The organism is Methylocaldum sp. MU1018 (genome assembly GCF_053646775.1).
This window is the reverse complement of record NZ_CM132195.1, coordinates 1757004-1872346: the sequence shown is the minus strand read 5'-3', so window position 1 is coordinate 1872346 and position 115343 is coordinate 1757004. Positions and strand designations below refer to the sequence as shown.

General features: G+C 60.4%; 92 protein-coding genes and 3 pseudogenes (2 of these 95 cut by a window edge). 59 read left to right on the top strand and 36 right to left on the bottom strand.

The features are described 5' to 3' along the window. Positions 1 to 41, bottom strand: partial view of an efflux RND transporter periplasmic adaptor subunit gene (locus tag ACWJKU_RS08670; RefSeq protein ID WP_454147736.1) — the 5' end (the start) only. The gene continues 1093 nt to the left of window position 1, outside the view; only the first 41 of its 1134 coding nucleotides appear in the window; its start codon is at positions 39 to 41; its stop codon lies beyond the left edge, outside the window. Between the two features lie 551 nt (positions 42 to 592). Between ACWJKU_RS08670 and ACWJKU_RS08665 the strand changes: the two genes are divergently transcribed. The 3 genes from ACWJKU_RS08665 to ACWJKU_RS08655 are packed head-to-tail and all read left to right on the top strand — an operon-like array spanning position 593 to position 5158. Then, on the top strand, positions 593 to 1762 hold the full coding sequence (locus tag ACWJKU_RS08665) for an efflux RND transporter periplasmic adaptor subunit (RefSeq protein ID WP_454147734.1): 1170 nt from the start codon (positions 593 to 595) through the stop codon (positions 1760 to 1762). Further along, entirely contained in the window at positions 1755 to 4835 is a 3081-nt protein-coding gene (locus ACWJKU_RS08660; protein ID WP_454147732.1) for an efflux RND transporter permease subunit, read from the top strand. Before ACWJKU_RS08665 ends, ACWJKU_RS08660 begins: the two co-directional genes overlap by 8 nt. After that, on the top strand, positions 4832 to 5158 hold the full coding sequence (locus tag ACWJKU_RS08655) for a P-II family nitrogen regulator (protein WP_454147730.1): 327 nt from the start codon (positions 4832 to 4834) through the stop codon (positions 5156 to 5158). Before ACWJKU_RS08660 ends, ACWJKU_RS08655 begins: the two co-directional genes overlap by 4 nt. 10 nt (positions 5159 to 5168) lie before the next feature. Here ACWJKU_RS08655 and ACWJKU_RS08650 read toward each other — a convergent pair whose 3' ends face one another. The 13 genes from ACWJKU_RS08650 to ACWJKU_RS08590 all read right to left on the bottom strand — a co-directional run bounded on the left by ACWJKU_RS08650 (position 5169) and on the right by ACWJKU_RS08590 (position 19798). Continuing rightward, positions 5169 to 8486: a diguanylate cyclase gene (locus tag ACWJKU_RS08650; RefSeq protein ID WP_454147728.1), complete on the bottom strand. Its 3318-nt coding sequence runs from the start codon at positions 8484 to 8486 to the stop codon at positions 5169 to 5171. Between the two features lie 60 nt (positions 8487 to 8546). Then, positions 8547 to 10244, bottom strand: coding sequence for a pilus assembly protein TadG-related protein (locus ACWJKU_RS08645; protein ID WP_454147726.1), 1698 nt, complete (start codon positions 10242 to 10244; stop codon positions 8547 to 8549). An 8-nt stretch (positions 10245 to 10252) separates the two neighbouring features. Beyond that, a complete protein-coding gene (locus tag ACWJKU_RS08640) occupies positions 10253 to 10618 on the bottom strand; it encodes a DUF3613 domain-containing protein (protein WP_454147724.1) in 366 nt (121 codons plus the stop codon). A 5-nt stretch (positions 10619 to 10623) separates the two neighbouring features. Next, positions 10624 to 11406, bottom strand: coding sequence for a tetratricopeptide repeat protein (locus tag ACWJKU_RS08635; RefSeq protein WP_454147722.1), 783 nt, complete (start codon positions 11404 to 11406; stop codon positions 10624 to 10626). After that, complete coding sequence (locus ACWJKU_RS08630) at positions 11393 to 12319, bottom strand: type II secretion system F family protein (RefSeq protein ID WP_454147720.1); 927 nt, start codon at positions 12317 to 12319, stop codon at positions 11393 to 11395. Before ACWJKU_RS08630 ends, ACWJKU_RS08635 begins: the two co-directional genes overlap by 14 nt. 5 nt (positions 12320 to 12324) lie before the next feature. Next, a complete protein-coding gene (locus ACWJKU_RS08625) occupies positions 12325 to 13230 on the bottom strand; it encodes a type II secretion system F family protein (protein ID WP_454147718.1) in 906 nt (301 codons plus the stop codon). Next, complete coding sequence (locus ACWJKU_RS08620; RefSeq protein ID WP_454147716.1) at positions 13220 to 14470, bottom strand: CpaF family protein; 1251 nt, start codon at positions 14468 to 14470, stop codon at positions 13220 to 13222. The genes ACWJKU_RS08625 and ACWJKU_RS08620 overlap by 11 nt, the downstream gene beginning before the upstream one ends. A gap of 6 nt (positions 14471 to 14476) precedes the next feature. Further along, positions 14477 to 15697 carry an AAA family ATPase gene (locus ACWJKU_RS08615; RefSeq protein ID WP_454147714.1) on the bottom strand — a complete coding sequence of 407 codons (1221 nt, stop codon included), beginning with the start codon at positions 15695 to 15697 and terminating at the stop codon, positions 14477 to 14479. After that, positions 15694 to 17034 carry a type II and III secretion system protein family protein gene (locus tag ACWJKU_RS08610; protein ID WP_454147712.1) on the bottom strand — a complete coding sequence of 447 codons (1341 nt, stop codon included), beginning with the start codon at positions 17032 to 17034 and terminating at the stop codon, positions 15694 to 15696. Before ACWJKU_RS08610 ends, ACWJKU_RS08615 begins: the two co-directional genes overlap by 4 nt. Next, positions 17031 to 17861 carry a Flp pilus assembly protein CpaB gene (gene cpaB, locus ACWJKU_RS08605; protein ID WP_454147710.1) on the bottom strand — a complete coding sequence of 277 codons (831 nt, stop codon included), beginning with the start codon at positions 17859 to 17861 and terminating at the stop codon, positions 17031 to 17033. Before cpaB ends, ACWJKU_RS08610 begins: the two co-directional genes overlap by 4 nt. A 168-nt stretch (positions 17862 to 18029) precedes the next feature. After that, positions 18030 to 18506: a TadE/TadG family type IV pilus assembly protein gene (locus ACWJKU_RS08600; protein WP_454147708.1), complete on the bottom strand. Its 477-nt coding sequence runs from the start codon at positions 18504 to 18506 to the stop codon at positions 18030 to 18032. A 348-nt stretch (positions 18507 to 18854) separates the two neighbouring features. Continuing rightward, positions 18855 to 19322 (bottom strand): prepilin peptidase, encoded by a 468-nt coding sequence (locus ACWJKU_RS08595; protein WP_454147706.1) that lies wholly within the window; start codon positions 19320 to 19322, stop codon positions 18855 to 18857. 269 nt (positions 19323 to 19591) lie between these two features. Continuing rightward, on the bottom strand, positions 19592 to 19798 hold the full coding sequence (locus tag ACWJKU_RS08590) for a Flp family type IVb pilin (RefSeq protein WP_454147705.1): 207 nt from the start codon (positions 19796 to 19798) through the stop codon (positions 19592 to 19594). Positions 19799 to 20242: 444 nt separating this feature from the next. Between ACWJKU_RS08590 and ACWJKU_RS08585 the strand changes: the two genes are divergently transcribed. The 7 genes from ACWJKU_RS08585 (at position 20243) to ACWJKU_RS08555 (ending at position 29644) form a co-directional block, all read left to right on the top strand. Then, a complete protein-coding gene (locus ACWJKU_RS08585) occupies positions 20243 to 21517 on the top strand; it encodes an MFS transporter (RefSeq protein ID WP_454147703.1) in 1275 nt (424 codons plus the stop codon). Positions 21518 to 21607: 90 nt separating this feature from the next. After that, entirely contained in the window at positions 21608 to 24046 is a 2439-nt protein-coding gene (gene nirB, locus ACWJKU_RS08580; protein ID WP_454147701.1) for a nitrite reductase large subunit NirB, read from the top strand. Then, a complete protein-coding gene (nirD, locus tag ACWJKU_RS08575; RefSeq protein ID WP_454147699.1) occupies positions 24043 to 24372 on the top strand; it encodes a nitrite reductase small subunit NirD in 330 nt (109 codons plus the stop codon). Before nirB ends, nirD begins: the two co-directional genes overlap by 4 nt. Before the next feature lie 81 nt (positions 24373 to 24453). Next, positions 24454 to 27171, top strand: a complete 2718-nt coding sequence (locus tag ACWJKU_RS08570; RefSeq protein ID WP_454148076.1) for a molybdopterin-dependent oxidoreductase — start codon at positions 24454 to 24456, stop codon at positions 27169 to 27171. Between the two features lie 296 nt (positions 27172 to 27467). Then, positions 27468 to 28115 (top strand): ANTAR domain-containing response regulator, encoded by a 648-nt coding sequence (locus ACWJKU_RS08565; RefSeq protein WP_454147697.1) that lies wholly within the window; start codon positions 27468 to 27470, stop codon positions 28113 to 28115. A 261-nt stretch (positions 28116 to 28376) separates the two neighbouring features. Beyond that, positions 28377 to 29378, top strand: coding sequence for an alginate export family protein (locus ACWJKU_RS08560; protein ID WP_454147695.1), 1002 nt, complete (start codon positions 28377 to 28379; stop codon positions 29376 to 29378). Further along, positions 29375 to 29644 (top strand): hypothetical protein, encoded by a 270-nt coding sequence (locus tag ACWJKU_RS08555; RefSeq protein WP_454147693.1) that lies wholly within the window; start codon positions 29375 to 29377, stop codon positions 29642 to 29644. Before ACWJKU_RS08560 ends, ACWJKU_RS08555 begins: the two co-directional genes overlap by 4 nt. 219 nt (positions 29645 to 29863) lie before the next feature. On the opposite strand, the gene pntB is transcribed toward ACWJKU_RS08555, so the two are convergent. Beyond that, positions 29864 to 31264, bottom strand: a complete 1401-nt coding sequence (gene pntB, locus ACWJKU_RS08550) for a Re/Si-specific NAD(P)(+) transhydrogenase subunit beta (protein ID WP_454147691.1) — start codon at positions 31262 to 31264, stop codon at positions 29864 to 29866. Between the two features lie 15 nt (positions 31265 to 31279). Then, a complete protein-coding gene (locus ACWJKU_RS08545; RefSeq protein ID WP_454147689.1) occupies positions 31280 to 32842 on the bottom strand; it encodes a Re/Si-specific NAD(P)(+) transhydrogenase subunit alpha in 1563 nt (520 codons plus the stop codon). A gap of 441 nt (positions 32843 to 33283) precedes the next feature. On the opposite strand from ACWJKU_RS08545, the gene ACWJKU_RS08540 reads away from it, so the two are divergent. The 8 genes from ACWJKU_RS08540 to ACWJKU_RS08505 all read left to right on the top strand — a co-directional run bounded on the left by ACWJKU_RS08540 (position 33284) and on the right by ACWJKU_RS08505 (position 42232). Then, positions 33284 to 34228, top strand: coding sequence for an ABC transporter ATP-binding protein (locus tag ACWJKU_RS08540; protein WP_454147687.1), 945 nt, complete (start codon positions 33284 to 33286; stop codon positions 34226 to 34228). Then, complete coding sequence (locus ACWJKU_RS08535) at positions 34225 to 34971, top strand: ABC transporter permease (RefSeq protein WP_454147685.1); 747 nt, start codon at positions 34225 to 34227, stop codon at positions 34969 to 34971. Before ACWJKU_RS08540 ends, ACWJKU_RS08535 begins: the two co-directional genes overlap by 4 nt. After that, complete coding sequence (locus ACWJKU_RS08530) at positions 34968 to 36446, top strand: GldG family protein (RefSeq protein WP_454147683.1); 1479 nt, start codon at positions 34968 to 34970, stop codon at positions 36444 to 36446. The genes ACWJKU_RS08535 and ACWJKU_RS08530 overlap by 4 nt, the downstream gene beginning before the upstream one ends. 248 nt (positions 36447 to 36694) lie before the next feature. Further along, the gene (locus ACWJKU_RS08525) at positions 36695 to 37630 is read left to right on the top strand and encodes a DUF4340 domain-containing protein (RefSeq protein WP_454147681.1); all 936 of its coding nucleotides are present in this window, start codon (positions 36695 to 36697) and stop codon (positions 37628 to 37630) included. Positions 37631 to 37668: 38 nt separating this feature from the next. Next, a complete protein-coding gene (gene mutM, locus ACWJKU_RS08520; RefSeq protein ID WP_454147679.1) occupies positions 37669 to 38484 on the top strand; it encodes a bifunctional DNA-formamidopyrimidine glycosylase/DNA-(apurinic or apyrimidinic site) lyase in 816 nt (271 codons plus the stop codon). Positions 38485 to 38586: 102 nt separating this feature from the next. Then, entirely contained in the window at positions 38587 to 39600 is a 1014-nt protein-coding gene (gene gnd / locus ACWJKU_RS08515; RefSeq protein WP_454147677.1) for a phosphogluconate dehydrogenase (NAD(+)-dependent, decarboxylating), read from the top strand. A 32-nt stretch (positions 39601 to 39632) separates the two neighbouring features. After that, positions 39633 to 40523 (top strand): IS4 family transposase, encoded by an 891-nt coding sequence (locus ACWJKU_RS08510; RefSeq protein ID WP_454147675.1) that lies wholly within the window; start codon positions 39633 to 39635, stop codon positions 40521 to 40523. A gap of 194 nt (positions 40524 to 40717) precedes the next feature. After that, positions 40718 to 42232 carry a choice-of-anchor Q domain-containing protein gene (locus ACWJKU_RS08505; protein ID WP_454147673.1) on the top strand — a complete coding sequence of 505 codons (1515 nt, stop codon included), beginning with the start codon at positions 40718 to 40720 and terminating at the stop codon, positions 42230 to 42232. Between the two features lie 53 nt (positions 42233 to 42285). On the opposite strand, the gene ACWJKU_RS08500 is transcribed toward ACWJKU_RS08505, so the two are convergent. Continuing rightward, positions 42286 to 43404, bottom strand: coding sequence for a hypothetical protein (locus ACWJKU_RS08500; RefSeq protein WP_454147671.1), 1119 nt, complete (start codon positions 43402 to 43404; stop codon positions 42286 to 42288). 154 nt (positions 43405 to 43558) lie between these two features. Between ACWJKU_RS08500 and ACWJKU_RS08495 the strand changes: the two genes are divergently transcribed. Together ACWJKU_RS08495 and ACWJKU_RS08490 are read left to right on the top strand one after the other, a co-directional pair. After that, a complete protein-coding gene (locus ACWJKU_RS08495) occupies positions 43559 to 43807 on the top strand; it encodes a helix-turn-helix transcriptional regulator (protein WP_454147669.1) in 249 nt (82 codons plus the stop codon). Next, positions 43797 to 45071, top strand: coding sequence for a HipA domain-containing protein (locus tag ACWJKU_RS08490; RefSeq protein WP_454147667.1), 1275 nt, complete (start codon positions 43797 to 43799; stop codon positions 45069 to 45071). Before ACWJKU_RS08495 ends, ACWJKU_RS08490 begins: the two co-directional genes overlap by 11 nt. A gap of 67 nt (positions 45072 to 45138) precedes the next feature. Here ACWJKU_RS08490 and ACWJKU_RS08485 read toward each other — a convergent pair whose 3' ends face one another. After that, positions 45139 to 45339, bottom strand: a complete 201-nt coding sequence (locus ACWJKU_RS08485; protein ID WP_454147665.1) for a Fic family protein — start codon at positions 45337 to 45339, stop codon at positions 45139 to 45141. 19 nt (positions 45340 to 45358) lie between these two features. On the opposite strand from ACWJKU_RS08485, the gene ACWJKU_RS08480 reads away from it, so the two are divergent. From ACWJKU_RS08480 to ACWJKU_RS08395, 18 genes and pseudogenes are all read left to right on the top strand, one after another. Next, the gene (locus ACWJKU_RS08480) at positions 45359 to 45958 is read left to right on the top strand and encodes a type IV toxin-antitoxin system AbiEi family antitoxin domain-containing protein (RefSeq protein WP_454147663.1); all 600 of its coding nucleotides are present in this window, start codon (positions 45359 to 45361) and stop codon (positions 45956 to 45958) included. Positions 45959 to 46624: 666 nt separating this feature from the next. After that, positions 46625 to 47377: an NYN domain-containing protein gene (locus ACWJKU_RS08475; protein WP_454147661.1), complete on the top strand. Its 753-nt coding sequence runs from the start codon at positions 46625 to 46627 to the stop codon at positions 47375 to 47377. A gap of 276 nt (positions 47378 to 47653) precedes the next feature. Beyond that, a complete protein-coding gene (locus tag ACWJKU_RS08470; protein ID WP_454147659.1) occupies positions 47654 to 51310 on the top strand; it encodes an ATP-binding protein in 3657 nt (1218 codons plus the stop codon). Beyond that, complete coding sequence (locus ACWJKU_RS08465; RefSeq protein WP_454147657.1) at positions 51303 to 51926, top strand: condensin complex protein MksE; 624 nt, start codon at positions 51303 to 51305, stop codon at positions 51924 to 51926. The genes ACWJKU_RS08470 and ACWJKU_RS08465 overlap by 8 nt, the downstream gene beginning before the upstream one ends. Further along, complete coding sequence (locus tag ACWJKU_RS08460; protein WP_454147655.1) at positions 51923 to 53155, top strand: hypothetical protein; 1233 nt, start codon at positions 51923 to 51925, stop codon at positions 53153 to 53155. Before ACWJKU_RS08465 ends, ACWJKU_RS08460 begins: the two co-directional genes overlap by 4 nt. Continuing rightward, entirely contained in the window at positions 53148 to 53669 is a 522-nt protein-coding gene (locus ACWJKU_RS08455) for a hypothetical protein (RefSeq protein WP_454147653.1), read from the top strand. Before ACWJKU_RS08460 ends, ACWJKU_RS08455 begins: the two co-directional genes overlap by 8 nt. Positions 53670 to 53698: 29 nt before the next feature. Further along, a protein-coding gene (locus tag ACWJKU_RS08450) for an IS3 family transposase (protein ID WP_454147651.1) occupies positions 53699 to 54864 on the top strand; the annotation gives its coding sequence in 2 pieces (ribosomal slippage) (positions 53699 to 53954 and positions 53954 to 54864; 1167 coding nt in all). Beyond that, entirely contained in the window at positions 54865 to 55296 is a 432-nt protein-coding gene (locus ACWJKU_RS08445) for a DUF7281 domain-containing protein (protein WP_454148074.1), read from the top strand. An 860-nt stretch (positions 55297 to 56156) separates the two neighbouring features. Then, positions 56157 to 59210, top strand: coding sequence for a BPTD_3080 family restriction endonuclease (locus ACWJKU_RS08440; protein ID WP_454147649.1), 3054 nt, complete (start codon positions 56157 to 56159; stop codon positions 59208 to 59210). A gap of 280 nt (positions 59211 to 59490) precedes the next feature. Further along, positions 59491 to 60333, top strand: coding sequence for a DNA damage-inducible protein D (dinD, locus tag ACWJKU_RS08435; protein ID WP_454147647.1), 843 nt, complete (start codon positions 59491 to 59493; stop codon positions 60331 to 60333). 11 nt (positions 60334 to 60344) lie between these two features. Next, on the top strand, positions 60345 to 63848 hold the full coding sequence (locus ACWJKU_RS08430; protein WP_454147645.1) for a site-specific DNA-methyltransferase: 3504 nt from the start codon (positions 60345 to 60347) through the stop codon (positions 63846 to 63848). A gap of 24 nt (positions 63849 to 63872) precedes the next feature. After that, positions 63873 to 64904, top strand: coding sequence for a ParA family protein (locus ACWJKU_RS08425; protein WP_454147643.1), 1032 nt, complete (start codon positions 63873 to 63875; stop codon positions 64902 to 64904). A 58-nt stretch (positions 64905 to 64962) separates the two neighbouring features. Further along, on the top strand, positions 64963 to 65766 hold the full coding sequence (locus ACWJKU_RS08420; protein WP_454147641.1) for an SIR2 family protein: 804 nt from the start codon (positions 64963 to 64965) through the stop codon (positions 65764 to 65766). An 8-nt stretch (positions 65767 to 65774) separates the two neighbouring features. Then, positions 65775 to 67847 (top strand): 3'-5' exonuclease, encoded by a 2073-nt coding sequence (locus ACWJKU_RS08415; protein WP_454147639.1) that lies wholly within the window; start codon positions 65775 to 65777, stop codon positions 67845 to 67847. A 133-nt stretch (positions 67848 to 67980) separates the two neighbouring features. Then, entirely contained in the window at positions 67981 to 71382 is a 3402-nt protein-coding gene (locus tag ACWJKU_RS08410) for an STY4851/ECs_5259 family protein (RefSeq protein ID WP_454147637.1), read from the top strand. Beyond that, positions 71379 to 77636, top strand: a complete 6258-nt coding sequence (locus ACWJKU_RS08405) for a DEAD/DEAH box helicase (RefSeq protein WP_454147635.1) — start codon at positions 71379 to 71381, stop codon at positions 77634 to 77636. The genes ACWJKU_RS08410 and ACWJKU_RS08405 overlap by 4 nt, the downstream gene beginning before the upstream one ends. Positions 77637 to 77748: 112 nt before the next feature. Next, positions 77749 to 78914, top strand: a protein-coding gene (locus ACWJKU_RS08400) for an IS3 family transposase (protein ID WP_454142624.1) whose coding sequence is annotated in 2 segments (ribosomal slippage) — positions 77749 to 78004 and positions 78004 to 78914 — 1167 coding nt in all. Because the reading frame shifts where the segments join, the coding sequence is not laid out codon by codon here. 270 nt (positions 78915 to 79184) lie between these two features. Next, positions 79185 to 79303, top strand: a pseudogene (locus ACWJKU_RS08395) (IS3 family transposase); the annotation flags it as partial. Between the two features lie 864 nt (positions 79304 to 80167). Here ACWJKU_RS08395 and ACWJKU_RS08390 read toward each other — a convergent pair. The 6 genes and pseudogenes from ACWJKU_RS08390 to ACWJKU_RS08365 all read right to left on the bottom strand — a co-directional run bounded on the left by ACWJKU_RS08390 (position 80168) and on the right by ACWJKU_RS08365 (position 83524). After that, positions 80168 to 80743 carry a conjugal transfer protein TraG N-terminal domain-containing protein gene (locus ACWJKU_RS08390; protein ID WP_454147633.1) on the bottom strand — a complete coding sequence of 192 codons (576 nt, stop codon included), beginning with the start codon at positions 80741 to 80743 and terminating at the stop codon, positions 80168 to 80170. Between the two features lie 112 nt (positions 80744 to 80855). Beyond that, positions 80856 to 81437: pseudogene (locus ACWJKU_RS08385) on the bottom strand (conjugal transfer protein TraG N-terminal domain-containing protein); the annotation flags it as partial. 292 nt (positions 81438 to 81729) lie between these two features. Further along, a complete protein-coding gene (locus ACWJKU_RS08380; protein ID WP_454147631.1) occupies positions 81730 to 81909 on the bottom strand; it encodes a DUF3262 family protein in 180 nt (59 codons plus the stop codon). Further along, positions 81897 to 82622, bottom strand: coding sequence for a hypothetical protein (locus tag ACWJKU_RS08375; RefSeq protein WP_454147629.1), 726 nt, complete (start codon positions 82620 to 82622; stop codon positions 81897 to 81899). The genes ACWJKU_RS08380 and ACWJKU_RS08375 overlap by 13 nt, the downstream gene beginning before the upstream one ends. A gap of 197 nt (positions 82623 to 82819) precedes the next feature. Continuing rightward, complete coding sequence (locus tag ACWJKU_RS08370) at positions 82820 to 83218, bottom strand: zinc-ribbon domain-containing protein (protein WP_454147627.1); 399 nt, start codon at positions 83216 to 83218, stop codon at positions 82820 to 82822. A gap of 60 nt (positions 83219 to 83278) precedes the next feature. After that, positions 83279 to 83524: a hypothetical protein gene (locus ACWJKU_RS08365; RefSeq protein ID WP_454147625.1), complete on the bottom strand. Its 246-nt coding sequence runs from the start codon at positions 83522 to 83524 to the stop codon at positions 83279 to 83281. 521 nt (positions 83525 to 84045) lie between these two features. On the opposite strand from ACWJKU_RS08365, the gene ACWJKU_RS08360 reads away from it, so the two are divergent. Both ACWJKU_RS08360 and ACWJKU_RS08355 read left to right on the top strand, forming a co-directional pair. Then, a complete protein-coding gene (locus ACWJKU_RS08360; protein WP_454147623.1) occupies positions 84046 to 84390 on the top strand; it encodes a hypothetical protein in 345 nt (114 codons plus the stop codon). 8 nt (positions 84391 to 84398) lie between these two features. After that, the gene (locus ACWJKU_RS08355) at positions 84399 to 84926 is read left to right on the top strand and encodes an RES family NAD+ phosphorylase (protein WP_454147621.1); all 528 of its coding nucleotides are present in this window, start codon (positions 84399 to 84401) and stop codon (positions 84924 to 84926) included. A 110-nt stretch (positions 84927 to 85036) separates the two neighbouring features. On the opposite strand, the gene ACWJKU_RS08350 is transcribed toward ACWJKU_RS08355, so the two are convergent. Then, a complete protein-coding gene (locus tag ACWJKU_RS08350; RefSeq protein WP_454147619.1) occupies positions 85037 to 85414 on the bottom strand; it encodes a hypothetical protein in 378 nt (125 codons plus the stop codon). After that, positions 85411 to 85740: a hypothetical protein gene (locus ACWJKU_RS08345; RefSeq protein WP_454147617.1), complete on the bottom strand. Its 330-nt coding sequence runs from the start codon at positions 85738 to 85740 to the stop codon at positions 85411 to 85413. The genes ACWJKU_RS08350 and ACWJKU_RS08345 overlap by 4 nt, the downstream gene beginning before the upstream one ends. Before the next feature lie 29 nt (positions 85741 to 85769). Between ACWJKU_RS08345 and ACWJKU_RS08340 the strand changes: the two genes are divergently transcribed. From ACWJKU_RS08340 to ACWJKU_RS08330, 3 genes are read left to right on the top strand one after another with little or no spacing between them, the layout of a single operon-like run. Next, complete coding sequence (locus ACWJKU_RS08340; RefSeq protein WP_454147615.1) at positions 85770 to 89777, top strand: UvrD-helicase domain-containing protein; 4008 nt, start codon at positions 85770 to 85772, stop codon at positions 89775 to 89777. 30 nt (positions 89778 to 89807) lie between these two features. After that, the gene (locus ACWJKU_RS08335) at positions 89808 to 89975 is read left to right on the top strand and encodes a hypothetical protein (RefSeq protein ID WP_454147613.1); all 168 of its coding nucleotides are present in this window, start codon (positions 89808 to 89810) and stop codon (positions 89973 to 89975) included. Continuing rightward, complete coding sequence (locus ACWJKU_RS08330) at positions 89963 to 90562, top strand: HD domain-containing protein (protein WP_454147611.1); 600 nt, start codon at positions 89963 to 89965, stop codon at positions 90560 to 90562. The genes ACWJKU_RS08335 and ACWJKU_RS08330 overlap by 13 nt, the downstream gene beginning before the upstream one ends. A 283-nt stretch (positions 90563 to 90845) precedes the next feature. On the opposite strand, the gene ACWJKU_RS08325 is transcribed toward ACWJKU_RS08330, so the two are convergent. Then, positions 90846 to 91385 (bottom strand): copper resistance protein NlpE, encoded by a 540-nt coding sequence (locus ACWJKU_RS08325; protein WP_454147609.1) that lies wholly within the window; start codon positions 91383 to 91385, stop codon positions 90846 to 90848. 434 nt (positions 91386 to 91819) lie between these two features. On the opposite strand from ACWJKU_RS08325, the gene ACWJKU_RS08320 reads away from it, so the two are divergent. The 9 genes and pseudogenes from ACWJKU_RS08320 to ACWJKU_RS08280 all read left to right on the top strand — a co-directional run bounded on the left by ACWJKU_RS08320 (position 91820) and on the right by ACWJKU_RS08280 (position 98797). Next, positions 91820 to 92077, top strand: coding sequence for a phosphatidylserine decarboxylase (locus tag ACWJKU_RS08320; RefSeq protein WP_454147607.1), 258 nt, complete (start codon positions 91820 to 91822; stop codon positions 92075 to 92077). A gap of 54 nt (positions 92078 to 92131) precedes the next feature. Next, entirely contained in the window at positions 92132 to 92833 is a 702-nt protein-coding gene (locus ACWJKU_RS08315) for a hypothetical protein (protein ID WP_454147605.1), read from the top strand. A gap of 158 nt (positions 92834 to 92991) precedes the next feature. Next, positions 92992 to 93255: pseudogene (locus ACWJKU_RS08310) on the top strand (IS3 family transposase); the annotation flags it as partial. Positions 93256 to 93507: 252 nt separating this feature from the next. Then, positions 93508 to 94170 (top strand): response regulator transcription factor, encoded by a 663-nt coding sequence (locus ACWJKU_RS08305; protein ID WP_454147603.1) that lies wholly within the window; start codon positions 93508 to 93510, stop codon positions 94168 to 94170. Continuing rightward, entirely contained in the window at positions 94167 to 95555 is a 1389-nt protein-coding gene (locus ACWJKU_RS08300) for an ATP-binding protein (protein WP_454147601.1), read from the top strand. Before ACWJKU_RS08305 ends, ACWJKU_RS08300 begins: the two co-directional genes overlap by 4 nt. Before the next feature lie 111 nt (positions 95556 to 95666). Then, complete coding sequence (locus ACWJKU_RS08295; RefSeq protein ID WP_454147599.1) at positions 95667 to 96014, top strand: YgiW/YdeI family stress tolerance OB fold protein; 348 nt, start codon at positions 95667 to 95669, stop codon at positions 96012 to 96014. 76 nt (positions 96015 to 96090) lie between these two features. Then, complete coding sequence (locus ACWJKU_RS08290; RefSeq protein ID WP_454147597.1) at positions 96091 to 96858, top strand: DUF2490 domain-containing protein; 768 nt, start codon at positions 96091 to 96093, stop codon at positions 96856 to 96858. 87 nt (positions 96859 to 96945) lie between these two features. After that, on the top strand, positions 96946 to 97485 hold the full coding sequence (locus tag ACWJKU_RS08285; RefSeq protein WP_454147595.1) for a cytochrome b: 540 nt from the start codon (positions 96946 to 96948) through the stop codon (positions 97483 to 97485). A gap of 532 nt (positions 97486 to 98017) precedes the next feature. Continuing rightward, a complete protein-coding gene (locus ACWJKU_RS08280; protein ID WP_454147593.1) occupies positions 98018 to 98797 on the top strand; it encodes a hypothetical protein in 780 nt (259 codons plus the stop codon). Here the strand turns inward: ACWJKU_RS08280 and ACWJKU_RS08275 are convergent. The 4 genes from ACWJKU_RS08275 to apaG form a co-directional block, all read right to left on the bottom strand. Beyond that, positions 98782 to 99042 (bottom strand): hypothetical protein, encoded by a 261-nt coding sequence (locus ACWJKU_RS08275; RefSeq protein ID WP_454148212.1) that lies wholly within the window; start codon positions 99040 to 99042, stop codon positions 98782 to 98784. The genes ACWJKU_RS08280 and ACWJKU_RS08275 overlap by 16 nt on opposite strands. 84 nt (positions 99043 to 99126) lie before the next feature. Continuing rightward, positions 99127 to 100401, bottom strand: coding sequence for an ATP-dependent Clp protease ATP-binding subunit ClpX (clpX, locus tag ACWJKU_RS08270; protein ID WP_454147591.1), 1275 nt, complete (start codon positions 100399 to 100401; stop codon positions 99127 to 99129). Between the two features lie 70 nt (positions 100402 to 100471). After that, entirely contained in the window at positions 100472 to 101116 is a 645-nt protein-coding gene (gene clpP / locus ACWJKU_RS08265; RefSeq protein ID WP_454147589.1) for an ATP-dependent Clp endopeptidase proteolytic subunit ClpP, read from the bottom strand. Between the two features lie 23 nt (positions 101117 to 101139). Continuing rightward, a complete protein-coding gene (gene apaG / locus ACWJKU_RS08260; RefSeq protein ID WP_454147587.1) occupies positions 101140 to 101520 on the bottom strand; it encodes a Co2+/Mg2+ efflux protein ApaG in 381 nt (126 codons plus the stop codon). Between the two features lie 234 nt (positions 101521 to 101754). Here apaG and ACWJKU_RS08255 point away from each other — a divergent pair. Next, a protein-coding gene (locus tag ACWJKU_RS08255) for an IS3 family transposase (RefSeq protein ID WP_454147585.1) occupies positions 101755 to 102920 on the top strand; the annotation gives its coding sequence in 2 pieces (ribosomal slippage) (positions 101755 to 102010 and positions 102010 to 102920; 1167 coding nt in all). Between the two features lie 221 nt (positions 102921 to 103141). Here ACWJKU_RS08255 and ACWJKU_RS08250 read toward each other — a convergent pair. After that, positions 103142 to 103855 (bottom strand): DUF2272 domain-containing protein, encoded by a 714-nt coding sequence (locus tag ACWJKU_RS08250; protein ID WP_454147583.1) that lies wholly within the window; start codon positions 103853 to 103855, stop codon positions 103142 to 103144. Between the two features lie 87 nt (positions 103856 to 103942). On the opposite strand from ACWJKU_RS08250, the gene ACWJKU_RS08245 reads away from it, so the two are divergent. Beyond that, entirely contained in the window at positions 103943 to 104404 is a 462-nt protein-coding gene (locus tag ACWJKU_RS08245; RefSeq protein ID WP_454147581.1) for a hypothetical protein, read from the top strand. Between the two features lie 250 nt (positions 104405 to 104654). Here ACWJKU_RS08245 and ACWJKU_RS08240 read toward each other — a convergent pair whose 3' ends face one another. After that, a complete protein-coding gene (locus ACWJKU_RS08240; protein WP_454147579.1) occupies positions 104655 to 105053 on the bottom strand; it encodes a Dabb family protein in 399 nt (132 codons plus the stop codon). A gap of 366 nt (positions 105054 to 105419) precedes the next feature. Between ACWJKU_RS08240 and ACWJKU_RS08235 the strand changes: the two genes are divergently transcribed. Next, the gene (locus tag ACWJKU_RS08235) at positions 105420 to 106898 is read left to right on the top strand and encodes an aldehyde dehydrogenase family protein (RefSeq protein WP_454147577.1); all 1479 of its coding nucleotides are present in this window, start codon (positions 105420 to 105422) and stop codon (positions 106896 to 106898) included. Positions 106899 to 107011: 113 nt separating this feature from the next. On the opposite strand, the gene ACWJKU_RS08230 is transcribed toward ACWJKU_RS08235, so the two are convergent. Continuing rightward, a complete protein-coding gene (locus tag ACWJKU_RS08230; protein WP_454147575.1) occupies positions 107012 to 107284 on the bottom strand; it encodes a hypothetical protein in 273 nt (90 codons plus the stop codon). A gap of 215 nt (positions 107285 to 107499) precedes the next feature. On the opposite strand from ACWJKU_RS08230, the gene ACWJKU_RS08225 reads away from it, so the two are divergent. From ACWJKU_RS08225 to ACWJKU_RS08210, 4 genes are all read left to right on the top strand, one after another. After that, on the top strand, positions 107500 to 110526 hold the full coding sequence (locus tag ACWJKU_RS08225) for an MASE1 domain-containing protein (protein WP_454147573.1): 3027 nt from the start codon (positions 107500 to 107502) through the stop codon (positions 110524 to 110526). 83 nt (positions 110527 to 110609) lie between these two features. Beyond that, complete coding sequence (locus tag ACWJKU_RS08220; protein ID WP_454147571.1) at positions 110610 to 111395, top strand: metallophosphoesterase family protein; 786 nt, start codon at positions 110610 to 110612, stop codon at positions 111393 to 111395. A 4-nt stretch (positions 111396 to 111399) separates the two neighbouring features. Beyond that, positions 111400 to 112221, top strand: coding sequence for a nucleotidyltransferase family protein (locus ACWJKU_RS08215; protein ID WP_454147569.1), 822 nt, complete (start codon positions 111400 to 111402; stop codon positions 112219 to 112221). Then, positions 112218 to 113468 carry an endonuclease/exonuclease/phosphatase family protein gene (locus ACWJKU_RS08210; protein WP_454147567.1) on the top strand — a complete coding sequence of 417 codons (1251 nt, stop codon included), beginning with the start codon at positions 112218 to 112220 and terminating at the stop codon, positions 113466 to 113468. The genes ACWJKU_RS08215 and ACWJKU_RS08210 overlap by 4 nt, the downstream gene beginning before the upstream one ends. Here the strand turns inward: ACWJKU_RS08210 and ACWJKU_RS08205 are convergent. Both ACWJKU_RS08205 and ACWJKU_RS08200 read right to left on the bottom strand, forming a co-directional pair. Then, positions 113465 to 114871, bottom strand: a complete 1407-nt coding sequence (locus ACWJKU_RS08205; RefSeq protein WP_454147565.1) for an MBL fold metallo-hydrolase — start codon at positions 114869 to 114871, stop codon at positions 113465 to 113467. The two genes, ACWJKU_RS08210 and ACWJKU_RS08205, sit on opposite strands and share 4 nt — an antisense overlap. A 108-nt stretch (positions 114872 to 114979) precedes the next feature. Next, on the bottom strand, positions 114980 to 115343 hold the 3' portion of the coding sequence (locus ACWJKU_RS08200) for a YidH family protein (RefSeq protein WP_454147563.1). It continues 20 nt past the right edge of the window; 364 of the gene's 384 nt are visible here — the last part of the coding sequence; its start codon lies beyond the right edge, outside the window; the stop codon is at positions 114980 to 114982.

The window sequence follows — 115343 nt, the reverse complement described above, 5'->3', positions numbered from 1 at the left end:
AGGAACATCACGGTCGCGACCAGCAGATAGACAATGCGCATATGATGAAGGTGGCGGTTCGGATCGATTGATAGAGTTACAGAAACCCCGAGCCTTGCCGGATCGGCCGCTTTCGCCGCCGCCGCCGGACCTGTGCCTCAGGATAATGCCCGATTGTATCCGGCGAACCTTTCATGAATCTTTCAGAGTCTCCGCAACCCGATGAATCCGTTCGCGAAAAAGCCGCGACCTCACGGCACGCCGGTTCAAAGCCACCGAACGCGGGTTCTTTACACCCGGCGCATGACCGTTCGCTCTCCGGTCCGTCCGGGCCGGCGCGGTAAACCGCCTGGATTTTCACGAAGGCATGCCCTTTGCTTATGAACTTCCCGCGGCTTCTTTTCCTCAAATCATCGGATAGAACCGCGCAGCCGAATTCCAATCCTCGACTTTCCGTATCGAGGTCCGGTCCTGCTCCGAACTTTTCTCACCAACACGACAAAATCCAATCATAATGGGTCGGCATTTCGCGCCTGTTGAACGCCCTATGGCTGCGCTGAAGCCGTGCGGCGGCTTTCCGCGGCGCCAAGATTCCGGTAATCGAAGACAAACGATGACAAAATGGACCTTAGTTCGGATGTCGCGCTTATTGCCGCTTCTGGTTTGCTTGATTGCCCTGGCCGGCTGCCATCACGATGACGACAGCCGGCAAAAACCCGCGACATCGGGGAGGCCGAAAGACGAAGTCGCGCTCTCGGCCGATTCGTCGAAACGCAGCTACATCCAGGAAACTAAGCTCGAACTGACGGCCCGCCCGCTGATGGAGCCGGTTCCAGGCAAAGTCGCTTACAACGAACTCAAAACCGCCCGGATTACGTCGCCGCTCGCAGGACGAGTCGTTTCCCCGCTCGCGGCCCTGGGCGACCCGGTGCAGGCCGGCGCGCCGCTGGTCGAACTGGATAGTCCGGAACTGGGCCAGGCCAAGGAGGATTATGCCAATGCCCTGGCGGACCAAAGACTCGCCGAGGCGGCCTATAAGCGGGCGAAAATCCTTTATGAAGGCAGCGTGCTGCCGCGCAGGGAACTGCAACAGGCGGAAGACAACGTCAACCGCGCCCGCAACGAGGCCCGGCGCACCCTGATGCGGCTGCGCAATCTGAAAATCGAGGACACCCGGCTCGACAACCATTTTCTGCTGCGCACGCCCATTGCCGGCGTGGTCACCGAGCGCCGCATCAATCCCGGCATGGAAGTCCGCCCCGACCTGCCCGACCCCTTGTTCGTGGTATCCGACCTGAACGCCTTGTGGGTACTGATGAACGTGTTCGAGAAAGACCTGGGGCTGATCCACGTCGGCCAGAAGGTGCTGGCGAGCGTGCCGGCCTATCCGGGCGTCGCATTTGCCGGGGTCATCGAATACATCGACAAAATCGTCGACGAAACGACGCGCACGGTGAAAGTGCGCTGCGCCGTGAACAACCCGGACGGCCGGCTTTTGCCGGCCATGTATGCTACGGTGGAAGTGCAAAGCGAAGCGGACGACCGCGTGATCGTGGTGCCTTTGTCTGCCCTGTTCACCGAAGGCGAGACCGACCAGGTGTTCGTCGCGCTCGGCAACGGCCGCTATAAGCGCCGCGAGGTCCAGGTGGGCCTGCGCCTCAAGGATCGCGCCGTGATCCTGTCGGGACTCCAGCCGGGAGAAACCATCGTCGGCCAGGGCGCGCTGATGCTGCGTACCGAGGAAGCCAACGCCGAGGAAGCCGAACCGGACAGCCGTGATTAGCCGCATTCTCGCTTTCTGCCTTCAGCAACGGCTGCTGGTCATCGGACTCACGCTGGTCACGGTCGTGCTCGGCGTCATTTCGTTCGAACGCTTGCCGATCCAGGCTTTCCCCGACGTTCAGAACGTCTTCGTGCAGGTGATCACCCAGTATCCCGGCCAGGCGCCCGAGGAGGTGGAGAAAATCGTGACCTTGCCGATCGAGCGGGAAATGAACGGCCTGCCCCATCTCATCAACCTGCGCTCGGTGTCGATTTTCGGGCTGTCGGTGGTCACGCTCACCTTCGACGACACCGCCGAGGATTATTTCTCGCGGCAGCAGGTTTTGGAGCGCCTCCGCAACGTCAGCCTGCCTAGCGACGTGAACCCGGTGCTGGGCCCGCTCACCACCGGCGTCGGAGAAATCTACCGCTATGTCATCGATGCCAAAGGCACGCCCCTGGTGGATCAGCGCGCCATCCAGGACTGGGTCGTCGAGCCGCGCCTGCGCACCGTGCAGGGTGTGGCGGACGTGGTGTCCTTCGGCGGCGGCGTCAAGCAATACCAGGTCCAGGTCCGGCCCGACCGTCTGAAGGATTTCGATCTGACCATCGCCGACGTATACCAGGCGATCGCCGACAACAACGGCAACACCGGCGGCGGCTATATCGAGCACGGCGACGAGGCGCTGGTGGTGCGCGGCGTGGGGCTGCTCGCCGGCAGCGAAGACATCGGCGAGATCGTGGTGACGACCCGCAGCGGCGCTCCGATCGAGGTGCGGGACGTGGCGGACATCGGCATCGGCCCGCAGCCGCGCACCGGCATCGTCGCCTACAACCGGCGGGACGATGTGGTCGAGGGCGTGGTCATGCTGATCAAGGGCAAGAACGCGACCAACGTGCTGGCGGGCGTCAAGGAGACGGTGGCCGAGCTGAATACCCACGGCCTGCCGCCCGGCGTCAAGATCAGGCCGATCTATGACCGTACCGAACTGATCCGACACACGCTCCATACCGTCGAGCACAACATGGTGGAAGGCGCCGTCCTGATCCTGATCATCCTGGTGGCGTTCCTGCGCAATGTCTGGGTGGCGGCGATCGTGACCCTGGTGATTCCGCTGTCGCTCCTGTTCGCGTTCATCCTGATCGACGCGCGGGGCGTCTCGGCCAACCTGATCTCGCTCGGAGCCATCGACTTCGGCATCATCGTGGATAGCGCGGTGGTGCTGGTGGAAGCCATCATGGTCAGGACCACCTTGGAAATGCGCCGCCGGGAAAGCCTGAACCACATGCGCCAGTCGATGCTCATGACCGCTTCCGAGATGGGCCGGCCGATCCTGTTTTCCAAGGCCATCATCATCACGGCCTTCCTCCCCATCTTCACCTTTCAGCGGGTGGAGGCCAAAATCTTCTCGCCCATGGCCTATACCCTGAGCTTTGCCCTCTTGGGCTCGCTCGTCGTCAGCCTAACCCTGATCCCGGTGCTGCTCAGCTTTCTGCTGGGCAAGCGGCTGGAAGAGCGCCACAATCCGCTGGTGCACCGGATGGAAACCGGCTACCGGCGGATTCTGGAACGGGTGCTGAAAAGACCAAAGCCGGTGATCGGCGGCGCGCTTCTGGCTCTGGCGCTGTCCCTGGGGCTTCTGCACTTCATCGGCACCGAGTTCATGCCCAAGCTGGACGAAGGCAACATCTGGCTGACCGTTACCCTGCCCACACCGATTTCGCTGAACAAGGCCAAGGACGTCGAACGGGGGATTCGGGAGCGCATCGAGCGCTTTCCGGAAGCCGAACGGGTTCTGACGCATCTCGGCCGTCCCGAGGACGGCACCGATCCGAAAGGCTTCAACAATCTGGAAATCCTCATCGCCCTGAAGCCCAAGGACACCTGGCGCTTCAGGGCGAAGGAGGAACTGATCCGGGCCATGAACGACAAGCTGTCCGTTTTCCCCGGCATTCAGCTCAATTTTTCCCAGGCCATCCAGGACAGCGTCGAGGAAGCTATTTCCGGCGTCAAGGGCGAGATCGCGGTCAAGATTTTCGGCGACGATCTGAATGTGTTGCAGGAAAAGGCCGACCAGATCGTGCAGATCTTGAAATCCATCCGCGGCGCCACCGACGTGGCGGCGGAACAGCAGGCCGGGCTCGCCCAGGCGGTCATCCGCATCGACCGGGCGCGAATCGCCCGCTACGGCGTCAACGTGTCCGATGTCGAGGACACCCTCGAAATGGCCGTGGGCGGCAAGACGGCTTCGCAGTTCCTGGAGGGCAGCCGGCGCTTCGACATCACCGTGCGGCTGGCCGGCGACGGCCGCTCATCGGTGGCGGATCTCGAAAACCTCACGGTCAAGGCTCCGGACGGCAGCCGCCTCCCGCTGGCGCAGCTCGCGGAAATCAAGGTGGACATCGGCGCCTCGCGCATCGGCCGCGAGGAAAACATGCGGCGCATCGCCATCAAGTGCAACCTGATCGGCCGCGACCAGGGCGGATTCGTCGAGGAAGCGATGCCGCGCGTGGCGCGGGAAGTGGCCTTGCCGCCCGGCTACCGCGTCGTCTGGAGCGGCCAGTTCGAGAACCAGCAGCGGGCCATGAAGCGGCTGTCCATCATCGTGCCGATCAGCCTCACCCTGATCTTCGTACTGCTGTTCTGGGCCTTCCAGTCGGTCCGGCACGCCTCGCTGATCGTCATGAACGTGCCGTTCGCCCTGATCGGCGGCCTGGTCGCCTTGTGGCTGACCGGAATCAACCTCAGCGTATCGGCCGCGGTGGGCTTCATCGCGCTGTTCGGAATCGCCGTACAGAACGGCGTGATTCTGGTCTCGCAGCTCAATCGCCTTCAGCAGGAGGGCCGATCCCTCCACGATGCGATCGTCATCGGCTCGGTCAGCCGCTTGCGCCCGGTGGCCATGACCGCGCTGATGGCGATGCTCGGGCTGATTCCGGCGGCGGTGTCCACCAGCGTCGGCTCCGAAACCGCCAAGCCCTTCGCGGTGGTCATCATCGGCGGCCTGGTTACGGCGACGGTGCTGACCTTGACCATCCTGCCCTTGCTCTACCGCCATTTTGAAGAAAACCCTCGTTTCGGACATCGGACATGAAAGAGATACGCGCCTACGTCCAGCCGCATACACTTCCCCGGCTGGCCCAAGCTTTGTCGGAAATCCCCGGCTTTCCCGGGATGAGCGTCAGCGACTGCGAAGGATTCGGACGCGACAGGATCGAGGCTGGCCGGGGTTTCATGCCTTTCGCCCGCAAGAAACGCCTGGAAATCTTCGCGCCCGACGAGCTGACGGACGCGATCGTCGCGGCGATCCTGCATCACGCTCATACCGGACTGCCGGGCGACGGCAAGGTTTACGTCATCGACGTGCAAAAAGGCGCGAGCATCCGGACCGGAGCGCAAGGGCCTTTCGTCGTCTGAACCGAAGGCTTCAGGACAAAGACCGGCTCTCGAGCACCGCCGCGCCCTGGGCATAGTGAATTCCCAAGGTTCGCAAGCGTTCCAGCAGGGTCCGGCCGTTCACGTTTTGGGCGATGGTGAGAATGTTCATGTGTTCGGCGATGTTTTGAATCGCCGAGACGATGGCTTCGTCGATGTCGTCGATTTCCACCCGGTAGGTGAGGCTGTCGTCGATTTTGAGAAAATCCAGCGGCAAGTTGCGGATGTAGGCGAAGGAAGAGACTCCACCGCCGAATTGGCTCAGGCAGAACCGATAGCCCTGCGCCCTGCCTTTCGATATGAAGTCTTGCACCAGGCTGTAATTCTGCACGAGATCGTTCTCGGCGATCTCGAAACAGATCGACGAGGGCGGAACCCGATGCCGCTCGCTTTGTTCGGACAGAAACGAAACGAAGCCGTTCTCGGAAAGCGTGGCCGCCGACAGCGGAATGGCGCAGACATGGGCATCGCCGGGCTGGCGCGGCAACGAAAAGAGCTTGCTGATGGCCCAGCGTTCGATGGCGGGGACCAAATTGGACCGCTGGGCATTGGGCATGAAGGCGGAGGCGACCAGCGGCATCCGCTCGGGCTCGCGCAGTTGCAGCAAAATTTCGCGATAGCCCGGCGCGGACCGGGGGTTTTCGTGCAAAAAGCAGGCATCCCGGAAGGAAAAGTGGAAATAATCGTGCTCCAAGGCTTCGAGCAACCGTTCATGCCAGGGCGCCGGCACAAGTTTGTCGCCCTCTTGCTCCCGTCCGACGGATACGTAGACCAGATCGCGCCCTCTTTCCTTGGCTTCGTAACAGGCTTGATCCGCTGCGCCGAGATTCTCCTCGACGCCGAGTCCTGGCTTCAGTCCGACGATGCCGATGCTGATGCCGATTTCGAAATACTTGCCGTCCCACGAGAATCGGAAGGATTTCACCGATTCGCGAATCCGCTCGGCCACGCTCCTGGCGTCTTCAGGCCGGGTATTGGGCAACACCGCGCAGAACTCGTCGCCGCCGATGCGGGCGAGGATGTCCTGGCTCCGCAGACATTCGCCCATCAGTCGGGACATCTGCCGCAGCAGCTCGTCCCCCGCGGGATGGCCGCAGCTATCGTTGACGATCTTGAATTTGTCCAGATCCATGTAGCACAGCGAGTGTTGTCTGTGATGCTCGTCGACTTCGTATTGCAGCGATTCCAGCACGGACAGCAGTTCGCGGCGATTCACCAGGCCGGTCAGCGGATCGCGGCTGGCGCGCATTTGCATTTGCCGCGCCAGCAGGCGCTGCTCCGACACGTCTTTCAGCACCACCACGCCGCCGAGCAGGGTCTGTTTGCGATCGAAGATGGGCGTGGCCGAGATTTCCACCGCCAGCTCAGGCTTGCCTTCGCTCAACAGAAGGACGTCTTGCCTGAACCTGATCGTCTTGCCGATGCGCATGGCCCTCAACACCGGATCGGCCAGCGGACGGCGCTTTTTCTCGTCGGTGAGCCGGAGGACTTTTCCGATGGGCATGCCGACGTATTCGTGCCCGTCCAGGCCGGTCAGCTGTCTCGCGTGAGGATTGAGGTATTGAATGAAGCCGTCCGGGTTGGTGGTGATGATGCCTTCGGCGATGCCGTCCAGGGTCAGTTGCAACCGCTCCGCTTCCTCGGCGCTGGTCTGCGCCTGTTGTCTCAAGAGCGTAACGTCGTCGAAGAAATAGACGTATTCGCCGCCGCTCGCCGGCGCGGGCAGCTTCAGGGTGTTGATCTTTACCGTCTTGCTCGTGGCGCCGGCCTCCACCGCGAATTCCCCGTAAAGAATGCGCCCTTTCGTTTTCGCATCCCGCGGCAGCCATTCCTCCAGGGCCGAATCCATGAGCTGGCTTCGGGTTCGCCCGGTCAGCTCGGCGAGCCGGGCATTGACTGCCAAGGCCTTGCCTTCGGCGTCGGCGACGCAAAGGCCCAGCGGCATTTCGTCGAGAATCGCCCGGTTGAGCGCAAGTTCCCGCTCGACCCGCTCGCGCGCGGCGGCCTCTTGGGTTCTGTCGCAAACGATGACGGCGAGACAGGCTGCGTCGACCGAGCCGGGAGAAAGCGGGACGAGCCGGATGTCCAGCAGGGCCGAGTCGTGCCAGGTCAGGCTCAGATCGAGCGGCGCGATCTTTTCGACGGCGGCTTGCACGGAGCGAACGACGCCGTCCTCGGCCCCTTCGACCAGAACGCCGGGCAAGGTCGCGCGATCGGGCAATCCGGAAGAAGACCGCAGCAGGCTCCGAAACGCCCGATTGCAATACAGAATCTCGCCGTGGTCGCGCGGCGATACGATGGCCAGCCCCTGCGGAAGCATATCGAGAAGCCGGTCGCGCAATGCCAAGCCGGTTTCCAGCGACTGGGCGGCGCCGGCGTCGCGCAGGCTCAGGATCAGGGCCGGCTCGCCGGCCGCCAGAGTCCCGATGGCGACATCGACCGGGCGGATGCCGCCCTGCGCCGTCAACGCCTGTAGCCGCACGGTTCTCGCGGCCTCCTCCGGCTCGCGAACGGCGAGCGCCTCCGCGAACCGGGCGCGATCCCAGGGCGCGATCAATTCGAGAACGGCGCCGCCCGGCGCGATCGCCGGCGTGTGTCGGAACAGCGACCGGGCGACGGCGTTGGCGTAACTCACCCGGCGCTCGGCGTCGCAGACGACGATCGCTTCCGGGCACCGCTCCAGGCCGTCCGGCGGACGCTCCGGCCGGGACATGGATTTTTCGGCATCGGCCGGCGCTTCCGCGGGGCGCTGCGGCGACACCGCACTTTCCCAATGGGCTCGCTCGATCCAGGCCTTTCTCGTTCGCCTCGAAAGAATCCAGCAGAACAGATTGGCGACGAGAATCGCGGCCGCGCCGCCCGCCAAGGCGGGATAGATCGCTTGTGCGAGCCGCGAAGCCGGGTGGAAAGATGCCGGAACCAACCTCAGAACCTGCGAATTCCTGTTGTCCAGCGGTAACTCCAACACGGCGGGAGCAAGCGGCGGGAGCGCGCTTGCCCAGGCGGGCGGCGCGGATGGCGCGTCATAGCGGATATCCAGCAGGGTTCCGGACTTGCCTCGGATCTCGAGCGCGGCGAACGACGCCCCCAATGGCAGCGATGCCAGCCCGGCGCGCAGTTGCCGCACATTGCCGCGCGACCACTCCAGTCCCTGGGAGACGAACTGGCGGATTTGTTGTGCCTCCCGGTCCCGTTCCCGGGCGCATTCGACCAGGACGGCGCGCGCGCCGATCCCCAGCGTGACGCCGACGGCGACGATCAGCACCAGATTGAGGGCCAGCCAGACGAGTTTGGAATTGCGGCCGATCATTCGATCATCGTTCTTTCGGAACCGGGTAGGTGCAAAGATAAGCCCATCGCGCTTGGCGCATCAAATCACCAGTGTCGGTCTGGCGAATCGAACAGTGAAAACGCCAAGATCGGCGCCGCCCACGTTCACGCCCAGCGCCTCCAGCAAAGGGGTAAGGACGGCATCTCCTAACCCGGTGATGATGGGAGTCAGTATTGGCACCAAGAGATTGATCACCTGATTGAGGAGCGTCACATTGAGAGACCCCACCATCACTTGCAGATCCAAGCTCCCCGCCAAGCTTGAGAGCGCGCTGTTCAATCCTTCGTCCAGCGGCGTGCCCACGGTCTCGGTCTGAGGAAACGGTCCGTCGAAGGGTGTGCTCTGGAGATCGCCGGCAACGCTCACGTCGGCGCTGGCCCCGATCTGGACCTTTACGCCGCCGCCGAGCAAGCCGAGCACCTCGACCGTAGCGACATTGGCTGGACCTGTAACCTCGCCATTGGCGTCGAGTGTGCCGACGGCAATGGTGATGACGCCCGGCTGACTGCCGACCGTGGCCGATCCGTCGGGATGGTCAGGAGCCGGGCAGCCGACGTTTTCCAGCCAGGCGGTGGTCGGGGCGGCATCGACGGCGAGCTGGAGATTGACGAGTTGAATCGTCAATACCAACGGTATGCCTAAGGGCATGGGAACAAGACCTAGATTGATCCCTAACCGCGCTTGCGCGGTTTGCACCTGGGTTCTCCAGTTCCCGTTCTCGTCTTGTCCGGCGGGACCGATGGCGATCTGCGGCGGCTCGATCAGCCGCAAGCTCAAACCGATACTCGCGACTCCCGGAACAGTGATCCCGGCAGCCGGAATGGCGATGGCGTTCTGGCCGTTGGCGACCTCGGCACCCAACACCAGAAGATCGAGTGCATTGACCGAAGCTGTGGCTGCCGCTTCGGGGTCGTCGGTCGTCACCTTGAGCAGGTCGCCGAGCGTCAGCGTATCGGGCACACCGACCATGAGACCCGAAAGATCCGCCGCCACGGCGGAATCGCCTTTGTTGGTCAGCGCGGTCGCCATGAGTTCGATGAAATCGCCGACACTCATCTGCAGCGCGAGCAATTCGTCCACCGTGCCCACCGAGCCCTGGGCTTGGATCAGATCCAGCAGGGTCAAGTTCGCGTCCGCGATGCCTTGATAACTCACCAGATCGAGATTCACGTTGGTGCCGAGCAGGCCGCCCAGCAGCCGGTTCAGAGCGCCATCATCCAGCCGCGCGAGAAAACTGCCGGCGCTGATTCCGGCGATCGCGTCACTCCGCCCGACCGCTTCGGCCCGAAGAGTGACCGTCGCGTCGCTGAACCAGCCGCCTGCCACCAAGCTGGCGGGAACCGTACTCCGCGTCTCGACCTGTACCGCGTCGGCGCCGCCCGGAGCGCCTTCCTGGAATTCGCGCTTGCTCTGAGCCTCGGGGGTTTTCACGATTCCGATTTTTACCCCGCCTTCCGCGGCGAGATCGCCGGCATAGCCGTTGCGTGCGGCGCTCGCCCGAGCCGCCGCAACGGCCTCCGATTTTCTGTCGTCCGCGCAGGCCATCGCATGCGCGGCGTCGAGAGCGGACAGATCGGCGATCTTCTGTAGTTTCCGCTTTTCCAGAAACAGCCGTCCGGTGTCCAGGGCCAGCGCCGTGAACAACACCGCCGGCAGCAACACCAGCGCCGCGAGAAGGCCGATGGCTCCGCGCTGGCGGCGGAATCCGGGCGGCGAAAGAGACGTGCGGAACGGCATCGGCGCCCTCAGCGAGCGGAACCGGAACCCGATCCCGATCCCGATCCGGAACCCGAGCCGGAGCCCGAGAATGAACTCGAGCCTCGCCTGAAATTGAACTGCTCGGGGATTTTATGCTTGAAGCTGTCCAGATAGCGCTGATAGATGTTGGTGGCCGCCTGACCCGGCAAGGCGTAGCGCGGCCCGGCGATTTTTCCCGAGCTTTGCAGTTGCATCCAAAGACCCGTTTCCGTGTCCGCGACGATGGCCTGCGGCTCCGGCGAATCGGCCGCGCCCGGATCGAGCGGATAGACTTCGACCGGGGCCGGGCCGTCCGGCGCCGCTCCGGCGCGCGCCGCGGCCATGACGAATAGCATGAGAACGAGATGGCGCATCGTTTCTACTCCTGCGCGGGTGATGACGGCGATACGGACGAATCGCCGGGTTCGGATCGTTCGGCCAGGCGACGGGCGCGCAGCGCCAGCCGTTCCAGGTCCTGTTCGCTCAGTCCGCGGCGTTCCGCGACGCGCTTCGCCTCCCGCGGATTGTCGTCCATCAGCATCAGAACGATCAGGTTTTCCACCGGAAGCGGGTCTTTCCGATCCAGTTCCGCCGCCGTGAGAAATTCCTGCCGGGCGGCATCCCGCCGACCCGCCAGCAGCAGCACCATGCCGAGGTCGTTGCGCACGTCGGCGCTCGCCGGCCGCTCCCGACCGGCGCGCATGAGGAAATCTTCCGCCTCGTCCAGACGTCCCGCGGCGGCCGCCAAAAGGCCGAGCCCGTGCAGGCTGTAGCCCGCCATGCATCCGTCCAGCAGCGAACGGTACAGTTTCGCGGCCCGCTCGGGACGTCCGATGCCGCGCAAGGACTCGGCGCGAAGATAGACGTTCTGCGGCGCAGACGACGCTTTTTTTTCCAATTGGTCGAGATGGGCCAGGGCGGCGTAATACTGGCCCTGCTTCACCATTTCGTACACCAGATCCAGGTACATGCGCTGTTCCGGCGACAAGGTTCCGCCGCACGCCTCGGGCGGCGTAAACGGCGGTTCCCCGCGCGGCGGGTCTTGGACGACAGCCTGCGGGTTCTCGCCGCCGATGTCGGGAACCGATATCCACGGAATCATGCCGCAGCCGGCGGTCAACGCCGCGCCCGCGGCGAGCGCGAGCGGCCTAACCCAACGCATGCTTCATGCTCCTGGCGATGGCCAGAAATCCCGGCGCGGCCAAAAACACCATCAGCGCCGGAAACAGAAACACCATCATGACGATCGTCATCTGCCCCGAAAGCTTGGACACTTTCTCTTTCAGGCCCGTCTGTCTGCGCTCGTCGATCAGGGTGGATAAATCGCTCAGGGATTTCATGACGTTACCGCCCATGCGCCAGGTTTGCTCCAATATCATCGAAAGATCCGTCAATTCCGGCACGTCCATGTCCCGCGCCATGTCGCGCATGGCGAAACCGATATCCTCGCCGATGTCGATACGGCGCAGCAGCGCGCCCAGTTCGACCGCCACATCGGGCAGCAGCGCCCGGGTATCCACGACCAGCGAGCGCAGCGACTGGTCCACGCTCAGGCCGGTGCCCAGCAGCACGCGCAACAGATGCACCATGACCAGGGCTTGCTCGGCCACCCGCTTCTGCCGGGCGGCGGCCAGATAGGCGACGATGCGCTTGGGCAGCAGCCAGGCCGTGCCGCAGGCGATAAAGCCGTTGGTCCAATCGCGCGACTCGATGCCGTCCACCCAAAAAGCATGGCTGGCGACGATTCCCGCCAGGATGGGAAAGAGCATCTGCACCGCGTAAAAAACGGCGAGATCGGTCTGCCGCTTCCACCCGGCGCGGGAGAGCAGCAGCTTGATTTCATCGCTGTCGGTATTTTTTTTCCGCAGCAGCAGGCGCTGACCGAGATTTTCCAGCCAGCCCGATCCGGACTTGGAGGTCACGGCGGCGGCTTCGTCGCCGAGCGCCTCGGCGAACCGCCGCCGCAATTCGGCGGGCGGCACCAGCTCCCGTCCCCGGGAGAAAAGCCAGATCGCCGCGCCGAGTCCCAAGACGGCGAGCGCGGTCAACAGCAGCCCGAGGCGAGCATCGGCCATTGCGGTCACCGGATGCCGCGCATCATGCGCCACAGTATCAAGCCCCCGGCGGCCTGCAATCCCAGCGCGGTGTAAATGATGGCGGGGCCGTTGGGGTCCTTGAGCAGATAGCCCAGGTACGAGGGATTGACGATCATCATGTAGCCCGCCATGACCGTGGGCATGGCGCCCAGCACCCAGGCGCTGAGCCGCGTTTCCCCGGTCAGCGCGCGGAGTTCCCGTTCCGCCTGCTCGCGCTGGCGAATGAGCGTGATGATGTTTTCCAGCATCGCCTTGATGCTGCCCCCATAGCGTTGATTGATGCGCAAGGCGAGCGCCAGCAGGTGCAGTTCTTTCATGTCGTAGATTTTCGCGGTTTCGCTCAAGGATTCGGCCAAGTCCCCGCCCAGCGAATTTTCGACCGCCACGCTTTTCAGCGCGTCGGACAAAGGCGGCGGACTGGTCTCTATCGCCTGGAGCAGCGCATAGTCGAAGCTGCGGCCGACGCTCAGAGTGCGGATGATTTGGTCGATGAAGGTCGGCAGTTGTTGCCGCAACATCCTGCCGATCCTGGCGATGCGCCAGATCACGAAAAGATACAGCCCGGCGGCGAGCAGGACCAGAGCCGTCAGCAGGCCGACCATGCCTTTGAGCCGCACGGCGGCGGCGGCGATCAGAACCGAAATCGCGACGGCCAGCGCCAGATGGGCCGGACGATTCACGACGCCGGCCCGTTGCAGGGTGTGGTAGATCCAGCGCAGCCAAAAAGGATAGCGCCGCTGCCGGGATTCGCGAGCGGGCCGGACTTCTTCGTCGAGCCGGCGGATGATTTCTTCCCGTTCCGCCTGACGGCGGCCGAGGATGAACAGCAGGACCGCCAGTCCCAGCATCGATGCGCCCGCGAGAGCGGTGTAGAGGAATTTATCGGGCATAACCGCGCACCGGTAAAATCGGGTCGACCGAGTAATGGGCCAGCTTGGTCGATTTGGGCTTGAGTCTGGAGACCGGTTCGTGGCGGTAAAGGCTTTGCGTCACATAATGGCCGTCCGAAACATCCAGAATTTCTTCCACGGTGAGGATGCGCCGCTGGCCGTCGCGCTGGCGGCCGATGTGAACGATCAGATCCAGAGAGCCGACGATTTGCTGGCGCAGCGTGTTTTCGCTGCCGTTGTAGCCGGCAAATCCCGCCAAAAGCTCCAGCCGGCTCAGGGCGTCGCGCGGGTTGTTGGCGTGCAGCGTGGCCATCGAGCCGTCGTGCCCGGTGTTCATGGCCTGGAGCATATCGAGCACTTCGGCGCCGCGAATCTCGCCCAGAATGACGCGGTCCGGGCGCATCCTGAGGGCATTGCGGACCAGGTCCCGCGCCGTGATCTGGCCGCCTCCGTCGAGACCCGGCGGGCGCGTTTCGAGACGTGCCACGTGACTGTGGCGCAGGCTCAGTTCGGCGGCGTCCTCGATGGTGATCAGGCGCTCGGCCGGATCGATGAAACTGCTCAGCACGTTGAGCAAAGTGGTTTTTCCGGCGCCGGTGGAACCCGCCACCAGCATGTTGCAGCGCGCTTGCACCGCCCGGCGCAAGAGCGTCAGAGTTTCCTCGTCCCAGGTTCCGTAAGCGAGGAGGTCGGCGGCGGTCAGAGGCTCCTTGCGGAACTTGCGGATCGAAACACAGGCCCCGTCGATGGCCAGCGGCGGAATCACCGCATTGACCCGGCTTCCGTCGGGAAGGCGGGCGTCGACCATGGGGCTGGATTCGTCCAGCCGCCGCCCCATCGGCGCCAGAATGCGCCGGATCACCCTGAGCAGGTGGTCGTTGTCGATGAACCGCAGATCCGTCTTCTCCAGCTTGCCGTTGCGTTCGATGTAAACGTGATAGGGGCCGTTGATCAGTATGTCGTTGATCTTGTCGTCGCGCAGCAGCGGGTCGATGGGGCCGAAGCCGGTCAATTCGTCGATGAGATCCTTGACCAGGCGCTCGATCTCGCGCTGATTGATGGCGATGCGCGAGGCGCGGATATACTGGGTCGCCTTCTCCCGGACGAACCGATCGAGGCGCGCGTCCTCGCCGTCCGGCGGCAAGGCATCGGACTGGTCGAGCAGGTGACGGTGCAGCTTTCCCTTGAGATCCTGGAGTTCTTCCGCGAGATTGAAGGCCGGGGCGTTGACGAAGTTCATGGAAAACTACTCCGATCGCTTTCGCTGAAAAAAATCGCGCAAAAAACCGAACCGGCGGCGTCTTTCCTCCGGCGGCCGCTCCTGCGCCAGGCTTGCGGCCATTTTTTCGATCGCCAGCGTGTATTTGTCCTTGGGCGCTATTTCGAACAGAGTCCGCCCGCTGTTCTTCATGGCGAGCCGGACGATCCCGCTGGCCGGCAAGGTGGCGCCGAGCGGAATACCCAGCCGCTGGGCGATTTCCGGCGCGGACGGATCCTGCCTTTCCAAATAACGGTCGACCACCAGGTTGATCCGCTCGGCGAGACGGTGCTTCTCGAAAAACTCCATCAGCCGCTTGTTGCTGCGACAACTGGGCACCGTCTGCTCGCACAGCAGAAAAACGTGATCGGCGTGAGAGACCATCAGGGCGAGAAATTCCGAACGCGGCATTCCCCCGAGGTTCATCACCACATAATTATGGTAGGTGCGCAAAATATTGAGCAGGACGACCACGTCGTTACTCGTGACATCGGAGGTTGCCGCGTTTTCTTCGGGCATCGCGAGCAGCGCCAGGCCGCTGGAATGCTTGACGAAGGCGGTTTCGATCAGAATTTCGTCGAACCGGCGGGTGCTGCGCACGGCGTCGGCGAAGGTGTAGGACGAGCGCAAGCCGAGGAACAGAAGGGAGTCCGCCACGGGCACGCCCAGGTCGAGCAGCAGGGTTTTTCCGGCCGGCTCCAGCCGATGTATCGCCAGCGCGAGATGCAGGGCGAATATGGCGCAATCGGCGTCGGGGCGAGCGCTGACGATCGCGATGATTTTGCCGCCGGCGCGCTTGCGCAGCGCGCCGGTCTGAGGCGCGCACCTTTCCAGGGCGTGCCGCAAGCGTTCCCGCACTTCGCTCTTCGAAGAATCTTTCGCGATCACGTCGCAAGCGCCCAGCCGCAGAGCCGCCAATACCAGATCCGAATCCAGATCGTCGGCGAACACCAGCACCGGCAGCAGCGGCTTGGCGGCGCGCAGCGCCTCGATCAGCGTCATCTGGCGGAAGCGGCCTTCCTGGGTGACGTGAACGATGGCGAGCACGCAAGCCGCCGAATCGACGATCTGCAACACCCGCTCCAGCGATTCGGGCTCGGACACGAACAACTCGCCCTGCCGGTCGATGACCTCCATCAATCGTCGCGCCGCCGCCTCGCTGTCGGTGACCAGCAGAAACGGAGGGCGTCCGCCTTTGTCGTCGGTCATCGCGAAAATCCCTCCATGGCGCCGCGCGGCCGAGTGTAAGAATCCTGCTTGTAGAACAGGAAATCGGCGTAGTCGGGATCCGTCCGGCGATACGCTTCGCCGGGCAGCGGCGGAAGCTCCGCGTTCCGGTCCAGGGGATGGACGATGTGGGGCGTCACGATCATGAGCAGCTCCTTATCGCTCTTGTCGAAACGCTTGGAGCGGAAAAACGCGCCCAATATCGGCACGTCGCCGAGAAAAGGCAGCTTGTCCTCGTTGGCGATGGTGGTTTGGCTGATCAGGCCGCTGATCGCGAAGCTGTCGCCGTCGCCCAGCTCAATGGTGGTGTCGGTGCGGCGCACCTTGAGGGCCGGCACGCGCACGCCGGCGCTCTGAACGCCGGCGGTGAAATCCAGCTCGCTGACTTCGGGCGCGACCTTCATGGCGATACGGTCGGAATCCAGGATGGTGGGCGTCAGCATCAGGCGCACACCGAACTCGCGGTAGGTAATCGTGATGGCATTCGAAGAAGCGCCGCCCTGGGTCACCGGTATCGGAAATTCGCCCCCGGCGAGAAACGTGGCGGTCTGGCCGCTCATGGCGGTCAGGCTGGGTTCGGCCAGGGTGTAGGCGTAGCCGCTCCGCTCCAAAAGGCTGATAGTGCTGAGCCAGCCCTGCTTGGAATTGCCGAACACCAGATTGAAGGCCTCCAGGAACGGGAAAAATCCGCTGGCGCTTTGCAGCAGCAGGCTGCCCGCGGCGGCGGACTCGACGCCCGACAGCGGGCCGGGCGGGGAGACGGCCAGCGTCGTGTTGGCGGAATTCTTGCCGAAGAAAAAGCCGGCTTCCTTGAGCCCCGTCCGGCTGACTTCGATCACCTTGATATCGGCCTGAATCTGGGTGCCGCCGACATCGACGGTGGTGGCGTCCCGGGCGTTCGGTTTTTCCGTCTGGACCTTGGCGGCGTGCTCGGCGAGCGTCTGAAATTCGCCTTCGATCAGGCGCGGGTCGACCCTCACCCGATAGAGCCGCGGTGTACCCTTGTTGTCCCCCGGCCAAACATGCAGATCGGTCGTTCCCACCTTCTTGCCGCTGACGAGCAACTCATCCGGCGTCGTCATCGAAACGTCGGCCACCTCGGGATCGCCCACGGCGACCCGGGCCACGGATTCGAAGAAGCGCAGCACTTTCTGCTGGCCTTCGGTGATGTGAAGAACCTTGTAACGGACCGTCCGGTGCGGCTGTTTGCCGTGCTTGGCCGCGGCGAGCGCGTTCGTGCCGAAAGCGCAACAGAAGATCAGCCACAGCGTCGGCCAGATTCGCGGGCCGGTAAATCGTCTATCGATGCGATGTGTCATGGAAATTGGATGATGCTTTTTTGACCGGCCCGGTAGACTTCCACCACCGGGCCTTTCGGTTCTTTCGCAGCGTTTTTTTCAGGTTCGGCCGCGACGATTTCGTTCAGGGACATGGAACCCGGGTCTTCCGCTCCGGTTTCGGCAGCCAGCGCCGGCCGTAGCGTCAGCCGCAACACGCCCGCGTTCTCCGCCAGGTTCAGGCGAACGGCGTCCCGCGCGCTGACGGCGAGCACCGCCGTGCCGGCGTCCTTGCTCTTGATCTTTTCTTTCTTGCCGGCGTCCTCGGCGCTCGCCAGCTCGTCCCCATAGGCCAGAACGCGCACCGAAGGGACCACGACCAGCGACCGGTTTTTCTTGTCGGGTTGATCGTTGCCGCGAAGATAGAGCAACACATCCACCTTGTCGCCCGGCCGCAAAAAGCCGCCGACGCCGATCAGATTGTTCACCTTCACGGCCACGGCGCGTTCGTCCTCGCGCAGCGTTCCGGTCAGCGGGTTGACGGCCGGGAAATGGCTTTGAAGCACGGGATTCCCCGCGCCGATGGCCGCGACCGAATACCGGCCCACGACCTCCTCGGTATTCCGGAAAGCATCGGGCGGCGCAGGGTCGACGGACGCCAGTTCGAGGTCGGCATCGCGGATCTCGTCGCCGGGTCGAATCGCCCGCGCCGCGACGACGATCCGGGGCGCGGGCTGTTTCGGCGGCTCGGCCTGCGTCGCCGCCGGCGGATTTTCCGGCGCGCCGCCGATCCGCAAAGCGACGATCGCCAGGATCACGGAACCGATAACCATCAGGAGGGCTAGGAATTTCAGCGTCTGGCTGTTCATCGATGGGCTTTCTTGTCGTTATTGTTTTTCGCCGCTGCTCAAAAAACGCATCCAACCGTAAGTATAGGTATTTCGAGCAAAGCCATTTTCGGTCTCACGACCGGGACGGGATAATTTCATTCGGCATTATTGAAAGCGGTTTGGAATAAAGCCGGAACGAATTGAAATCTAGAGCCGGGTGCTGGCGCTCGCGACGAGCGAATCCGGTACGTCGGGAATTTTGCCGACGATCGGAAGGTTTAAGACAGGCACCAGCGGCGCGCTGGAATAGGGATACGACAAGGTGATCGCCGCGATCTTGGCGGACGGATCGCCCGGATCGGAGCGAACCGCGGATGTGCAACCGGGTTGCGTGGACAACCAGGCGAGCGCCTCGGATACGGTCGCGCACGCCGTTTCCTCGACTTTAGTTTTATAGGCTTCGGCGTCGCCCACGAATTTCGCGGGATCGACGGCAACGGCGGCGCGCGCGCCCTCGGCGGCGGCGTGGGTAAGCGATTGCTCCAGGGTCATGATCAAGCTATAGGCGACGATGCCGTAGAACAGGACGAAAAACAGGGGAAACACCAGGGCGAATTCGAGAGCGGCCGCGCCCTTTTGCCGGCGGAAAACGTCCGATCGTCTGCGGGCCGTATGTCTGTACATCTTTCGTAAGTCACGGAAATAAACTAAAAAACCGCCATTGAATCTCCGAAACGACCGCCACGTCGCGTCAGCCGCCGCAGGCCCTCGCCCCGATCCCGGAGGGCGAGGGGTCAAACGCCCTTTTCCCGACCTTCAAAACGCCCTCTCCCTTTGAGAGAGAGGGCGGGGCTTAGAGCCTATCCCGGCAGGCCGTTCGCCCTGAGCTTGTCGAAGGGTTTCTTGAGCCTACCGGGATAGGTTCTTAGGGCTTTTCAGGTCGTTTCCGACGGCCGGATTTAGGATAAGGCGAGCTTCAGGCTGCGGAAAACCGTCCGACGGACGGGGAATTTCACATCGCGGCGCGAGCCGTCACCCGAGACCGGTGCGCGAAACGCCCGCCATGACCAGCAAAAGTCCCGCCGCGAGAAATACGCCTTGCGGAATTCGGCCCACCGCGGACCGGACATTTTCCTCGCGCCGGCGGGCGCGAACCACGCGCCAAAAGACGTAGGGCAAAGTCAGCAAGCTGCTCAGAACGAAAGTGGCGAGCAGCACTTCCGCGCCGCCGATGAAGCCGATCGCCGCCATCAGCTTGGCGTCCCCGGCCCCGAGCCAGCCCAGACCGTAAAACGGCAGCGAGACGACGATCGCGCCGAATCCGGCCAGCAGCGCCGAGGACGGCGCGGCGCCCAAAGGACTCTGGCCTTGCACCAGGATGTAGGCGATCGCGCATCCCGCGCCGCCCAAGGTGAGCCCGTTGGGAAGTCGCCGCCGGTTAAGATCGAAGACGGACAACGCAATCGCCCAGACGTAAATGGCGGCATAATGCCATTGCATCGTTTCTTCCACTATGTAGGCCAGCAGAGTAATCGACCGGCGCTCACACGATGTAGGATGGGCTGACCATCGGGAACCACTCTTCGACTGGCTCAGGACAGGTATCGCTCGCGATCGATGGGCTTCGCAGGCTCAGGCCATCCTACGCAAGCTGCTCCATCCATCAGGGCCAACCACCCAACAAACCGTATAGGTACGCATTGCGCAGCGCTCGTTAAACCCGTTCCAACCATCAGGCGTGGTACGCGCACTTGGCAAATTGGCTATCATCAGCCTCCGGTGTCTCCGGTGCCTCCGGACACCGCCTGGAGCTTCGTCGATATCGTTTGAAACACAGTATTAACGTCTCCTCCAAGAGTCTGCACGGTTGTGGCAATCGCGACCGCTATCAGCCCCGCCATCAACGCATACTCCAATGCGCTGGCCCCCTCCTCGTTCCGAAACCATCTCGCAAAAAATCGCTTTACCTTCAACATGACATGCGCTCTCCTCACATTCGGCGGACGATCCGCCTTGTTTTTACAAATTTGCCGTTCTGTGTTTTGCGTCACATTTCCGTAATAAAGTGTAGAACATTCAAGAAAAGTCTGAGATCAAGTTTCGCGGACCGGAAGCCAAGCCCTTTTGAGTAAAACCTACGCACCACGATAAATCAGAGACCTTTCTAAAGTGGTGCACGAAGGATCGGTACTTCGATCCACTTCGGCGCAGCGTTTTGAACTACTGTGCCAAATCAATACATTGCGTCGTTTAGAGCTAGTGGCATGATTTCTGCTTAATCACCAGTAATTCCCGATACACCAACGGCGGCGTATCGCGACTCGACAAAGGCGTCTTGCGGTCATTCTCCTCCGGTGACCGCCCGACGCTTTTTTTATTGGTTCGGATCAACGCGAAATCAACCGAATGGACTTTGAACGATGAACTTCAAAGAATTCAGACAAGCCGGCCATTGGCCAACCCTGTTGTCGGCATTCCTTTATTTCGATGCCTCTTTCATGGTTTGGGTCATGTTGGGCCCCCTGTCCCTGTATATCACCAAGGACCTGGGGCTGCCGGTGAACGAGAAGTTCACCATCGTGGCTATTCCCATTTTGTCCGGCGCGGTGTTCCGCGTGGTTCTCGGCTCGATGGCCGATCACCTCGGCCCCAAGCTGACCGGCATCCTGGCCCAGTTGCTGGTGATCCTCGGGCTTGCCTACGTGTTCGTGTTCGGCCTGCGCTCCAAGCTGGAAGCGGAGCTGCTGGGCCTGCTCTTGGGTATCGCCGGCGCCAGCTTCGCGGTGGCCTTGCCCCAGGCCAGCCGCTGGTATCCGCCGCGCTACCAGGGCCTGGTCATGGGCATCGCCGGGGCCGGCAACATGGGCGTGGTGCTGGATGCCATGATCGTTCCGTGGCTGGCGGAGCGCTTCGGCTGGCAGGCGGTGTTCGGCTTTCTGCTCATCCCCCTGGCGCTGGTGCTCGTCGTCTACACCGTTCTGGTCGAGGACGCTCCCGACAAGCGCGCGCCGATCACCCTGGCCAACTATGCCGCGGTCATGCGGGACCCGGACACCTGGTGGTTCATGTTCTTTTATTCCATCACCTTCGGCGGGTTCGTCGGTCTCGGCAATGCCCTGCCCCTTTACTTCACCCACTGGCATCACGTCTCCGGCATCGCCGCCGGCATGATGGCGGCGACCGTCGTGTTCGCCGGCTCCATGTCCCGGCCGGTGGGCGGGCTTCTGGCCGACCGGGTGGGCGGCATCCGCGCCTTGCAGTTCCTGTTCGTCGTGGTGTCCCTGAGTTATCTCGCCATCTCTTTTCTGCCGGAAGGCCCGGCGCCGGCCGGGACCGCGAACGCCAAAGCCGTCGGATGGAATCTGCTCGAACTGCCCGCCATCGACTGGGCGGCCGTCGCCATCTTCTTCGTCGGCGCCACGGCCCTGGGCATGGGCAACGGCTCGGTGTTCCAAATGGTGCCCCTGCGCTTCCGCAAGGAGATCGGCGTCATCACCGGGCTGGTCGGCTGCGCCGGCGGCGTGGGCGGCTTCTTTCTGGCCAAGGCCCTGGGATGGTCCTGGGAGATGCAGCGCGGCTTCGCCGCGGGCTTCAGCGTGTTCGCGGGGCTTCCCCTGCTGGGGCTGTTGGGCCTGGTCATGGTGAAGAAGCGCTGGCGCGCCACCTGGGGCGCGATGTCCGGCGCTCGGATCTGAGCCGGACTCATCGATGCGGTTCCTTACGTCCGCCGCATCCCGAAAAAATTCGATTCGATCAGCGGAATTCATCCCTGAGGGAGGCAAATCATGAGAAAACAGAAACTCATCGTGATCGGCAACGGCATGGCCGGTATCCGCACCGTCGAGGAGCTGCTGAAAATCGCTCCCGATGCCTACGACATCACCGTGTTCGGCGCCGAACCCCACTGCAACTACAACCGTATCCTGCTGTCTCCGGTGCTGGCCGGCGAAAAGACGCTGGACGACATCGTTCTCAACGACGACGCCTGGTACGAATCCAACGGCATCGCTCTGTACAAAGGACGGAAGGTCGTCGCGATCGATCGCCGCCGACGCCTGGTGCGCTCCGAGGACGGCCTGGAGGCCGGCTACGACCGGCTGCTGCTGGCGACCGGCTCCGCGCCTTTCATGCTCCCGGTGCCGGGCAAGGACTTGCCGGGCGTGGTCGGTTTTCGCGACATCCGCGACGTGGAACTGATGCTGCAAGCGTCGGAAAAATACCGGCATGCGGTCGTCATCGGCGGCGGCCTGTTGGGACTGGAAGCGGCCAATGGGCTGAAAAAACGCGGGATGAATGTCACCGTGGTGCATCTTCTCGACACGCTGATGGAAAGGCAGCTCGACAAGCCCGCCGCGGATCTCCTGAAGCGCGCCTTGACCGACAGCGGCCTCGATTTCCGGATGGAAGCGCAGACCGAAGCCATCCTCGGCCGCGACCGCGTCACCGGCGTGCGCTTCAAGGACGGCTCGGAAATCCCGGCCGATCTGGTGGTCATGGCGGTGGGCATCCGTCCCAACATCGATCTGGCCAAGAGCGCCGGCATCCATTGCGAGCGCGGAATCCTGGTCAACGACACGATGCAGACCTTCGATCCGCGCGTCTATGCCGTCGGCGAATGCGTGCAGCACCGGCGACAGCTTTTCGGCCTGGTGGCCCCGCTATTCGAGCAGGCCAGGGTGTGCGCCAATCATCTGGCCGAGTACGGGACTGCCCGCTACGAGGGTTCGATGACGTCCACCAAGCTGAAAGTGACCGGCATCGATCTTTTCTCGGCCGGCGAATTTCAGGGCGGCAACGGTTACGAAGAGCTGCTGTTCCAGGACCCCGCCCGCGGCATCTACAAGAAGCTGGTGGTCGAATCCAACCGCATCAGGGGCGCGGTGCTCTACGGCGATACCGGCGACGGCGCCTGGTATTTCCAGATGATGCGCGACGGCACGGATATCTCCGCTTTCCGGGAAAACATCCTGTTCGGGCAGGCGCATTTGGGCGATGCCGGCCACGGCGCGGACAACCGCGCGGCGCTCATGCCGGACACGGCCGAAGTCTGCGGCTGCAACGGTGTGTGCAAGAAGACCATCGTCGACGCCATCGTTCAGAAAAAGCTGTTCACCCTGGAAGACGTGCGCGTTCATACCAAGGCTTCGGCCTCCTGCGGCTCCTGCACCGGGCTGGTCGAGCAGATTCTGCAAAGCACCCTGGGCAGCGATTATTCGGTCAGCCCGGCCAAGAAACCGCTGTGCAAATGTACCGACCATACCCACGAGGAAGTACGGGAGGCGATTCGTGCGCAAAATTTGAAGACGATTCCGGCGGTGATGCACTTTCTCGAGTGGAAAACTGCCGACGGCTGCCATTCCTGCCGTCCCGCCCTCAATTATTACCTGCTCTGCCAGTGGCCCAACGAATACCGGGACGATCCGCAGTCGCGCTTCATCAACGAGCGGGCTCACGCCAACATCCAGAAGGACGGCACCTATTCCGTGGTGCCTCGCATCTGGGGCGGCGTCACCAACCCTAGCGAGCTGCGCGCGATCGCCGACGTGGCCGAGAAGTTCGAAATCCCGACGGTCAAGATCACGGGCGGCCAGCGCATCGATCTTCTGGGCGTTCCGAAAGAACGGCTTCCGGCGGTTTGGGCGGAACTCGGCAAGCACGGCCTCGTCTCCGGCCATGCCTACGGCAAGTCCCTGCGTACGGTGAAAACCTGCGTCGGCAAGGAGTGGTGCCGCTTCGGCACGCAGGATTCCACCCGAATGGGCATCGAGCTTGAAAAAATGACCTGGGGTTCGTGGACGCCGGCCAAGGTCAAGATGGCGGTATCCGGCTGCCCGCGCAACTGCGCCGAGGCCACGATCAAGGACTTCGGGGTCGTGGCGGTGGATTCCGGCTGGGAACTCCACGTCGGCGGCAACGGCGGCGTCAAGGTGCGCGCGACCGACTTCCTGTGCAAGGTCGATACGGAAGACGAGGTGAAGGAATACTGCGGCGCCTATATGCAGCTCTACCGCGAGGAAGCCCGTTATCTGGAACGCACCGCCCACTGGATCGAACGCGTCGGCCTGGCGTACGTCCAGGAGCGCATCGTCTCGGATGCGGCGAGCCGGCGAGCCTTGTACGAACGGTTCCTCGAATCGCAGAAAAACGCTCAGGTCGACCCGTGGGCGGTACTCGCCCAGGAATCCGAGCGTCGCCACTTCGAGCCTTTGAGGAGAGTGGGATGAATGCCATGACCGACTGGATCGAAATCGGCCGAATCGAGGACATTCCCCGGCAAGGCGCGCGCGTCGTCGCGACGCCGGCCGGCACTGTCGCCGTGTTCCGCACCGTGGACGACGAAATCTTCGCCGTTCGCGATCTCTGCCCGCACAAAGGCGGCCCGCTCTCCCAAGGCATCGTTTGCGGAAAGCGGGTGGCTTGTCCGCTGCACAACTGGGTGATCGATTTGGCGTCGGGAGAAGCCGCCGCGCCGGACGAGGGTCGGACGGCGTGCTTTCCGGTGAAGGTGGTGGAGGAAAGACTGTGGCTGCAACTCGTTGGATCGGAATGAGGCTGAAACGAAGATGGGCACGGCCTGTCGGCCTTTGCCCATCCTACGACTGAATGTTAGAGGAAGCGAAACTTGAATTCTGTGTTGTTCTCGAATCCGTTCTTAACGGCAGACAACGTCCCCATCGCCACCGCCTGCCCTTACTGCGGGGTCGGCTGCGGCGTGCTGGCGACGCCGCGCGGTCCTGAATCGGCCGACATCAAGGGCGATCCGGAGCATCCGTCCAATTTCGGGCGGCTGTGCTCCAAGGGCGCGTCGCTCGACGAAACGCTGTCGCTGGAAACCCGGCTGCTCTATCCCGAGATCAGAGGCCGGCGAGCAAGCTGGGACGATGCGCTCGGCACCGTCGCCGACACCTTTCGGCGGATCATCGAAACCCACGGCCCCGACGCGGTGGCGTTCTATGTCTCCGGCCAACTTCTGATTGAAGACTATTACGTTGCGAACAAGCTGATGAAGGGTTACATCGGCTCGGCGAACATCGACACCAATTCCCGCCTCTGCATGTCGTCCACGGTCGCGGCGCAGAAGCGGGCCTTCGGCGAGGACGTGGTTCCCGGCTGCTACGAAGACCTGGAACTCGCCGATCTCGTGGTTCTGACCGGTTCCAACGCGGCCTGGTGCCATCCCGTGCTGTTTCAGCGTCTGGTCGCGGCCAAGCGGCGAAATTCCCGGATGAAGATCGTCAACGTCGATCCGCGCCGAACCGCGACCGCTCAGTCCGCCGATCTGCATCTTTCGATCCGGCCGGGTACCGATGCGGTTCTGTTCAATGGGCTGCTGAATTATCTGCGCCAGCAGGACAAAATCGATTTCGCCTTCCTTGAGAATCATCTCAGTCACTATGCCGAAGCATTCGAGACCGCGCGCAAAACGGCGCCTTCCCTGCCGGTGGTCGCCAAAATCTGCGGCGTTCCCGAAGCGGACCTCTCGACCTTCTACCAATGGTTCGCCCGCACCGAAAAGGTCGTCACCGTGTGGTCGCAGGGCGTCAACCAGTCGTCCAGCGGCACCGACAAGGTCAACGGCATCATCAACGTTCATCTCGCCACCGGGCGGATCGGCAAGCCGGGCATGGGACCCTTCTCCCTGACCGGCCAGCCCAACGCCATGGGCGGACGGGAGGTCGGCGGGCTCGCCAACCAGCTCGCGGCGCACCTCGACCTCGAGAATTCGGAACACCGGAATCTGGTGCAGGCATTCTGGAATTCCCCGCGCATGCCGGATAGACCCGGGCTCAAGGCCGTCGAACTGTTTCAGGCGATCGCCGGGGAACAGGTCAAAGCGGTCTGGATCATGGCCACCAATCCGGCCGTGAGCCTGCCGGATGCGAATGCGGTGCGGGACGCCCTCCGCCGCTGCGAATTCGTGGCGGTTTCGGAATGCGAGTCGGGCACGGACTTGAGCGCCTACGCCCACGTGAGCCTGCCCGCGCTGGCCTGGGGCGAAAAGGACGGCACCGTGACCAACTCGGAGCGCCGCATTTCCCGCCAGCGGGCCTTTCTGTCTGCGCCGGGCGAAGCCAGGCCGGATTGGTGGATTATCAGCCGGGTCGCCCAGCGCATGGGCTATAACGAAGGATTCCGCTACCGATCGGCCTGGGAGATTTTCGTGGAGCATGCCCGGTTGTCCGGGTTTCGAAACGGCAGCGAACGCGCGTTCGACATTTCGGGTTTGGCAAAACTCGACCGGGCCGGCTACGACGCCTTGAAGCCGGTCCAATGGCCGGTGAACGCGCACCATCCGAACGGCGCTCCTCGACTGTTCGGCAGCGGCGGATTCTCGTTCGCCGACCGGCGCGCCAAAATGGTGCCGGTCGTTCCCAAGGCCCCGGCCGACCCGCCCGACGCGGCCTACCCTCTCGTCCTCAACACCGGGCGCATCCGCGATCAATGGCACACCATGACCCGTACCGGCAAAACCGCACGGCTGACGAAGCATCTTCCCGAGCCTTACGCCGAGCTGAATCCGGGCGATGCGGCCCGCTTCGCCGTTCGAGACGGCGCGCTGGTCCGGCTGGAAAGCCGATTCGGGCAAGCCCTGGTCCGGGCGCGCGTCACCGAAGATCAGCAACGGGGTTCGGTATTCGTGCCGATGCACTGGAGCGGCCCCTATGCCAACAAAGGCTTGATCAATGCCTTGGTCAACCCGGCGACCGATCCCATATCCGGCGAGCCCGAATCCAAGCACACGCCCATACGAATCGAGCCCTATCGGCCGGCGTGGCACGGCTTCGCGCTGTCGCGCGAACCGCTCGGCGCGATCGAGACCGAGTACCGCGTCACCGTACGCGGAGACGGTCATTGGCTTTACGAGTTGGCGGGCTCCGAGTCGCCGCCCGACTGGCCCGCCTGGGTGCGCGGACTGATCGGCTTGCATTCGCCCGCGCCCGAAACCTTGTCCGCGGCGCCGGGGCTTGGCAAGGAGGAATGGCTGGAATTCGCCGACGCGTATTCGGGCCGCTACCGTTGCGCGCTTTTGCACGGCGGACGATTGCGACTCTGCGTATTCATCGACCGAAGCTTCGAACTGCCGCCGCGCAGTTGGCTGGCCGGTCTGTTCGCCTCGGACGAACTCTCCGAGCGGGCGCGCACGAGTCTTTTGACCGGAAAACCGGCTTCGGCGGATGAGGACCAGGGGCACATCGTCTGCTCGTGTTTCGGTATCGGCGTCGACGCCTTGAAACGCGCCATTCGGGAGCAAAATCTGTCCACGCCGGAACAAATCGGTGCGGCGCTCGGGGCGGGAACCCAGTGCGGTTCCTGCGTTCCCGAACTCAGGTCTTTATTGCGAGGGTAAAGCACCGACCGGCTCATAGCACCGGCAAACGAGCGCTTTCCCCGAGAGTCGGGCATCCACGGCCAAGCCCCGCGACGTCTGGCATGGCCCGTGCTTTAACGACACTATCGCGACAAGCCGTTTCGTTACGGCTTCGTCATCGAGCGCGATCGATCCCCGAGAATTTTGGATAAGGAGGCCCCTCGATTCATGACCCCGTTTTTTCCCTCAAGGCGGCGCGCCGACGCTCGTGCCGGAACGTTTCGAGCTGCGCGATCGGCGCGGCCCTCCGTACCCATCGGCGCCAAGATCGCCCCATGAGCCTCAAAATCATGCTGGTCGAGCAGGATTCGGCCCTCCGTACCCATCGGCGCCAAGATCGCCCCATGAGCCTCAAAATCATGCTGGTCGAGCAGGATTCGGCCAGAAGCGCCATATTGGAGCAAGCGCTGCACGATGCGGGCCATCGCGTTGTCGCTCGGATCGGGCATGGCCGCGACTGGCTTCGGGAACTCGAAGAAAGCCAGCCCGACATCCTCATCATGGACCTCGACGCGCCCGGGCGCGACATTCTCGACCGCTTGCGGGATATCAGCCGCAACCGGCCCAGGCCGATCATCCTGTTCTCGAACGAGCGCGACGGGGATTACATCCGCCAGGCGGTGAAGGCCGGCGTGAGCGCCTATGTGGTGGACGGCCTCGGCCGGGAACGCGTCATGCCCATCGTCGAGGCGGCGGTGGCCCGATTCCGCGAGTTCGAAGCCCTCAAGCGCGAGTTGCAGGAAACCAAGACCCGGCTGGCCGACCGGAAAATGGTCGATAAGGCCAAGGGCATTCTGATGCAGCGGAAAGGAATCGGCGAAGACGAAGCCTACCGGTTGCTGCGCAAGACGGCGATGAGCCGCAATCTGCGCATCGCGGACGTGGCCAGGGCCCTGCTTGCCCTGGAAGGACTGGCGGATTGATGCCGAGCGCGTCCCCCTTCCTCTTTTCGAGCATCCCGCACCGTTTTATTGCGCGCCCCGGCGTTTCGACATAGCGCCGCCTGCCGGCTTTTCGAACTCGCGCCCCTTCAATCGGCTTGGCATGCTTTCTGTATGAGCGGATAAGCAAGCGGACGCCGATGGCGGCGTCCGGCTTTCGGACAAAGGCGTCTTCCCGCAGCCATCGAGGCCGCGGGCGACGCCTTTTTTATGGGTTCGATCCGAGAACGTGGGGATTCTGTCATGCGGATTACCGATCGGCTGCCGGGCCGCGGCGGTTTCGTGCGGCTTTTCATACTGGGTCTCAGCGCCGCCAGTCCGAGCTTCGCGGGAGGTCTGGAAGAAACCCTCGAAAAAGCGCTGAGCGCGGGCGGCGGCAAGATCAACATCGATCTCCGCTATCGCTTCGAATACGTGGATCAAAAAAATCTGACCGAAACCGCCGAGGCCGACACGGTCCGCACGCGGATCGGCTATCTCGCCCCGGCTTTCCGCGGCCTTCGGGCCTTCGCCGAATACGAGGGCAACCAGGACATCTTCGGCAACGACTACAACAGCACCTGGAACGACAAAACCCGCCATCCGGTGATCGCCGATCCGCAAAAGAACGAGGTCAACCAGCTCTGGATCGCTTACAGCGGCCTTCCGGCAACCGTCCTCAAAGTCGGCCGCCAGCGCATCGCCCTCGACAATCACCGCTTCATCGGCAACGTCGTCTGGCGGCAACTGGAGCAGACCTACGATGCCGTGACGATCGCCAACACCAGTCTGCCCGATACCACGATCACCGTCGGCTACATCTGGAAGGTGCAGGACTCCACCTCCCGCACCATCGGCCTGAATGCCCCGATCCTCAACATCGCCTATACCGGCTTCCCCTACGGCAAGCTCGTCGTCCACGGCGAATGGCTGGATTACGACAATCGAAACGAAAGCTTTCCGACACGGACGTTCAATACCCTCACCAATTCCACTCAGACGGTAGGCATTCGCTTTGACGGCGCGACACCCATCACTGACGAGATCAAGGCCCTTTACGCGGCCGAATACGCTCGGCAGGAGGACTACGCCGACAACCCGAAGGACTTCAAGGTCGATTACCGGTTGGCGGAAGGCGGTCTGGATCTCTGGAGCTTCGTCGTCAAAGGCGCTTTCGAGGAACTGAGCTCGGACCGCGGCCAGGGTTTTCGCACCCCGCTCGCGAGCTACACGCCTTTCAGGGCTGGGCGGACAAGTTCCTGGTGACGCCGCCCGACGGCGTCCGCGATGTGTACGGTACGGTCAAGACCAGCCTCTATGGCGTTGACCTCTGGTTCGTCTATCACGATTTCCGGGACGATACCGGCAGCGTCCGCTACGGCGAGGAATTCGACGTTCAGGTGGAAAAGAAATTCGGCAGGCACTATGCCCTGCTGTTCAAATTCGCCGACTACAACTCGTCCAACCCGAGAGCGTTTGCCGGCAACGTCGATACGCAGAAGTGGTGGCTGCAAGCCGGCGTCAGCTTCTGAAGGAAAGCTGGAAATTTAAGGCCATAGAATGCGGTGAGGACTCGAACCGCCCTTCGACTCGTCTCGGGACAGGCATCGATCGCGACAGATGCGGCTCCTGCGTCGCCACATCCTACGGTCATTTACGTTTATCCTTGCAAGTGCTTCGGCTTGCGTAGGGCGCATTAGCTTTCGCGTAATGCGCCGCATGGGAAATCCATTCTACGCAAACCGGTATTTCTATCCCTGCAAGTGCTTCAGCACCTCATCCAGCATTTTCTTGGCATCGCCGAACAGCATCCGGTTGTTCTCCTTGTAGAACAAGGGATTGTCGACGCCGGCATAGCCGGACGCCATCGAGCGCTTCATGACGATCGAGGTTTTCGCCTTCCAGACTTCCAAAACCGGCATGCCGGCGATGGGGCTGTTGGGGTCTTCCTGAGCGCCGGGGTTCACGATGTCGTTGGCGCCGATGACCATGGCGACGTCGGTTTCCGGGAAGTCCTCGTTGATTTCGTCCATTTCGAGGACGATGTCGTAGGGGACTTTCGCTTCCGCCAGAAGCACGTTCATGTGGCCCGGCATGCGGCCCGCCACCGGATGGATGGCGAAACGCACGTCGACGCCTTTTTCCCGCAGCAGTTTGGTGATCTCGTACACCGTGTGCTGGGCCTGAGCCACCGCCATGCCGTAACCCGGCACCAGGATGACGCGACTCGCGTTGCGTAGCAGTTCGGCCGTCTCCTCGGAACTGATGGGCTGCACTTCGCCTTCCGGCACGGCGCCGGCGGCCGGCGCAGCGCCGCCGCCGGTCCCGAAACCGCCGGCGATGACCGAGAGAAAATGACGGTTCATGGCGCGGCACATGATGTAGGACAGAATCGCGCCGGACGATCCCACCAGGGCGCCGGTCACGATCAGAAGGTCGTTGGACAGCATGAAGCCGGTGGCCGAAGCCGCCCATCCCGAGTAGCTGTTGAGCATCGACACCACCACCGGCATGTCGGCGCCGCCGATGGCCATGACCATGTGCACGCCGAAAGCCAGCGCGACGGCGGTCATGAGGATCAGGGGCAGCATGCCGCTGCTGATGGATTCGGCATTCAGGAACCACTTGCCCAGGACTATGGCGATGATCAGCAGTCCCAGATTCAGCCAGTGCCGGGCCGGCAGCAGTAACGGCTTGCCGTTGATCTTGCCGGAGAGCTTGCCGAACGCGATCACCGAGCCGGAAAAGGTCACCGCGCCGATCAGGATGCCGAGGTAAATCTCCATTTCGTGAATGGTTTTCTCGACGCCGGCAAAGGCGCTCGTCGGATCGACGAAGTTGGCGTAGCCCACCAGCACTGCGGCCAGACCCACCAGGCTGTGCATCAGGGCGACGAGTTCCGGCATCTCGGTCATCTTGACCTTGATCGCGGCATAAACGCCGATACTGCCGCCGATCAACATGGCGACGATGATCGGCACGTAGCTGGTCACTTTCGGCCCGAACAGGGTCGCCAGGATGGCGATGGTCATGCCGAGGATGCCGTAGAAGTTGCCGCGGCGCGCGGTTTCAGGGTTGGAAAGCCCCCCGAGGCTCAGGATGAACAGTATCGTCGAGCCGATATAGGAAACGGTAACTAATCCTTCTGACATCGTAATTCTCTCCGCTTATTTTCTGAACATGCGCAGCATGCGCTGAGTGACCCAGAAACCGCCGGCCATGTTGACCGAAGTCAGCACGATGGCGAGCCCCGCCAGGATGGCGATCAAGGTGCCGGGCGAAGAAATCTGGATCAGAGCGCCGATGGCGATGATGCTGGAAATGGCGTTGGTGACGCTCATCAGCGGAGTGTGCAAGGCGGCGGTGACGTTCCAGATCACCATGTAGCCCACGAAGCAGGCCAGCACGAACACGGTGAAGTGGGACATGAACGCCGCCGGAGCCACGGCGCCGAGACCGTAGAACAGCAGGCCCGCCACGCCCAACATGATGCCGGTTTGCGCCCAGGCGGGCAGCAGCGGTTTCTTTTCCGCCTTCTTGATTTCGACCGGCGGCGCGGGAGTGGCGCCCGCCGGCGCCGCGGAGATTTTCGGCGGTGGCGGCGGCCAGGTGATCTCGCCTTCCTTGATCACCGTGGTTCCGCGAATGACCTCGTCCTCCATGTTGACGTTGATCGTGCCGTCCTTGTTCGGGCACAGTTCTTCGATCAGCCGCAAGAGGTTGGTGGCGTACAGCGTGCTGGACTGGCGGGAGAGCCGGCTGGGCAGGTCGGTGTAGCCGATGATGGTGACGCCGTGGCGGACGACGACTTCGCCCGGAACCGTCAGTTCGCAGTTGCCGCCCTGCTCGGCCGCGAGATCCACGATGACGCTGCCGGGTTTCATGGATTCCACCATTCCGGCGGTGATCAGCGTGGGCGCGGGCTTGCCCGGAATCAACGCGGTCGTGATGACGATGTCCACGTCCATGCACTGGCGGGCAATCATTTCCCTTTGGGCCTTTTGATAGCCCTCGCTCATCACCTTGGCGTAGCCGCCGACGCCGGTGCCCTCTTCCTGATATTGGACCTCCACGAACTCCGCGCCCATCGATTTGACTTGATCCTTGACCTCCGGGCGGGTATCCGTGGCCCGAACGATGGCGCCCAAGCCGTTCGCCGCGCCGAGCGCGGCCAGCCCGGCCACGCCGCAGCCGATCACGAACACTTTTGCCGGCGGCACTTTGCCGGCGGCGGTCACCTGGCCGGTAAAAAATCGGCCGAAATGCTGGGCCGCCTCGATCACCGCCCGATAGCCGGCGATATTCGCCATCGAGCTCAAGGCATCCAGTTTTTGCGCGCGGGAAATGCGGGGCACGCTGTCCATCGCCAGCACGGTGGATTTCTTGGCGGCGAGCCGCTCCATCAGCTCGGGATTCTGGGCCGGCCAGATGAAGCTGATGAGATTGCCGCCCTCGCGCATGTACTCGACTTCGTCGACAGCCAGCTCGGGATGGACCTGGGGGCTGCGGACCTTGAGCACGATGTCCGAATCCGCCCAGAGGGATTTGGCGTCTTTGGCGATTTCACAGCCGACTTCGCGGTAGGCGTCGTCGGAAAAACTGGCGCCGTCGCCAGCGCCGCTTTCCACGGTTATCGAGAACCCCAGCTTCATGAGCTTTTCGGCCACTTCCGGCACGGTTGCGACCCGCTTCTCTCCGGCGTGTAATTCTTTGGGAACCCCAATTCGCATAAAACGTACTCCTCCAAGCGCTATCGAGCGCAAAAATTACGAGCGTTGTTTTTGTTCGAGAGAGCGAAAACAGGGTGCCGGAAGTCCCGTTCCCTATGGGATGGAAATCACTAATCTGCGTACGACAATAAGAAACTCACGATCTTTCAATTCCGACGATTGGCAAAATTTTCCGGCCCGGCCTCGCGCCTCAGCCCCCTTCTTTAAAGTAATTACCGGGAGAGGTCAACCTATTTCGCCCCGAAACTCCTGATCCGGCGGCATCGGACAGCCGCGCCCGGTTCGGCCCGAGGCCCTTCGTCTCGATGCGATCGGGACGACGAGGACCGCTCTGTGATACCGTTATCGGGTTCCGCCGATCGTAGCGGTGCGCGGCGCCTACGTGACGGTAGGCCGCGCGTATCTTGCCATTCGGAAATTTTTTTGTATCTTACGCGCGCTATGACCCAACTCATTCAAGCCGAACAACTTTATCGCTATTACGGCGATTACTGCGCCGTCAACAACGTCACTTTCACTCTGGAAAAAGGGGAAATCCTGGGATTTCTCGGCCCCAACGGCGCCGGAAAGTCGTCCACGATGCAGATGATCTGCGGCAATCTCGCGCCCACTTCCGGGCAGATCCTCATCAACGGCATCGACATACTGGACAATCCCAAGGAAGCCAAGCGGGAACTGGGCTATTTGCCCGAGATACCGCCGGTTTACCGGGAGCTGACCGTCGACGAGTACCTCGACTATTGCGGAAGACTGCACCAGATTCCCCGGGAAAAACTCCATGCCGCCATCGACAGCGCCAAGGAGCGTTGCGGCTTGACCGACGTGGGCGAGAGGCTGATCGGGAATCTGTCGAAGGGTTATCAGCAGCGGGTGGGCATCGCCCAGGCGATCCTGCATTCCCCTTCGGTGATCATCCTAGACGAGCCGACCGTGGGACTGGACCCGATTCAGATCCGAGAAATTCGTGAGCTGATCCGCGAACTCGGCAAGGAGCACGGCATCATTCTCTCGACCCACATCCTGCCCGAGGTCCAGGAATCCTGTACCCGCGTGCAGATCATCCACAAGGGCAAGCTGGTGCTGAACGACAGCATCGAAGGACTGGAGCAGCAGATGCGCGCCTCCAGCCTGATGCTGGAAACCCGCCAGGGGGCGGATCTCATGAAGCTCTATGCCATCGACGGCGTTCAAAAGATCGACGATCTCGGCGAACGTCGCTATCGAATCTTCCACGACAAGGACAAGAACCCGGCCGAACGGGTTTCCGAAACGGCGGTGTCGCTGGGCTGGGGACTTCTGGAACTGACCCCCGAACGGCGCACCATGGAGGAAATCTTCATCGATATCACGCAACACACTCCCGTTATGGAGGAGCAAGCCGCATGATGGCCTTCGTCATCGCGGGGCGAGAGCTCCGCACGCTGTTTCTTTCGCCCTTGGCCTGGTCGATCCTGGGCGTCGTCCAGATCATCCTGGGCTATATGTTTCTCGCGCAGCTCGATTATTACGTCATGCTGCAAGCCCGCATCGCCGGTCTGGAGGACGCGCCCGGAATCACCGATCTCATCGCCGTCCCGCTGTTCGGCAATGCCGGCGTGATCCTCCTGCTGGTGACGCCGCTCCTGACCATGCGGCTGATCAGCGAGGAACGCCGCAACCGCACCCTGAGCCTTTTGTTCACGGCGCCGGTATCGATGACCGAGATCATTCTCGGGAAATATCTCGGCGTATTCGGCTTTCTGCTCGTCATGGTCGCGATGATCGTGCTGATGCCGCTGTCGTTGCTGGCCGGCGGCGGACTGGACATCGGCAAGCTGGCGGCGTGCGTCATCGCCCTCGCGCTGCTGCTGGCCGGATTCGCCGCGGTAGGACTCTATATCTCGGCTCTGGCCAGCCAGCCCACGGTCGCCGCCGTCAGCACGTTCGGAGCCTTGCTGCTCTTGTGGATCATCGACTGGACCGGCAACTCGGCGGGCGGCGTGCTCGAATACCTGTCGCTCCTGCGCCATTACGAGAGCTTGCTGAAAGGTCTGGTGTCGACGACCGATCTGGTTTACTTCCTGCTCTTTACGCTCACCTTTCTCGTGCTGAGCGTTCATCGTCTGGATAACGACCGCCTGCAAAAATGAAGATCAATCGTAAGACGCACCTCGAACTACGCCTGCAAAACCTTCTGTTTACCCTGCTGTTCCTGGCCGCCGTCGGCCTCGCGGCCTGGCTGAGCACGCGCTACACCGCCCAGTTCGACTGGACCGCGGGAGGTCGCCACACGCTCTCCGAAGCGAGCCGCAAGGTCCTGGACCTGATGAAAGATCCGGTCACGATCACCGCCTATGCACGGGAGAACGCCCAGCTGCGAAGCCAAATCCGCGATCAGGTCGGGCGCTACAGCCGTTACAAGAAAGATCTGACCTTGGATTTCGTCAACCCGGACACCCAGCCCGATAAAGTCCGGGAGCTGGGCATCACTATGGACGGCGAAATGATGGTGGATTACCAGGGACGTACCGAAAAAATCCAGAACGCCGAGGAAAACACGCTGACCAACGCCTTGCAGCGTCTGGCCGTGGCCAAGGAACGGCACATCGTCTTCCTCGAAGGCCACGGGGAGCGATCGCCGCAAGGCCAGGGCAACCACGACCTGGGACAGTTCGACGAAGAACTGGAACGGAAAGGCATCGGCGTGTCGATGGTCAATCTGGCGGTGACGCCCGACATTCCCCACAACACCAATGTCCTGGTCATCGCGGGACCGCGCGCCAACTTCCTTCCGGGAGAAGTCACGCTGATCCAGAACTATGTGAACGACGGCGGAAACCTCTTGTGGCTGGGCGATCCCGGCGATCTGCACGGCCTGGCGCCCCTGGCGCAGCAGCTCGGAATCAAGTTCCTACCCGGCACCGTGGTGGATGCGTCCACCCAGTTGTTCGGCATCGACGATCCTACGTTCGCCCTCGTCGCCGAATATCCGGCGCACCCGATCACCTACAATTTTCAGACCATGACGCTGTTCCCGGCCGCGGCGGCGCTGGACAAGGACGCTGACGGGAATTTCGAGCGAGAGCCCCTGCTCAAGACGCTGGCCCGCTCCTGGACCGAAATCGGGTCGATCGAAGGTAAAATTCAATTCGATGCCGACAAAGGCGAGCGCCAGGGCCCGCTCACGATCGGTTACGTGCTGACCCGACCGATCAAACCCGCGGCGGAGAAACCGACAGCGCCGGAAGGCAAGCCCGAGGAGCAGCCGAAAGCCCCATCGAAAACCGAACGACCCGCAAAACCGGAAGTCGAACAGAAAACCGAAGCGGCCAAGGAAACCGATCAAAAACCTTCCGAACAGCGAGTCGTCGTGATCGGCGACGGCGATTTCCTGTCCAATGCCTTTCTCGGCAACGGCGGCAATCTGGATCTCGGGCTCAACATCATCCACTGGCTGAGCCAAAACGAGGCTTTCATCAATATTCCGGCCAAGACGTCGCCGGACCGGAAGCTGGAACTGTCGCCCGTCGCTTCCGGCGCGATCGCCATCGGTTTCCTGGTCGCCCTGCCCGCGGGGCTGATCGGCACGGGAGCTGCCATCTGGTTTAGACGCCGGAGACGTTAATGTTTCAATCCGCGCCCGGCCTCATCCGCCGGGCGACAACCCGCCGGCCATGGAGTCCGGCGGATCGACCCTCCCCGTGAACGGGAGGCTGCCGGAAGGATGACGACGCGCCGCATCGTCGTCCGGATTCGGCGATTGCGGACTCCCTCCCTGGCGTCCGTCCCTTCGGGACCCGCCTGCCGGCGGTCCAAGTTCGCTCCTTTCGAACTTGTCCCTCTGAAGAGGGAGCTGATCAACAAGGTATTCTGATGAAATCGAGACTGATCCTGAACCTAGCGCTTCTGATCGTGATAGCCGTCCTTGCCGCCGTCGCGTTTTGGGAACCCGGCAAGACCAAGCCCGAGACCAAGCCGCTTGCATCCGTCGATGAAAACGCGCTGACCGCCATCACCTTGCAGAACAAGGAGACGATCACGTTCGAGAAGCAGAATGGCCATTGGCGCCTGACCGCGCCGTTCGCCGCCCCGGCCAACGACGTCCGGGTCCGGCAACTGATCGATATCGCCAAGGCCGACAGCGAAGCGGAATATCCGGTAAAACCGGAGGATCTCCCCAAATTCGAGCTCGACAAGCCCAAGGCGACCCTGACCTTGGGCGCCGCGACGCTGCGCTTCGGCGGTTCCGATCCCATCAGCATGCGGCGTTACGTGCAGATCGGCGACACCTTGCATCTAGTCAGCGACGATTTCTTCCACCACCTCACCGCATCGGCCACCGACTACGTGGACAAGAAAATTCTGCCGGAGGACGCGAAAATCAAGGAGATTTTCATACCCGGCCTGAAGGCCGCCCTGGGCGAGGACGGCAAATGGACGCTGGAGCCGCCAGCCGAGCCCGATCAGAGCATTTCGGACCTCCTCAATGCCTGGAATACGGCGCGGGCCATCGACGTGAAGCGGGCCGCGCAGCCTGCTCAAGGCGACGTGATCCGGGTTGCGCTGGCCGAAGGCAGTCCGATCGAGTTCTTCATCGTGCAGCGGGAGCCGGATCTCCTTCTGTTCCGGCCCGACCTGGGACTTGAGTACGAAATAACCGGGAACGCCGCAAAACAGATGCTCAGCCTGCAAAAGCCGGAGATCAAGCCCGAGGAGCCGAAACCGCCGCAAGACGAGGACGACGAAGATTCTCCGTCGGACGCGGAGGAGCCGGAAGATCCGGACGAAACCGGCGAAGGAGCCGACTGATACCTTTTCACATTCGACCGGACGGCCGATAAAAATCGATGCCCGAATTACCGGAGGTCGAAACCACGCGGCGCGGCATCCTGCCTCATCTGATCGGGCAAACCGTCGAGGCGACGATCGTTCGCGAGCCCCGGCTGCGCTGGCCGGTTCCGGCCGATCTGCCCGAGCGGCTCGACCGCCAGGCCATCCGATCGATCGAGCGCCGGGGCAAATACATTCTGATCGGCACGGACCGCGGAACGCTGATCGTCCATCTGGGCATGTCCGGAAGCCTGCGTATCCTCGATCCGAAAAGCCCGCCCGGAAAGCACGACCATCTCGACCTGGTTCTCGCTAACGGAACCTGCCTCCGCTTCCACGATCCGCGCCGTTTCGGCTGTGTCATCTGGACCCGGGACGACCCGTCGCTTCATCCGCTCTTGGCCGGACTCGGGCCGGAACCTTTGAGCGAGCAGTTCGACGCCCGCTATCTTCACGGCAAAGCCCGGGACCGGAGCACGACCGTCAAAGCCTTCATCATGGACAGCCGCATCGTGGTGGGCGTGGGCAACATCTACGCCAACGAAGCCCTGTTCCGGGCCGGCATCGATCCGCGCCGCCGGGCCGGCCGGATCGCCCTCGCCCGCTACGAAAAACTGGTCCTATCGATACGCGCGGTTCTCGCCGAAGCCATCGAACAAGGCGGAACGACGCTCCGCGATTTCGTCAACGAAAACGGAAATCCGGGATATTTCCAGCAAACCCTCCAAATCTACGGACGGACCGGCGCGGCCTGCCGCCGATGCGGCGCCCCCATTCGGATGCAACGGCTCGGACAACGCTCAACTTATTGGTGTCCGAACTGTCAACATTGAAATACGGCGCTGCGAAGCGAAATCCGAACGCTCGTCCTGCCGAACCCGGAAAGACCGCGCAGCGCGATGGCCGATATTTTTCGAACGGAAAGGAGGCAGCCCATGCAAATCGGTATGGTCGGTCTGGGACGAATGGGGGCCAACATGGTTCGCCGGCTGATGCGCGGAGGTCAATCCTGCGTGGTCTGGGACAGATCGCAAAAACCCGTGAAGACGCTGGCCGCCGAGGGCGCCGCAGCCGCCGAAAGCCTGCGCGATCTGGCGGATAAACTGCCCGGGCCGCGCATCGTCTGGCTGATGATTCCGGCGGGCTTCGTCGACGATCTGATCGACACGCTCTCGCCCTTTCTCGAAAGCGGAGACATTCTCGTCGACGGCGGCAATTCTCATTACCGAGACAGTATGGATAGGGCGCGGCGGCTGAAAGAGCATGGCATCCATTATCTGGATGTAGGCGTCAGCGGCGGCGTATGGGGGCTGGAGCGGGGTTACTGTCTGATGATCGGGGGCGACGAGGACGCCGTTCGCAAGCTGGACCCGATTTTCCGCGCCTTGGCGCCGCCTCACAAAGCCGCTCCGCGTACTGCGCTGCGGGAAAATGCCGAAATCACCAGCGCCGAGCGCGGGTACTTGCATTGCGGCCCCAACGGAGCCGGCCACTTCGTCAAAATGGTTCACAACGGCATCGAATACGGTCTCATGGCGGCTTTGGCCGAAGGCTTCAACATCCTCAAGAACGCCGGCGTCGGCTTCGAACATCAATCCCACGATGCGGAAACGGCGCCCTTGCGCAATCCCGAGTATTACCGCTTCGATTTCGATCTGCCCGAAATAGCCGAGCTATGGCGGAGAGGCAGCGTGATTCGGTCCTGGATGCTCGATCTGGCGGCGCCGGTGTTGCTGCAATCGCCCGATTTGGAGCAGTTTTCCGGGCGCGTGTCCGATTCCGGCGAAGGCCGGTGGACGGCGCACGCCGCCATCGACGCAGGCGTGCCGGTCCCGGTATTGAGCGCCGCCCTGTTTCAGCGGTTCTCTTCGCGCGGGCACGACACGTTTGCCGACAAATTCCTGTCCGCCTTGCGCTGGCAATTCGGAGGACATCGGGAAAAATCGTGAACGGCGTGCGGGTCGAGCCGCCGGGCCTTACGATGAACCTAAATCCGGCCGTTGGGTCCACTGTTGACGGACTTGCACGCGACCGAGCGGGGAATCGGAATCTGTTTTACGACCCGTATGCGCTGCCGTGGGTGGCCGTCGACGGGAGCTTGTTGCCGGCGCTGCCCCGGATGGCTTGGGCACTGTGGCAGGACGACCGGCACCGGACAGCCAGGTTGCATGTGGCTTTTGCGGTGTTCAAGGCCAACCCCATCGCCGTCCGCGTGACCGCCGATACCGGCTCGGAGCGGGCCGAGTTGCGACGCTTCGTCCAAGCCGGCGGGTTTTATGTGTTCGACCGCGGCTATACCGACTATCGCTTGTTCCAGGATCTGCACGACCCAGCGTGTAGTTTTGTCGGCCGGGTCCAGAAGAACGTCGCTTATGAGGTGAGCCGGGAGCGCCCGCTCACGGACGCGGATTGGGCGGCAGGCGTCATCCGCGATGTGGAACTGCACCGCCTGGGCACGCCGCATCACACGCGGTGTTTGCCGCAGCCGTTCCGGCTGGTCTGGGTCAGCGCCGGCCACCGCCGAGTCGACGGCACGGTCGAGCCCTTCATTCTGGTGACCAATCGCCTGGACTTGGCGGCGGAGTCGATTGCGATCGCCTATCGCGGCCGCTGGACCGTGGAATTGTTCTTCCGCTGTCTGAAGTGCGTGCTGGGCTACCGGCATCTGCCGAGCCAGACCGCCAATGGCGTCACCTTCCAAGTCTATAGCGCCATCATCGCCGGTTTGCTGCTCAGCCTCTGGATTGGCCACGCCCCGACCAAGGCCGCCTATGAAATGGTATGCCGCTACCTGAGCGGTTGGGCGACCGAGGAGGAACTCATCCCCTATCTGGGACGAATGCGCCACAAAGCCACCTTAGGCAAGAAATGAGCCGAACATTATTGCTCCCAGAGGGGGCTCTTGTAGCTTTACTTTCTTGACTATGTAGTATGTCCTTTAGTCCAGGGTGTCACGTTCCGCATACTGCTTGTCTCAGAAGCGGCAAGTCCTCGGATTTCGTTTGAAGGGCGCGCTTTCGGCTATCCGGCGTGAAGGACTTCTGAATGAACAAGGAGGATCTAGACATGACTACTTTCGGCTTTCGCAGTGTTCCTCATAGACATTTGCTGATTTTCGCGGCGTTGTTCCGTTTGACGGCCGAGTCCGCCGGGGCGACCACCCTCACGGTGGGTGCGATCGACGCCAACGGCGTGGCTTGCACCTTGGCCGATGCCATCGTCGCGGCGGATAACAACACGTATACGGGAGGCTGCCCGGCGGGTTCCAAGGATGAGACCGACATCATTGAACTCACCGGCGACGTCATCCTCACGGAAGCCTTGCCCGAGGTGAGGAGCTACTGCAGCCCCGAGCCCAATCCCTGTGCCGAGAGTGTTCAAACCTATATTACGATCAATGGCCACGGTCATTCGATCGCACGCTCGCGCCATCCGGATACCCCGAAATTCGACCTGCTGACGCTTTTTTCGCTTTGTGGCGAGGGCATCTATATGCCTCCGCCGATCGTCAAGCTGAACGAGGTCGAACTGAAAAATGGCGACACCGGCATTGTATTGAAGGCTGCGACCCTCGGCACCGAGTGTCCGCCGGAGCTTGATCTGGTGAATAGCCGGATTACCGACAATAACGGGGCTGGCATATCGGCGCGCTTTGCCTCGCTGCGGCTCACGAACAGCGTGATCGAGAACAATGGCGGCCGTGGCATCGGCGGTTATGCCAGCGACATTGAGCTGACGGACAGCACCGTTGCACATAACGTGGATCGCGGTGTCTCGGCTCATGGCGGCCTTCCGTTTTATGAGAGACGAGGGGTGCTATCCGTGACCCGCAGCACCCTCGCCGGCAATACCGGTGGCGGCATCGAGCTCGCCGTTCTTCACACCACGCTCGTGAACAGTACCGTGTCCGGAAACGGAAATCGCAAGATTAAAGGAGGCGGGATTCACGTGATACCCAGCGATAGCAGCGATGAACAACCGGTAACCGAGTTAACGCTCATTAACACCACCGTTTCCCATAACGTTGCTGAGCTCGGCGGAGGCGTATACCGCGAGAGCGGAGAGCACTGGTTCTATATCGACACAAGCGCCATGATGAATTCAATTCTTGCCGATAACACCGGCGGCGACTGCGTGAGCGCCGCCGGCACCACGCGCATTGCCTTCATCGGGCAAAACCTGATCGAGGATGGCGGTTGCTTCGACCCGAGCTATTCGAATCCCCCGCTGATCGGCGATCCCAAGCTCGGTCCCCTCGAGGACAATGGCGGCCCCACGCCGACTCATGCGCTCCTCGAAGGCAGCCAGGCGCTGGATCGGATCGCTTTCGTTTACGGTGCGAACGGCAACCCGCTGGGCTGCGAGGGTACGACCGATGGCGTTACCGCCGGAGTCGTGACCGATCAGCGCGGGGAGAGACGGCCGCAGCCCGGTGACGACTTTTGCGACATCGGCGCCTTCGAACACGCTGTTCCGTCCAATAGGCGCGAATGCCAAAGCGGCGGATATAAGAAATTCGGCTTCGATAGCCTCGAGCAATGTCTCCGGTACCTGGACCGCTGGAAGACGCCGTCTTGGTAGAGCGCACGGGAGGCGGTTCTCGTATTCCAACATCATCGAAACGTTTGCTTACCTCATTCGCCATCGAAACGGATGCCGCGGGCTGCCGGTATCCTATCGTTCGGGCCGCTGGACTGCCGTTTCGCCCCGTCGAAGACGATGAGCGTCGGGTTCACGAGCTGCCTGAGGTCAGGACCCCGGCACGACGTAGTTCCGCTGAACGATCTTGACGGCGTCGCCTCGGGGAACCATCTCCTCGGTAATTTCGCGGCAATTCGGAAGGTTCCCGCAGTCGCGCGCGAAGTAGTAGACGTAGAGCTTGTCGGTGTTGCCGACCGTCTCCGAGAAGGCGGACGCGCTCCCTTGAGATCGGGATCCGAGACGTTCGTGACGCCCACCAGAGCCGGGATCCGGTTGGGCGCCAGACTCGTGTACGTGGCGTTGCCGGTGACGGTGCCGAGGGTGTCCGCGACGGCGAGGACTTCGCCCGATTCGATGCTCTCCGTCGGGCTGATCTGGTAGTCGGCGTCCTGGGTATCGCCAAGGCAGTTCATGAGGTGCTGGACGCAATGCTCGCCGATAAGGTCCACCTTGAGCAGCAGGCTTTCGAACAGCCCGTCCTTGGCGTCGGGCTGTCCCCAGCGCTGCTTGACCGCCTCGACCAGATTCTCGACCTCACCCTCGAACCCGAGCTCGGACTTGGCGATCCTCTCGTCCCGGACAGGTTTTGGGTAGGGCTCGGTCGGACGAGCCGTATTCGTATCTCTCACGCGGAGAATGGCAAGCGGGCGCTTCTGGCGCCACTCATCGCCGGCCGTCTCGTCTTCCGGCAGCGAATAGCGCATCAGAGTCATCAGATCGTCCGCCTTGGAGCCGAATCCCGGCCGACCGAGGTCCGGCGATACGGGCTCGACGAACACCTGATTGCGATCCGGTACGCCCGCCCGCAGGAGCGCCTCCGTCAGCGCACGCGCCATCACCGCGTCGGGCGTGACGATGAAGAAACGCTGCCGATTGAAGGCCGTTCCGGACTGCCGCTCGATGACGAGGTTGTTGTTGCTGTCGCCCACGCTCGAGAACACCATCGGGCGGGCCGGATTCGGCGACGTCATGAAGAGGATGCTCTGCATGATGGGATCATCGGTCACGGATTGGTAGATTTCATCCGCAGCGTCGATCCCCCCTTCGCGCATAAAAAGATGTGGGGGGGTGTAAAGTTAACTGTGTAACTGGGGTTAGTTCATAGGGTGATCCGATCGCCGAAGAGATGTAGCAAACTTTCCCGATCGGGAAATTTTGGTTGCAGGGCGGCGCCGGGTTGCCCATAATTTCCCGAACGGGAAATTTATGACACCGATTCACAGCGCTCAGCAACTTGGCGAAGCCCTGCACGCCGCCCGCAAGCAACTGGGACTGACCCAGTCCCAGTTGGCGCTGGCGGCCGGCGTGGGCCTGCGCTTCATCGTGGAGCTGGAAGCCGGCAAACCTACGCTGCGGCTGGAGCATGTCCTGCGCGTTGTCGAGGCACTGGGGGGAGAACTCCGCTTGAACGGATTGCCGGCATCGACCGGTAAGGACGGCGGCGATGGCGCGTGAACTCGCCGTTTGGCTGTTTGCCGATCGCGTCGGCACGTTGGCGCTGGTGGAGGGGCGACTCACGTTCCGGTACGCGGCCGATTGGCTGGTGCGGCCGGATGCGGTTCCGCTCTCCCGCTCGCTGCCGTTGCAAGCCGAGCCGTTCGATGAGCACCAGGCACGGCCGTTTTTCGCCGGACTCCTGCCCGAGGGCCGCCTGCGCCGCTTGATCGCCCGGCAGTTCCACGTCTCGGGACAGAATGACTTTGCCCTCCTGGATCACATCGGCGGCGAGTGTGCGGGGGCGGTCACCTTCTTGGAGCCGGGGCAGCCGCTGCCGCTGCCGCCTCCGGCCACCGACGGCGAGGTGGAGTGGCTGAACGATGAGGGGCTCGTCGCCATATTGGATGAACTGCCCCGGCGGCCGATGCTGGCCGGCAAGGAGGGGCTGCGTCTGTCGCTGGCCGGCGCCCAGGACAAGCTGCCAGTCGTCGTCGAGGGCGAGCGGATCGGCCTGCCCCGAGGCGGCACGCCGAGCACCCATATCCTCAAGCCCGCCATCCCCGCGGTGGAGGACAGCGTCACCAACGAGGGGTTCTGCCTGGCCTTGGCCGAGGCGCTCAAGCTCGATGTGGCGCGCTCCCGGATCCACGCCGCGGGAGGCCGCCGCTTCCTGCTGGTGGAGCGCTATGACCGGCTGACCGACGCCGGGGGAAGGGTTCAGCGGGTGCATCAGGAGGATTTCTGCCAGGCCCTGGGCGTGGTGCCCGAGATGAAGTACCAGAATGAGGGCGGACCCGATCTCGCGCAGTGCTTCAACCTGGTCCGCCGCGCCACCCGCCCCAGCGCACTCCAGGTACTGCGGCTGCTCGACTATGTGGTGTTCAACGCCCTGATCGGCAATCACGACGCCCACGCCAAAAACTTCTCGTTGCTCTATACGGGCACGACGCCGGTGCTGGCCCCGCTCTACGACACCCTCTCGACGGCGATGTATCCCAACCTCACGCCGAAGATGGCGATGAAACTCGGCAGCAAGTACCGGTTCAGCGAGGTGCAAGCGCGGCACTGGGATCAGTTTGCCGAGGGCGCCGGGCTGGCCAAGGCGCAGACCCGCAAACGCGTCCTGGATCTGGCAAGAGCGCTACCGACGCTGGCCCGCCAGCTCCAATCCGCACCGGACCGCGGCTTTGCCGACCACCCGCTGGTGGAGCGCATCGTCAGTCTGATCGAGCAGCGCTCCATGCTGACAGTACGGCGACTGACCGAGCCGGCGGCGGGCTGACGATGGTCGGGACGGGTTCGATTCCGGACCTTCGGAACCGAGCCGCCGTCCGAAATGCTCGCCAGGATCAAGCGGGCCTTGCCGGGACTCCTGCTACAGCGGCCGGCTCCAGCGCCGCCACCGTGCCGACCCTTTTGTTGCCGTCGAGAAAGGGATGGTTCTTGACCCAGTGAAAGAGATAGGCGGCGGCCATCTCTAAAGCGTCGGTGTGCAGGAACTCGCCGCCGTAGGTGGCCGATTGTCGGTAATCATTGACTATTACCGACATATGGAAACATCATCTCAGCATGGACAGCCAGCAAGAAGCCATTCTTGATCTCGCGCAGACTCGAGGACTCATCCGCCCGCGCGATCTCACCGCTCTGGGGCTTCCTCGCGTTGCCCTGACGCGGCTGGTTCGCAGCGGGCGACTGGTCCGGGTGGGGCGTGGGCTTTATGCGCTCCCCGACCGGCCGGTGTCCGAACACACATCCCTCGCCGAAGTTGCGCGCAAACATCCTCGAGCGATCGTGTGTTTACTCTCGGCGCTGCGGTTTCACGACCTCACCACCCAGTCGCCATTCCAAGTCTGGATCGCAATTCCGAACAAAGCGCGAGCGCCTCGCGTGGCTTACCCTCCGCTGAAGATTGTGCGGTTCTCCGGGACCTCGCTCACCGAAGGCATTGAAGAGCACGTGATCGACGGGGTCCGAGTGCGCATCACCGACATCGCCAAGACAGTCGCCGACTGTTTCAAGTTCCGCAACAAGATTGGCCTGGACGTCGCACTTGAGGCACTTCGCGCCGCATGGAAACAACAACGCGTCAGCATGGACGACCTATGGTTTTACGCTCGGATGTGCCGCGTGGCCAACATCATGCGCCCTTATCTGGAGAGTCCGATGTGAACAGCAAGCGCCGGCCTCGGCACATGGGAATTCGGTCGTAATGTCCCGCTTCGATGGAAAATATCGGGCAAAGTGCCTATGCCTGGATATCGAGACCGCGCGTAACGATAGAACGATCCTACGCGAGGTCGGCGCCTTCCGACCTGATACCGATGCGCGGGCCCGCATTTCCGGAAAGGCAAGAAATCTGGTTTCCCAGTTGAATGACCTGACTCAGGACGCAGCTTTCGTGCTTGGCCACAATGTCATTGCCTTCGACCAGCCGACACTAGCGTTACTGCATCCGGATCTCGAACTGCATCAGCTACCCCTCATCGATACTCTCGAACTATCGCCGGTTGCTTTTCCCCAGAATCCCTACCATCGGCTGGTCAAGGATTACAAGCTTTGCACCGCCACACGCAATGATCCAGTCCGTGATGCCGAGCTTGCCTATTCGTTGTTCCTAGATCAAGGCGAGGAATTGCAGAAGCGTGTCGAGCAGCACCCGGACGAAGCTCTGTGTTTGCACTATCTCTTGGCACCAGAAAACGGTAAGGGCGTTGCCAGTTTTTTCGCGACTCTACGACGCGCCTTGCGCCCGTCCTTGCAGGAAACGCAAAGCGCATGGCTACGTGCCACCAAAGGAAAAGTCTGTATTTCTGGGCAACGGCATGTAATCGATTCTTGGTTGCCTACATCGCCACTGAACGGCATGTCCCTGCCCTCCAGGTCACACCCGTGGCGGTGTATATCGATGCCGACAATCAGTCTTCCCAAGGCGCGAAGGCTTTGTTGGCTCTGCTTGGCGATGCGGTGGTCAGTGTCACCATTGCCGGAAACAACCATGGCCAAGAAGTCGAGCGCTGGCGGCACGAACTGGTTTCCATCGTCCCCGACCTGAACCCGCGTTTGCTCGAAGTGTCCTCGCGAAAACAAGCAGCGGACATTGCCTTGATAATGGAATTGGGCGCTCATCTGGATCAGCATATTCACGAACGGGAGCGGGTGAACATCGTCTCCCGGGATGAGCTACTGATCAGTGCCGCGGAGTGCGCCCAATCACGCGGATGCACGGTCTTCATCGCCTATGCCGACAGCGAGATCCCGACAGCAAGAAGCACCCGGTTGACCACCCTCCTGTTACCGGCGATCGCGAAGCCCCCACCGCCGCTACCGCCCGCTGCGGATCCGAAGTCCGCCAGCTCGTCGCCAAGGCCGCAAACACCCTTTGCCGGAAACACTTCGGTTTCTCCCGTGCTCGCGAAGCTTCGGGAGATGTGCACGCCGCAACCGAGCGGAGGGTACCTGGCGAGCGAGGTCGGCCAGGCGCTTTTCAAGCTTGGGTATGACACCAAGGCCGCTCGGACTGAATTCCTTACTTCCATACCAGGAATCGAGGCACGTGGAACCGGCCACCAAAAAACTTGGGTGTTCTGATTGAGTCATCGTTTGCACCCTGCCCCGAGTCTCGACTTCGAGGTTTTGCGCGCAAAGGAACAGAAAATCGTTTCAAGAACCGAATCCCTGAATCGGCAAAACTTCTGAGGGTATGCCGTCAGCAAAAGATACGGCGAAAAAATCGACTATTGCAGCTAAGCTTTGTAGAAACTGGATGCTTTTCGCAACTGGGGTAATCCGTAGTCATTTCGCACGGACAGCACGCTATTGTCTACTTTCCATTCATAGGTATTCGCTACTCCGGAATCGTTCCCCGTGTTCCGTATCAATCGCCTCATCCTCATCGACTCATACAAACCGGGTACCTTACAGGAAGTGCGCCTGGATGGCCCGACCAATCTCAATGGTGTTAACGGCGCCGGCAAGACCACCCTACTCCGGTTGATCCCGCTGTTCTTTGGCGAAAGCCCGAGTCGGTTGGTGCCCAAAAGCCGGGTAAACGAAAGCTTCGTTCAACATTACCTGCCGCACGATTCCTCTTACCTCATTTTCGAGTACCGCCGTTCCAAGCAAACCTGCCTGGCGGTGATGTATGCCGCCACAAATGAGGGTGGCCTGTGTTACCGCTTCGTCGACAAGGCATTTGCACTGGAAGATTTCCTCGTCACCGACGGCGAGGGCAGAGAAATGCCGATTTCCTGCCGTGATCTCGCTCGTCATCTCGGTAAAAAGGGTGTCTACTGCAGCCCCCAACTGACCGCCCGCAACGACTATCGCACCGTCATTCAAAATCTGCCCCATGCCAAAGGGGCGGAGATGCGGCAGTTGATTGCCCGCTTCAGCTTTTGTGAAAGCGCCAGCGGTCGGCGGCTCCAACACGTCGAGAAGATCGTCACCGGCATGTTCATGCGCGCCACTGATTTTCGCGATCTGCGGGAAATGCTGGTGAGCTGTATCGAAGAAGAGCGCGAATCCATCGCGCTGGACATCAAGATCGACACGCTGGAAGTCTGGTGTCGTGAATATCGGGCTTGTCAGCACATGGAGGCCCAACGCGAGGCCATGGTCGCCTTGGAAACCTTTGAGGAAGAGGCGGTTACGGTACGCCAGGAACTCGCCGAGCTCGCGGCACGCATGCGCCGTTTGGCCAGCCGTTTCGAGGAGGACCATCAGCGTAAGAGGCAAGAACTGGAACAGCAGGAGCACTCTCGGGACCAAGCGAAGGTGGCTTGGGAGACTCAGGAGCTGGCACTCAAACGGGAGCAGGCCGAAACCCAGGCGCACCTCGATGCCAACGAACGCCGCCTGGATCAACTCGAGCAGGAAAAAGCCGCCTGGGAGCGGGAGGACATCGAGCGCAAACAGCGTCTGTACGCAGGGCGCGGCCAAACCCGCAGCGCCCTTGAACAGGCGCGCGAAACCCAGAGAAGGTTGCTGGAAAAGGTCCAGGATATCGATGCCGAGTTTAGAAGCCTCAAGGCCGAGCAGGAAAAAGAATACCAGCAGCGGCGGCATGCGCGCGAAACGCGTCTCGGGCAGCTGGCACTCCAAGCCGAGCGCGAACGGAGCCGGTTGCGGGAGGAATACCACGCCAAGGAGGCTGCCCTGACACAGGCGGCGGCTCCTAGGGAAGAGGAGCTGAATCAGGCACTTTTGAGACTGACCGCACGGCAGGGCCAGCTCAACGCTCAGATTCAAGACGTTCAGGCCGATCCCGCCTTGCTGTCGGCTCTCGACTCGAAACGGGAAACGCTGGAAGCGGCGCGCACGGAACTGGAACGGAGCCGCGAGCAGCAGGGCGCGCTGGAGGAAAAGCTGGCAGCCCATCGCGGCAATGCCGAGCAACTCGATCGAAACCGCCGGCAACTGGGTGAGCAACGTCGACGGGTCCAGGATGAAGAAGCGCGCCTCCGCCGCGAGCTGGAGGCCGATGCCCATACCCTGCTCGGCTTTCTGCGGGAACATCATCCGGCGTGGACGGGCCACATTGCCAAGGTCATCAAGCCCGAGTTGCTGCTGCGGGACGACCTCTCGCCAGACTTGGCTCCGAATCCGGAGAGCTTCTACGGCGTAAGCCTCGGACTGGATGCGCTCGAAGCCGACCGGGCCGCGAGCGAAACCGCCTTGCGTGAAGCGATCGCGCACTGCCGCGATGAACTGGATCGTCTGGGCCAGGAAGACCAGGCGCTGGACGCCGCCTTGGAGGCCCATCGCAAGACGGGCCAAGCTCTCGACAAGGAGCGCCGCGCGGCGGAACTGGCTCTCGCTCAAGCCAAAACGGCCATCGAACGCGTGAAGGCCGAGCTCGCCTCGCTGGAAAACCAAATTCGCGTCAGTAAGGCCGAACGGCAAAAAGCCCTACAGGCTCAGTTGGAGACCATTCATCAGGAGATCTTAGACAATCAAACCCGAATCCAACAGAACCGTCAGCAATTGGCTAACCAGCTCAAAGAGTTGGCGGCCGCGTTGTCCGACGATCTGGCTGCCCTTGATCAAGACCTCGCCGCGCAAAAAACGGCACTGAAAAAAGAGTTGGAAGTCATGGCGGAGCAGCAGGCCAGAAAGCTGGAGGAGCTCAATCGTCAGCGGATGGCAAGCCTCGAAAAAGGAGGGGTGGACACGGCGACGTTGAACGATCTCGAGAAGAAGATCGGCCAGCTCACCACGCAGTTGGCCCAAGCGGAACAAGCCGCCGATCAAGTGGAGAAATACCAGCGTTGGCGTCAGCACGAATGGCCCCGGCACGAAACGCTGCGGGACGACATCCGTAAACTCAACGTCATACGGCACGAACAAGATGGCTGCTATCAAAGGGCTCTGGAGCAGTTTCAAGGGGTGCAACAGGAACTTAAAGCCCGCATCGCCGAGCTAAACAGCGCGCTGAAACAGATCGAAGGCCAGCAACAACGTTTGTCGCACATGCTGAGCGAGTTGGAGCGTTATCCCCGGCTGCCGGAGGGCAGCGTGGTTCTGGATGCATCTCATTCCGTGTCGTTCCTGCAAGAGTGCAAGCACGAACTCTTGACGCGGGAGCGAGCGCTGGCCAAACGCATCGGCGATTTGGTCGCGCGCCTCAAACGCGCTCTGAATCAGTTTCCCGGTACGCGCCCGGCCAGCTACGCCGAAACCGCGGTCCAGGAGATCGGTATGGATGCCTCGGATCGGGCTTGGCTTCCGTACCTCCGGGCTTGGTTTGACCATCACGCCGACGAATTGCGCCGCGTGCTGGTAATGGAGGCCAACACCTTCGGCAGCGCGGTGCGCAATTACCACCAGGCGTTGTGGCGTTTCGACCGAGGCATCGACGCCCTGTCCCGGCGCTTGGCCGCCAGCATCGATCGCAACATCGGCTTCGAAAAAATCGAGGCGATTCAGGCGCGTCTCCTGTCGCAAGTCGAGGCGCTAGGGTATTGGCAGCACATCAAGACATTCACCGAACATTATGACAGCTGGCAGCGTGCCGACGACCTGCTGTTGCCGACCCAGGCATTTGCCGATGCCGTGCAGCAGGTGGCGGGCCAATTGGGTGGGCGTGAGGGACGGGTGGAAACCCGTCTAGTCAATCTGCTCAGCTTGGAAATTGCCGTGACCGAGAACAGCAAGGTCAAACGTGCCACGCACGACGAAGAACTGCGGCAGATTTCCAGCCACGGCCTGTCCTATCTCATCCTCTGCGTGTTCTTCGTGGCTCTGATCAATATGATCCGGAAGGACCAACCCGTCTCCATCATCTGGCCCATGGACGAGCTGAAAGACCTGCACCAGATGAATATCGAGCGGCTGCTGGAAATCCTCAATAGCAACAACATCACCCTACTGTCCGCTTTTCCCGATCCCGACCCGGAAGTCCTCAAGTCTTTCAAGAACCGCTACGAGATCTACGGCTATCGGGAGCTGGTGGAGATGGTCATAGACGAAGACGACGTCATCCCACGGGACAACACGAGCAAGGCGTTTGCCCTCAATGTTTGAAAACACCGTCAAACGCTTATTGCGGGGCGAATTCATCTGCGAGGTCTCGGCCGACGAGTGTTTTCGGTATCTAAAAGATCCCGAGCATCGCCGCGAGGTGGAGGCTTTTCTCGATCGGCTGGGCTATGCCCTGGCCAGCACCGGGAGCCAACTTGCGTACTATGCTGCCTACCGTCAAATCGACGGTGAAGCGCGTTCGGACATCCGCAAGCTCTTCCAGACCTTCCGATTGGAGCTTCATCCCGTGGTGGAATGGCTGGACATGATGATGCAATGCCAGCAACAGGATGCCGCGCTGAGTCCCGGGGATACCCTCTCCTTTTCGGGTCTTTTGAAAACCATTGAAAACAACCAGGCCTTGGCCGATCGCTTACAAGGCTTCGCCCGCTTCAGGGATTTCCTCAGCACCGAGGATTCCACCAAGGGACGCCTGGAAAAATTGCTCAAGACCCTCTGCCACTGGGGCTATCTGCACCTGGCAAGCCGCGACACGCTGGTGTATCAGGTGACTGGCAAGTTGGATTATTTCTATCAGGCGCTCCAATTCATTCAGGAGCACGAGGCCTTGCCGCTGGAGCAGAAAGAAGAAGACACCCAGCAGGATGATCTATTTTGAGCGGGGACAAGACGTCGCTGCACCGGTTGTTGCAGGCCATGGCCCAGCATGGCGATCTGATCGCGGAAGCCTATTTCAACGGCAGCGTGCAAAGCGGCGGGGACAACCAACGGGCACTGAACCAGCTGAAGCAGCTCAAGATCCTATCCCATCGTGGCCAGGAGGGGCATCGCCTATCGACGCGGCTCAGCCAGTTCATCGACGGCGCGCTGAACAGCGACCGCATGCGACGGCTGGATACCGACCTGGGGGGCTGGGTCGATTTGCTGGAACAGCAAATCGGACTATACCAGGACGCTCATGCCGAGGATCGTTTGGAGGACAGCGACCGTTTTCTCGGCGAAATCGAGCGCCTGGTGTTTGACCTCGCAGATACCCTGGACGAAAACACCACTTACCTGCTGATGCTGGTGAACAGCCGCTTCGCCAATGTCCGCGCCCTGTCGGAAAAAAAACGGCAAAATGCCTTTTACATCGCCCGCTTGGAAAAGCTGGTCAGCGCAGTCAGTCTGTTACAGCCGGCGCACCTGATGGATCTGGCCGAGCCGCACGAAAGCCTCCAAGGGCTGATCGATCGTCATCTCATCCGCACTTTGCCGAGCCATCGCCAACGTCTGCAGGACATCCTCGACACCCTCAAGACTTTCCTGTTCCAGCTGCGCCAGATCGAGGCGCGGGCTCGCCTGGTGAGGGGCTTGGCGTTTTTCCTCAGGCAGAATCCCGATTATGGCCCACAGGACTGGTGCGAACGGGAACAGATCCCGGATCACTGGAATCGCATTTCAGGGATCAAGCTGCAGGCTCATCCAGACCCGCTGAACCGGAGCCTGGAGACGGAACTCATCGCCATCGCCCAAAAGATCAGGATCGACAGCGAGGCCTTGCTGGCCAAAAAAAAGGAACGCGGCCTCAATCGGGTGAGCCTCGCCAAGCCGCCGGCCCGCCGGGTGGAATTTCCTCAGTACCGCCAGCGCATCCGGCAACTGTTCGAGCAGGCGCGCCAGACGCCGGGGCAAGCCGTGTCTGCCCTGGCCTATCGCCATCATCATGGCATCGAGATCGACCCGCCCATCTGGTTGAGCTGCGTCCTCAGCGAGAGCCTTCGGCGCAAGGGACTGAAGCAGGGTTTCGATTTCGAGTTCGTTCGGCACGCGCGCGTCGATGGGTTTACCGGCACCCTTCGCGTCAAGGACCTCCGCGTCGTCTATCGAGGGCCGTCCCATGGATAAACGGCTGGTCCGCCTGATTGAACGCGCCGTCTGCTCGGATCAGACGCTATTTCCGCTGAATGCGGGTTGGCAACGTCTCCACCACGAGTACAACATCGGCGTCACTCTCGGCCACAAAATCCGGGTCTCCGAACGGGACAAGGCCGAACTGATCGGCTTGGTCAAACAGATGACCGGGCTGGACTTGAAGAGCGTCTCGGTCGAGGCGCTCAAAAGCGTCACGCGGTCCGAAGCCCTGGAACGCGCCCGCAATGAAAAATGGGCCGGACAGGCGGTATCGGCCCATCGGCTGGCGCTAAAAGCCTTGCCGGGCCAGCCGCTGTGTCTCAATGGGAAGGTCATTGACCTTCCGATCCGAAGCCATCTGGATCTGGCCGTCGAGTCGGTGGAAAGTCTCGAACATGAGGCGATCGTGGTGATCGAAAATTACGAATGCTTCGACCGGCTGGACCAGATGCGATGGACGCTGGAAGAACCGTTGACGTGGTCCAATGCCAGCAGACACCTGAGTTAAGGAGTTAAGCTCTACAACTGAGGTGAGAGATGATGACAAGAAAACGCTATACGAAGGAATTCAAGCTGGACGCGGTGAGGCTGGTGACCGAACACGGGTACACCCAGGCCGAAGCCGGTCGCAACCTGGGGATCAACCCGAAGATGCTGGGGCGATGGATTCAAGAGTACCGGGTGGATGAGCAGGAAGCGTTTCGGGGGAATGGCAAACGGACGGCAGAGCAGGAAGAGCTGCGGCGACTGCGGGACGAGAACCGTAGGCTGAAGCAGGAGCGCGATATTCTGGTAAAGGCGGCGGCCTTCTTCGCGAAGGAAGTGGGCTGAGATATCAGTTCATTGATCAGGCGAAGAAGGCTTATTCCGTGAAACGATTGTGCCGTGTGCCGGGGGTGAGCCGGGCGGGCTACTACGCCTTCGTCCGGCGACCGCAGCGCGGTCCAGATTCGATGCGCCAGGCGAAACTGGACGCAGTGCGCCAATTGGCGGCCGAATCGGATCACGTTTATGGCTCGCGGCGCATGGCGCGGGAACTTACTCGGCTGGGCTACCGGGTCGGCCGCTATCAGGCACGTGGACTGATGCGCGAGGCTGGGGTGTGGGTGCGCTATCGCCGCCGGTATCGGGTGACGACAAACAGCGCACACAGCCAGCCCGTGTTTCCGAATCGGCTGCAGCGGGGTTTCCGAGTAGCAGCGCCGGACCGGGTATGGGCCTCGGACATCAGCTATGTCTGGACGGCCGAAGGCTGGTTGTATCTGGCCGTCGTGATTGACCTATACGCCCGCAAGGTCGTGGGTTGGTCTCTGGGAAAGCGCCTCACCAGCGCCTTGGCATGTGACGCGCTCCGGATGGCGCTGTGGCGCCGGCAACCGCCCCGGGGTCAACTGCTGCATCATTCTGATCAAGGCGTGCAGTATGCCAGCCGGGCGTTTCGGGGCCTGCTGCAGGCGTATGGGATGACAGGCAGCATGAGTCGCAAGGGCGATTGTTGGGATAACGCTGTGGTCGAGAGCTTCTTTGGCTCGCTCAAATCCGAACGGGTCCATTGGCGGAGTTACCAGACTCGAGAAGAAGCGCGCCGGGATATCGTCGAGTACATCACGATGTTCTACAACTGTCGCCGTCTGCATTCGTTCCTGGGTTATCGCAGCCCGGACGAATTTGAGAAGAACGGCCATTTGGCCAATGCCGCTTAACTGGGGTGTCCGCTATCACTTGACCAGGTCACGTACACTCATGCCCTGGTACTCTACCGAGGCGATCCACGTAACAGTAGCGGCCAGGCCGTGAACGAATGTCTCCGCGCCTGGAAGCGCCCGGCGCTGGCGCTGGTCGATCTTGATCCCGCGGGACTCTTGATCGCACAAGCGCTGCCGTTCGTAGTGGGGCTGATAGCACCTGACGTGGAGAACTTGGAGTCTTTACTCGAGCAAGGTAACCCGAAGCTCTATCACCAGCAGCGGCCCATGGCCGAACAGGCCCTTCGGAACAGTCCGCAGGCCATCATCCGGCAACTCTGGGCGTTGATCGAGTGCCATCAAAAAGGCGTAGTCCAAGAGCGCTGGCTCCACGGCGATGTGGAACTCATAGTCCATACATTCAGAGAAACACACGCCGAACTGCTGTAAAAATTCTGCTATCCAAGCCGGATGGGGATATGTCAGAACTCGGATTGCTCAGTACGCTAATCCGCCGGAATACTAGCGCAGACTTAGTGTATAAGCGATAGTCGTGCAGCGCCCGTTCCGTCGAACGCCGGGACTTGCATATTTCGTGGACAGATCAACATCCGAACTGGCTGCAGGTATGTCGACTCGTAACTCCGGACGACTGCATTCCAACCGGGACAGAATTATCCCGGACAGATTTACTTCAAACTCCGACGACCCCGAGCAAGCGGAGCCACTTCTGGCAACGGCCTTCAAATTGGGCGTTTTATTCGTGCCTGCTACACTTGTTCCAGCGTGTTTCAGTCGATTCACGACATATTTGGGATGTTGTAATCCGAAGCTTACAAAGTTTTCAGCCAAGGATTACAGCGTTTGGATGTGATTTCAGCAATGATGTAATGATTTCGTTACTTGCTAACTGCCACTTTATTTTTTGTGTGGGTGCAGAAAAGGAGTGAGCCGGTCAGCGTTCCGCTTTTGTGGTCGTCAGTCAAAACGTCCCGATGAGTCTTCTACCGGTTTAGAACGTTTATTTCGTCGCTCAGATACATACTTTAAATAAAGGGTTGCATGGAAGTTAAGTCTTAACCCCGAGTAACCAGTCATTCGATAGTACAGCTAGCGATCTGTGGATTCAGTGACGAGCGTCTCAAAAACCGTTGCGGCGGCATCAGCGGAGGTGACTTGACGCTTAGAGCGATCACTCGCGCGCTCTATCACCCATTTCACGATGAAGACTTGGGGTAAGAATCTCTCGTTTCGGTCGGCAAATCGCGCCATTGGACGGCCGACGGCCACGATGACGTCAAAAAACAAGAATGAAAAACGAATTCTTCGAAAAGCCGATCCTCAACTCGCCTTACGACTACCCGTCACGCCATTGGGAACTCGACGACCAGGGCCAGCCGACGCAGCGAATCATCGAGAGCCGTCGTCTCGCGGAGTTCATCACGCCTATCCCTAAGCCCAAGAAGCGCAAGAGCGCGGCCAACCAACAGTCGTTGCTCTTCGATGAAGGCTTGGGGCTTTCGTCCGAAGCCCAGCAATACGATCCGACCCCAATCATCAATGAGCTGCGCCGCCATGTCGACCAGTGGCGCAAATTGCCAAATCCGAACGATTGGTTGGTCACGCCGGAAACCGCCCGGTTGCTCCAGCATTGGCGGCATCATCCTTTCAACGGCATACGGCCGTTCTTTTGCCAGATCGAAGCGGTCGAGACCGCCATCTGGCTAACCGAAGTCGCGCCCAAATTCGGAAAGGCCGGCGCGCGATTTCTGGACCACCTGGCGAGCGCCAATCACGACGCCAATCCGGAATTGATGCGCCTCTCGCTCAAACTCGCCACCGGCGCCGGCAAAACGACCGTCATGGCCATGCTGATCGCCTGGCAGACGATCAACGCGGTGCGCCGGCCCAATAGCACCAAGTTCACCCGCGGCTTCCTGATCGTGACGCCTGGCCTGACCATTCGCGATCGGCTGCGGGTGCTCCAGCCCAACGACCCGGACAGCTACTACCAAAGCCGGGAACTGGTGCCGACCGACATGTTGGTCGACCTCGAACGCGCCAAGATCGTCATCACCAATTATCACGCCTTCAAGCTCCGGGAGCGCCTGGAGCTGTCCAAAGGCGGCCGATCGCTGCTCCAAGGGCGCGGCGAAAAGCTCGATACCCTGGAAACCGAAGGGCAGATGCTCCAGCGGGTGATGCCAGAACTGATGGGACTGAAGAACATCCTGGCGATCAACGACGAGGCCCATCATTGTTACCGCGAAAAGCCCGTTCATGACGACGAGGACCTGACGGGCGACGAGAGGAAAGAAGCCGAAAAGAACAACGAGGCCGCGAGGCTCTGGATTTCGGGGCTGGAAATCGTCAACCGCAAGCTCGGCCTGCTCCGCGTGATCGATCTGTCGGCGACGCCCTTCTTCCTGCGCGGCTCCGGCTATGCGGAAGGCACGCTGTTCCCCTGGACCATGAGCGATTTCTCGCTGATGGACGCCATCGAATGCGGCATCGTCAAACTGCCGCGCGTGCCGGTGGCGGACAACATTCCCGGTGAAGACGTGCCCAAGTTCCGCAACCTCTGGGAGCACATCCGCTCGAGGATGCCCAAGAAAGGCCGCGGCAAGGGCAAAGCGCTCGACCCGCTCAGCATTCCGGTGGAACTCCAGACCGCGCTGGAAGCCCTCTACGGCCATTACGAAAAAACGTTCCGGCTCTGGCAGGAGAGCGGAATCAAGGTGCCGCCCTGCTTCATCGTGGTCTGCAACAATACCGCCACCTCCAAGCTGGTCTACGACTACATCTCGGGATTCCATCGCGAGAACGAAGACGGCTCGATCTCGTTCGAGCACGGCCGACTCCCCCTCTTCCGCAATTTCGACGAGCACGGCAATCCGCTTGGCCGGCCCCGCACCCTCCTGATCGACAGCGAACAGCTCGAGTCCGGCGACGCGCTGGATGCCGGCTTTCACAAGATGGCGGCCGACGAGATCGAGCGTTTCCGCCGCGAAATCGTCGAACGCACCGGCGACCGCCAGAAGGCCGAAAACCTCACCGATCAGGAATTGTTGCGGGAAGTGATGAACACCGTGGGCAAGGAAGGCCGGCTGGGCGAATCCATCCGCTGCGTCGTGTCCGTGTCCATGCTCACCGAAGGCTGGGACGCCAATACCGTGACGCACGTGCTCGGCGTGCGCGCCTTCGGCACTCAGTTGCTGTGCGAACAAGTCATCGGCCGCGCGCTCCGCCGCCAGTCCTACGACCTCAACGAGGACAACTTGTTCAACGTCGAATACGCGGATGTCTTAGGGATACCCTTCGACTTTACCGCCAAGCCCGTGGTAGCGCCGCCGCAAAAACCCCGCGAAACCATTCACGTCAAGGCGGTTCGGCCCGACCGCGACGCGCTGGAAATCCGGTTTCCCCGGGTGCAGGGCTATCGGGTGGAACTGCCCCAGGAGCGGCTGAGCGCCGAGTTCAACGACGACTCCGTGCTGGAACTGACGCCCGATCTAGTCGGGCCTTCGGTCACCCAGATCGCCGGCATTATCGGCGAATCGGTCGATCTCAATCTCGTTCATACCGGCGATCTGCGCTCATCGACGCTGCTGTTCCACCTCACCCATCGCCTGCTCTACACCAAATGGCGCGATCCCGGCGAAGAACCCAAGCTCCATCTGTTCGGCCAGCTGAAACGCATCGCCAAGCAATGGCTGGATACCTGCCTCGTCTGCAAGGGCGGCACCTATCCGGCCCAGCTCATGTACCAGGAACTCGCCGACATGGCCTGCGAGCGGATCACCGCCGGCATCACCCGCGCCTTCGTCGGCACCCGCCCCATCAAGGCGGTGCTCGATCCCTACAATCCGACCGGCTCGACGCGCCAGGTGAGCTTCAACACCTCGAAAACGGGACGCTGGGAGACGGCGGCCAACCGCTGTCACGTCAACTGGATCATTCTGGATAGTGACTGGGAAGCCGAATTCTGCCGCGTCGCCGAAGCGCACCCGCGCGTGAAGGCTTACGTCAAGAACCATGGCCTGGGCTTGGAAGTGCCCTATCGCTACGGCTCGGAAACCCGAAGATACCTGCCCGACTTCATCGTGCGGGTGGAGGACGGCCGTGGCGAGGACGATCTCCTAAACCTCATCGTCGAGATCAAGGGTTACCGGCGGGAAGATGCCAAGATCAAGAAGGAAACCATGGACGCCTACTGGGTGCCCGGCGTGAACAACCTCAAGCAATACGGACGCTGGGCCTTTGCGGAATTCGGGGACGTCTACCAGATGGAGACGGATTTTGCGAAGAAGGTCGAGGAAGCGTTTGACAAACTCATCGAATCCGTCGCAGTTTCCAAACTTTAATGCGCCCCAAATGATCGCCTACAATGCAACTCACATCCGCCCCTTGGCAGTAAGCCCTCTCACACATCCTGAGAGTGTGCCGATCCCCTGGGGCTTTTCTTTTTCTGCCTCCGCAACCAAAACGCCCTCCACCTTTCCTCAACAAAGCTTGGTTATGACAGCCGCATGCACCGCCATTCCAGTGGACGACGGTTCGTCCTGAAGTGGATAACCAAATCGGCAACGGACTCAGGTTATTCCCCCAGCGTGAAGTACCACCAATAGACGGTAAAAAGACTCTATGAAAACCGACCTTATCCATACTCTCACGAACAACTTCGAAGCCCATGCACAACAAACTGAAGGCGGTATCGAGTTCTGGCTCGCGCGCGACCTTCAGCATCTTCTGGGATATACAGAATGGCGCAACTTCACGGCAGTCGTTACCAAGGCGAAGACAGCCTGTGAGATATCCGGTCACGCTATCCCAGACCATTTTGTTGACGTTAACAAAATGGTCGACCTGGGTTCGGGCAGTCAGCGCGAGATCGATGACATCATGCTCACCCGCTACGCCTGCTACCTGATTGCCCAGAACGGCGACCCCAAGAAACAGCAGATCGCCTTTGCCCAGACCTACTTCGCCGTTCAGACCCGTAAGGCCGAACTGATTGAACAACGCCTGCTCGAGGCCGAACGGGTAGCCGCGCGCAAAAAGCTCACCGCCACAGAAAAAGAGTTGTCCGACATCATCTACGAACAAACCGGTGGCAACCAAAACTTCGGCATCATTCGCAGCAAGGGAGACCATGCTCTTTTCGGTAAATCCACCCAAGCCATGAAAGCCCAGTGGAAGGTTCCTGACAGCCGCCCCTTGGCCGATTTCGCCCCCACCATCATTCTGAAGGCCAAAGACTTCGCCACTGAAATCACCATCTTCAACGCCAGGGAGCGCCAGATGAACACGGAACGGGCCATTTCCGATGAGCACATCACCAACAATAAAGCTGTCCGCAAAACACTGCTCGAACGAGGGATTCGGCCGGAAAGCTTGCCGGCTGCCGAAGATGTGAAAAAGGTAGAGCGCCGGCTTGCTTCCGAGGAGAAGAAATCCTTGAAAAACCCGGATTCACTGGATTCCTGAGCGAAAACCGTATGGCAAAGGCACCTAATAAACTCACCGTCGAAACCCTCACCCACGACGAAGCCACCCGCAAGAATATCCCCACGGCCGAATACCAGTCGGTCTTGCGTCAGGATGAGCAGAGTCCCATCCGCGTGGCCTACGAGCGCCGCAACCGCGACCTGGACCCGCAACTGGTCTGGCGCGGCAAGGATCAGCAGGACTGGTCCGATCTCGTCGTCCATGCGCCGCCGATCTACATTCAGGAAAAAGTTCATCCCAAGGTGTTGATTGACGATTTGCATCGTCAATCAGTGGCCGGTGGCCAGTGGTCGGTGACCGGGAAAGGCAGCGATTCCGACCACCGATCACCGGCCACTGGCCACCAGCCAGACCTATTCGCCGACTTCAACGGATTGCCGAACGACACCGCCAAGACCGAGTTCTACCAGCACGACGCCCACTGGGCGAATCGCATGATCCTGGGCGACAGCCTGCAAGTCATGGCCTCGCTGGCGGAACGGGAAGGACTGCGCGGCAAGGTGCAGTGCATTTATTTCGATCCGCCCTACGGCATCAAATTCAACTCCAACTTCCAGTGGTCCACCACCAGCCGCGACGTGAAGGACGGCAACGTCGAACACATCACCCGCGAGCCGGAACAGGTGAAGGCGTTCCGGGATACCTGGCGGGACGGGATTCACTCGTATCTGACCTACCTACGGGACCGGTTGACCGTCGCGCGCGATTTGTTGACGGATTCCGGGTCGATTTTTGTGCAGATTGGGGATGAGAATGTGCACCGGGTCAGGGCGGTAATGGATGAGGTGTTTGGGGAAGCGAACTATATCTCAACCATCAACTTCTCCACCACTGGCGGCTTACCATCAGCTCATCTATCGCGAATCGGCGACTTCATCCTTCTGTATGCGAAAGACAAGTCGCAGGTGAAGTGGCGTCGCATGAAGGAGAGAAAGAAGGGCCTCGGTGAGGAAGGATCCGGATACAACCGCATTGAACAAGAGCCGTTCGTGCGCCGACCGGCAACGCCGGAGGAGAAAGAAAACGCGGGAGTATTGAGTGCCGATTGGCGCGTTTATTCATCTGACAATCTAAACGGTCAAGGTCCGCCGCCTGAGCCAACGCCATTTGAGCATGATGGAAAAACATATCATCCATCGCCGAACAGCCACTGGAAGCCAAACTACCCGAATGGTCTGAAGCGTCTTGCCCGTGCATCTCGTGTAGAGGTGGTCGGAAACAACCTGCGCTACGTCCGCTATTTCGATGACAATCCATCCAGTCCGATCAAGAACATTTGGCTGGATACAAGTAAAGCTGGCTTTGCATCAGAGAAAGCATATGTGGTTGAGACGAATGCGAGTGTTGTAGAACGCTGCATCCTCATGTCCACCGACCCCGGCGACCTCATCCTCGACCCCACCTGCGGCTCCGGCACCACTGCCTACGTCGCCGAACAATGGGGCCGCCGCTGGATCACCATCGACACGTCCCGCGTCGCACTGGCCTTGGCCCGCGCCCGCATCATGGGCGCCCGCTATCCTTACTATCTGCTCGCCGACAGCCGCGACGGCCAACTTAAGGAAGCCGAAATCACCCGCACCGCGTTACCCTCACCCCTGCCCCTCTCCCAGAGGGAGAGGGGTGAAAAGTGGCGCGGCGACATCCGCCAGGGATTCGTCTACGAGCGGGTGCCGCATATCACCCTGAAATCCATCGCCAACAACGCCGAGATCGACGTCATTTGGGAAGCCTGGCAGCCGAAGGTACAGGATGCCTTGGCTCGCCTGAACGCCGCCCTGCGCGGTCACAACAAGCCGTTTAAAGTGACGACAGGCGGGCGAGCAGGCAAGACCGTACAGTTCGACGCAACCGATGACGCCACCTTTACCATGCCGAGCGGTGAGGTCGTGCCCGCGTTCGCGCTGGTCGAATGGGAAGTTCCACGCGAGGCTCCCGCCGACTGGCCGGAATCCGCCCGCAAACCGCTCGCCGACTTCTGGGAAGCTCGCATCGCCCGCCAAAAGGAAATCGACGCCTCCATCGCCGCCAAGGCCGAGTTCGAATACCTCTACGACAAACCCTACGAGGACAAGAAAAAAGTCCGCGTCGCCGGGCCTTTCACGGTGGAAAGCTTATCGCCCCACCGTGTACTGACGGTCGACGAAAACGACGAATTGATCGACGGCATCGCCGAACCCGATGGCGGTTACAGCGAGGAGCGGGATTTCGTCCAAATGATCCTGGAGAACCTCAAAACCGCCGGCGTCCAGCAGGCGCACAAGGAAGACAAGATCAACTTCACCGCGTTGACGCCCTGGCCGGGCGAGCTGATCTGCGCCGCTGGAACGGTTGCCGGTGACCTGTGGTCGGTGACCGGTGGAAGCGGTGGTCAGTGTCCGGTGGCCGGTGGACAGAACGAAAACTCACCGGCCACAAGCCACCGGCCACAGGCCACTGAATACCGCGCCGCCATCTTCATAGGCCCCGAGTTCGGCACCGTTTCCCGCCCCGATCTGGTCGCCGCCGCCCGCGAAGCAGGCGACGCCGGTTTCGACGTGCTCATCGCCTGCGCCTTCAACTACGACGCCCATTCCTCGGAATTCAACAAGCTCGGCCGCATCCCCATCCTCAAGGCCCGCATGAACGCGGATCTCCACATGGCCGACGACCTCAAGAACACGGGCAAGGGTAACCTGTTCGTCATCTTCGGCGAACCGGATATCACGGTGACCTGTGGCCAGTGGCTAGTGACCAGTAATGGGAGGATGATTGCGAGCTATGAGCACGTTAAAGAGCTATCGGGACTTGGAAGTCTGGAGGAAATCAATCGAACTGGCCGAGATGGTTTATCGATTGTCGGCAAGGTTTCCGGGGGAGGAAAAATTCGGCTTGACATCTCAGATTCGCCGGGCGGTGGCCTCGGTGGCGGCGAATATCGCAGAGGGAGCGGAGCGGGAGGGAACCAGGGAGTTTCTGCACTTTATGGGAATCGCGAGCGGATCGCTGGCGGAAACGGAGACCTTTCTGATCCTGGCGCAAAGACTGGGAATGGTCTCCGAATTGGACATCGACCCAGCTCTGAATCAGGCGGCAATCGTTGGTCGGCTGCTCAACGGTCTCAAACGCTCGCTGCGCTCCAAAGTCTGAGCGATGCTGATTTTCCACTCTCACTGACCACCGACCACCGGATACAGGTCACCGTCCACGGAGTGGACGTCTTCCACCCCAACACCGGCGAAGTCCGCAGCGACGGCGCCGACGGCATCGCCTGCTGGTTCATCGACACCGACTATAACGAAGAAAGCTTCTTCGTCCGCCACGCCTATTTCCTCGGCGCCAACGATCCCTACAAAGCTCTGAAAACCACCTTGAAGGCCGAAATCAACGAAGAAGCCTGGGCTACGCTCAACAGCGATATCTCACGACCGTTTGATAAACCAAAGTCCGGACGAATTGCGGTGAAGGTGATTAATCATTTGGGGGATGAGGTAATGAAACTGTTTAGAGTTTAAACACGTTGTTTGGAAACATTTAAAATGAAATCGTTCTGTGTATTCAACAATAAGGGCGGGGTCGGAAAAACTACGCTCTTATGTAATTTAGCAGCGTATTTTTCCATTGAAAACCAGAAAAAAGTACTAGTGGTCGACGCTGATCCGCAATGCAATGCCACAGCATACATGTTTAAGGAAAAAATCCTAGATGAATTGTACGGCAGTCGAAAAGAAAGTCGAACAATCAATCTCTTAATCAACTCCCTGAAGAAATCAAAAGGGTATTCTGACATCCCAATAAAACGAAGCAACAGTTTTACATTAGATGTTGTGCCAGGTGACCCAAAGTTTTCTTTGGCCGAGGACTTTCTTGCAAAAGACTGGTTTGATGCAACAAACGGCCAAGAGCGTGGCATAAACACAACCCTGTTCTTTATCGCCTTATTGCGATGGGCAGAACAACAAGAATATGACTACGTTTTTTTTGACATTGGCCCTTCACTTGGTGCCATCAATAGAACCGTCTTATTGTCATGCGACTATTTCATTCTTCCAATGTCATCGGACATTTTTAGTTTAAGAGGATTACAAAATATAGAAATTGCAATCACAGGATGGAAAAAGGGCCTTGAACGGGGATTACAAACCTTCAAGGAGGACAACGGTTACGATTTTGAAGATCAAGATGGAATTCCTTTTAAGCCTCCGTCGATTCATTTTATCGGATATGTTACACAACAATACACAGCCAAGACAGTTGCTGGTAAGAAGCAGCCCGTTGATGCGTATGAAAAAATTATTCGTAGAATTTCACCTGCGATAAGAAAGCATTTAATAGAGCCACTAAATAGTGGTCTCTCAATGGATTACAAACTCGGCGAGATTCCATATTTTCACAGTCTTGTACCGATGGCTCAAACGAGCAGTAAGCCAATATTTACCCTTAAGTCAGCGGATGGCATCGTCGGCGCACATTTCGACAAAGTAAGGCAGTTCGGGGAGGTAATGAAAAATATCTCATCGAGCTTGGAGACCAATGTAGGGATCGCGTATGCGAAATATATGGCCTCCTGAGTTAGTGCACACTATAGCCTGTCGCCGTTGTGTACTATTTTTTGGGGCAGGCGTATCAATGAACGCTATTGGAAGAGATAATAAAACGAGACCCCCAAGCTGGGCAGAATTTCTAAGAATTGCAGCAAAGAGACTTGGATCTCCAAACAAGAAGATAGTCAGAGAGGTTAATAACCTAATTGATTCAAAAGATTACCTTACAGCTGCGGAGGTGATTCGAAATGGTGTTGGTAAAGAGAAATTCACTAATATTTTGAAGGAATGTTTTCATGCGCCTGATTTTCAGCCAGCAAAAATCCATGACCTTCTGTTTCAGCTCGACCTTAGAATCTCAATAACACCTAACGTTGATTGTATTTTTGAAACATCAGTTGGACGACGTGGAGCCGGTGCAGTGACTGTTAAAAAATACGATGATGGAGATGTTGCCGATGCACTTCGTCGGCACGAGCGGGTACTTATAAAAAGCCATGGATCAATATCTCATCCATTCCAAATAATTTTTACCCGAACTGACTACGCTCAAGCCAGAAATAAGCACGCAGATTTTTATGAGCTTATTGAAGCACTCTTGCGCACCCATACATTTTTGTTCATCGGCTGTGGACTCGATGACCCCGATATTAGAGCCTTACTTGAAAATTACAGATATCGCCATCCGGCAGGCCAAAGCCATTATTTTGTTGTACCGTTAAATAATCTATCACAAGAGGTAAGAAGCGTTTTGGAGGAATCGATGAAAATAAACATTATCCAGTACCCTAAATCGTCCGATCATAGTCATCTCACATATTGCCTCGAGCACCTCGTGCAGTCAGTAGAAAGTGAAAGAGTAGAAATTGCCAAGTCCCAGACTTGGTAATCTAAGTCATGAACTTCCGCATCGCCGACACCTTCACCGACAGCCTCGCCAAACTCACCGGCGAAGAACAAAAAGCCGTCAAGACCACTGCCTTCGACCTTCAACTGAACCCGGCCAATCCAGGCCTGAGCTTTCACAAGCTCGACCGGGCCAAGGACAAGAATTTCTGGTCGGTGCGGGTGAACAGCGACTTACGGCTGATCGTGCACAGGACCGACACGAGCTTACTCTTGTGCTATGTCGATCACCACGACAAGGCTTACCAATGGGCTGAGCGGCGCAAGCTGGAAACCCATCCGAAAACCGGCGCGGCGCAGTTGGTGGAAATTCGAGAGCGGGTCGAGGAAGTCGTCGTTCCGAAATACATCGAGGCGGAGCGACCGGCACCTGCCAAGCCCTTGCTGTTTGCCCATCTATCCGACGACGAGCTGCTCGCCTACGGCGTTCCGCCCGAATGGTTAGCAGATGTGCGCCGGGCCGATGAGGACACGATTTTAGAACTGGCGGATCACTTGCCGAGTGAAGCGGCCGAGGCACTGCTGGATTTGGGCGTCGGTGTGACCCCGCAAGTCACTCAGCCCGTGGCCGGCGGCACCGATCCCTTCCAGCATCCCGACGCCCTGCGGCGCTTCCGCGTGATGAACAATGTGGAGGAACTGGCTCGGGCGCTCGATTACCCGTGGGAAAAGTGGACCGTTTTTCTTCATCCGTCCCAGCGGCAACTGGTCGAGCGGGATTATTCCGGCCCTGCTCGGGTATCCGGATCGGCGGGTACGGGCAAAACCATCGTGGCCTTGCATTGGGCCGTCGTTCTCGCCCGTAGGCATCCCGACGCCAGGGTGTTGCTGACGACCTTCTCCGATACCCTGGCCAACGCCTTGCGCTCGAAGCTGAAACGGCTGATCAGCCACGAGCCGCGCCTCGCCGAACGGCTGGAAGTCCATGCGATGGATGCGATCGGCCAAAGGCTCTTCGAGCTGAACTTCGGTCCGTTCAATCTCGCGTCACGAGCGGCGATTCGCCGGTTGATCGAGGAGGCTTCCAGCCAGGTCGAAGACCACAAGTTCAGTCTGCACTTTCTGCTGACCGAATGGGAGCAGGTGGCGGATGCCTGGCAGCTGGACTCGTGGGAAGCGTATCGAGACGTTAAACGGCTGGGAAGAAAGACCCGCCTCCCGGAACCCCAGCGGCGGATGCTCTGGTCGATCTTCGATCGGGTCCGTTCGGAACTCCGGAGCCGCCGATTGACGACCCAGGCCGAGTTGTTCACCCGTTTGGCGAGTCATCTGGCCGAAAGCCGAAACCCGCCCTTCGATTTCACCGTGGTAGACGAAGCGCAAGATATCGGCGTCGCGCAATTGCGTTTTCTGGCCGCATTGGGCGCCGACCGGCCGAACGGTCTTTTCTTCGCCGGCGACCTCGGACAGCGGATCTTTCAGCAAGCCTTTTCGTGGAAAGCGCTCGGCGTCGACATACGCGGCCGATCGCGCACCTTGCACATCAACTACCGCACCACCCATCAGATCCGAATGCAGGCCGACCGATTGCTGGGACCGGAACTGTCCGACGTGGACGGCAATGCCGAGGAACGGCGCGGCACGATTTCCGTCTTCAATGGCCCCTCCCCGGCCATTTTGACGTTCGATACCCCAGAAGACGAAATCGAAGCGGTCGCGGAGTGGCTTTCGGTCCGAGTCAGGGAAGGCATCAAGCTCCATGAAATCGGCGTTTTCGTCCGATCGGCGGGCGAGTTGAATCGCGCCAAGGCCGCCGCCGAGCGCGCCCGACTCGCCTTCAAGATCCTGGATGACCACGTGGAAACGACAAGTGGCCATATCTCCGTTTGCACCATGCACTTGGCGAAAGGACTGGAGTTTCGAGCCGTGGCCGTGATGGCCTGCGACGACGAAGTCATTCCCTCGCAGGCGCGGATCGAATCCGTGGCCGACGACGCCGATCTCGAGGAAGTCTACAGCACCGAACGGCATCTGCTGTATGTCGCCTGCACTCGCGCCCGTGATCATCTACTCGTAACCAGCGGCGACATTCCCTCAGAGTTTCTTGACGATTTACGAGGCTGACTGCAGGCCCGGAAAACCAACTCATCGGTCTTCTCGGCCAGTGCTCGTGGAGGCCCAATTCGAAAAATCAGAGCGGGAGATCGGAATCTTACATTCCGGGATGATTTCTCCGTTATCGATAAAGGGGGGCGATATGAACAACAACGTGGAATGGCTTACGCGGTTCCTCTTCTTTCAAACGCGACAGACATTGCCTGACGGCCGGCCGCTATATGCGTACAAATGCGGCGACAAAAAATACGCCGAATTGAAGGAGCTGACCAAGGGATTGATTACTCTGGACCTCAAAGGAAGACAGGCTCCCCGAATCGCGCCAATCTTTTGCCTGTATGCCGCAGAAGCCTTTTGCCGGGAGCATTCTGAAGGGTCTTGGACTTGGGAAACTGTCTTTGACCCACTTGGAATGGCCCCAGTACCCCATCAGAAAATTTCAGACTGGGTTCAAAAAGGTCTTGACTGGTGGCGCCGTTCTCTAATCCGTGGCCAGCATGGTGACCGCCGTTTCTTGGTAACCATTGCGTGCGAAGGTGGCTTACCGTTGCGACTGTTGCAGAACGAAAATGCCAAGCTTACTCAGTTCTTCCGCACTGTACTCGATGCTTACCACTCACACGGTTGCAGTGGTGCGGAGGCAGCTGAAGCGATTGCCCGCCAACACGAAGGTTGTCTCCCGATCACGCTGCGACAAGAAGTCGTTTTTCACCTGAGCGGCGAATTGATCGCGCAGCTCGTGGAGCTGCAACGCGCCATCGGCAATGCTCCAGATCCCATCGCAGCACTCGACCAGCAGTCCGAAGATTGGCGGCGGCGTCTGCCGTTGTACTTGGAGGACAAGACGACGGAAGCGTTGCTCAACGGACTGCTTGTGCGATCGCAGGAATTGACCTTAGCCAAAGCCACACGGCTCCGGTGGCGCGGACGATTGCACGAAACGGCGACCGGGTTCCGGATTGAAAAGGGCCTGGAGCTCCCGGAACGTTTATCGGGTCGACAGATCCTTGCCTGGATCGACCAGAGCCAGAGCCTGAGTCTCAAGCCAAGGCTCCGCTTGATGTTACATACACGGTCAGGAACCGAGGCGGTCGCCTGGTTGACGTTAATTCAAGGGACGGGCGAGGACGCCGTCTACCGCCGCGAATGGCTCCGCCGCGGAGGACTGGTGCTTTCCGGGGAAGCTGTTTTGCAGCCACACGGCATCACCTTGCACGATGGACAGACCGAGTATCCGTTGACAGCGCAGAATGGCGACCCGTGGGAAGATCTACCCTGGGTATTCATCGAGCGCGGTACGTCGAAGGGCCTAGAATGGCTGACTGAAGGATCAGCACGCACCCGCTCCGATTGTGCATGGATAATGGCAGCCGATTCGCTTACGCCCACTTCGGCCGATGGCAAAAGCCATGAAAAACGAGGCAGGATCGCTGATTTGGGGCGGACGGTTTACCGGGTCAGCGGGCAAGTCGATTTCATCACACCGGAGCACGATTGTTATCGAATTGTCTGCGGAGCCGAGGACGACTCTGACGAAACCTATGCCTTAGTCGGAGACACTTTGCCGGAAGCACTCGGTCAGCGCACTCTCTATAAAGGGCTCCCCCGCATCTTGTGTATCGACTCGCAAGGAAAGAGACGGTTTCCATCAGGACGAATTCAATGGCGGCCTGTCCACGCCGGCGGGGCCTGGCGCGATAGCGATGCCAACGCTGTGGGCAAGGTCTGGATCCGATTGGTCGATTCAGACAATGACATCGAACAATTTCGTCAGCAAGTCGATGTATTGCCGCACGCGTTTCGTTTGGAACGAAATATCGGGTCAGGAAATTCTCCAGGAATCTATCGCCTTTCGGCGATCGACAAGGCACAAATTGAGGCTGGTCCAGGCGTTCCGATCCGTATTACCGTCACCGACGACGAGGGATGCATCGAGTGTCCTTTCTGGCCCGGTATTCCCCTTCCACTTATCAATCTTAGTTTGAGGTGGTCCGGTTCGTCAGCGGTTCAACTCACTTTGCCTTATCCGCAAAGGGGCGCGCTTTATCAATTAGCGGGGCGTCCATTGCAAAGAGACGATCTCGTTCCCCTAGATCGGATTGGCGGCTTACAACTGATCATTCAGGACCCAGCCGGACGAAGCCGCTATTGGTTGGATGGCCAACTCATCGCCAATGACGAGCTTACTGGAGAATCCCGAGCTCGGCTCGGTTTCCGTGATCATTTGCCCCCTCTTGTGGAAGGTCGCCTCGAATTGCCGTTATTTGCTTGGCACGACCGAATCGCTCACCTATTGGCCAGCAGCCGCGATTTGGAAGCAAGATTACGACTGGAGGTGTGTGCCACAACAGGCGAAACGCTCGGTCGGATTCATATCGCTCGATTTGATGCGATCATCCAGCCGAACCGCTCAGCCAATAAGGCTTTTATTACGGACGACTCGCTGGCGCGGCTAGGCCCCAACTGGAACACACGGGTTCGACTGGAGATGATCCCGCTGTGGGAGCCCGGGAAAGAGCCGGTGCTACTATCCCCATGTGCCGATCAACCGGCTTCATGGGACGTTCCCAAGGATCTGGCATCGGGTCCTTGGTGGGTCATAGGCCGTGACGGCGACTGGGCGCGTTTTCGGCCGCTCCTGTGGAATATAGCCAGGGACGATGATCCCTCTGATGTATTCGAGTCAGACTCCATACTGGCGGACGCTACTCGAGAACCAAATCCCGAGCAACGCGAAAGTCGGTTAACTGCGTTGCTGTCTGAACTCAGCCAAAATCCCAGCCACCCTGACTGGCCGCGACTTTTCGATTATGTCCGACTTACTCGCGAATTTCCGCCCAGCTCACTCGATGTACTGCGTCTTCTCGTAAGCCATCCTCGCACGCTAGCACTTGCACTGCTTAAGGCGGATGACGAGATCTTCGACCGAGTCTGGTCGTTCTCCGAATACATGCCCTTCTCGTGGAGTTTGATTCCGGTAGAAGGTTGGCGCGGTGCCGCGGAGACGTACTTCGAGCATGTACGTATTAGTCTCGGCGAACTAGATCCGAAAGGAGAGATTGCCTTCGAGGTTTTCAAGAAATTCCGGGAGCGGACTGTAGCCCGTCGCCAATATTGGCGGCCTCTCAGCGACTGGCTCCAGGAGCGGCTATTTCCCGATCGCCCGCTCCAGGATAGTGAACTACAGTTTGCACGCCGACCTGGTGCAGCGACTTTCATGGATCTACGGATTCAACAAGCGGAACAGGAACTCCTGGGCCGTCATGATGCTGATGAAATTTGGCCGCAAAGTGACGAAGTCATGGACATGCTGCGACTCGATCCGACCCTGGACCGATATGCTCATCTCCACCCGATCTACCGGCCCGTCCGTTGCGCACCCTTTATCACCGCATACTCGAGTTTGAAGGGTATTTCCCCTAGCGAAAATCTGATCTATGAACTGCGCTTGCTTCGAGCGTTCGACCCCGAGTGGTTCGATACCGTCTATGCCATCGCACTGACTTTAGGATTAGCCTTACCGACATCTGAGACTGATTCATGATCCCGTCAAAACGCTTCTACACCTCGCTCGTGGAACAACTCGGTCGCCGATCCACCCGCGCGGTGCTCGGTTTATTGGGACTCCGCAACGATGTCTTGCGCGAACACCTTCGAGAACATTTCGGACAAGATGCCGGGCTGCCCGGTTCCTTTCTTGCCGATCCGGTCTTCGAAGCCACGTTCGGCTGGCAACCCGCGGAACTGACCTTGGGAGAACTGGAGGGCAAGCTGCTGCACTCCGATCTGATCCGTGCATTGCGCGAGCCGGCAAAAAACGGATTGACAGAGGATTACACTTTTCCTGAAAGCCGTCGTCCCTATCGCCACCAATTGGAAGCGTGGCGGGCACTGATCGAAGGCCAGCCGGCGCGCTCGGCATTGGTGACGAGCGGTACCGGCTCGGGTAAGACCGAATGTTTCTTGATTCCCATACTCCACGACCTGGCATCCGAAATGGAACGGCGCCAAGGGGCGCCGCTGACCGGGATACGGGCGCTGTTTCTTTATCCGCTGAATGCCTTGATCAAGAGTCAAAAGGATCGATTGATCGCTTGGTCGGAACCATTCGGCGGCAAGCTCCGGTTCTGCCTGTACAACGGCGACACACCCGATCAAGCCAAGAGCGAGTGGCGCAGCGAGGTGCCCGACCGACGCACGTTACGCGGCAATCCGCCCCCGATCCTCGTCACCAACGCCACTATGCTGGAGTATATGCTGGTGCGTAACGAGGATCGGCCGATTCTCGACCAATCCCAAGGCCGGCTGCGCTGGATCGTCATCGACGAAGCCCACACCTATCTTGGCTCTCAAGCCGCAGAATTGACCCTGCTGTTGCGGCGTGTACTCCATGCCTTCGGTTGTCGCCCCGACGAGGTCCACTTCGTGGCAACTTCGGCAACCCTAGGCGATGCCGGCCCGGAAACCCGGCAACGCTTAGCTGAATTCCTTGCCGATGTCGGCGGAATTTCGCCCGACCGGGTCAGCGTCGTGGAAGGACGGCGAGAAGTGCCGGGCTTGCCGGAAGCGCTTTGTCGGAACCATCGGCCCGCGCCATCCAACGATAGTTTGCAGACGTTCAGCTCTTCGGAACGTTTCAACGTGTTGGCGGGCGACAGGCGTTTTAGAGAACTTCGTGCACATTTGATTCGTCAGGCCAGCCGATTGAGTGACCTGTCGCGGATGCTTTTCGAGCGCGACGACACCGCCGCTCGCCGGGCAACCTTGGAAGCGCTCGACCATTGCACTCAGGCCGTTAACGAGCAGGAAGAAGCTTTTTTACCCCTGCGCGCCCATTTTTTTCATCGCACCCTCAGCGGACTCTGGGCATGCGCTAATTCCACCTGTCCCGGACGGTCGAAGACCCGTCTCGACGATCCCCGCTGGCCTTTTGGAGCCGTTTTCCTAGAGCGGCGCGAGCACTGTTGTCACTGCGAGAGTCCCGTGTTCGACCTGGTGCAATGCGGAGAATGCGGCACGGAATATCTGTCCGCTGTGGAGGTCCACGAGAACGGCGATGAGTGGCTGCGCCCTCGCATATATCAGCAAGATGCAGACGAATTCCAGCAGGACTTGGACCCGTTGGAAGGCGATGAGGATCAAGAATCCGATGATAACGCCAAGTCTACGGTGGAATTGCCACGCCTTTTGACTACGAGTGAGTGGGCAAGCCAGCGAAACCTCGGCTTAACGAAGAACGGCCGACTTGACTGGACGGGCGAGGGTGACTTGCGCGTGCATATACGCATACCCGAAGATGCCGATTTGATGTGCCCGGTTTGTCGGGAGAAGGATCGATCCAACAGGCCACTATTCAAGCCAATTCGAGTTGGCGCTCCATTCCTGTTGGGCACGGCTATCCCAACGCTTTTGGAACCTCTGCCCATCATGATTGGGGGGCAGGACGCCCGCCCGTTCGATGGGCGGAGGCTCATCACTTTCACTGACAGCCGGCAAGGAACCGCTCGCGTCGCAACAAAACTTCAGCAGGAAAGCGAGCGAAACTACGTACGAAGCTTGCTTTACCACCATCTTGCCGCTGCCGCGAAACCAGCGGATGCGGCTGAAATCAAAAAGTTCGAGGACCAGATCGCCCATCTGGAGCGAGCCGTAGAAGCAGTGCCCGATCTTAAGACGCTGCTGGAGGACAGCCGGAAGAAGCTCGCTCAACTTCAAGCTCCGCCGTTGGGTCAACTGTCTTGGGAAGAAGCTGAGGACAAACTGCTTGGCGCGGATGATTTCAAGCGCTGGCTGCTTCCTAGTCTGCATGAACTTACCTTTCGTCAATTGACGGATCGTCAGCTTGTACGATTATGCTTAATGCGGGAATTCATGTTGCGCCCTAAGCGGCAGTTTTCATTGGAAGGGCTGGGGTTGGCTCAACTACGTTATCCGCGTATCGAGAAAGCCGAACCGCCAACGGCAATGAAGCACCGGGGCGTGAATTCGGAGGAATGGCGTTCGCTATTAAGCGTAACCGTGGACTATTTCCTGCGCAGCGGCACCCCCTGTGTTGCGGTCACGCCTGACGTAATCCGCTGGCTCGGCTATCCTGGCCGACCTTGCGCTCAGTTAGCGCCAGGGATGTCCAAGACCAAGAAAATTCAACGTACTTGGCCTTCCTCCCAGTCACTCTATGCTTCAATAAATCGGCTGGTACGCCTGCTCTGCCATGCCTTCCATCTTGACCTCGACGATGTTGAACACCGTGCTCAACTCGATGAGATGCTCGTCGCGATATGGACTGGAATACGTCCGCTACTGACTCAGACCGAAGATGGCTTCAAGCTCGAACTGGAAAAAGAGGCGGTGCTGAGCGAGGTGCGCGATGCCTGGTTCTGTCCGGTTACTCGGAGGATACTGCCAGTTGCGTTTCGCGGGCTGACACCGTATCTCCCTACCGTTCGCTATGTGGCGGGGCTGTCCTCCCACACCGAGTTAGTCGAGTGTCGAAGGATCGCAATGCCTCGTGTGCCGCATCCATTTTGGCACGGTTGCTCCACGGAAGAAGCCGATCATTGGCTGGAGAGTGACTCCACAATATGTGAGCTGCGCGAAATAGGTACTTGGCCAGACCTCAGCGACCGTATCGCCCGCCACAGCCGATATATCCGGGCAGTAGAACACTCGGCTCAGATCGCAGGACCCGATCTCACTCGCCGCGAGGCGGAATTCAAGTCCGGACGAGTCAACGTGTTGAGTTGCTCGACGACCATGGAAATGGGTGTGGATATTGGCGGCTTGACCGCCGTGGCCATGAACAACGTGCCGCCCCATCCGGCCAATTTTCTGCAGCGGGCGGGGCGCGCCGGTCGCCGCGGTGAGACCGCTGCCCTGAGTTTCACTCTCTGCAAGGCGACGCCTCACGGAGAGGCTATCTTCCGGAATCCGTTATGGCCTTTCACCTCTCGGCTTGGTATGCCGAGAGTGAGCCTGCAAAGCCAACCCATCGTCCAGCGTCATATCAACGCTTTGGCGTTAGCCGAATATTTGCGGGAACAGGCGCCGGATCGCATACACCGTCTGCATACGGGTTGGTTTCTCGAACCGAGTGCGCCGGAAGACTCATCGGCACCTTGTGATTCCTTTGCAGACTGGTGTAAGCGCCCGGAATCCGTACCCGCTGGCCTGTGCGAAGGCATTAATGCTTTGGTTAACCGCACTATCCTGGAAGGCCGTCCGCTATCTGATCTCCTAAGTCGCACTGCCGAGGCCATCAGGCAGGTCGCTGAGCGCTGGCGCCGCGACTTACAAGCACTCCAAGATCAGCGAGAGCTTGTCCGTACCAGGGAAGGCGACAGTAAACCGGAGCAGGCGCTCGATATTCAATTGAGACGCCTGCGCGGCGAATACCTGTTAGGTTATCTCGCAACCCTAGGATTCTTGCCGGGTTATGGTTTCCCCACGGATGTCGTACCCCTGGTCACCACCACGCTGGAGAATTTGCAGAAAACTGATGACGACGGGCGTGAAGACAACCGCGTAAGGCGTGCCGGCTATCCCAGCCGTAACCTGGCTATTGCAATCCGAGACTATGCGCCCGGCACCGATACCGTGCTCGACGGTCGGGTATTTCGATCAGGCGGCGTCACTCTCAATTGGCAAGTTCCCGCTGAAGCCGAGGCCGCGCCGGAAATCCAAAACTTGCGTTGGGTTTGGCGTTGTGAGATGTGCGGCGGCAGCGGGACGCGCCCAACCCAGCCCGAGATTTGCCCAAGCTGCGGCGAGCGTGATAGCAAGAAACTCACGTACCATCGCTATCTTCAGCCGGCCGGTTTCGCAGTGGACATTCGCTGCCAACCTCACAACGATATCACCATCCCCCAGTACATTCCGGTTCGTGATCCTTTAATCTCACTGGAAGGCGCCGACTGGATGCCTCTGCCAAGCCCTCGCTTGGGACGTTATCGGTATTCGGAGCACGGCCACATCTTCTATCGAAGTGATGGATTACATGGCGAAGGATTTTGCTTGTGCCTTCGTTGTGGCCGCGCTGATTCGATGCTGCCGGGGAAGCGGCTTCCTGCGAGTTTTGTACAGGATGTCGAAAAGCAAAATCCCCTTTTTCACAAACGCTTGCGCGGCGGTCGCCGAGACGATCGAGAAACGGCGTGTCCCGGTAACGGAGAGGATTGGGCAATCCAACGAGAATTACGACTCGGGGTGGTCACCTGGACTGAGATTTTTGAGCTTCAGTTACTGGATTCCTCCGGAGTTCCCATTGACCGATCTGCCGCTTTTACCTTGGCAGTGGCTTTGCGACGCGCCTTATGTCTGATGCTAGGCATTGAAGAAGCGGAAGTCGGTGCGGTGGCTTCACCCAGCCGAGATAGCAATGGGCATCCCGCATTTTCAATTTATCTATATGACACAGCGACTGGAGGTGCTGGCTACACAGGTCAGGTCGTCGCTCAGCTTCCGGAGCTTTTGCGGAAAGTACGATCAGAGATATTGGATTGCCCCCGTCAGTGCGATGCCGCCTGCCAAGGCTGCATCCTGACCTACGACACGCAGCATCACCTTGATAATTTGAACCGGCACGCTGTACGAAGGTTACTGACACCGGAATTTCTAGATGCTCTCGATCTTCCTGCGGAAATTCAAGCATTCGGCTCCGGTAGTCGGCTCGAAATGGAGCCATTGGCTTTGGCGCTACGCCGAGAATGGCAGCGGCGAACGGCACGGGAACTGCGCATTTACCTTGGAGGGGACGTCGACGAGTGGGAACCGCTGGCCTGGCGCTTGCGTAGCGATTTGACCCGCTGGGCGGAAGCAGAAGCCACATTAAGTTTGATTGTCCCAACCAGCTCGTTGGCCCGATTAAGCCCAAGCCAACGTGACGATTTAGCCGCCCTCGTCGCCTTCACCAGGGCCGAGCTTTACAGTGCCGATTCCCCATTGAGCATAGCAACACCCGATTTGCCGCTCATTCTAGAACTCGGCTCAGAGAACCGACGGGTGCGTTGGGCCGCTACTGATTCTTCCGCACTCGTACCTCGAGCCCGATGGGGCGGTGGGGAGGCTGGAACGCAATTCGTCCGGATCAGTGAATCCGAACCGTTGCTACCTTTACCTGCCCAGTTCAAAAAAGTTGACCCAGAAACCCTGCGTAATGTCCCATCCGGCCTGATCGAAATACGAATCACGCGAGAACTCGACGGCCCTTCCGTTACTTTCGGCGAAAGGGCCTGGGCTCTTCTCGAACAACAGGTTCCCGTCTTAGCGCAGTACCTAAACGGTTCCATGCCATTGGTCGAAGTACGGTACTCTGACCGTTATCTGCGCTCGCCTCTTACCTTACTGTTGCTTCACAGCCTGCTCGGAGATTTTGCTAACTATTCCGGTGGCTTGGCATCGACAACCTCAATCCGCGTGGAAACCGCTCTGTTGGAACGACTCAACACGGAGCCTCCCCGCCTCCTTAATCACGATTGGCGCGACGGTGGAGATCGTCGCACTATTGCCGAGCGATGGTTCCGGGAAAGCCACCCAGTCTTTAGCTGGCACGAGGCGCCAACACGGGAGTTACCTCATGCCCGAGAGTTGGAATTAACTTGGAAGGATGGCAATCGGTTGACCGTGCGACTGGACCAGGGAGTTGGCTACTGGCGAGTCGTTCCGCAGATACGCCCGCATTTTCCCTTCGAAAGTAACGTGGAGCAGCAAATCGCTCGGCTGCGCCAATCCAATCTAATGCTTGAGCCAATTAGCGGGCATCATCCTACATTTTGGTATTGCGGCAAAAGGATGCATCCTTAGCTGAGTGGCATCCGCAAGCTTCCATCGATGGAGGAAAGTTGAAGTATATGACGTGGTCCAATGCCAGCAGACACCTGAGTTAAGGAGTTAAGCTCTACAACTGAGGTGAGAGATGATGACAAGAAAACGCTATACGAAGGAATTCAAGCTGGACGCGGTGAGGCTGGTGACCGAACACGGGTACACCCAGGCCGAAGCCGGTCGCAACCTGGGGATCAACCCGAAGATGCTGGGGCGATGGATTCAAGAATACCGGGTGGATGAGCAGGAAGCGTTTCGGGGGAATGGCAAACGGACGGCAGAGCAGGAAGAGCTGCGGCGACTGCGGGACGAGAACCGTAGGCTGAAGCAGGAGCGCGATATTCTGGTAAAGGCGGCGGCCTTCTTCGCGAAGGAAGTGGGCTGAGATATCAGTTCATTGATCAGGCGAAGAAGGCTTATTCCGTGAAACGATTGTGCCGTGTGCTGGGGGTGAGCCGGGCGGGCTACTACGCCTTCGTCCGGCGACCGCAGCGCGGTCCAGATCCGATGCGCCAGGCGAAACTGGACGCAGTGCGCCAATTGGCGGCCGACTCGGACCACGTTTATGGCTCGCGGCGCATGGCACGGGAGCTGGGACGACTAGGCTACCGGGTCGGCCGCTATCAGGCACGTGGACTGATGCGCGAGGCTGGGGTGTGGGTGCGCTATCGCCGCCGGTATCGGGTGACGACAAACAGCGCACACAGCCAGCCCGTGTTTCCGAATCGGCTGCAGCGGGGTTTCCGAGTAGCAGCGCCGGACCGGGTATGGGCCTCGGACATCAGCTATGTCTGGACGGCCGAAGGCTGGTTGTATCTGGCCGTCGTGATTGACCTATACGCCCGCAAGGTCGTGGGTTGGTCTCTGGGAAAGCGCCTCACCAGCGCCTTGGCATGTGACGCGCTCCGGATGGCGCTGTGGCGCCGGCAACCGCCCCGGGGTCAACTGCTGCATCATTCTGATCAAGGCGTGCAGTATGCCAGCCGGGCGTTTCGGGGCCTGCTGCAGGCGTATGGGATGACAGGCAGCATGAGTCGCAAGGGCGATTGTTGGGATAACGCTGTGGTCGAGAGCTTCTTTGGCTCGCTCAAATCCGAACGGGTCCATTGGCGGAGTTACCAGACTCGAGAAGAAGCGCGCCGGGATATCGTCGAGTACATCACGATGTTCTACAACTGTCGCCGTCTGCATTCGTTCCTGGGTTATCGCAGCCCGGACGAATTTGAGAAGAACGGCCATTTGGCCAATGCCGCTTAACTGGGGTGTCCGCTATCACTTGACCAGGTCAATATAGAGACTGGGCCGCTCTGGCTTTTCTGGAAACCAGACGCTGGTCAGAGAATTTCATCGGGGTGAGAAGTATCTATATAAGACTCCACTTCTTGAGAGGTGGAGTTACGAGGGTAATCCCCCCGAGAAACGAGCGGGCTCAGAAGTAGAATTTTCTCTAAAAGGGGGAATTCTGCATGAAGATGTAGACGTTTTCATAACCAGACCATCGAGGCGTTGAAGCATGTAGAAGGCCGGCTAGCGGTGCCGGAGTAGTGCCGGGAGTTGGGGTCAGTTCGGCGACGTTCTACAAGTTGGGCGCGAAATATGGAGGTATGGACACGTCCTTGATAACCCGGATGAAGGAATTGGAAGCCTAGAATGCCCGCCTAAAGGAAATCTACGCCGATGACCGTTGAAGATACCCCAATCCATTAGCCGGTAATGATTCCGCCCGAGCGAGTAATCGATCCGGCAGCAGCCAACCTCACAGATGACACAGAGCCCGCGCTTGAATGCGGTGGACGAAATGCCAAGCACGCCATTGATCTGATTGGCCGGTCGATTATCGGCCAACATCTTGATGAATTGAGCGAGATCGACGGCTTGTAGGAGTCTCTCGTGCTGGGACTTGCGCCATCGGCACTGCCGTGCGATTTTTATGTTTATACATCCGCTGATCCCCGGCATGGAGAAATGCCGATGAACACCATCCTACTCACCATTGGCCTTTTTTGGATCACTGTCGCAGCCTATGGCTTGACCCGGCAGCGTCCGGCCGAATTCTGGCGCACACTAACGGGCGATGCGGCCATCACGCGAGAACTGTGTGGGGTCGCTGGACCATTCCCGTCCGGGCAATGCGCCTCACGTTCACGCCAACCCTATTCGTCTGCACACTGGCTCTGGCGTGGGGATGGATGCTGCTGCAGCTGATTATTGGTTTCAGTGAGGACGCTGAATTTCATGAGAAGGCGTCAGATGAGTACGATTTAGGCAAACTGTACAATTACCGAACGGCTAAATGGGACAATGGCCAACAACCAGGGGGACTCTACTGGTGGGACGTGTAAGACAAAAAATTATCCGGATATCCTAAAGGAAGCTCTGAACAAGTGGATTCCGTTCAGGGTTCGACAAGCTCACCATGAACGGAATCAGTATCTTACCTCTCGTCCTGAGCCTGTCGAAGGACTTAATCAGAACTTCCTAAAGTATTCGCAAAGAATGTCTCTAGGCGGTCAGGTCTTTCGGCCTTTTAGCTCGCGAAGCCGGTTCTTCACGAAGCTGAGCGCGTTTCCGAAACTGCCGCCGGCGACGGCCGCACTTGCGTTGGCATTATTTATGAACGAATCAACCGCTCCGCCAGCCCGATATCCCGCCCAACCCAACATGCCAAGCCACAAAAGCGGCACAATCGTGAACATCGTACCGGTAACGAGATCGATCACCACTTCGCTCACGGTGTAGTCCGTCTTATCGACAGCAAAGTCGAACCAGCCGGTGGGGTTGAGCGCCTGCTGGAGCGTATTATCGAGCCAGACGGCCGCCGCCCACAGGAACGTCAGGAACCGTACGGCAAAGAGCGTAATCGTCAAGGTCAGGAGCGTGCCGACGGAAAACTCGCCGAATAACAGGACGAACGGCATCAGCGCAAAGATCAGCATCAGAAGAACCGCCTGGCCGACCGGCGCCGCTTCGCGAATGGCGTACATCTTCGACTGAAAGAAGACCGATTCCCACCACCCGCCAACGGTCGCGCCTGCTCTCGCCAATCGTCCGCCGGCGGCATCCCCTAACCCGGCTGTTACCGGCATGCTCAACCGGCCATCCTCGATGGTCCAACATTGACCGAAGGGCAGCGTCTTCGGTCTTCCTGGCGTCCCAGCCGAACGCAGTCATGAGTTCGGTCACCCACCCCCGGGTCTGTGCCCAGGCGTCCACGTCGATCTCTTTGATCAGCCGGTCTCTGATTCCGTGAGTCTGTGCCTCCCACCAGTCCTTGCATTCGGGCCTTCCCCACTGCGGCGCCGGATAATGCTCGGTGTCGTACTCCGTATCCCGTTGCGGATCGAAGGGAAAGCCCGGTATCTCCTCGCTCGCCCTTGTCGCAAGGTTAATGTTGTTCACTCCGTAGTAGCCACTGGTGTCCAAGAAGAATTGCGAACCCGGCCAGTCGATGTCCGTCGGGTCGTATCCATTCGGCAGCGGCTGCTTGCTATCGAAGAGCCTCATCCGGGCGGGATACCAGCAGTCGTGCGTGAACAGTTGAAGCTCCCGCCGAAGTTGCGGGTCTTTGATCCGGCTGTTTTCCAGTTTGTATTGGTACAGCCGGAAGTCGTTCTGGCAGGGAATCGCGGCGACCGCGGCGTTGACCAGCCCGCCCGCGGCCGCCATGACGCCATACCACCACACCGGCACGCGACCCTTGATCCCGGAGATGCCAAGAGCGGTGAACACGCTGTCGTAGGTCGTGTTGGAGGAGCCCCCTTCGCCGCATCGTTTGAGCATGGTCGGGTGTAGACGAGCCCCGAAGGCTGGAGCGGAATGAAAGGCGTACCCGCGAGCATGACCACCGTGAACATCGTCGCGATCGAGACTTCGGCGGCACGGATGTTCCGTTCCGCGCCTTCGGCCCCCGCAGCTTCGTAGCTCGCTACCCAGGCCCTGACCGCCATTGCAATGAAAGGGATATAAAGCAGCCCGATCTCGAGAAGGGTGCTCCAGATCTCCTCATAAAAATGCCAGCCCAGCGCAGCGAGATAGAGTTCAAGAAACGACCCAACACTCATGTGCCCTCCGCCTATGCTGCAAGGAAGACAATCAGCATCAGGGATACCAATGCCGCCGCGCGGACGATGCTGTTTTGCATCTGCATGACGGTGATGACGCCGTTCCGCCAGTTCGAGTATTGGGCAAGCGCGATCCAGGCGAGCCAGAGCAGCAAGATGACGGATAACGTTTCGAGGATCACCTGTCGCATTTGCGACATCCCAATCCCGGCGCCACGGTAGAAGGCTTCGCTGCTCGACGGCGGCGTGTAACCCGCGAGCGGATGACCGGCATGTCCGCTTCCTGATCCAACGCCCCTCCCCCGCCGGCACCGCCGTGGCCAGGGCCGATTGAACCGCCGGACCCGGTCCCCTCGATGCCGGTGATCGAGGCTACGTCATAGCCGCCGAACATCGTCATGTAGCTCATCGCCTTGGTGCCGTTGCCATCGGCGCAGTCCGTTCCGGACGAGAGGCACTTCGCAAGGCCATGGGCGCCGATGAGATGGGCGCCGGCGAGAAGACCCGAAGGCGTTACCGGGGCACCGTTCGCCGTCTGACCGATCATCTGGTCGAGGCCTTCAGCCTCGATATCGCTCCAAAGCTTTTGATGATAAGCCTGGACCGCGTTGTTCTGCGCCGTGGCATCGTTCAGATAATCATTCTTGCTGTAGATGCCGTCCTTGCCGGTCCATTGGCCGCTCCAGTCGTTTGTGATGGTGCCGTCGGGCCGGTAATAGCCGGCTTCGACGAGAGCGGCTTCGCTCATCTGGTACAGGCCGAGATGCCCCGATTCATTTGTTTTCGTCGGATCTCCACTCGATTCGCGTTGCGCGAGGGACGCGAGGAAAGCTAGATACATATCGGCGATCGCCCAGGCTGACACCGCGGCGAGCACGACGAATAGCCATGCCCGCGCCTTCATTGCGATTTCCTTTTGGCATCCTCTGCCTTGGCGCAGGCGATGGCGGCCTCGGCAACCGAAGTGGATGTCCCGAGTCGACGGCCTTTCCCCTTCTCGTTGAGTTCAATGACATACGTCTTCGAACCAAGATCGAAGGCCGCGTACAACGCGTATTCGTTGCACTCGTGGGACTTACAAAGGTCCCATACGAGTGCGCGCTATCCATTTCGCTCATATCGGCGGACGTAGTAAGCCGGACCGCTCATGTCCTGAACCCACTTTTCTTCGGCGCCGGTCACGGCGAGGTGCCGCTCGCGGATTTCCGGAACGGTCGCGACCAGATGCCACGGATGGCCGCTGTAAGCCGGATCGCCCGCGATCCGAAGGGTTCCGCCATCGGAGCAGGATTCCACGCGTGCCAACTCTCGATCGCTCGGTTGAAGGTTAACCCGCTCGTCCGCATGAACCCCTCCAGCCGTCAGCAGCCCCAGCACCGCCCAAATCGCCAGCGGACGTCGCCGGCTCGCACGCGCCATGGCCTCGATCAGCGGATTGCCGCATTGTTCGCAGTAGCGTTCCGTGTTCGGATTCGATGCGCCGCATTGGGGGCAAACCATAGTGCTTCTCCTTGAATTCAAGTCGGTTATCGGAATCGAACGTCGGGGCAGTCAGGCCACTCACGCATCTGACTGAATGTCCGGCGCGACGTCCGATTCGTCCGCGGTTAAGGAAGCGGTGCGGCCGAGGCCCATCGCGCCTTCGATCCGCGCCACGCGATCGCCTAAGGTCTGGAGTTGCCGGCTGAGCTCTTCGTTCGAGCGCTTGAGGCCCTCGCACAGTTCGAGCAGACGCTTGCTGCGTCGGGAGATGCTGCCCCATTGGCTCAAGGCGAGGATGAATAAGAGCGCAAACAGTAAAGCCATGGTCGCTTCTCACAAAAAGACAGAAAGCGCGCGTAGGACGCTACGGATCAGCTAGAAGTCAACGCGCCTGGCGGCGAGTCTGCCCAAGCCAATAGACGGAAATCAAACGAAAACCCTTGTTTGGTTTTGAAAGGGTTTTTTGATGGATTTAGCTTGGAGACGCGTGATCTCGGACTTGGAGCTCCCCCCTGGTTTGGCAATACTTCCAAGGCGACATGGTATAGAGCGGAGAGATGCTCCCCGAGCATCGCAGTAGCGCGCGACATGGGCTTAAAACCCCGCAGCTTCTCGCAGTCGCCGGCGAGCTACGGTCCCGAGGGGCTGGCCGGTGTCCCGGAATCGACGTGCAACTACGCCAAGATCCACCGAGACAGCGTGATCGCCTGGCAGTACCTTGGGCGGTTTTCCGTTCTATCAGGCGAAATGCCGGTTGAATGAGGTCTAATTTTTTATCTGGACAAATGTCTAGACATTACCTAGAGTAGTGTCTACTCGTCCTACTACCCCGTATCGCGACGCTGATGAACGCCGTACGAGACATCAAGATCAATCCTCAAAAGATCCGCCAGTCCCTGCATCTCTCCCGTGAGACGATGGGCCGGATTTTGCGGGTGAGCGCCAAGACCCTGGAACGCTGGGAAAAGCAGGATGGCGTGCGAAACCCGGACGCGATCAAGGATCTCGCCAAGATCCGGGAGATCAGCGAACTCGCCGGCCTGGTTTACACGCCTGAAGGCGTCGAGACCTTCCTCGCGACTCCACTGCCGGAATTCCAAGGGCGAACCGCCCTGGATCTGATGAGCTTACGGGAATACGACACCGTCATCGCGGCACTCGCCGCGGATGTCGAAGGACTCGGCTACTAACCCGCCCCTTGATCCAATCGCATCTCAAAACCTGGCAAGGCACCGCCTATCGCCACCTGCCGCAAGGACCACTGGATCCGTTGGACTTCAGCCGAGCAGGACTCGCTCGCGATAATCGCTGGAATACCCAAGGGGAGCCGACGCTCTATTTGGCTCGCCATAAACATGTGGCACTGGCGGAAATGGCCCGCCATATCACCGAAGACCGTTCACCTGTGTTAGCGCGGCAGGTCAAGCGGCGCCAGGTTTACCTCTTCGATCTCGCCTTCCACGCGACGTTGGACTTGACCCAACCCGACGTTCTGGCCGCCTTGTCCATCCAGGGAGCCCCACAGTGTTTTATCGACAAGTCCGTAGCTCGGGCCGCGGCTCAGTTTGTCAGAAAACTTACGCCAGCCGAAGCCATTTTCGTTCCTTCACTGGCCTTTCTCGATCGCCCGGAAAACTGGGTATTGGTGGTCTTCCTGGAAAAGCTTTCTGCAAATCCGGGCTTCGTTTCGGCTGTGACACCGGACGGTTCTTTCTCGATCGAGTAATGTCGGCCTGCGGCCTGGACGTAGAACAGACAAAGCCAGACTCCCGTTGAAGAGCCGGCGCCCGGTTTTCCGGAATACGACACTGGTCAGCGGCGCCTGGCAACCATCCGTCAAGGCCCCTCCTCTGCCGGCAAGAGCCAGTTCCAGGCAAACTCCCCACCGACGTTCTGAACAAACAGCGCCTCGATGACGAGGAACCAGGCTGCGGCTCGCCAGCGGAGCGCCATTGCCGCCTGCCGTTTCGCTTCCGGCCAGCGTCGCCGCCGCGCCGCGCTATCGATCCACCGTGGCCAGTCGCCGATTAGAATCAGAAACACCAGCAACCGCCAGGCGGCGAGATACGGCGTCGCCGCATCGAGCGCGCGCTCGACCGCCGGCAGGCCCGCCTGATACGCCCAAAGCCCCAGGACCAGGCCGACCAGCATCAGCAGGGCGGCCAGCAGCGCGAGACCCAGCCCGAGCGTGGACAGTAAGCGCCGCGCACTCATTTGAGTACCGCGCCGCCCGGCTCGATCGGTTTCCGGTCATGGGAGGCGGGCGCCTGCGTATCGCTACCCGATTCGCCCCGCCCTTCGCGAAGCTCGATCAAGGTGGCGGAAGTCTGTGCGAACAGCTCCCGTCGGATCCGCGTCTCGAACAACACGGCGTCGATGTCCTTATCCAGGGCATCGAGAATCCGCTCAAGGTCGGCATGCGCCGGGGAGGCATAGATGTTCGGCTCCATCCGTCCGGACAGAATCAGGCGCCGCAAGAGAAGCGCCTTTTCGAGATTCCGGGCGACGGCGGCTTCGTTCGCCAGTTTGTGAACCGCCATCCCCTGTAACTCCGATGGAGCGACGGGTGATGCTGGACAAGCTGCGACTCGGCGACCTTGGCCTGATCTTTGTGGCGCCGGAACAGTTTCGTAGCACTGCTTTTGCCAACGCCCTGATGCATCGGCAGGTGGGCGCCTGGGTGTTCGATGAAGCGCATTGCCTCTCAAAGTGGGGGCACGACTTCCGTCCTGACTATCTTTATGTCTCGCGATTCATCAAGGCCCGCCAGAAGGAGTCGCTTTCCCCGATTTTCTGCTTTACCGCCACAGCCAAGCCAGATGTGGTTGAAGATATTCGCAGCCACTTTACGAAACGACTTGGGATCACTCTCGATGTACTGGCCGGCGGCGTGCGTCGGGACAACCTGGCCTATGAAGTCAGAGCGATCCCCGCCCAGGCCAAGTACCCTGAAGTACTTCGATTATTGCAGGAGGGGCTCAAGGAAGAAGGCGGTGCCATCGTTTTTTGTGCACGGCAAAAGACCGTCGAAGAAGTTGCGGCTTTCCTCAAGGAGGCCGGCCTGGAGTGCGGCTACTTTCATGGCGGTATGTTGCCTGCCGAGAAACGTAGCGTCCAGGAAGGATTTCTCGCCGGTGAACTTCGCGTTATTGCCGCTACCAACGCCTTCGGCATGGGTGTGGACAAGCCGGATGTTCGGCTAGTGATCCACCTGGATACGCCGGGCTCCCTGGAGAACTACCTCCAGGAGGCCGGGCGGGCCGGGCGGGATCAAAACCCGGCCCGTTGCCTCCTGCTCTACGACGATGCCGACCTCGATGTTCAGTTCCGCTTGCTCAAGAACGCCCGGCTGACCCAGCACGACATCTATTCCATCCTGAAGGCGCTGCGCCAGATAGAGCGCAAGGATAGGAGCGAGGGTTCGGTTGTCGTGACCAGCGGCGAGATTCTGCTCGAGATCCCCGAGAAGGTGCGGATCGATCCAGATGCCTCGGATGCCGACACCAAGGTGCGTATTGCCGTGGCCTGGCTCGAAGAGGCCAGGCTCCTGGAACGACATGAGAATCACACCCGAGTGTTTCCCGGCAGCCTGCAAGTGAGCACCCTGGAAGAGGCCGAGGTCATCCTGCGCAAGAAGGTCAACGCAGGAACGCCGATTGAACCCTACTTGGCCATCCTCTCCCAACTTATTCAGGCTGCCGATGACGAAGGGATTTCGACTGACGAACTGATGCTGGCAACCGGCCAGGACTCGCGTACTTTGCAAGCGATGTTGCGCGAACTCGATAAATGGAGATTACTTTCGAACGATATCGAGATAGGAGTCACGCTTTATCGTGACCCGGATACCGCCGAGCGACTCGATGCCCTTTGCAAGCTCGAAAACGCCCTATTGGCGAATCTGCGCGAAGCCGCTCCGGATGCCGACCAGGAAAGCTGGCAGATTCTGAATGTAAGACGTTTATGTGACACCCTGCGCCGGGATGCGCAAGTGGATGTCGATCCGGAAAAGCTCTCTCGTCTCCTGAAGTCGTTTGCCGAAGCCTTCGGGGGCGGGCCGGGGCAACGCGGATTTTTCGCCTTGCGACCTGCCGGCATGGACAACCGCTACATCAAGCTGCTGCGCAACTGGCAGGAGATAGAGACCATACGCCAACGCCGAATGCAGTTTGCCAAGGCGCTGGTGAACATCTTTCTACGCAAACGACAGGGCAATAATCTGCTGGTGACGTGCCGCCAGTGCGATCTTGAAGCCAGCCTGCAAACCGACATCACGCTCCAGAACATGGAAATACGCGACTGGAACGTTGCGTTGGCGGCGAGCCTAATTTACTTGGACACAAACGAGGTCCTGCATCTAGCCCGCGGCAAGGCCGTATTCCGTTCAGCCATGAGCATTATCCTCAATTCCGAGGCACGTCGCCGCCAATTCAAGAAATCTGACTACGCCGAGCTTGACCTGCATTACAAGGACAAGATCGTGCAGGTACATGTGATGGCCGAGTACGCCCGACTGGCCCTTGGTAAAGTGCGGGCAGCGATGGAATTCATCGAAGACTATTTCGGCATGGCTCGGGATGCCTTCGTGAGGCGGTACTTCGCCGGCAGGAAGGAAGTGCTGGAGATGGCGACTACGGAGGCTTCCCATCGCCGCATTCTGACCGACCTTCGAAATCCCGAGCAGCAGGCCATTGTGGCCGCTCCTCTCGGCGGTAGTCATCTCGTGTTGGCGGGGCCGGGGTCAGGAAAAACGCGAGTCATCGTGCATCGCGTTGCGTGGCTCCTCCGCGAATGCATGGTCTTGCCTGACGAAATCATGGTTCTAGCGTTCAACCACTCTGCTGCCGTCGAGATCCACCGCCGCCTTTGGGCGCTGGTCGGTCCCGATGCGGGTGGCGTGGCGGTGCAAACTCTGCACGGACTGGCAATGCGCTTGACCGGTACGAGCTATGCGGTAGCGGCCGAAAGAGGCGAGACCATCCAGTTCGATGACGTGATCAAGGCCGCCACCGAGCGACTGAGAAAGGCAGAGATAGGAGACGAAGGGGGGCCTTCGGTTCAGCGCGACCGCGTCCTTTCCGGCCTCCGCTTCTTGTTGATCGATGAGTACCAGGACATTAACGGCGATCACTACGATCTAATCAGTGCCGTGGCGGGGCGCACTCTCGATAGCGAAGAGGATAAGCTTTCGCTCTTGGTCGTCGGTGACGATGACCAAAACATCTATGCCTTCGGCGGGGCGAGCGTGCGCTATATCCGCCAATTCGAGGCTGACTATCAGGCGCGGCGTTTCCACTTGATTGAGAACTACCGCTCGACGACCCACATCATCGATTGTGCAAACAGGCTTATCGCACGTGGCCGCGAGCGTATGAAGATCGGCCGGGAGATCCGGATTAACCATTTACGGCGCGATGAGCCGGCCGGTGGTGAGTATACGCGACGAGATCCCATTGCGTCTGGCCGGGTGCATGTTTTGGAGGTGCCCGGCGATCCTCACCTCGCCGTGCAGATGGCGCTGGCCGAACTGGTGCGTCTCAATTCCCTAGAAACCGGCCCGGCCGGGGAGCAAGCTGGGCAGTGGGGACGGTTTGCCGTCATCGCACGACGCTGGGACGATCTTGAACCCATGGCCGCCCTCTGTCGCTTGCGCGGCATACCGGTTCGCTTGCTCCGCGACAAAGGCATGCCGGATTTGCATTCGACCCGGGAAGGCGACCGGTTGTTGGCATTGTTGCGTGAGGAATTCCGGCGGGCCAAGCAATCGCGGGTGCTGTTGCGCAGCGGAACACTGTCGCGCTGGTTTCGGCGGTGTTATGGCGTAGCCGTCGACAGCCCGATCGAGCATCCCTTCCGGGCTGCGCTCGCTCGGTTCACCATCGACTGCGAGTCTGCTGCGCCGGGCAGCGAGCAGGTAACTCATAACCTCATCGAGTCGCTTTACGAGTTCGGTTCGGGTGATAAGAACATATCAGGCGACAGAATGAACGGTCCTATGGTCCTGATGGCCGCTCACCGGGCCAAGGGGCTGGAGTTCGACCACGTCCTGATCCTCGACGGTGGCGGCTGGATCGATGGCAAGGACGAGGAGCGCCGGCTGTTTTATGTCGCCATGACTCGGGCGCGCAAAACGCTCACTATCTGTGAAAGCCAGGGTGGAAGACATGCCTTTGTGCGCGATTTCGGCGAGCTGGCATTGCGCTCCAAGCCGAAGGGCTACTTACCCGAACCGAGGTTGGCGCACCGGAGTTGGATCGCTAACGAAGCCCATATCGTGCTCTCTTGGCCTGGATATTTCGCTGCAACATCATCGATTCATAAGGCAATCGCAGCATTGGAAGTCGGCAGTCCATTGGAGCTGCGTCCCCGATCGGACGGAAAGTCGGGCTGGGAAGTGGCCAGCACGAACGGCGTAACGGTCACCCGGATGGCGCAGAAATTCAGCCCTCCCGAAGGCAAGATCATCGCCGTTCGGGTTTACGCGATTCTCATGAGGAAGGCGAAAGAAGGGGAAGAAAATTTGCGCTGTAAGAGTTGGGAGCTTGTGCTGCCAGAGATCGAGCATGTGCTGGAGTAAGAGAAACAGAATCGAGATGCCGACTTCGCCGTGGCCGCTCTCCTGACCGAACCGGAACGGTTCCGCGGATACTCGGTCAGTTGTGTGATCAGCGGCGGCAACGTGGACAAGGAGATTTACCGGCAGCTATTGGCTACCGTCGGGCAGGTCAGCGTCGATCCCGCCTCCAACCAAGAGAACGCTCCATGGACAGATTAAAACGGCAAATCGGCTTCATCGTCGAACTCGACAAGCTCAAGAACATCGTTCGCCAATCCTGGCTGGCGGACGGCTCACGCCGCGAAAACTCAGCGGAGCACAGTTGGCATGTCGCGCTGATGGCCCTGGTGCTTGCCGAGCACGCCAACGCCGACATGGATCTCGACCTCGCGCGGGTCGTCAAGCTGCTGCTGCTCCATGACGTGGTCGAAATCGATGCCGGCGATGTCCTCATCTACGATATCGCAGGCAACGCCGACAAGGCCGAACGAGAACGGCGGGCGGCGGAACGGATTTACGAGATGCTACCGGAGGATCAGGCGGCGGAACTGCGGTCCCTGTGGGAGGAATACGAAACCGGCGAGACGGACGAAGCCCGATTTGCCGGAGCCCTGGATCGCCTCATGCCCTTATTGCATAACTTCCTGACCGAAGGCCGCGCCTGGCGGCAACATGGCATCACCGCCGACCAGGTGCTGGCCAGGAATGCCCATATCGCCGCAGGTTCCGCCGCACTCTGGGATTATGCACGGGAATTGATCGAAGAAGCGGTGGAACGAGGTTATCTGCTCCCAGCGGCACGCTAGAGCATTTTTCGTCTTGTTGTATCGGGTTTAGGTAAAGCCCCCTCTCCCTCCGGGACAAATCGGCAGGGCGAGTCGAATAGAACTTTATTCTCTTGACGTATCGTCATTATCATCCGAAAACTCGACCAAGGAGCCGCCCCGCACGCGGGTTCCTCACGAGTCGATCTCACCAAGACTTTAGGCGTTGAGCCAGGCGGATGTCCGAAAACGGCTGAAAGCCGATCCGGCAACGCTCCGCCTGACCTTCAGTGCTTCGCCAATTTGTCCTTTGGCGTAGCGTTCGTCAATGGATGTGCATTTCCCTATTGCTTGCCTTATCGCTTCTTTGCAACAGATACTCATCCTGGTCTCCAGGCATGGGCGTGCCGTCGTTGCTTAGATAGAGCAAAGTACCTTCGTCTTTGATTGCGAGTTGGCGCTGAGGGGCATTTTTGTTGGGCGTCAACAAGACGATGCCTTTGGCGTCGTCCCATTCGTATATTCCTTTTTCGAAGGACTCTCTGTTTTGCGGCTTTGCGGGTTGGATGACCAACAGATAATTGCTCTTGGCATTCAAAGACAGGGTCATTTTCAGACCGTTGCAACTTTCTTCATGACACGGCAAATAGCCGTAAAAGACGCCCCGAAATTGGCCTGTCGCCCCCGCTGGGCTGGCATGAGCCGAATGATCCATGGCACCGTGCTGGTTCTGTTCGCGGGCTTTGAGCGCTTTTTCTTGGATTTGCTTATCGCTTTCCGCCCAAGCTATGTTGAGCGAGGACAGCAAGGCGCCGAAAACAATGAATAAACCCTTTTTAGTCATTTCTCTGTTCAATGCTTTCATAAGGAATTTCTCTCGTTCTATGTCAGAAACCCGCGTAGACAATGAGGCGGATATGCATGCGACATTGTACGCCACTTAGGACGTGTTATTGCCCCGGCAGTCGAAGCAGAATCATCCGGCTGCGGCTGCATAGGCGACCTTCGGGTGTCTGAAATAGCGCCGGATGCGTTCGGGTCGTTTTTGTAACCGGTGGAAATGGGAGTGCGCTTTCCGCGCGCGCCGTTCGGTGACAGCCGGTTCATTTAGGCAAAACCGTCGCGCAACTCCCTTCCCGACGACAAGTCTCATCCATTAGCGAAACGCCGCGCGGCATTGATGCCGAGTATTAAAGAACTGCGACCATTCTTCGATCTCATCGTGGCCATCATCTCGAACACGGAGGGAAAAGATGAAACGCCTACCCATTCCGGTCCTTTGCGCCCTCGGCGGAATTCGTGATCGAGACGGCGGCATACGACCATGTCGCCGTGGTGCCCGTCGGCTTGGGCGCGGTCGGCTCGGCGGTCTTCGAGTACCCGTTCAAATACCTGCCTCCGCACAGCGCGGTTCCGGTCGACAAGGGCGATGTGCTCGGGCACTTTGCCTACGGCGGTTCCTTGGTCATTACCCTGATCGAGCAGGGCATCGACGCCATCACCATCCCGCAGGGTCAGCAAATCGGGCGCTTCAAGTCGAAGATGTTCCCTCAATGATTCATCGGGCATGAACTACCTGCCTTGGAAAACCCGACCACAGGAGATAACCCCGTGAAACCGCAAGCTCTATCGATCTCGTTAGGTGCCGTCCTGGCGGCGCAAGCTGCCTTCGCCGTCAGCCCGGGCGCGAATAACCAATGGAGTCTGCCCCAAGATATCCTTGGGACGTCAAACGAAATCTCTTTCAACCAAGGGGCCCGTGACGTTTGGTATTTCATGGAAAGCACCACGCTGGCACATGATCCGATGACCTACCGCTTTCTCCCCAATTACTCATCCGCCTGCCCCACGATTACCTCCCCGGTTGAGGGGCTGGCCCGCCGGTGGGACACCGCGGAGCCCTCCAATTCATTCGCCGCTTACCCCCACGTCGGAATTAATTTCCATAATCAGGCGGTCGATGATCCGGCCAGAGGGGATTGGCCCGCCCATACCCTGATCTTGCATCCTCAAAGTACCCGATTTGCCATCATCGCTTGGCGGAGTCCAAGAGTCCTCACGGTCAACATCAAAGGGGCCATGAATTCTCTGTACTCAACCCTTCCCTGTGGCGATGGCGTCCGTTGGCGGATCGAAAAAGGAACGACCATTCTGGCCTCGGGCGACACGGCCCGGAATTCGAATGCGGGCGTATTCAGCGTAAAAAATATCAAAATGAAAGCGGGGGAAGCGTTGTACGTGATTGCAGACCCCAAGGCGAACGATTTTTGCGATAGCACCAAACTCTCACTCTCATTAATCGGCACCGAGTAAGTTCCGAAGTGTGGCATATCCCGGCCGCCATCGAGCGAGAGTCGATCAAAGCGCTGCAACGAGAGGTACATGAGCTGTGAGCTGCGCCAGGCCAATAAAATTCTGCGTAAGGCGTTGTCTCTACATGGCCTTCGTCATTGACGTGTACCAACCGGCCGTTCCGTGGCCTGCTGCAGGCGTATGGGATGACAGGCAGCATGAGCCGTAAAGGCGATTGTTGGGATAACGCTGTGGTCGAGAGCTTCTTTGGCTCGCTCAAATCCGAACGGGTCCATTGGCGGAGTTACCAGACTCGAGAAGAAGCGCGCCGGGATATCGTCGAGTACATCACGATGTTCTACAACTGCCGTCTGCATTCGTCCCTGGGTTATCGCAGCCCGGACGAATTTGAGAAGAACGGCCATTTGGCCAATGCCGCTTAACTGGGGTGTCCGCTATCACTTGACCAGGTCAGGACGAACGGTCACATATTGATTCTATTCAGGGTAAGCCCTTCGATTCGGCTCAGGACAGGCTTGTCGAACGCTCTCCTGAGCTTGGAGCAGGGCATGAACGAGTCCACTTGTTCAGAGCTTCCTTAACTTGATAACCTGGCTGTGGACAGACGGCGACAGCTATGTGCCCTACGATTATCGGCGGATGAGCTTAAGCCAGCTCTCATATTCTCTCATTTCATGCGTATTCTGCTTGTCGAAGATGACCCCTCGCTCGGGGCCACGCTCCAATCCTGGCTCCAACTCGACGGCTATGCAGTCGACTGGGTGCGGTGCGGCGATCTCGCCGAAACCGCGCTGCGGGCGCAGCCCTACCAGTGCGTGCTGCTCGATCGCGGCCTGCCCGGACTCAGCGGCGATGGGCTGCTGTCCGGCCTGCGCGCTCGCCGCAGCGACGTGCCGGTGCTGATGATCACCGCCCGCGACACTCTGCACGATCGCATCGAAGGACTCGATCTCGGTGCCGATGATTACCTCGTCAAACCGTTCGACCTGGAGGAACTATCGGCCCGTATTCGTGCCGCGATCCGGCGCGGCGCGCGGCAGGCCACCGCCGTGCTGCGTCACGGCCCGATCGAACTCGATCCCGCCGCCAAACAGGTCCGCCGCGACGGCGAGCCGGTCGTACTCACCGCGCGCGAGTTTGCGGTGCTGCACGCGTTGATGCTGCACGGGCAACAGACGCTCAGCCGGGCACAGCTCGAAGACGTGCTATACGGTTGGGGCGAGGAAGTGGAGAGCAATGCGGTCGAGGTTCACGTCCATCACCTGCGCCGGAAACTCGGCCGGGATCTGATTCGCACCGTGCGCGGCCTCGGCTACGCCTTGGCTCCGCCGCCATGATCCGTTTCGATCGGCTTCGGAGGTCCATCGGGAAGGCTCCCGATCCTGGCCGCCCCTATTCGCTGCGCCGGCGGCTGCTCGCCTCTCTGCTGGGCGCGAGCGCGCTGCTTTGGCTGGTCAGCCTGGGGATCATGGTCGGCATCGCCTGGGACGAAACCAACGAGGTCTTCGACGATGGTCTCGAAGACGCCGCCTATCTCATCCGGGCGGCCGCCGCCGGCCTACCCCAGCCGGGCGCGCCCATCGCCGATCCCATCGACCGGGACGGCCGCCATGCCGGGCTGTACTACCAGATCGTCGCCGACGACCGCGTCCTGCGCCGCGCCGGAACGGCGCCCGAGGAGCCGTTCGTGACCGGTTTCGACAAGCGCAAGGGCTTTCGCACGGTTCTGATCGGCGTCGTGCCGTGGCGAGTGTTCGTGTTGCGCAGCCGGGATAACAGCTTCGAAGTACAGGTCGGTCAGCCCTTGGAGGCGCGCACGGAAATCCTCGAGGAACTGGCCGAGAACCTGACCTGGCCGGCCCTGGGCCTTTTGGCGCTGCTCGGCGCGGTCATCTGGCTGGCGGTCGGCCGGCTGGTCCGTCCGATCGAGCAGACCGCATTCGCCATCGCCCAGAAGACGCCAGAGGACCTGACACCGGTGGCGGTTGCCGACCCGCCGCTGGAACTGTCGCCGATCATCGCTTCGCTCAACACCGTCTTCGCCCGCCTAGACAAGGCGCTGCAATCGGAGCGCCGTTTCACCGCCGACGCCGCTCACGAGTTGCGCACTCCGCTGGCGGCGCTGCGCATGAAGATTCAGTTGCTGGAGCGCCAGCATCCCGAACATCAGTCCTCGCTGCGGATGCTGCGCGACGACGCCGACCGCTGCACCGCCCTGGTCGAAAACCTGCTCGCGCTCGCCCGCCTCGATGCCGATCGCCCGGATCTTCTCGCCCGCGAGCCGGTAGCGTTGCCCACACTGCTCGACGAACTGCGCCGGTTCTATGCCGGGCAGGCCGAAACCCGGCAGATCGAGCTGCAGATCGATTGCCGGGCAGCCATGCTGTACGGCAATGCAGAGCTGCTGCGCGTAGCTTTGCGCAACCTGCTCGACAACGCGCTGCGCTACTGCCCGCCGCACAGCCGCGTGCGGATCGAGGCGCAATCCAGCGCCCAAGGGGTGCGCCTCGCCGTGCGCGACGACGGTCCCGGCGTGCCGGAGGCCCAGCGTGACCGAGTGGCAGAACGGTTCTTCCGCGTGCTCGGCACCGACCAGACGGGCAGCGGGCTGGGCCTATCCATCGTCGAACGCATCGCCGCGCTGCACGGCGCGCGCCTGCGCTTCGAAGACGGGCTCGATCGTCGCGGGCTGGGCGTGATCCTGGATTTCCCGCAGATCTGAGACGAATCACCGCTTAAGAATTCCTTAAGCTCGGAGCGTTTGAATGACCCCCGTGCGCCGCCCCGCGCGGCGCATTTAACCCCTTCACGGTCATTCAAGAGGAGTACCGTCATGAAACGCTTACTGATCGCTGCCGTTCTCGGTCTCGCCGCCACCGCCGCGCTGGCGGAATACACCGGCCCGAGCGCCGTGCCCGCCATGACCGTCAAGCAGTTGCTCGACACCGGCGTGGACGATCAATACGCCACGCTGCAGGGCCGGCTGGTGTCCCACGAGGGCGGCAAGCACTACACCTTCGCCGACGACACCGGACAGTTGCGGGTGGAGATTTCCCCCAAGCGACTGCCGGCCGGCCGGCCGCTCGACGCCAAGATGCGGGTGGAGATCACCGGCGAGTTCGACAAGGACTTCGGCGAGCCGCCGGAACTGGAAGTCGAGCAGATCAAGATTCTGCCCTGATCCGCCGCGGGACGGGCGGCCGCACCCCGCCGCCCGTCCCGGCCAGCCGTCTTGCAAAGTCTTGGGAAATCCAACGATGCGCAGAGTTCATTCGGACGCGCCAACCCACTCCGGGAAGCCCAGCCGCCGCCGTGTCCCGGCCTGGTTATTCCGGCTCGGCCTGGCCGCCGGCATGCTCCTGGCCACCGGGGCGCAGGCCGACTCGGTCGAAAGCATGGCGGGCAACTGGAGTACGCTCACCCTCTCCGGAAACTTCGGCGATTTCTCGCCCAGGCTTCAGGAATTCCGCTGGTTTCTCATGAATCAGACCCGCCTGCGGGACGACAATCCCGATGCGTGGCGCCTCTCCGAGGACCTGCTTAGGTTTCAACTGGGCTACGACCTGAATTCATACGCCAGCGTCTGGCTGGGCTATGTTAACGAGTGGCACCATTCGCTGGGCAAGGCGGCGTTCCAGGAAAGCAGGCCCTACGCGGCTCTCCAGTTCGACTTTCCGATCGCGGGATTCAAAGCCCAGGTCCGCACCCGCATCGAACAGCGGATCAACCGGGTTACGGGCAATGTAGGCGTTCGCCTGAGGCAGGCGCTCAAGCTTCGGCTACCGCTCGAATTCATCGATCCCAAGCTGTCCCTCTACCTGGGAGACGAGGTGTTCGGCTATCTGAACACCAACACTTTCGGGCCAACCGGTTTCAGCGAAAACCGCGCCATGGCGGGATTCGGTCTGAAACTGACCCGGCGGCTCAGCGTTGACCTGGGATATCTGGGGCAAACCATTCAGAAAATCAGTGGCGACGTGACCCTCACGCACAATGTTTATGCCAACGTGAGTTATCGGTTTTGAGTCCGTTGCATGCGATCAATCCTGCATCGGCGCCGCCGGCCGATGAGCGGGCTTTGACGCCGTCCAATGCTCGTAGTAGGTGCTCTCATGAACGATGCCGTACAAAAAATCAGAAAAGCCCGATTGCCTTTGCGCATTCTGCATTGGCTAACCGCAATCGCCATCACTTTCGCGTGGATATTCGTTTACTCGAAGGGTCTGTTCGCGAAGGGATCCCCGGAACGCGTATTTCTTGCCGGGGCTCACGTCTTTGCGGGACTGACGGTGCTGACATTATTGCCGCTGCGTGTCGTGGCAAGACGGCTCTGGGCATTGCCCACGATCGAACCCAGTCCGCCATTATGGCAGATGCGATTAGCCAGACTGGTACAGACTCTGCTTTATGCCGGCATGCTTTCGACCCCGGTGTTGGGTGTGCTGCTTATGCAAAGCAGCGGAAAGGAAGTCGCTTTTCTCGGCTTGGCGCTGCCTGCCCTGATCGACGCCGACAAGACCCTGTCGCACACGATTAAGGAAGCGCACGAGGCATTGGGCGTTGCGATGTTGTACCTGGTCATCGCGCATGCCGGTGCGGCAGTATGGCATCACTTCATCCGCCGGGATAACGCTTTGCGGCGCGTGTTGTAATCTATTTCCACGACGTCGATGCAACACATGGCACCAGCCAGCCGGTCGGATTCATGGCTAATACGGCAAATTCATGGCATTACGACTCTCCCGCTTTCCATCTCCGGATGCACTTGCGGACGCCTATGGCGCCTGCCGAAGAACCGGCCTTACCGGAATTTACTGGTTGACGCCCCGGTCGCGGGATTCAAAACCCGGGTCCGCTCCCGCATCGAACAGCGGATCAACCGGGTTACGGGCAACGTGGACATCTGCCCGAGGCTAAATGGTCACGCCAGGCAGCGATCCGGGAATGTCGAACCGGCTTGAAAAGCGGTTCATAGGAATTTGCCGGCGCCCATGCCTTGTCCTGGCGGCCGCATTCTGCTTGATGTCCGGATGCGCCATCGATAGGCCTCGATCCGCGAATGTGCCATCGCCCGTTAGCTCCGTCGAGCGGCAATGCGGGCCGTCGTCAGGTTTTCGGGTCGCTCCGGCAGCCGAACTCCGCGACAATGTTCCCTTGACCGCCGGCATCCCCGAGCCTGGGGTTTTGTCCCCCAGAGCCCTGGAAGTCGTCCACATCATCGGCGCCGATGACCTGGTCGCGCAGCTCCATGTGCCGGATCGCAACAGGCCGGAGGGAAACACGGAGGCGCGGCTGCATCTTCTTCAAGTCCGCCAACAACTGACTCTACGAATTTTGCTCGCGCTGCTGGACGTGAAGAGCGCCGCGGCGGAAGCGGACTGTGAAGAAACCCGCGCCGACGATGTCGCGGACCGGCTCCAGGATGAGCAGGAGAAAAAGGCGACACGGTTCACCGTCCTTTCCCTTCTGGGCAGCGGCGTCGGCGGGGCGCTGTCGGGCGGGCTGGCCCTGGCCGCACAGGCCGTGGCGGCCGGGATCGTGGGTATCGCCGCGGGGGTGACGGAGGCGACGTTCGGGTCCATGGCCCTTTCCGCCGATACCCGCCACGAATTCCGGCATGAGCGGAATCTGCTCAAGGAAATCTGGGAAGCGCCCAAGACGCCTAAGTTGTTTCCGGAGTCCGTGTGGCGGTTTCTAAACCGGCCTATGCGGCATGATCCTGCTCACCGCTCCTTGCGGGAAACCCTGATCGCCCGCTGGTACAAGGACGGGCGCCTGGGCGAACCCGATTCGGAAACGGAACGGCACCGTAAGGCACTCTTCTTTGGCGGCGGCGGCACCTATACGGCCGATGAACTCCGCGACCGGGCCGTCATGCTGGACATGGTGGAGTCCGACGTGAATCTCATGAGCCATGATCTTGAGCATCTCCTGCAAGAGCTGTTATCTCAGTTGATGAGATAGAGGCCAGTACTGGCTCGAACGTCCGCTCCTGGGCTGCCGAGCTTTCGTACGGTGTCCCAGCCGTGGCGATCCGCAGCTTCGAAAACGGCCGGGGCGCCGCGCGAATCCGTCGCCATCTTGTCGATTTCATCGAGTAGGAACAAGGGGTTGCGGGTTTTCATATCCGCGCCGCTGAAGTCGACTCGGTCGTCCAGCGGGACGGCGATGACACTGTCGTGGCTATCCCCGGACCCGATATTCCACAATTCGGCAACGGTATTCGGCGGGTTACGGCTGCCGCCTAACCCGCCCTACGACTATTCCACGAAGCGCAGACTCTCCGGGCAGGCTCACGCCGACGCGCATTGCTTTTCGTCGGTCCGATAAACCAGATAGGGCGGGTTATGTCCGCGTACGACGTTTTCGTCGATGACGACCTTGGTCACCGACTCGTCGGACGGCAGTTCGTACATCGTGTCGAGCAGCACGTTCTCCAGTATGGTTCTGAGCCCCCGCGCGCCGGTCCTGCGCTCGATCGCGCGCTGGGCAATCAGTCTCAGGGCGTCGGGCTGGATGTCGAGGTCGCAGTCTTCCATCTCGAACAGCTTCCGGTACTGCTTGACCAGGGCGTTCTTCGGCTCGGTCAGGATCTTGACCAAAGCCACCTCGTCCAGCTCTTCGAGCGTCGCGACCACCGGCAGCCGTCCGACGAACTCGGGGATGAGCCCGTAGCGGATCAGGTCCTCGGCTTCCACGCCCGCGAGTATCTCGCCCACACTGCGGCGATCGTCCTTGCTTTTCACCTCGGCGGAAAAACCGATGCCGCCTTTTTCCGAACGCGCCCGGATGGTCTTTTCCAGTCCCGCGAACGCCCCGCCGCAGATAAAAAGGATGTTCGCGGTATTGACCTGGATAAGCTCCTGGTGCGGATGCTTGCGCCCGCCCTGGGGTGGGATCGATGCGACGGTCCCTTCGATCAGTTTCAAGAGCGCCTGCTGCACGCCCTCGCCGGACACGTCGCGGGTGATGGAGGGATTGGCCGATTTACGCGAAATCTTGTCGATCTCGTCGATATAGACGATACCGGACTCGGCTTTTTCGACATCGTAATCGCATTTCTGCAGGAGCTTTTGGATGATGTTTTCCACGTCCTCGCCCACGTAACCCGCTTCCGTGAGGGTAGTGGCGTCGACGATGGTGAAGGGCACGTTGAGAATACGCGCCAGTGTTTCCGCCAGCAGGGTTTTGCCGGAACCCGTGGGCCCGATCAGAAGAATATTGCTCTTGGCCAGCTCGACATCGTTTTTCCCGGCGCTCGCCCTGGCGCGCAGCCTTTTGTAATGGTTGTAGACCGCGACCGCGAGGATGCGTTTGGGCCTCTCCTGGCCGATGACGTATTCGTCCAATATGGCCTTGATTTCCTTGGGTGTGGGAAGCTTATCCCCACCATCGGAAGTACTTTCCAATTCCTCGCGCAGGATGTCATTGCACAATTCGATACATTCGTCGCAAACGAATACCGCCGGACCCGCAATAAGCTTTCTGACTTCGTGCTGGGTCTTTCCGCAAAATGAACAGTAGAGAAGCTTCCCGCCTCGTTCCTTGCCGTTTTTTTCGTCGCTCATGGCTCTAATCCCCTCTGCAGGATGTTGATTCGGTCATGCCCGCATCCGACCGGCATGGATCTCGATTGCGTCAAAACTCGTCGTCAGGCCGACTCCGCCGGCTGAGTACCTTATCGATAAGGCCGTATCTTTTGGCGTCATCCCCGCTCATGAAATTGTCGCGGTCGGTATCGGCCCGGATTTTTTCGATCGGCTGACCGGTATGTCTGGCAAGAATCTCGTTCAGGCGATCGCGCAGCGACAAGATTTCCCGCGCGTGGATATCGATATCGCTGGCCTGCCCGCGAAATCCGCCCAGAGGCTGATGGATCATGATCCTGGAATGGGGAAGCGAGTAACGCTTGCCCGCCGCACCGCCCGCCAGCAGCAAGGCGCCCATGCTGGCCGCCTGACCTATGCACAGGGTGCTGACGTCGGGTTTGATGAACTGCATCGTGTCGTAAATGGCCAAACCCGCCGTCACCAGTCCGCCCGGCGAATTGATGTAGAGGTGAATGTCCTTGTCCGGATTTTCCGATTCGAGAAACAACAGCTGGGCGATGATCAGGTTGGCCATATAGTCTTCGATCTGGCCGACCAGAAAGATGACCCGCTCTTTCAGCAGCCTCGAATAGATGTCAAACGCCCGTTCGCCGCGCGCGGACTGCTCGACGACGATGGGCACCAAGCCGCCAGCGGCTGAAGGGGCCAGAATTTCGTTGGTTCGATGTATCAAGTTCGTGCTCTTTGGGGTACAGGTCAGTGAAGCGTGCGCGGAATCGCCAGCCGGAACGGGGCGATAGGCGCCTCGAAAGGCACTCCGTCGTCGGCCAGCAGCTGATAGCTGCCCTCCATGCTGCCCACCGGGGTTTCGATCATGGCCGAACTGGTGTACTGAAATGCTTCGCCCGGACGCAAGTAGGGATGTTCCCCCACCACGCCCTCGCCGACGACCTCGACCGTTCTCCCGTTCGCATCGGTGATGACCCAGCGCCGACCGAGCAGCCTCGCCGGAATCGTGCCTGTGTTCTCCATGGTCACGGTATAAGCGAATACGTAACGCTCTCCACCGCGATCCGATTCTTCTCCGAGATAAACAGTTTTAACGTTGACTTTCAGTTCGCGAATTCTGCTGGTCATAACGTTGCCCTTTGTTCTTGGATCGATTGTCTTTTTATGACTTGTAGGGCGGGTTAGGCGCCGGCCGTAACCCGCCGGGCGCCACGATAAGGCAATTACGGCGTATCGCCTAATCCGCCCGTTTTCGATTCCCTCACCCTAATCCGCTCTCGGAGGGCGAGGGGACTCCCTGACGTGGTCCAATGCCAGCAGACACCTGAGTTAAGGAGTTAAGCTCTACAACTGAGGTGAGAGATGATGACAAGAAAACGCTATACGAAGGAATTCAAGCTGGACGCGGTGAGGCTGGTGACCGAACACGGGTACACCCAGGCCGAAGCCGGTCGCAACCTGGGGATCAACCCGAAGATGCTGGGGCGATGGATTCAAGAGTACCGGGTGGATGAGCAGGAAGCGTTTCGGGGGAATGGCAAACGGACGGCAGAGCAGGAAGAGCTGCGGCGACTGCGGGACGAGAACCGTAGGCTGAAGCAGGAGCGCGATATTCTGGTAAAGGCGGCGGCCTTCTTCGCGAAGGAAGTGGGCTGAGATATCAGTTCATTGATCAGGCGAAGAAGGCTTATTCCGTGAAACGATTGTGCCGTGTGCCGGGGGTGAGCCGGGCGGGCTACTACGCCTTCGTCCGGCGACCGCAGCGCGGTCCAGATTCGATGCGCCAGGCGAAACTGGACGCAGTGCGCCAATTGGCGGCCGAATCGGATCACGTTTATGGCTCGCGGCGCATGGCGCGGGAACTTACTCGGCTGGGCTACCGGGTCGGCCGCTATCAGGCACGTGGACTGATGCGCGAGGCTGGGGTGTGGGTGCGCTATCGCCGCCGGTATCGGGTGACGACAAACAGCGCACACAGCCAGCCCGTGTTTCCGAATCGGCTGCAGCGGGGTTTCCGAGTAGCAGCGCCGGACCGGGTATGGGCCTCGGACATCAGCTATGTCTGGACGGCCGAAGGCTGGTTGTATCTGGCCGTCGTGATTGACCTATACGCCCGCAAGGTCGTGGGTTGGTCTCTGGGAAAGCGCCTCACCAGCGCCTTGGCATGTGACGCGCTCCGGATGGCGCTGTGGCGCCGGCAACCGCCCCGGGGTCATCTGCTGCATCATTCTGATCAAGGCGTGCAGTATGCCAGCCGGGCGTTTCGGGGCCTGCTGCAGGCGTATGGGATGACAGGCAGCATGAGTCGCAAGGGCGATTGTTGGGATAACGCCGTGGTCGAGAGCTTCTTTGGCTCGCTCAAATCCGAACGGGTCCATTGGCGGAGTTACCAGACTCGAGAAGAAGGGCGCCGGGATATCGTCGAGCACATCACGATGTTCTACAACTGTCGCCGTCTGCATTCGTTCCTGGGTTATCGCAGCCCGGACGAATTTGAGAAGAACGGCCATTTGGCCAATGCCGCTTAACTGGGGTGTCTGCTATCACTTGACCAGGTCAGGGTACGCCGCCCTCCTTCAATCCGCCCGTACACCAGATTCAGTTATAACTCCCCTTCCGCCGCATATGGACATTGGTGAATTTATGGATAAATGACCCCGGCACAACGCGCTGCGTTTGCTTTTTTCAACTTCGAATCGGCCGTTTTTTATAGGCTTAGCGGGTATTCTGAAAAATCCTGCACCGCTCTTTACAAGCGGTTCTCGATGACCAAAAACCAGGGGCGGCGCGGTGTCGGTTGCAGATGTCCGCTCCAGTCGAGCGTCAAGATGTTCTTGGAAACGGAGTTTCTGACGTTTCCGCCGATGGCTTCCAGGGTTCGGCCGTGCCGATTCACGACGATGTCGCAGTGGAGCCTCGCGTTCTCGATAATCTCGAGCAAAGGGTGTTCGGTAAGCGGCGGAACAATCGAGGAGCCGCGGCTGGCGCAGATCAGATCGCCCGGCTGCGGTTTGTAGTCTTTTATGCCTCTGGGGATGAAGCTCGCATCCGGCGTGTCGGCGTTGCGGATGATTCGGGAAAGATAAATCCAGTGGGCCTCCGCCGGCGGAAACCGGTCTTTCGGTACGCCGGCCGTCGACATGACCCAACTGACGAAAGCCGCCGACCAGGGCTGCTCGCAGTTTCGCCCGGTGCGATCCGGCATGCCGACCGCCCGCCAATACTGGTTGACCCTTCGGGAGTAAGGGGCCTCGTCTTCCCAAAAACCCACTTGAGGAATGCTTTCCTTATCTTCGTCGTAAATGACGGATTGTCGCCCGAAATAGAGCCATTCGCTGACGGCGAGCGCAAGAATTCTCGTTTTCAGGGGCGGAAGCGCGATGCCGGGCCGTTCCGCCCGTTGTTCGGGCAGCCGTCCGCAGGCCGATAAAGCCAGGACGATCAGGAGGAAGATGACTCTCATGGTTGCCGATTTTAGGCGATTCCGGGTAGGCTGGAATGCCGGGGCCGTTCCCGGCGAAGAGCTCAGTCATTCTCGCGGAGACAACCGATGATCCATCACATCTCCATTGCCGCCCGGCATCCTCAGCACGCGGCGGCGGTTCTGGCGGAAATCCTGGGAGGGCAGTCCTTCCCGTTTCCCGTGTTTACCGGCAGTTACATTGCGCTGACCGACGATCCGTACCGCACGGCGGTCGAAGTGTATCCGCTCGGCACCGAACTCAAGCCCGGTCTCGGGCATGACGCGGTCATGTCGGTCACCGATGACGCGCCCTCGGCATTTACCGCGACCCATGCCGCCATTTCGGTCGATCTTACCGAACAGCAAATCAAGAACATCGCCGCGCGCGAGAGCTGGCGCGCCGTAACCTGCAATCGCGGCGGTCTGTTCGATGTCGTCGAGTTCTGGGTGGAGAACCGCGTTCTGATCGAATTGCTCACCCCCGAAATGGCGCAGGCTTATCTGGATACGATCTCACCGCGGCAGTGGCCGGATTATCTGAAACGATAACCTCGGCCGGTGTGGACCATGCCGTCGAGGCGGCCTGAAGCCGGCCGACCGGCGGGACCGAGTCCGCCTCGACAGCGTCTTTGCGCTGACTGATGCCAAAGCCAAGGTCAAGGAACTGTTCGGGGAGCTGATTGAAGGCAAATGATGCTGCCATGACCTGTAGTGCGGCTGATTTCCGAAAACGACACCCGCATTCAAACTCAGTCGTGGCCTACCGGATACCGCCGCACTTCCTTCGGACCGGGCAGATTCACGGCGACTCGGCAAAGTCATACACGATGACCTTGTCCACCAGGGGCTTCAGCTTTTCATCGAGCACTTTCTTGTGGTCGGGATGCCGCGTGTATTCATCGAGTGCCTGGGCATTCTCGAACGTGGCCACGATGGCCACATCGTACGAACTGTCCACGACCTCACGACCGCCGGGCAGAACGGTTCCGATCCGATAGCTCAGCACCATCGGAAGCTTCGAAAGGGACTTGGTGGCCTCGATGTACTCCTTGCGCGCGGTTTGGCTTTCATGATCCTTGAGCCAGACGATCACGACGTGATTCACGCGCCCGATAACCGAGGGCACGACCTCGGCCGAACTGATGCCGGCAGACATCCAGGCGGACAATAGGATGACGAAGGCGATGGCTCGTTTCATCGGCTGTTTTTCCTTTTTCAACGGGTAGCGAAGGGGAAGTGAGTATGAATCATGAGACCTTGCTGGTCCGGATCAGAAGCTCTTTCGGCTCGTTTGCCGGCGCTCCCAATCAACTCAGCGGTTCCAAATCATCGACCGGCACCGGTTTAGACCGACGTCGCCTCTGGTTTTCAGTCATCGCAAACCGCTTGTCAAGGATTTTTTCGAGCGGAGGAGTAATCTAAGCGGGCGTCATCCGGAATCGGATGACGCGGGTTTTCGAAGCGGTGCCGTCGGTCAAAGCCGTTTGTGCCCGCGGCGGCCGCCAACAGTCATAACCAGGGTCGAACCGGGACCCGTTTCAACCCAAGCGACGAGGGAATTCAGATGAGTGCGGAACCAAAACAGATCACCCCATCTCAAATCAAAATCCCGCAGACCAGGATGCTGATCGACGGCCAGTGGACCGATTCGGCCAGCGGCAAGACTTTCGAAACGCTCAATCCGGCGACCGGCGAGGTGATCGCGCGCGTCGCGGAAGGCGACCGCGAAGATGTCGACAGAGCCGTTCGCGCCGCCCACAAGGCCTTCGAGCAAGGCCCCTGGCGGAAAATGAACGCGCGCGAGCGGGGCCGATGCCTGTACCGTCTGGCGGATCTGATCGAAAAGCATTTCGACGAATTGGCGGCGCTGGAAACGCTCGACAACGGCAAACCGATCCGCGAAAGCAGGTCGGCCGACCTGCCCCTCACCATCGAGTGCTACCGCTATTACGCGGGCTGGGCGGACAAGATCGAGGGCAAGACCATCCCGATCAACGGCCCCTTCTTCACCTACACCCGCCACGAACCGGTCGGCGTGGTCGGGCAGATCATCCCGTGGAATTTTCCGCTCCTGATGCAAGCCTGGAAATGGGGCCCAGCTCTGGCGGCCGGTTGCACCATCGTGCTCAAGCCCGCCGAGCAAACGCCGCTGACGGCGCTTCGGGTCGGCGAACTGGCTATGGAAGCCGGCATTCCGGAAGGCGTCGTCAACATCGTTCCGGGGTTCGGTGAAACCGCCGGAGCCGCGATCGCGAGCCACATGGATATCGACAAGGTGGCCTTTACCGGCTCGACCGAAGTAGGCAAGCTCATCATGCAAGCCGCGGGGCGATCCAATCTCAAGCGCGTCACCCTGGAACTCGGCGGAAAAAGTCCGAACATCGTGTTCGCCGACTCGGATCTGGACGCCGCCCTCGAGGGTTCGTTCCTGGGGCTCTTTTTCAACCAGGGACAATGCTGCTGCGCCGGTTCCCGCGTATTTGTCGAAAAGAACATTTACGATCAATTCGCCGAAAGATTGGTCCAGCGGGCCCAAAAGCAAATCGTGGGCGATCCGTTCGATCCGAACACCACGCAGGGGCCGCAGGTCAGCCAGGAGCAGTTCGACCAGGTCATGGGCTACATCCGCTCCGGCAAGGAGCAAGGCGCAAAACTTTTGATCGGCGGCAGCCGGGTCGGTAACCGCGGCTTTTTCATAGAGCCCACCATCTTCGGAGACGTCAACGAGGATATGAAAATCGAGCGCGAGGAGATCTTCGGGCCGGTGCTGTCGATGATTCCGTTCAAGGACGTGGACGAAGTCATCGGTCACGGCAACCGGACCATGTACGGTCTGGCCGCCGCGGTGTGGACCCAGGACATCGACAAGGCCCATCGGCTCGCCGCGGAGTTGAAAGCGGGAACGGTGTGGGTCAATTGCTACGATGTCTTCGACGCCGCCGCGCCTTTCGGCGGATTCAAGATGTCCGGAATCGGGCGCGAACTCGGCAGTTACGCGCTGGACAACTATACCGAAGTCAAAACCGTCACCGTCGCGCTGTAATCGCGATCGGGCGGCTGCGCCGGCGTGGCCGCCTTTTCTCCGTCGATTGCCGCTCCGGCCGCTCATCCGCAGTCGCTCGGCCTCGAAAAACGAGGCCGGCGATCCGGATATCGCTACGCCAGCATCGTCTTGATGGTCTTCTCGTATTCCGGGAAGTAATGGCCGATCATCGGCAGGTCGAACCGGCGCAGGATGCTGGTGTTCGGTTCCCGCTCCAGCAAGAAATCGAACGAACGTTCGACCAGACGTTCGACCGGCGCTTTTCCGTCCGTCAGTCGGGCGGCGTACGCCGGATCTACGGCGACGGTATGCGTCGTTGCGGTCCGTGCTTCCACCGTCACCTCGAAAGTCGATTCATTGAGCTTTTTTACCGTAACCGTTGCCATTCAATCCTCCCGTGCAAGTCTCGATACCGTCGATTTTTCCGGAAAACCCAGCCGAAATCATCATACCGGCAAGCCGGGATGCGGAAAATCGCCGCGCCGCCCGCCGATTGCGCAAGTCGTATGGCGAACGTAGGATGAACGCAGCACACGGAAACCATCGGGATCGAGGCGAATTTTCGGGGAACTGATCGAGGTGTATGGACACTAGTATAAGCATGCGTAACAAAAGGTTTTCACCGATTAGGAACGCCGTTCTGTCGTGGCCGCCGTCCCGATCGCTGCTCGGATTTGCCGCCGGTTATTCCATTTTGGCGGCGCTCAGCCATTGGATATCCCCCGAACCTTACCGTTTCGTCACATTTTGGCTGCCGAGCGGGTTTTACCTCGCGACGCTCGCCAGCCGCCCCCCGCTTCTCTGGCCGGCGTTCGCCATAACGGCGCTGACGGTCAATATCGTGGTCAATCTGCTGGCATTCGATCTGCATCCGGCAGTCGCCGCCGCCTTTTCCGTCGGCGACACATTGGAAGCGCTGACCGGCGCATGGCTCGTGAGGCGCGCCGTCGGTATACCGCTGCGGCTGGAAACCATCGGCGACGTGGTGGCCCTGACCGGGCTGGGAGCATTGCTGAGTACGACCATAGCCGCCACGATGGGCGCGGCATCCGTGGCCCGGTTTTACGGCGAACCGTTCACCTCGGCTTGGCTGACGTGGTGGACGGGCGACATCGCCGGCATCCTGGTGATGGCCCCCCTTTACCTGACGCTGCCGGCAAGCCGCGCGTGCTGGCGCGATCTGTCCCGCGCCGGCCGGTTCGAGGCCGTAACGGCTCTGGCGTCGGTCGCGGGGCTGACTTTGGCCGTTTTCAGCGACCGAATTCCCTTCATCTACATCATCATGCCGCCGCTGCTCTGGATAGGCGTGCGTTTCGGCATTCTCGGCGTTTCGTTCGCGCTCCTCCTGCTCGGAATCATCGCCGCGCGCTATACGGCGCTGGGGCGAGGCGTCTTCGCGGAACAGGGGTTCTCGGTTTCCGACAGGGCGCTTCTGGTGCAGTCCCTGGTGGTCCTGTTCGCGATCTCCGGCCTCGTGCTGGGCGCCATGGCGAATCAGTGGCGGCAAGTGCTGGCCAAGCTGCGAGGGGCGCACGATCTTCTCGAGAAGGAGGTCGACGAACGCACGGCCGCCTTGCGCGACACGCTCCGGTTGCAGCAGACGATTCTGGACGGGGCCAATTACTGCATCATCTCGGTCAATCCGCAAGGCGTCATCCAGACGGTCAACAAAGCCGCGGAAAGAATGCTCGGCTATGCCGCCGACGAACTCATCGGCAAGGCGACGCCGATCATCTTCTACGACCCCGCGGAGCTCGCCGTCCATGTGAAAACGCTCGCCCTCGCGCTCGGCCATGCCGTTTCGCCGGGCTTCGAGGCGCTGATTGCGCGAGCCGAGGGAAGCGGATCGGCCGAAATGGAGTGGAACCTGATCCGCAAGGACGGCAGCCGTTTTCCCGCCCAGATCTCGATTTCTGCCATGCGCGATGAAAACGGCGCGATCACCGGCTATCTCGGGATCGCCAACGATATTTCCGTGCGCAAAGAGGCCGAGAAGGCGCTGCAACAAAGCCAGCGCGATTTGAACCGCGCCCAGGCGGTGGGCAGGATCGGAAGCTGGCGGCTGAATGCCCGAACCGACGAGTTGTTCTGGTCGGAAGAGAATTACCGGATTTTCGGCATCCCCAAGGACTCGCCGCTGACCTATCAGACGTTTCTGCGCTGCGTCCATCCGGACGACCGGAAATATGTCGACCGGGAGTGGATGGCGGCGCTTCGCGGCGCACCGTACGATATCGAGCACCGCATCGTGGTCGGACAGGAGGTCCGCTGGGTTCGCGAAAAAGCCGAGCTGGAGTTCGACCGGAGCACTCTGTCGGGCGCCTTCGGAACCACCCAGGACATCACCGAGCTCAAACGGGTTGAACTGGCGCTGCGCCGCCACAACGAACGCCAGGCGGAACTGCTGGCCATCAGCCGGGCGGCATTGGACAGCCACACCACCGACGCCGAGCTGAGCCGAATGGTCTTCGAAAAAGTGCATGCTCTGCTCGATGCCGACGTCGGCTTCAACCACCGGGTCGACGAGAACGGCCGGAGCCTGCGGCTGATCGCCTCCTACGGCATTTCCGAAACGCTGCGGGCTGCCATAGAGCGGCTCGATCTCGGCGAAACCTTGTGCGGCAAGGTCGCCGCCGAGGGAACCCCGCTGATCGCCGATAGCGCGCGCATCGCGTCCGACCCGGAGTGCGCCCTTCTCCGCGACATGGGCATACGCGCCTATGCCTGCCATCCACTCATGGCTGGCGACGGGCGCGCGCTCGGCACGCTGTCGTTCGCCAGCGCCCGGCGCGAGCATTTCGCGCCGGATGAGATCGAGTTCCTGCGGACGCTCTCTCTTTTCATCGCCATGGATTGGGAGCGTACTCGCGCGATGGCGGCGCTGCGCGAGGCCGACCGCCGGAAGAACGAGTTTCTCGCCATGCTGGCGCACGAGCTCCGAAATCCGCTGGCGCCGATTCGCAACGCCGCCCAGTTGATTCGAAAACTCGGCCCCGACCAGCCGAGGCTCCAGGGCGCGCGGGAGATCATCGACCGGCAGGTGATCCATCTCTCGAGACTGGTCGACGATTTGCTGGATGTCTCCCGCATCACCCAAGGCAAGGTGACTCTGAGAAAAGAGTCGATCGCTCTGCATACCATCGTCGAGCGGGCGGTCGAGGCGACTCGTCCCCTGATCGAATCCCGCCGGCAACGGCTTACGGTCGATATTTCCCCCACGCCTCTTCTGACCGTCGGAGATGCGACCCGGCTGATCCAGATCGTGGCCAACCTTTTGAACAACGCCGCGAAATACACCGAGGAAGGCGGTTCCATTTCGCTCCGCGCCGAGGCCGAGGGGAACCGCGCGCGGATCCGCGTCAAGGACACCGGCCTCGGCATCGCTCCCGAGTTGTTACCCCACATTTTCGAACTTTTCATCCAGGGCGAGCGTTCTCTCGACCGAAGCCAAGGAGGCTTGGGCATCGGGCTCACTCTGGTCCAGCGCCTGGTGGAGCTGCATGGCGGGTGCATCAAGGCTTTTAGCGCCGGGCTCGGCCAGGGCAGCGAGTTCGTCGTCGAACTGCCGCTGCTGGAGTTTCCTGCCGCGGAGCAAACCGCGGCGGCGCTCGATTCGTCCTTGCGCTAAGCCCCATGCCGGGCACTTTTGCCCGGCGGCGCGGTCTTTGACGTATCAGCGCCGCGATTGCGGCTAAAAAGCAGCGAGCAACCATGCCATCAGCCAAGCCGACGGTTCGCCTGGCAGCGATCGGAGACGTTCACTATACCCTGTCCTCCCGGGGGATGTTCCAGGCCATTTGTCCTTACGTTTCCGAGCACGCCGACATTCTTCTGCTCTGCGGCGACATCGTGGACGACGGGCGCGCGGAAGAGGCCCGGCTATTCGTCAAGGAACTGACCGCCGGGATCAAGATCCCGGTGCTCGCCGTGCTCGGCAATCATGAATACGAGGCGGGCCAGGTGCATGAGGTGCGGCAAATTTTCTCCGATGCCGGAATCGTCCTGCTCGACGGCGAGGCGCACGAAATACACGGCATCGGCTTCGCCGGCGTCAAGGGTTTCGCCGGCGGATTTGGCGAGCACGCCCTGCAAGCCTGGGGCGAAAGCACGCTCAAGCGTTTCGTTCACGAGACCGTGGAAGAATCGCTCAAGCTCGAATCGGCTCTCGCCAAACTGCGCACCCCGCATCGGATCGCCCTGCTCCACTACGCCCCGGTCAAAGCCACGGTCGAGGGCGAGCCTGTCGAAATCTATCCGTTCCTGGGATCGAGCCGGCTCGAAGAACCGCTGAATCGCTACTCGGTGACCGCGGTCTTTCACGGACATGCCCACCGAGGACAGCCCGCCGGAAAAACCGGCGGCAACATTCCGGTTTATAACGTCGCCATGCCGGTTCTGCGGCGCGCCTTTCCGGACCGTCCTCCCGTCCGCCTGGTCGAGCTTCCGGCCGCCGCGCCGCCATCGCACGCCCGCGAACCACACTCCGCGCAGAGCTAGAGGTATGAATCCCGAGTTCACGCCGTCCGACGGCTCCGAACCGCCAATCGATCCGGCCGGGAAATCGTTTTACCGCCGCGGACTGAAGCTTCTGAACGACGCCGGGGTTCCGTTTCTCGTCGGGGGAGCCTACGCGCTGGAGCGCTATACCGGAATTTCGCGCCACACCAAGGATCTGGATATCTTCGTGCGGCCCGGCGACCGCGACCGCATCATCGGAATCCTGGCGAGCGCCGGCTATCAGACCGACATCGCGTTTCCGCACTGGCTCGCCAAGGCGTACTACGGAGAATACTTCATCGATATCATTTTCAACTCGGGAAACGGCATCTGCGTCGTCGACGACGCCTGGTTCCGGCACGCGCCCCGGCGGGAGGTGCTCGGAATTCCGGTGTCGCTCTGTCCGGCGGAGGAAATGATCTGGTCGAAATCCTTCATCCTCGAAAGGGAGCGTTACGACGGCGCCGACATCGCCCACGTCATCAGAGAATGCGGCGAGCGCTTGAACTGGCCGCGGCTGATCGAGCGCTTCGGCGCCCATTGGCGAGTGCTGCTCAGTCATCTGGTTCTGTTCGGCTTCATCTATCCTGCCGAACGGGGCCGCATTCCGGAATGGGTCATGCAGCGGCTGCTCGCTCTCTTGACCGACGAGGTGCGCAGCGCGCCGCCTTCCGTTCAGATCTGCCAAGGCACGCTGCTCTCCCGGGAACAATACCTGACCGATGTCATGCGCTGGGGTTACGAGGACGCGCGCCTGCAACCCAATGGGCGGATGACCCGCGAAAACATCGCGCATTGGACGGCGGCGATCGACGAAAAAAAATGAATCCGCTTCGAATCGCCTTGCTGACCGCCCTACCCAGCGCTCTGGCCGTGCCGACCCTGGCCGATTTTTGGAACGGATATCAACTGAGCGGCCGCTTCGGGCGCCCCGATGGCCTTCCGTCCTGTATCGCCCGATCGAACGACTGGGAAGATGCCGCCCCCTTTCCGCGGCTCGAAACCCGCAGCGACCGGCCGGAACTCCGGGTCGTCGCGTATAACCTTCACTCCGGCCTGGGCTCGCGCTGGCGCGTATTTGCCGGCCGCCGGGAAGTTGAGCGCAACCTCGCCGGCATCGCCGAACGAATCGCCGCGGCAGCGCCGCCCTCGACCCCGGTCGACGCCGTGGCGCTCAACGAAGTGGATTTCGGCTCGCGGCGCAGCGGCTGGCTGGATCAAGCCGCATTCCTGGCGGCCGAACTCGAACGCCGCACCGGCCGAGTCTACGCCGTGGCGCGCGGCGAAACCTGGCGCCGGGATCTGCCCGGACTGGAGGTGCGTTTCGGCAACGCTGTTCTGTACCGGCATCCGGCGCTTGCCGTGGAGGCCCGAATCCTCGATGAGACGCAAAAAACGAACCGCGCCGCCGCCTTTCCCGCGGGCGTCGTCGACCGGATCCTGAACGAGCCGCGCGGCGTGCTTCGCGTGCGCATCCGGTTCTTCGGCCATCCGCTGGATCTCCTGGTTACCCATCTCGAAGCGTTCAATCCCGCGCGCCGCGAAGCCCAGGCCGCCGAGCTTCTGCGGCGATCCGTCGAACCCGGCCAAACGTCGATTCTGCTGGGCGACATGAACGCGGTTCCGACCGCGATGACCTACAAGCGGCCGCATCTGGCCGCCGACCGCACCCACGACGTGTTGACCGGCGGCGATCTTACGGACGCCCGGGCCGCCGCCGCGGCTCGCGACGGCGCGAAAGACTTTTCCGGCTGGGCCACCTATCCGGCGCCTGCGCCGGTATGGCCGCTGGACGGTTCGTTCGCCACCCCGGATCTGGCGCCGCAAACCGTTCATGTCATCGGCGGCGAGGAATCGGATCATCGCGGCTTGTCGATTACCTACGGCTGGCTGACGTCCGAAGCGAAGTCCGCCTTCGCCCGCTGGCGCGATACCGTGCGTCGGCGCCAATGGGCCCGGCTCTTCGACTGCAACGTTCCGGATCACGATCCGGTCCGGCGCCGGCATCTCGAATGGCTGAAGGCGAATACCGGCTTCAGGGACGGGTTAAAGAACACGCCTCGAATGCGCTAACCGTTCCCCCCGGCGATGTTGCCGGGGCAGCATTTTTCCCAGGCGTTGAAACCGCCGACGAGATCGATCACGTTGTCGAATCCCTGCCCTTCCAGCAGGCTGGCCGCGATGGACGAGCGGTAGCCGGTGCCGCAATGGACCACGATGGGACGGTCGCGAGACAGTTCGCCGCTGCGCTCCGCGAGCCGGTTCAGCGGGATATTGAAGCTTTCGCCGATGCGCTTCTGTTGCCATTCGTTCTCCGTGCGCACGTCGAGCACCAGGGGCGGCTGCGCCGAGGTCAGCTTTTCGGCCAGCGTCGGGGCGGCGATGCGGTCGGTCCGCCGGATCAGATCGGGCCGCTGCTCCAGCGCCTCCATGCCGCCTTCGAGATAACCCGCGACGTTGTCGAAACCGATTCGTCCGAGGCGCATCGCGGCTTCCTGTTCGCGGCCGGGTTCAGCGATCAGCACGATCGGCCGGGCGCGGTCGAGCAGCGTGCCGGCCCAGGTGGCGTAAGGACCGCCGAGGCCGACGTTGACGCTGTCCGCCAGGTGCGCGCCGGCGAATTCCGCCGTCTCGCGCACGTCCAGAAGCTGCGCTCCGGCCCGTTTCATTTCGAGCACCTTTTCGAGCGAAAGGGGCTGCAACCCGGCCGCCAGGGCTTCTTCGAGGGTGGCGCGCTCCTTGCGGTTGAGGACCGCGTCGTGGGAGAAATATTTCGGCGCTTCCGGCTGGCCGGCCGTGACCAGGCGGATGAAGTCCTCCCGGCTCATGGGCTTGAGCGCGTAGTTGTACTGGCGTTGCGCGCCCATGCTGGAGAACAAATCGGTGCTGAGACTCTTTCCGCACATCGAGCCCGCGCCGTGGGCCGGATAAACCAGGGTCTCGTCCGGCAGGGGCAACAGCTTTTGGTGCAGGGAATCGTAAAGCATCGCGGCCAGGTCTTCGGCCGAAACGCCGAACGAGGCCAAAAGATCGGGACGTCCCACATCGCCGATGAACAGCGTGTCGCCGGTCAACACGGCATAGGGCATATCGGCGCTCTTGGCCAGGTCGTATACCACGATCGAGATCCCTTCGGGGGTATGGCCGGGCGTTTCCAAAACCACCAGACGAACCCGGCCGAATTCCAGGGCGTCCCCGTCGGAATGGGAAACGAACGCATATTCGGCGTCCGCCCGCGCTCCCAGATGGATTTGGGCGCCGACGCGGTCCCGCAGTTCCAGGTGGCCCGCGATGAAATCGGCGTGAAAGTGGGTCAGGAACACATGGCGAATCTCGAAACCCTGCCGGCGCGCCTCTTCGAGATATTGTTCGATGTCGCGCTGGGGATCGACGACGACCGCGATCTTCGTCTCTTCGTCGCCGATGAGGTAAGAGGCGTGGGCGAGACAGCCCAGGTAGAACTGCTTGAAGAACATGGAACTCTCCTTCTGGTCGGTACGATACATCTGTTTGGACCGCCGGTGCGGTACGTCGATCCGTCGATCGGATATGGCCGGGCTTGCGGCCCGGCGCCGGTCCCGCCCTCATGTCCACAGAAACCGGATCAGATAGCCCAAAAGAGACAAGCTGAACAGAAACAGCAGGGCGGCAAATCCTACGGCGGCCAGAATGCCGGGTGGTCTGCGCCGGTCCTCGCGGGCAATCTCCTTCTCGATCAAGATGAAGCGCAGGGTGGCGGCGACCATCAGCACGATTCCGAGAATCACCAGTCCCAGCCCGAGAATCAGGGCCTCATGGTGAGCCGACGGGACAGCCGGCAGTTTTTCCGGCAAGGCCCCGGCGATGTAAGCCAGGAAGAGATCGAACCTTTCGATGAGAAAGCCGAAGGCGATGACCGCGATGGCGGTGCGTATCCAGGCCAGGTAAGTGCGCTCGTTGGCTGAGTGA

Coding starts and splice junctions, on each gene's coding strand:
- ACWJKU_RS08645 (WP_454147726.1), bottom strand. CDS start 10,244: ATGCCGTTCCGCACGTCTCTTTCGCCGCCCGGATTCCGCCGCCAGCGC.
- ACWJKU_RS08630 (WP_454147720.1), bottom strand. CDS start 12,319: ATGGCCGATGCTCGCCTCGGGCTGCTGTTGACCGCGCTCGCCGTCTTG.
- ACWJKU_RS08410 (WP_454147637.1), top strand. CDS start 67,981: ATGAACAACAACGTGGAATGGCTTACGCGGTTCCTCTTCTTTCAAACG.
- ACWJKU_RS08525 (WP_454147681.1), top strand. CDS start 36,695: ATGAAATCGAGACTGATCCTGAACCTAGCGCTTCTGATCGTGATAGCC.
- nirB (WP_454147701.1), top strand. CDS start 21,608: ATGAGAAAACAGAAACTCATCGTGATCGGCAACGGCATGGCCGGTATC.
- ACWJKU_RS08420 (WP_454147641.1), top strand. CDS start 64,963: ATGAACGCTATTGGAAGAGATAATAAAACGAGACCCCCAAGCTGGGCA.
- ACWJKU_RS08585 (WP_454147703.1), top strand. CDS start 20,243: ATGAACTTCAAAGAATTCAGACAAGCCGGCCATTGGCCAACCCTGTTG.
- ACWJKU_RS08425 (WP_454147643.1), top strand. CDS start 63,873: ATGAAATCGTTCTGTGTATTCAACAATAAGGGCGGGGTCGGAAAAACT.
- ACWJKU_RS08610 (WP_454147712.1), bottom strand. CDS start 17,034: ATGACACATCGCATCGATAGACGATTTACCGGCCCGCGAATCTGGCCG.
- ACWJKU_RS08545 (WP_454147689.1), bottom strand. CDS start 32,842: ATGCGAATTGGGGTTCCCAAAGAATTACACGCCGGAGAGAAGCGGGTC.
- clpX (WP_454147591.1), bottom strand. CDS start 100,401: ATGAGCGACGAAAAAAACGGCAAGGAACGAGGCGGGAAGCTTCTCTAC.
- ACWJKU_RS08650 (WP_454147728.1), bottom strand. CDS start 8,486: ATGATCGGCCGCAATTCCAAACTCGTCTGGCTGGCCCTCAATCTGGTG.
- ACWJKU_RS08300 (WP_454147601.1), top strand. CDS start 94,167: ATGATCCGTTTCGATCGGCTTCGGAGGTCCATCGGGAAGGCTCCCGAT.
- ACWJKU_RS08595 (WP_454147706.1), bottom strand. CDS start 19,322: ATGCAATGGCATTATGCCGCCATTTACGTCTGGGCGATTGCGTTGTCC.
- ACWJKU_RS08295 (WP_454147599.1), top strand. CDS start 95,667: ATGAAACGCTTACTGATCGCTGCCGTTCTCGGTCTCGCCGCCACCGCC.
- ACWJKU_RS08340 (WP_454147615.1), top strand. CDS start 85,770: ATGCTGGACAAGCTGCGACTCGGCGACCTTGGCCTGATCTTTGTGGCG.
- ACWJKU_RS08215 (WP_454147569.1), top strand. CDS start 111,400: ATGAATCCCGAGTTCACGCCGTCCGACGGCTCCGAACCGCCAATCGAT.
- ACWJKU_RS08565 (WP_454147697.1), top strand. CDS start 27,468: ATGAGCCTCAAAATCATGCTGGTCGAGCAGGATTCGGCCCTCCGTACC.
- ACWJKU_RS08345 (WP_454147617.1), bottom strand. CDS start 85,740: ATGGCGGTTCACAAACTGGCGAACGAAGCCGCCGTCGCCCGGAATCTC.
- ACWJKU_RS08625 (WP_454147718.1), bottom strand. CDS start 13,230: ATGCCCGATAAATTCCTCTACACCGCTCTCGCGGGCGCATCGATGCTG.
- ACWJKU_RS08240 (WP_454147579.1), bottom strand. CDS start 105,053: ATGAAACGAGCCATCGCCTTCGTCATCCTATTGTCCGCCTGGATGTCT.
- ACWJKU_RS08490 (WP_454147667.1), top strand. CDS start 43,797: ATGGCGCGTGAACTCGCCGTTTGGCTGTTTGCCGATCGCGTCGGCACG.
- ACWJKU_RS08225 (WP_454147573.1), top strand. CDS start 107,500: ATGCGTAACAAAAGGTTTTCACCGATTAGGAACGCCGTTCTGTCGTGG.
- gnd (WP_454147677.1), top strand. CDS start 38,587: ATGCAAATCGGTATGGTCGGTCTGGGACGAATGGGGGCCAACATGGTT.
- ACWJKU_RS08415 (WP_454147639.1), top strand. CDS start 65,775: ATGAACTTCCGCATCGCCGACACCTTCACCGACAGCCTCGCCAAACTC.
- ACWJKU_RS08230 (WP_454147575.1), bottom strand. CDS start 107,284: ATGGCAACGGTTACGGTAAAAAAGCTCAATGAATCGACTTTCGAGGTG.
- ACWJKU_RS08620 (WP_454147716.1), bottom strand. CDS start 14,470: ATGAACTTCGTCAACGCCCCGGCCTTCAATCTCGCGGAAGAACTCCAG.
- ACWJKU_RS08500 (WP_454147671.1), bottom strand. CDS start 43,404: ATGCGCGAAGGGGGGATCGACGCTGCGGATGAAATCTACCAATCCGTG.
- ACWJKU_RS08380 (WP_454147631.1), bottom strand. CDS start 81,909: ATGCGACAGGTGATCCTCGAAACGTTATCCGTCATCTTGCTGCTCTGG.
- ACWJKU_RS08210 (WP_454147567.1), top strand. CDS start 112,218: ATGAATCCGCTTCGAATCGCCTTGCTGACCGCCCTACCCAGCGCTCTG.
- ACWJKU_RS08360 (WP_454147623.1), top strand. CDS start 84,046: ATGAACGCCGTACGAGACATCAAGATCAATCCTCAAAAGATCCGCCAG.
- ACWJKU_RS08505 (WP_454147673.1), top strand. CDS start 40,718: ATGACTACTTTCGGCTTTCGCAGTGTTCCTCATAGACATTTGCTGATT.
- ACWJKU_RS08480 (WP_454147663.1), top strand. CDS start 45,359: ATGGACAGCCAGCAAGAAGCCATTCTTGATCTCGCGCAGACTCGAGGA.
- ACWJKU_RS08665 (WP_454147734.1), top strand. CDS start 593: ATGACAAAATGGACCTTAGTTCGGATGTCGCGCTTATTGCCGCTTCTG.
- mutM (WP_454147679.1), top strand. CDS start 37,669: ATGCCCGAATTACCGGAGGTCGAAACCACGCGGCGCGGCATCCTGCCT.
- nirD (WP_454147699.1), top strand. CDS start 24,043: ATGAATGCCATGACCGACTGGATCGAAATCGGCCGAATCGAGGACATT.
- ACWJKU_RS08530 (WP_454147683.1), top strand. CDS start 34,968: ATGAAGATCAATCGTAAGACGCACCTCGAACTACGCCTGCAAAACCTT.
- cpaB (WP_454147710.1), bottom strand. CDS start 17,861: ATGAACAGCCAGACGCTGAAATTCCTAGCCCTCCTGATGGTTATCGGT.
- apaG (WP_454147587.1), bottom strand. CDS start 101,520: ATGACCAGCAGAATTCGCGAACTGAAAGTCAACGTTAAAACTGTTTAT.
- ACWJKU_RS08615 (WP_454147714.1), bottom strand. CDS start 15,697: ATGACCGACGACAAAGGCGGACGCCCTCCGTTTCTGCTGGTCACCGAC.
- ACWJKU_RS08390 (WP_454147633.1), bottom strand. CDS start 80,743: ATGCCGGTAACAGCCGGGTTAGGGGATGCCGCCGGCGGACGATTGGCG.
- ACWJKU_RS08250 (WP_454147583.1), bottom strand. CDS start 103,855: ATGAGAGTCATCTTCCTCCTGATCGTCCTGGCTTTATCGGCCTGCGGA.
- ACWJKU_RS08455 (WP_454147653.1), top strand. CDS start 53,148: ATGGATAAACGGCTGGTCCGCCTGATTGAACGCGCCGTCTGCTCGGAT.
- ACWJKU_RS08375 (WP_454147629.1), bottom strand. CDS start 82,622: ATGAAGGCGCGGGCATGGCTATTCGTCGTGCTCGCCGCGGTGTCAGCC.
- ACWJKU_RS08365 (WP_454147625.1), bottom strand. CDS start 83,524: ATGGCTTTACTGTTTGCGCTCTTATTCATCCTCGCCTTGAGCCAATGG.
- ACWJKU_RS08560 (WP_454147695.1), top strand. CDS start 28,377: ATGCGGATTACCGATCGGCTGCCGGGCCGCGGCGGTTTCGTGCGGCTT.
- dinD (WP_454147647.1), top strand. CDS start 59,491: ATGAAAACCGACCTTATCCATACTCTCACGAACAACTTCGAAGCCCAT.
- ACWJKU_RS08370 (WP_454147627.1), bottom strand. CDS start 83,218: ATGGTTTGCCCCCAATGCGGCGCATCGAATCCGAACACGGAACGCTAC.
- pntB (WP_454147691.1), bottom strand. CDS start 31,264: ATGTCAGAAGGATTAGTTACCGTTTCCTATATCGGCTCGACGATACTG.
- ACWJKU_RS08405 (WP_454147635.1), top strand. CDS start 71,379: ATGATCCCGTCAAAACGCTTCTACACCTCGCTCGTGGAACAACTCGGT.
- ACWJKU_RS08285 (WP_454147595.1), top strand. CDS start 96,946: ATGAACGATGCCGTACAAAAAATCAGAAAAGCCCGATTGCCTTTGCGC.
- ACWJKU_RS08635 (WP_454147722.1), bottom strand. CDS start 11,406: ATGCGTTGGGTTAGGCCGCTCGCGCTCGCCGCGGGCGCGGCGTTGACC.
- ACWJKU_RS08600 (WP_454147708.1), bottom strand. CDS start 18,506: ATGTACAGACATACGGCCCGCAGACGATCGGACGTTTTCCGCCGGCAA.
- ACWJKU_RS08485 (WP_454147665.1), bottom strand. CDS start 45,339: ATGTCGGTAATAGTCAATGATTACCGACAATCGGCCACCTACGGCGGC.
- ACWJKU_RS08430 (WP_454147645.1), top strand. CDS start 60,345: ATGGCAAAGGCACCTAATAAACTCACCGTCGAAACCCTCACCCACGAC.
- ACWJKU_RS08510 (WP_454147675.1), top strand. CDS start 39,633: ATGAACCTAAATCCGGCCGTTGGGTCCACTGTTGACGGACTTGCACGC.
- ACWJKU_RS08305 (WP_454147603.1), top strand. CDS start 93,508: ATGCGTATTCTGCTTGTCGAAGATGACCCCTCGCTCGGGGCCACGCTC.
- ACWJKU_RS08440 (WP_454147649.1), top strand. CDS start 56,157: ATGAAAAACGAATTCTTCGAAAAGCCGATCCTCAACTCGCCTTACGAC.
- ACWJKU_RS08220 (WP_454147571.1), top strand. CDS start 110,610: ATGCCATCAGCCAAGCCGACGGTTCGCCTGGCAGCGATCGGAGACGTT.
- ACWJKU_RS08330 (WP_454147611.1), top strand. CDS start 89,963: ATGGACAGATTAAAACGGCAAATCGGCTTCATCGTCGAACTCGACAAG.
- ACWJKU_RS08325 (WP_454147609.1), bottom strand. CDS start 91,385: ATGAAAGCATTGAACAGAGAAATGACTAAAAAGGGTTTATTCATTGTT.
- ACWJKU_RS08590 (WP_454147705.1), bottom strand. CDS start 19,798: ATGTTGAAGGTAAAGCGATTTTTTGCGAGATGGTTTCGGAACGAGGAG.
- ACWJKU_RS08495 (WP_454147669.1), top strand. CDS start 43,559: ATGACACCGATTCACAGCGCTCAGCAACTTGGCGAAGCCCTGCACGCC.
- ACWJKU_RS08350 (WP_454147619.1), bottom strand. CDS start 85,414: ATGAGTGCGCGGCGCTTACTGTCCACGCTCGGGCTGGGTCTCGCGCTG.
- ACWJKU_RS08235 (WP_454147577.1), top strand. CDS start 105,420: ATGAGTGCGGAACCAAAACAGATCACCCCATCTCAAATCAAAATCCCG.
- ACWJKU_RS08465 (WP_454147657.1), top strand. CDS start 51,303: ATGTTTGAAAACACCGTCAAACGCTTATTGCGGGGCGAATTCATCTGC.
- ACWJKU_RS08655 (WP_454147730.1), top strand. CDS start 4,832: ATGAAAGAGATACGCGCCTACGTCCAGCCGCATACACTTCCCCGGCTG.
- ACWJKU_RS08205 (WP_454147565.1), bottom strand. CDS start 114,871: ATGTTCTTCAAGCAGTTCTACCTGGGCTGTCTCGCCCACGCCTCTTAC.
- ACWJKU_RS08640 (WP_454147724.1), bottom strand. CDS start 10,618: ATGCGCCATCTCGTTCTCATGCTATTCGTCATGGCCGCGGCGCGCGCC.
- ACWJKU_RS08540 (WP_454147687.1), top strand. CDS start 33,284: ATGACCCAACTCATTCAAGCCGAACAACTTTATCGCTATTACGGCGAT.
- ACWJKU_RS08245 (WP_454147581.1), top strand. CDS start 103,943: ATGATCCATCACATCTCCATTGCCGCCCGGCATCCTCAGCACGCGGCG.
- ACWJKU_RS08290 (WP_454147597.1), top strand. CDS start 96,091: ATGCGCAGAGTTCATTCGGACGCGCCAACCCACTCCGGGAAGCCCAGC.
- ACWJKU_RS08535 (WP_454147685.1), top strand. CDS start 34,225: ATGATGGCCTTCGTCATCGCGGGGCGAGAGCTCCGCACGCTGTTTCTT.